111 protein-coding genes (1 of these 111 only partly in view) are annotated in these 113,097 nt (G+C 62.6%); 59 read left to right on the top strand and 52 right to left on the bottom strand.

Going from position 1 to position 113,097, the window contains the following annotated elements; all coding sequences use genetic code 11:
• The 11 genes from ccmI to ACE3PP_RS05090 all read right to left on the bottom strand — a co-directional run.
• A partial coding sequence (ccmI, locus tag ACE3PP_RS05040; RefSeq protein WP_374378622.1) for a c-type cytochrome biogenesis protein CcmI occupies positions 1–774 on the bottom strand: 774 nt, incomplete at its 3' end.
• On the bottom strand, positions 771–1,310 hold the full coding sequence (locus tag ACE3PP_RS05045) for a cytochrome c-type biogenesis protein (RefSeq protein ID WP_374378625.1): 540 nt from the start codon (positions 1,308–1,310) through the stop codon (positions 771–773). The genes ccmI and ACE3PP_RS05045, both read right to left, overlap by 4 nt.
• Complete coding sequence (locus ACE3PP_RS05050) at positions 1,310–1,843, bottom strand: DsbE family thiol:disulfide interchange protein (protein ID WP_374378627.1); 534 nt, start codon at positions 1,841–1,843, stop codon at positions 1,310–1,312. The genes ACE3PP_RS05045 and ACE3PP_RS05050 overlap by 1 nt, the downstream gene beginning before the upstream one ends.
• 18 nt (positions 1,844–1,861) lie before the next feature.
• On the bottom strand, positions 1,862–3,841 hold the full coding sequence (locus ACE3PP_RS05055; protein ID WP_374378630.1) for a heme lyase CcmF/NrfE family subunit: 1,980 nt from the start codon (positions 3,839–3,841) through the stop codon (positions 1,862–1,864).
• A complete protein-coding gene (ccmE, locus tag ACE3PP_RS05060; RefSeq protein WP_374378633.1) occupies positions 3,838–4,323 on the bottom strand; it encodes a cytochrome c maturation protein CcmE in 486 nt (161 codons plus the stop codon). The genes ACE3PP_RS05055 and ccmE overlap by 4 nt, the downstream gene beginning before the upstream one ends.
• Before the next feature lie 3 nt (positions 4,324–4,326).
• Positions 4,327–4,515 (bottom strand): heme exporter protein CcmD, encoded by a 189-nt coding sequence (gene ccmD, locus ACE3PP_RS05065; RefSeq protein WP_374378635.1) that lies wholly within the window; start codon positions 4,513–4,515, stop codon positions 4,327–4,329.
• Positions 4,512–5,282 (bottom strand): heme ABC transporter permease, encoded by a 771-nt coding sequence (locus tag ACE3PP_RS05070; protein ID WP_374378638.1) that lies wholly within the window; start codon positions 5,280–5,282, stop codon positions 4,512–4,514. Before ACE3PP_RS05070 ends, ccmD begins: the two co-directional genes overlap by 4 nt.
• Before the next feature lie 236 nt (positions 5,283–5,518).
• Positions 5,519–6,247, bottom strand: a complete 729-nt coding sequence (locus ACE3PP_RS05075; RefSeq protein ID WP_374378641.1) for an OmpA family protein — start codon at positions 6,245–6,247, stop codon at positions 5,519–5,521.
• Positions 6,248–6,610: 363 nt separating this feature from the next.
• Entirely contained in the window at positions 6,611–7,276 is a 666-nt protein-coding gene (ccmB, locus tag ACE3PP_RS05080; RefSeq protein ID WP_374378644.1) for a heme exporter protein CcmB, read from the bottom strand.
• Positions 7,273–7,905, bottom strand: a complete 633-nt coding sequence (gene ccmA, locus ACE3PP_RS05085; RefSeq protein ID WP_374378647.1) for a heme ABC exporter ATP-binding protein CcmA — start codon at positions 7,903–7,905, stop codon at positions 7,273–7,275. Before ccmA ends, ccmB begins: the two co-directional genes overlap by 4 nt.
• Positions 7,906–7,982: 77 nt before the next feature.
• Positions 7,983–9,323 (bottom strand): TldD/PmbA family protein, encoded by a 1,341-nt coding sequence (locus ACE3PP_RS05090; protein WP_374378649.1) that lies wholly within the window; start codon positions 9,321–9,323, stop codon positions 7,983–7,985.
• Positions 9,324–9,538: 215 nt separating this feature from the next.
• Here ACE3PP_RS05090 and ACE3PP_RS05095 point away from each other — a divergent pair, with 215 nt between their 5' ends.
• Positions 9,539–10,150, top strand: a complete 612-nt coding sequence (locus tag ACE3PP_RS05095; protein ID WP_374378652.1) for a LysE family translocator — start codon at positions 9,539–9,541, stop codon at positions 10,148–10,150.
• Positions 10,151–10,192: 42 nt separating this feature from the next.
• Here the strand turns inward: ACE3PP_RS05095 and ACE3PP_RS05100 are convergent, their stop codons facing one another.
• The gene (locus tag ACE3PP_RS05100; protein WP_374378655.1) at positions 10,193–10,825 is read right to left on the bottom strand and encodes an outer membrane protein; all 633 of its coding nucleotides are present in this window, start codon (positions 10,823–10,825) and stop codon (positions 10,193–10,195) included.
• Positions 10,826–10,963: 138 nt separating this feature from the next.
• Positions 10,964–11,629 carry a glutathione S-transferase family protein gene (locus ACE3PP_RS05105; protein ID WP_374378658.1) on the bottom strand — a complete coding sequence of 222 codons (666 nt, stop codon included), beginning with the start codon at positions 11,627–11,629 and terminating at the stop codon, positions 10,964–10,966.
• Positions 11,630–11,818: 189 nt separating this feature from the next.
• Here ACE3PP_RS05105 and ACE3PP_RS05110 point away from each other — a divergent pair, with 189 nt between their 5' ends.
• A complete protein-coding gene (locus ACE3PP_RS05110; protein ID WP_374378661.1) occupies positions 11,819–12,664 on the top strand; it encodes a YkgJ family cysteine cluster protein in 846 nt (281 codons plus the stop codon).
• Between the two features lie 317 nt (positions 12,665–12,981).
• Here ACE3PP_RS05110 and ACE3PP_RS05115 read toward each other — a convergent pair whose 3' ends face one another.
• From ACE3PP_RS05115 to pdxH, 4 genes are all read right to left on the bottom strand, one after another.
• A complete protein-coding gene (locus ACE3PP_RS05115; RefSeq protein ID WP_374378664.1) occupies positions 12,982–13,974 on the bottom strand; it encodes a DUF4365 domain-containing protein in 993 nt (330 codons plus the stop codon).
• 16 nt (positions 13,975–13,990) lie between these two features.
• Positions 13,991–14,728: an SDR family NAD(P)-dependent oxidoreductase gene (locus ACE3PP_RS05120; RefSeq protein WP_374378667.1), complete on the bottom strand. Its 738-nt coding sequence runs from the start codon at positions 14,726–14,728 to the stop codon at positions 13,991–13,993.
• Between the two features lie 124 nt (positions 14,729–14,852).
• On the bottom strand, positions 14,853–15,866 hold the full coding sequence (locus ACE3PP_RS05125) for a cation diffusion facilitator family transporter (protein ID WP_374378670.1): 1,014 nt from the start codon (positions 15,864–15,866) through the stop codon (positions 14,853–14,855).
• Entirely contained in the window at positions 15,863–16,513 is a 651-nt protein-coding gene (gene pdxH, locus ACE3PP_RS05130) for a pyridoxamine 5'-phosphate oxidase (RefSeq protein ID WP_374378673.1), read from the bottom strand. The genes ACE3PP_RS05125 and pdxH overlap by 4 nt, the downstream gene beginning before the upstream one ends.
• 173 nt (positions 16,514–16,686) lie before the next feature.
• Here pdxH and ACE3PP_RS05135 point away from each other — a divergent pair, with 173 nt between their 5' ends.
• Positions 16,687–17,181 (top strand): RT0821/Lpp0805 family surface protein, encoded by a 495-nt coding sequence (locus ACE3PP_RS05135; RefSeq protein WP_374378676.1) that lies wholly within the window; start codon positions 16,687–16,689, stop codon positions 17,179–17,181.
• Positions 17,182–17,238: 57 nt separating this feature from the next.
• On the top strand, positions 17,239–18,186 hold the full coding sequence (locus ACE3PP_RS05140; RefSeq protein WP_374378679.1) for a DnaJ C-terminal domain-containing protein: 948 nt from the start codon (positions 17,239–17,241) through the stop codon (positions 18,184–18,186).
• Here ACE3PP_RS05140 and ACE3PP_RS05145 read toward each other — a convergent pair.
• Positions 18,170–19,072, bottom strand: a complete 903-nt coding sequence (locus tag ACE3PP_RS05145) for a DMT family transporter (RefSeq protein WP_374378682.1) — start codon at positions 19,070–19,072, stop codon at positions 18,170–18,172. The two genes, ACE3PP_RS05140 and ACE3PP_RS05145, sit on opposite strands and share 17 nt — an antisense overlap.
• A gap of 83 nt (positions 19,073–19,155) precedes the next feature.
• Here ACE3PP_RS05145 and ACE3PP_RS05150 point away from each other — a divergent pair, with 83 nt between their 5' ends.
• The 4 genes from ACE3PP_RS05150 to ACE3PP_RS05165 all read left to right on the top strand — a co-directional run bounded on the left by ACE3PP_RS05150 (position 19,156) and on the right by ACE3PP_RS05165 (position 23,645).
• Positions 19,156–20,079: a LysR family transcriptional regulator gene (locus tag ACE3PP_RS05150; protein WP_374378685.1), complete on the top strand. Its 924-nt coding sequence runs from the start codon at positions 19,156–19,158 to the stop codon at positions 20,077–20,079.
• Positions 20,080–20,310: 231 nt separating this feature from the next.
• Positions 20,311–21,516 carry an FIST signal transduction protein gene (locus ACE3PP_RS05155; RefSeq protein ID WP_374378688.1) on the top strand — a complete coding sequence of 402 codons (1,206 nt, stop codon included), beginning with the start codon at positions 20,311–20,313 and terminating at the stop codon, positions 21,514–21,516.
• Positions 21,517–21,524: 8 nt separating this feature from the next.
• A complete protein-coding gene (locus tag ACE3PP_RS05160; protein WP_374378691.1) occupies positions 21,525–22,889 on the top strand; it encodes a sensor histidine kinase in 1,365 nt (454 codons plus the stop codon).
• Between the two features lie 93 nt (positions 22,890–22,982).
• On the top strand, positions 22,983–23,645 hold the full coding sequence (locus ACE3PP_RS05165; RefSeq protein ID WP_374378694.1) for an SOS response-associated peptidase: 663 nt from the start codon (positions 22,983–22,985) through the stop codon (positions 23,643–23,645).
• On the opposite strand, the gene ACE3PP_RS05170 is transcribed toward ACE3PP_RS05165, so the two are convergent.
• A complete protein-coding gene (locus ACE3PP_RS05170) occupies positions 23,642–24,634 on the bottom strand; it encodes an AraC family transcriptional regulator (RefSeq protein WP_374378697.1) in 993 nt (330 codons plus the stop codon). The genes ACE3PP_RS05165 and ACE3PP_RS05170 overlap by 4 nt on opposite strands.
• A gap of 81 nt (positions 24,635–24,715) precedes the next feature.
• Here ACE3PP_RS05170 and ACE3PP_RS05175 point away from each other — a divergent pair, with 81 nt between their 5' ends.
• Positions 24,716–25,060, top strand: a complete 345-nt coding sequence (locus tag ACE3PP_RS05175; protein WP_374378945.1) for a carboxymuconolactone decarboxylase family protein — start codon at positions 24,716–24,718, stop codon at positions 25,058–25,060.
• Positions 25,061–25,108: 48 nt separating this feature from the next.
• Here the strand turns inward: ACE3PP_RS05175 and ACE3PP_RS05180 are convergent, their stop codons facing one another.
• Entirely contained in the window at positions 25,109–25,975 is an 867-nt protein-coding gene (locus ACE3PP_RS05180; protein ID WP_374378699.1) for a DeoR/GlpR family DNA-binding transcription regulator, read from the bottom strand.
• A gap of 238 nt (positions 25,976–26,213) precedes the next feature.
• Between ACE3PP_RS05180 and ACE3PP_RS05185 the strand changes: the two genes are divergently transcribed.
• The 7 genes from ACE3PP_RS05185 (at position 26,214) to ACE3PP_RS05215 (ending at position 34,262) form a co-directional block, all read left to right on the top strand.
• Positions 26,214–27,770: a sugar ABC transporter ATP-binding protein gene (locus tag ACE3PP_RS05185; RefSeq protein ID WP_374378702.1), complete on the top strand. Its 1,557-nt coding sequence runs from the start codon at positions 26,214–26,216 to the stop codon at positions 27,768–27,770.
• A gap of 25 nt (positions 27,771–27,795) precedes the next feature.
• Positions 27,796–28,806 (top strand): ribose ABC transporter permease, encoded by a 1,011-nt coding sequence (locus ACE3PP_RS05190; RefSeq protein ID WP_374378705.1) that lies wholly within the window; start codon positions 27,796–27,798, stop codon positions 28,804–28,806.
• A gap of 96 nt (positions 28,807–28,902) precedes the next feature.
• Entirely contained in the window at positions 28,903–29,838 is a 936-nt protein-coding gene (locus tag ACE3PP_RS05195; RefSeq protein WP_374378707.1) for an ABC transporter substrate-binding protein, read from the top strand.
• 55 nt (positions 29,839–29,893) lie between these two features.
• The gene (locus ACE3PP_RS05200) at positions 29,894–30,604 is read left to right on the top strand and encodes an L-ribulose-5-phosphate 4-epimerase (RefSeq protein WP_374378710.1); all 711 of its coding nucleotides are present in this window, start codon (positions 29,894–29,896) and stop codon (positions 30,602–30,604) included.
• A complete protein-coding gene (locus ACE3PP_RS05205) occupies positions 30,604–32,172 on the top strand; it encodes a ribulokinase (RefSeq protein WP_374378712.1) in 1,569 nt (522 codons plus the stop codon). Before ACE3PP_RS05200 ends, ACE3PP_RS05205 begins: the two co-directional genes overlap by 1 nt.
• Before the next feature lie 10 nt (positions 32,173–32,182).
• Positions 32,183–33,202 carry a hypothetical protein gene (locus ACE3PP_RS05210; protein ID WP_374378715.1) on the top strand — a complete coding sequence of 340 codons (1,020 nt, stop codon included), beginning with the start codon at positions 32,183–32,185 and terminating at the stop codon, positions 33,200–33,202.
• 46 nt (positions 33,203–33,248) lie between these two features.
• Positions 33,249–34,262, top strand: a complete 1,014-nt coding sequence (locus ACE3PP_RS05215; protein WP_374378717.1) for a carbohydrate kinase family protein — start codon at positions 33,249–33,251, stop codon at positions 34,260–34,262.
• 12 nt (positions 34,263–34,274) lie between these two features.
• Here the strand turns inward: ACE3PP_RS05215 and ACE3PP_RS05220 are convergent, their stop codons facing one another.
• Positions 34,275–35,033, bottom strand: a complete 759-nt coding sequence (locus tag ACE3PP_RS05220) for a DeoR/GlpR family DNA-binding transcription regulator (protein ID WP_374378720.1) — start codon at positions 35,031–35,033, stop codon at positions 34,275–34,277.
• A 210-nt stretch (positions 35,034–35,243) separates the two neighbouring features.
• Between ACE3PP_RS05220 and ACE3PP_RS05225 the strand changes: the two genes are divergently transcribed.
• The 8 genes from ACE3PP_RS05225 to ACE3PP_RS05260 all read left to right on the top strand — a co-directional run bounded on the left by ACE3PP_RS05225 (position 35,244) and on the right by ACE3PP_RS05260 (position 43,308).
• Positions 35,244–36,020 carry an SDR family NAD(P)-dependent oxidoreductase gene (locus ACE3PP_RS05225; protein ID WP_374378722.1) on the top strand — a complete coding sequence of 259 codons (777 nt, stop codon included), beginning with the start codon at positions 35,244–35,246 and terminating at the stop codon, positions 36,018–36,020.
• Between the two features lie 11 nt (positions 36,021–36,031).
• Positions 36,032–36,844, top strand: a complete 813-nt coding sequence (locus ACE3PP_RS05230) for a carbohydrate ABC transporter permease (protein WP_374378725.1) — start codon at positions 36,032–36,034, stop codon at positions 36,842–36,844.
• A 48-nt stretch (positions 36,845–36,892) separates the two neighbouring features.
• A complete protein-coding gene (locus ACE3PP_RS05235; RefSeq protein ID WP_374378728.1) occupies positions 36,893–38,170 on the top strand; it encodes a sugar ABC transporter substrate-binding protein in 1,278 nt (425 codons plus the stop codon).
• Positions 38,171–38,197: 27 nt separating this feature from the next.
• Positions 38,198–39,097 (top strand): carbohydrate ABC transporter permease, encoded by a 900-nt coding sequence (locus ACE3PP_RS05240; RefSeq protein ID WP_374378731.1) that lies wholly within the window; start codon positions 38,198–38,200, stop codon positions 39,095–39,097.
• A gap of 12 nt (positions 39,098–39,109) precedes the next feature.
• Complete coding sequence (locus ACE3PP_RS05245; RefSeq protein WP_374378734.1) at positions 39,110–40,231, top strand: ABC transporter ATP-binding protein; 1,122 nt, start codon at positions 39,110–39,112, stop codon at positions 40,229–40,231.
• A gap of 28 nt (positions 40,232–40,259) precedes the next feature.
• Positions 40,260–41,057, top strand: a complete 798-nt coding sequence (locus tag ACE3PP_RS05250) for a BtpA/SgcQ family protein (protein WP_374378737.1) — start codon at positions 40,260–40,262, stop codon at positions 41,055–41,057.
• Positions 41,058–41,067: 10 nt separating this feature from the next.
• The gene (locus tag ACE3PP_RS05255) at positions 41,068–42,579 is read left to right on the top strand and encodes an FGGY-family carbohydrate kinase (protein ID WP_374378740.1); all 1,512 of its coding nucleotides are present in this window, start codon (positions 41,068–41,070) and stop codon (positions 42,577–42,579) included.
• Between the two features lie 84 nt (positions 42,580–42,663).
• A complete protein-coding gene (locus ACE3PP_RS05260) occupies positions 42,664–43,308 on the top strand; it encodes a dimethylsulfonioproprionate lyase family protein (protein ID WP_374378742.1) in 645 nt (214 codons plus the stop codon).
• Positions 43,309–43,312: 4 nt separating this feature from the next.
• Here the strand turns inward: ACE3PP_RS05260 and otnC are convergent, their stop codons facing one another.
• Positions 43,313–43,957 carry a 3-oxo-tetronate 4-phosphate decarboxylase gene (gene otnC / locus ACE3PP_RS05265; RefSeq protein ID WP_374378745.1) on the bottom strand — a complete coding sequence of 215 codons (645 nt, stop codon included), beginning with the start codon at positions 43,955–43,957 and terminating at the stop codon, positions 43,313–43,315.
• Positions 43,954–45,222: a 3-oxo-tetronate kinase gene (gene otnK / locus ACE3PP_RS05270; RefSeq protein WP_374378748.1), complete on the bottom strand. Its 1,269-nt coding sequence runs from the start codon at positions 45,220–45,222 to the stop codon at positions 43,954–43,956. Before otnK ends, otnC begins: the two co-directional genes overlap by 4 nt.
• Positions 45,223–45,414: 192 nt before the next feature.
• Here otnK and ACE3PP_RS05275 point away from each other — a divergent pair, with 192 nt between their 5' ends.
• The 7 genes from ACE3PP_RS05275 to ACE3PP_RS05305 all read left to right on the top strand — a co-directional run bounded on the left by ACE3PP_RS05275 (position 45,415) and on the right by ACE3PP_RS05305 (position 54,022).
• A complete protein-coding gene (locus ACE3PP_RS05275) occupies positions 45,415–46,209 on the top strand; it encodes a FadR/GntR family transcriptional regulator (RefSeq protein ID WP_374378751.1) in 795 nt (264 codons plus the stop codon).
• 82 nt (positions 46,210–46,291) lie between these two features.
• Positions 46,292–47,275, top strand: a complete 984-nt coding sequence (locus ACE3PP_RS05280) for a substrate-binding domain-containing protein (protein ID WP_374378754.1) — start codon at positions 46,292–46,294, stop codon at positions 47,273–47,275.
• Between the two features lie 112 nt (positions 47,276–47,387).
• Positions 47,388–49,280: a sugar ABC transporter ATP-binding protein gene (locus tag ACE3PP_RS05285; protein ID WP_374378757.1), complete on the top strand. Its 1,893-nt coding sequence runs from the start codon at positions 47,388–47,390 to the stop codon at positions 49,278–49,280.
• Positions 49,281–49,284: 4 nt separating this feature from the next.
• Positions 49,285–50,280 carry an ABC transporter permease gene (locus ACE3PP_RS05290; RefSeq protein ID WP_374378760.1) on the top strand — a complete coding sequence of 332 codons (996 nt, stop codon included), beginning with the start codon at positions 49,285–49,287 and terminating at the stop codon, positions 50,278–50,280.
• Positions 50,281–50,304: 24 nt separating this feature from the next.
• Positions 50,305–52,248 (top strand): hypothetical protein, encoded by a 1,944-nt coding sequence (locus tag ACE3PP_RS05295; protein ID WP_374378763.1) that lies wholly within the window; start codon positions 50,305–50,307, stop codon positions 52,246–52,248.
• Positions 52,249–52,258: 10 nt separating this feature from the next.
• Positions 52,259–53,245: a D-erythronate dehydrogenase gene (gene denD / locus ACE3PP_RS05300; RefSeq protein WP_374378765.1), complete on the top strand. Its 987-nt coding sequence runs from the start codon at positions 52,259–52,261 to the stop codon at positions 53,243–53,245.
• A 24-nt stretch (positions 53,246–53,269) separates the two neighbouring features.
• Entirely contained in the window at positions 53,270–54,022 is a 753-nt protein-coding gene (locus tag ACE3PP_RS05305) for an SDR family oxidoreductase (protein WP_374378769.1), read from the top strand.
• A 35-nt stretch (positions 54,023–54,057) separates the two neighbouring features.
• On the opposite strand, the gene otnI is transcribed toward ACE3PP_RS05305, so the two are convergent.
• Positions 54,058–54,825: a 2-oxo-tetronate isomerase gene (otnI, locus tag ACE3PP_RS05310; protein ID WP_374378772.1), complete on the bottom strand. Its 768-nt coding sequence runs from the start codon at positions 54,823–54,825 to the stop codon at positions 54,058–54,060.
• A 164-nt stretch (positions 54,826–54,989) separates the two neighbouring features.
• On the opposite strand from otnI, the gene ACE3PP_RS05315 reads away from it, so the two are divergent.
• The 7 genes from ACE3PP_RS05315 to ACE3PP_RS05345 all read left to right on the top strand — a co-directional run bounded on the left by ACE3PP_RS05315 (position 54,990) and on the right by ACE3PP_RS05345 (position 63,807).
• Positions 54,990–57,734, top strand: a complete 2,745-nt coding sequence (locus tag ACE3PP_RS05315) for a LuxR C-terminal-related transcriptional regulator (RefSeq protein ID WP_374378775.1) — start codon at positions 54,990–54,992, stop codon at positions 57,732–57,734.
• A 149-nt stretch (positions 57,735–57,883) separates the two neighbouring features.
• Positions 57,884–58,984 (top strand): class II histone deacetylase, encoded by a 1,101-nt coding sequence (locus tag ACE3PP_RS05320; protein WP_374378778.1) that lies wholly within the window; start codon positions 57,884–57,886, stop codon positions 58,982–58,984.
• A gap of 84 nt (positions 58,985–59,068) precedes the next feature.
• Complete coding sequence (locus ACE3PP_RS05325; RefSeq protein ID WP_374378781.1) at positions 59,069–60,394, top strand: ABC transporter substrate-binding protein; 1,326 nt, start codon at positions 59,069–59,071, stop codon at positions 60,392–60,394.
• 29 nt (positions 60,395–60,423) lie between these two features.
• Positions 60,424–61,224 (top strand): ABC transporter ATP-binding protein, encoded by an 801-nt coding sequence (locus tag ACE3PP_RS05330; RefSeq protein ID WP_374378784.1) that lies wholly within the window; start codon positions 60,424–60,426, stop codon positions 61,222–61,224.
• A complete protein-coding gene (locus ACE3PP_RS05335) occupies positions 61,221–61,934 on the top strand; it encodes an ABC transporter ATP-binding protein (RefSeq protein WP_374378787.1) in 714 nt (237 codons plus the stop codon). The genes ACE3PP_RS05330 and ACE3PP_RS05335 overlap by 4 nt, the downstream gene beginning before the upstream one ends.
• 11 nt (positions 61,935–61,945) lie before the next feature.
• Entirely contained in the window at positions 61,946–62,824 is an 879-nt protein-coding gene (locus tag ACE3PP_RS05340) for a branched-chain amino acid ABC transporter permease (protein ID WP_374378790.1), read from the top strand.
• A complete protein-coding gene (locus ACE3PP_RS05345) occupies positions 62,824–63,807 on the top strand; it encodes a branched-chain amino acid ABC transporter permease (protein WP_374378793.1) in 984 nt (327 codons plus the stop codon). The genes ACE3PP_RS05340 and ACE3PP_RS05345 overlap by 1 nt, the downstream gene beginning before the upstream one ends.
• Here ACE3PP_RS05345 and ACE3PP_RS05350 read toward each other — a convergent pair.
• Complete coding sequence (locus ACE3PP_RS05350) at positions 63,804–64,799, bottom strand: GlxA family transcriptional regulator (RefSeq protein WP_374378796.1); 996 nt, start codon at positions 64,797–64,799, stop codon at positions 63,804–63,806. The two genes, ACE3PP_RS05345 and ACE3PP_RS05350, sit on opposite strands and share 4 nt — an antisense overlap.
• A 272-nt stretch (positions 64,800–65,071) precedes the next feature.
• On the opposite strand from ACE3PP_RS05350, the gene ACE3PP_RS05355 reads away from it, so the two are divergent.
• Together ACE3PP_RS05355 and ACE3PP_RS05360 are read left to right on the top strand one after the other, a co-directional pair.
• The gene (locus ACE3PP_RS05355) at positions 65,072–66,208 is read left to right on the top strand and encodes an aromatic ring-hydroxylating dioxygenase subunit alpha (RefSeq protein ID WP_374378799.1); all 1,137 of its coding nucleotides are present in this window, start codon (positions 65,072–65,074) and stop codon (positions 66,206–66,208) included.
• A complete protein-coding gene (locus ACE3PP_RS05360) occupies positions 66,205–67,869 on the top strand; it encodes a choline dehydrogenase (protein ID WP_374378802.1) in 1,665 nt (554 codons plus the stop codon). The genes ACE3PP_RS05355 and ACE3PP_RS05360 overlap by 4 nt, the downstream gene beginning before the upstream one ends.
• A gap of 6 nt (positions 67,870–67,875) precedes the next feature.
• Here the strand turns inward: ACE3PP_RS05360 and ACE3PP_RS05365 are convergent, their stop codons facing one another.
• The 8 genes from ACE3PP_RS05365 to ACE3PP_RS05400 all read right to left on the bottom strand — a co-directional run bounded on the left by ACE3PP_RS05365 (position 67,876) and on the right by ACE3PP_RS05400 (position 74,132).
• Positions 67,876–68,511 carry a microcompartment protein gene (locus tag ACE3PP_RS05365; RefSeq protein ID WP_374378805.1) on the bottom strand — a complete coding sequence of 212 codons (636 nt, stop codon included), beginning with the start codon at positions 68,509–68,511 and terminating at the stop codon, positions 67,876–67,878.
• A 67-nt stretch (positions 68,512–68,578) separates the two neighbouring features.
• The gene (locus ACE3PP_RS05370) at positions 68,579–68,860 is read right to left on the bottom strand and encodes a BMC domain-containing protein (RefSeq protein ID WP_374378808.1); all 282 of its coding nucleotides are present in this window, start codon (positions 68,858–68,860) and stop codon (positions 68,579–68,581) included.
• A gap of 30 nt (positions 68,861–68,890) precedes the next feature.
• Complete coding sequence (locus tag ACE3PP_RS05375) at positions 68,891–69,148, bottom strand: EutN/CcmL family microcompartment protein (protein WP_374378811.1); 258 nt, start codon at positions 69,146–69,148, stop codon at positions 68,891–68,893.
• Positions 69,145–69,570, bottom strand: a complete 426-nt coding sequence (locus tag ACE3PP_RS05380) for a hypothetical protein (RefSeq protein ID WP_374378814.1) — start codon at positions 69,568–69,570, stop codon at positions 69,145–69,147. Before ACE3PP_RS05380 ends, ACE3PP_RS05375 begins: the two co-directional genes overlap by 4 nt.
• A gap of 5 nt (positions 69,571–69,575) precedes the next feature.
• Complete coding sequence (locus ACE3PP_RS05385) at positions 69,576–70,175, bottom strand: hypothetical protein (protein ID WP_374378817.1); 600 nt, start codon at positions 70,173–70,175, stop codon at positions 69,576–69,578.
• A 15-nt stretch (positions 70,176–70,190) separates the two neighbouring features.
• Positions 70,191–71,786, bottom strand: a complete 1,596-nt coding sequence (locus ACE3PP_RS05390) for an aldehyde dehydrogenase family protein (protein WP_374378820.1) — start codon at positions 71,784–71,786, stop codon at positions 70,191–70,193.
• A 14-nt stretch (positions 71,787–71,800) separates the two neighbouring features.
• The gene (locus tag ACE3PP_RS05395) at positions 71,801–73,105 is read right to left on the bottom strand and encodes an aspartate aminotransferase family protein (RefSeq protein WP_374378823.1); all 1,305 of its coding nucleotides are present in this window, start codon (positions 73,103–73,105) and stop codon (positions 71,801–71,803) included.
• A 28-nt stretch (positions 73,106–73,133) separates the two neighbouring features.
• The gene (locus tag ACE3PP_RS05400; RefSeq protein ID WP_374378826.1) at positions 73,134–74,132 is read right to left on the bottom strand and encodes a phosphotransferase enzyme family protein; all 999 of its coding nucleotides are present in this window, start codon (positions 74,130–74,132) and stop codon (positions 73,134–73,136) included.
• A gap of 252 nt (positions 74,133–74,384) precedes the next feature.
• Here ACE3PP_RS05400 and ACE3PP_RS05405 point away from each other — a divergent pair, with 252 nt between their 5' ends.
• A complete protein-coding gene (locus ACE3PP_RS05405; RefSeq protein WP_374378828.1) occupies positions 74,385–75,452 on the top strand; it encodes an AraC family transcriptional regulator in 1,068 nt (355 codons plus the stop codon).
• A 50-nt stretch (positions 75,453–75,502) separates the two neighbouring features.
• Here the strand turns inward: ACE3PP_RS05405 and fabG are convergent, their stop codons facing one another.
• The 9 genes from fabG to ACE3PP_RS05450 all read right to left on the bottom strand — a co-directional run bounded on the left by fabG (position 75,503) and on the right by ACE3PP_RS05450 (position 84,799).
• Positions 75,503–76,285 (bottom strand): 3-oxoacyl-ACP reductase FabG, encoded by a 783-nt coding sequence (gene fabG, locus ACE3PP_RS05410; protein WP_374378831.1) that lies wholly within the window; start codon positions 76,283–76,285, stop codon positions 75,503–75,505.
• Between the two features lie 32 nt (positions 76,286–76,317).
• The gene (locus ACE3PP_RS05415; protein ID WP_374378834.1) at positions 76,318–77,139 is read right to left on the bottom strand and encodes an ABC transporter permease; all 822 of its coding nucleotides are present in this window, start codon (positions 77,137–77,139) and stop codon (positions 76,318–76,320) included.
• Positions 77,140–77,142: 3 nt separating this feature from the next.
• Positions 77,143–77,997, bottom strand: coding sequence for an ABC transporter permease (locus ACE3PP_RS05420; RefSeq protein WP_374378836.1), 855 nt, complete (start codon positions 77,995–77,997; stop codon positions 77,143–77,145).
• A 14-nt stretch (positions 77,998–78,011) separates the two neighbouring features.
• Complete coding sequence (locus ACE3PP_RS05425; RefSeq protein WP_374378839.1) at positions 78,012–79,079, bottom strand: ABC transporter ATP-binding protein; 1,068 nt, start codon at positions 79,077–79,079, stop codon at positions 78,012–78,014.
• Positions 79,080–79,199: 120 nt separating this feature from the next.
• Positions 79,200–80,363, bottom strand: coding sequence for a PotD/PotF family extracellular solute-binding protein (locus ACE3PP_RS05430; protein ID WP_374378842.1), 1,164 nt, complete (start codon positions 80,361–80,363; stop codon positions 79,200–79,202).
• 294 nt (positions 80,364–80,657) lie between these two features.
• Entirely contained in the window at positions 80,658–81,386 is a 729-nt protein-coding gene (locus ACE3PP_RS05435; protein WP_374378845.1) for a type 1 glutamine amidotransferase, read from the bottom strand.
• Complete coding sequence (locus ACE3PP_RS05440; RefSeq protein WP_374378848.1) at positions 81,383–82,078, bottom strand: cysteine hydrolase family protein; 696 nt, start codon at positions 82,076–82,078, stop codon at positions 81,383–81,385. The genes ACE3PP_RS05435 and ACE3PP_RS05440 overlap by 4 nt, the downstream gene beginning before the upstream one ends.
• A gap of 16 nt (positions 82,079–82,094) precedes the next feature.
• Positions 82,095–82,520, bottom strand: coding sequence for a diol dehydratase small subunit (locus ACE3PP_RS05445; protein WP_374378851.1), 426 nt, complete (start codon positions 82,518–82,520; stop codon positions 82,095–82,097).
• Positions 82,517–84,799: a propanediol/glycerol family dehydratase large subunit gene (locus tag ACE3PP_RS05450; RefSeq protein WP_374378854.1), complete on the bottom strand. Its 2,283-nt coding sequence runs from the start codon at positions 84,797–84,799 to the stop codon at positions 82,517–82,519. The genes ACE3PP_RS05445 and ACE3PP_RS05450 overlap by 4 nt, the downstream gene beginning before the upstream one ends.
• Positions 84,800–85,004: 205 nt before the next feature.
• Between ACE3PP_RS05450 and ACE3PP_RS05455 the strand changes: the two genes are divergently transcribed.
• Positions 85,005–86,054, top strand: coding sequence for an AraC family transcriptional regulator ligand-binding domain-containing protein (locus ACE3PP_RS05455; protein ID WP_374378857.1), 1,050 nt, complete (start codon positions 85,005–85,007; stop codon positions 86,052–86,054).
• A gap of 15 nt (positions 86,055–86,069) precedes the next feature.
• Here the strand turns inward: ACE3PP_RS05455 and ACE3PP_RS05460 are convergent, their stop codons facing one another.
• Both ACE3PP_RS05460 and ACE3PP_RS05465 read right to left on the bottom strand, forming a co-directional pair.
• Complete coding sequence (locus ACE3PP_RS05460; RefSeq protein ID WP_374378860.1) at positions 86,070–87,251, bottom strand: cytochrome P450; 1,182 nt, start codon at positions 87,249–87,251, stop codon at positions 86,070–86,072.
• Positions 87,252–87,319: 68 nt separating this feature from the next.
• Entirely contained in the window at positions 87,320–88,762 is a 1,443-nt protein-coding gene (locus tag ACE3PP_RS05465; protein WP_374378863.1) for an APC family permease, read from the bottom strand.
• Positions 88,763–89,135: 373 nt separating this feature from the next.
• On the opposite strand from ACE3PP_RS05465, the gene ACE3PP_RS05470 reads away from it, so the two are divergent.
• The 10 genes from ACE3PP_RS05470 (at position 89,136) to ACE3PP_RS05515 (ending at position 99,323) form a co-directional block, all read left to right on the top strand.
• Positions 89,136–89,693 carry a MarR family winged helix-turn-helix transcriptional regulator gene (locus ACE3PP_RS05470; protein WP_374378866.1) on the top strand — a complete coding sequence of 186 codons (558 nt, stop codon included), beginning with the start codon at positions 89,136–89,138 and terminating at the stop codon, positions 89,691–89,693.
• A 90-nt stretch (positions 89,694–89,783) separates the two neighbouring features.
• Complete coding sequence (locus ACE3PP_RS05475; RefSeq protein ID WP_374378868.1) at positions 89,784–91,241, top strand: aldehyde dehydrogenase; 1,458 nt, start codon at positions 89,784–89,786, stop codon at positions 91,239–91,241.
• On the top strand, positions 91,241–92,137 hold the full coding sequence (locus ACE3PP_RS05480; protein ID WP_374378871.1) for a hypothetical protein: 897 nt from the start codon (positions 91,241–91,243) through the stop codon (positions 92,135–92,137). The genes ACE3PP_RS05475 and ACE3PP_RS05480 overlap by 1 nt, the downstream gene beginning before the upstream one ends.
• Positions 92,138–92,173: 36 nt before the next feature.
• Positions 92,174–93,028: a fumarylacetoacetate hydrolase family protein gene (locus ACE3PP_RS05485; protein ID WP_374378874.1), complete on the top strand. Its 855-nt coding sequence runs from the start codon at positions 92,174–92,176 to the stop codon at positions 93,026–93,028.
• A 17-nt stretch (positions 93,029–93,045) separates the two neighbouring features.
• On the top strand, positions 93,046–93,846 hold the full coding sequence (locus ACE3PP_RS05490; RefSeq protein ID WP_374378877.1) for an acetoacetate decarboxylase family protein: 801 nt from the start codon (positions 93,046–93,048) through the stop codon (positions 93,844–93,846).
• A 56-nt stretch (positions 93,847–93,902) separates the two neighbouring features.
• On the top strand, positions 93,903–95,165 hold the full coding sequence (locus tag ACE3PP_RS05495; protein WP_374378880.1) for a cytochrome P450: 1,263 nt from the start codon (positions 93,903–93,905) through the stop codon (positions 95,163–95,165).
• A 34-nt stretch (positions 95,166–95,199) separates the two neighbouring features.
• Positions 95,200–96,489 carry a hypothetical protein gene (locus ACE3PP_RS05500; RefSeq protein ID WP_374378883.1) on the top strand — a complete coding sequence of 430 codons (1,290 nt, stop codon included), beginning with the start codon at positions 95,200–95,202 and terminating at the stop codon, positions 96,487–96,489.
• 22 nt (positions 96,490–96,511) lie between these two features.
• Positions 96,512–96,829: a 2Fe-2S iron-sulfur cluster-binding protein gene (locus ACE3PP_RS05505; protein ID WP_374378886.1), complete on the top strand. Its 318-nt coding sequence runs from the start codon at positions 96,512–96,514 to the stop codon at positions 96,827–96,829.
• Positions 96,830–96,835: 6 nt separating this feature from the next.
• Positions 96,836–98,053, top strand: a complete 1,218-nt coding sequence (locus tag ACE3PP_RS05510; protein ID WP_374378888.1) for an NAD(P)/FAD-dependent oxidoreductase — start codon at positions 96,836–96,838, stop codon at positions 98,051–98,053.
• A gap of 76 nt (positions 98,054–98,129) precedes the next feature.
• Positions 98,130–99,323 (top strand): benzoate/H(+) symporter BenE family transporter, encoded by a 1,194-nt coding sequence (locus ACE3PP_RS05515; RefSeq protein ID WP_374378891.1) that lies wholly within the window; start codon positions 98,130–98,132, stop codon positions 99,321–99,323.
• 104 nt (positions 99,324–99,427) lie between these two features.
• Here the strand turns inward: ACE3PP_RS05515 and ACE3PP_RS05520 are convergent, their stop codons facing one another.
• Complete coding sequence (locus tag ACE3PP_RS05520) at positions 99,428–99,673, bottom strand: ParB N-terminal domain-containing protein (RefSeq protein ID WP_374378894.1); 246 nt, start codon at positions 99,671–99,673, stop codon at positions 99,428–99,430.
• Positions 99,674–100,309: 636 nt separating this feature from the next.
• Between ACE3PP_RS05520 and ACE3PP_RS05525 the strand changes: the two genes are divergently transcribed.
• The 6 genes from ACE3PP_RS05525 (at position 100,310) to ACE3PP_RS05550 (ending at position 106,542) form a co-directional block, all read left to right on the top strand.
• Positions 100,310–101,080 carry an EF-hand domain-containing protein gene (locus ACE3PP_RS05525; protein ID WP_374378897.1) on the top strand — a complete coding sequence of 257 codons (771 nt, stop codon included), beginning with the start codon at positions 100,310–100,312 and terminating at the stop codon, positions 101,078–101,080.
• A 169-nt stretch (positions 101,081–101,249) separates the two neighbouring features.
• Complete coding sequence (locus ACE3PP_RS05530) at positions 101,250–102,029, top strand: response regulator (RefSeq protein WP_374378900.1); 780 nt, start codon at positions 101,250–101,252, stop codon at positions 102,027–102,029.
• A 17-nt stretch (positions 102,030–102,046) separates the two neighbouring features.
• A complete protein-coding gene (locus tag ACE3PP_RS05535; protein ID WP_374378903.1) occupies positions 102,047–103,438 on the top strand; it encodes a sensor histidine kinase in 1,392 nt (463 codons plus the stop codon).
• 47 nt (positions 103,439–103,485) lie between these two features.
• Positions 103,486–104,250 carry a DUF2182 domain-containing protein gene (locus ACE3PP_RS05540; protein WP_374378906.1) on the top strand — a complete coding sequence of 255 codons (765 nt, stop codon included), beginning with the start codon at positions 103,486–103,488 and terminating at the stop codon, positions 104,248–104,250.
• A gap of 30 nt (positions 104,251–104,280) precedes the next feature.
• A complete protein-coding gene (locus tag ACE3PP_RS05545; RefSeq protein WP_374378908.1) occupies positions 104,281–104,889 on the top strand; it encodes a DUF1326 domain-containing protein in 609 nt (202 codons plus the stop codon).
• A 24-nt stretch (positions 104,890–104,913) separates the two neighbouring features.
• Positions 104,914–106,542 (top strand): AMP-binding protein, encoded by a 1,629-nt coding sequence (locus tag ACE3PP_RS05550; RefSeq protein WP_374378911.1) that lies wholly within the window; start codon positions 104,914–104,916, stop codon positions 106,540–106,542.
• Positions 106,543–106,776: 234 nt separating this feature from the next.
• Here ACE3PP_RS05550 and ACE3PP_RS05555 read toward each other — a convergent pair whose 3' ends face one another.
• The gene (locus ACE3PP_RS05555) at positions 106,777–107,547 is read right to left on the bottom strand and encodes a class II aldolase and adducin N-terminal domain-containing protein (RefSeq protein WP_374378914.1); all 771 of its coding nucleotides are present in this window, start codon (positions 107,545–107,547) and stop codon (positions 106,777–106,779) included.
• A 193-nt stretch (positions 107,548–107,740) separates the two neighbouring features.
• On the opposite strand from ACE3PP_RS05555, the gene ACE3PP_RS05560 reads away from it, so the two are divergent.
• Entirely contained in the window at positions 107,741–109,009 is a 1,269-nt protein-coding gene (locus ACE3PP_RS05560) for a M24 family metallopeptidase (RefSeq protein WP_374378917.1), read from the top strand.
• 171 nt (positions 109,010–109,180) lie between these two features.
• On the opposite strand, the gene arsN2 is transcribed toward ACE3PP_RS05560, so the two are convergent.
• From arsN2 to ACE3PP_RS05590, 6 genes are all read right to left on the bottom strand, one after another.
• The gene (arsN2, locus tag ACE3PP_RS05565) at positions 109,181–109,609 is read right to left on the bottom strand and encodes an arsenic resistance N-acetyltransferase ArsN2 (RefSeq protein ID WP_374378920.1); all 429 of its coding nucleotides are present in this window, start codon (positions 109,607–109,609) and stop codon (positions 109,181–109,183) included.
• Positions 109,584–110,621: an ACR3 family arsenite efflux transporter gene (arsB, locus tag ACE3PP_RS05570; protein WP_374378924.1), complete on the bottom strand. Its 1,038-nt coding sequence runs from the start codon at positions 110,619–110,621 to the stop codon at positions 109,584–109,586. Before arsB ends, arsN2 begins: the two co-directional genes overlap by 26 nt.
• A 29-nt stretch (positions 110,622–110,650) precedes the next feature.
• A complete protein-coding gene (locus ACE3PP_RS05575; protein ID WP_374378927.1) occupies positions 110,651–111,178 on the bottom strand; it encodes an arsenate reductase ArsC in 528 nt (175 codons plus the stop codon).
• Positions 111,179–111,187: 9 nt separating this feature from the next.
• The gene (locus ACE3PP_RS05580; protein WP_374378930.1) at positions 111,188–111,652 is read right to left on the bottom strand and encodes an ArsI/CadI family heavy metal resistance metalloenzyme; all 465 of its coding nucleotides are present in this window, start codon (positions 111,650–111,652) and stop codon (positions 111,188–111,190) included.
• Complete coding sequence (locus ACE3PP_RS05585; RefSeq protein ID WP_374378934.1) at positions 111,621–112,034, bottom strand: ArsR/SmtB family transcription factor; 414 nt, start codon at positions 112,032–112,034, stop codon at positions 111,621–111,623. Before ACE3PP_RS05585 ends, ACE3PP_RS05580 begins: the two co-directional genes overlap by 32 nt.
• A 614-nt stretch (positions 112,035–112,648) precedes the next feature.
• Positions 112,649–113,097 carry the 3' end of a hemolysin family protein gene (locus ACE3PP_RS05590; RefSeq protein ID WP_374378937.1) on the bottom strand. It continues 877 nt past the right edge of the window, so 449 of the gene's 1,326 nt are visible here — the last part of the coding sequence; its start codon lies beyond the right edge, outside the window; the stop codon is at positions 112,649–112,651.

The raw sequence follows: 113,097 nt of genomic DNA on the forward strand, positions 1-113,097 counted from the left end.
GCGCCAGGGCGCATCCTTGGGCGTGTCCTTTTCCAGCGCCATCCAGTCGGTGAGTGCCCCTTCGACATCGCCGGCCTGCGCCTTGCCGAGCGCCAGGAAGAAGCGCGCGGTCGGATTGCTGGGATCAGCGGCGATGGCGCGGCGGAAGCTCGTCGTCGCCGCATCGTTCATCTGACCTTCGTTGGCGATGAGCAACGCCTGGCCGTAGGCCGCAAGGGTCGCGGCATCGACGGCACCGAGCGCCACGGCCTTGCCATAGGCGGTGGCGGCGTCCTGGGCACGCCCTTCGGCGTCATAGCCCATCGCCAGCGCCACCCAGGCCTTGGCATCGGTGGGCCTTGCCGCCACGTCGGCCTCCAGGGCCTTGAGTTCGGCACTGGCGACCGCTGGTGATGCGCCGTCTTGACGTGCCTGGAACGGCTCGCCCGGCAGATCGGGCGCACCGAGCATCAGATAGAGCCCGAAGCCCAGCAGCGGCAGGATGACCGCCGCCGTGATGAGAAGACCGTGCGAGGGCGCGCGGCCCGGCTGCCATTGCGGATTGTCGGTCAAGGCAAGCACGCGCCGCTCGATTTCGATCTGGGCGAGCTTGGCTTGTTCCGGCCCGATGAGGCCCACTTCGGCGTCGCGGCCGAGTTCCAGCATCTGGTCGCGATAGACGGCGAGCGCGAAGCCGGCCTCGTTCTTCACTTTGCGCGTATAGAAAAGCGGCAGCGCCAGCAGCACGGCCGTTGCCAGCGTCATGGCGGCAAAGACGAACCAGACCAGAATCATCGCGCGCTCCCCGATCCGGTCCGGTCTCCGTCGCTCTCGGCAAGACCCGCCTTGAGTGCCGCCTCGACCCGGCGCTGTTCCTCGTCGCTGAGGCGCGCTGCGCCGGTTGCAGCTTCGGCACCGATACGGCGTTTGAAGAAGAGAATCATGATCGCGCCACCGAATCCCAGCAGCAGAAACGGGCCGACCCACAGCAGCAGCGTGCGCGCCTTGAAAGGCGGGCTGAACAGGACGAAATCGCCATAGCGGTCGGAGAGATAGGTGAGGATTTCGTCGTCGCTCTTGCCGCCGGCGATCTCCTCGCGGATGAGGCGGCGCATGTCGCTGGCGATCCCGGCATCGGATTCGTCGATCGACTGCGCCTGGCAGACGACGCAGCGCACTTCCTTCATCAGATGCCGGGCGCGTTCTTCAAGAGCCGGATCGGCGAGCGGCACGTCCGGCACCTGGGTCTGGGCCCATGCCTGGTGTACGGCCAGCGACAGCAGCAGGGCCATCGCCAGCAGGGCCGCTTGCGACAGGGCGAAGGCGCGCATCACTGCGTCAGTTCCTTGAGCAGCGGCTTCAATTCGCCATCAAGCCGCGAGGGATCGAGCGGCTGGGCGAGGCGATAACGGATGATGCCGTCGCGGTCGATGACATAAGTCTCAGGCACGCCGGTGAGGCCGAATTCCATGCCGGCGCGGCCGTCATTGTCGACACCGATCGCCTGATAGGGATCGCCAAGCTCGGCGAGGTACTTTTCCGAATCCTTCGGCTCGTCCTTGAAGGTGATACCGACGACGCGGATTCCCGGAATGTCGCGCAGGCTCTTGATCAGCGGATGCTCGGCGCGGCAGGGCGCGCACCAGGAGGCGAAGAAATTGAGAACCGTGATCTGTCCTTCGAAATCGGCGTTCCTGATGCCGGCACGTGCGCCGAGGCCGGGCAAATCGACCGTCGCCATCTTCTTGCCGATGAGCGCGGAAGGGAGCGCATTGGGATCCCGCGCGGGATCGAGCCCCTGCCAGAAGAGCGCGATGAGGGCAGCCAGCACCAGGGCAGGCAGGATGAAGATCAGGCGGCGCATGGCGGGTGTCTCACTCCGTCATTCGGCAGCGGCGGGTTGGGCCGCGGGCGCGCGGCTTGGCGCGCCGACACGGTAGCGGCGGTCGCTGATCGACACGATGCCGCCCAACGCCATCAACGCGGCGCCGGTCCAGATCCAGGGCACCAGCGGCTCCTGATAGATGCGGACGGTCCAGGTGCCCTTGCCGTCGCCCTCGCCGACAACGGCGTAAAGATCGCCAAACACGTGGGATTCGATCGCGGCCTCTGTGGTCGGCATCGGCTGCACCATGTATTGGCGCCGTTCCGGATATAGCTCGGTATAGGGTTTCCCGTCCTTCATGACGGTGAAGTGCGCGCGCTCGGCGATGTAATTCTCGCCGCGTGCCGGGCCTACCGTCTGCAGCACATAGGTGAAGTCGCCTATCTCCAGGCTTTCGCCGGGCTTCATCTGGCGCACTTCTTCGACCTTCCAGGCGCTGGCGGCAGTAATGCCGATGATGGCGATGGCAAGGCCGGCATGGGCAAGGCTCATACCGTAGGCGGCGCGCGGCAGATGGCGGGCGCGGCGCCAGGAATTGCCGAGACCGGTGCGGAAGAGCTGTACGCGCTCACCCCATTCGACGAGCGTCCCGGTGAAGAGCCAGACACCGAGCCCAATGCCGATGGCAGCGAGGGCCTGGCGGCCGAAATCGATCCAGAGCGCAATGCCGAGAGCGGCGAGACCGAGAGCGCCGGCACCCCAGAGATGACGCAGCGCATAACGGAGATCGCCGCGCTTCCAGCCGAGCAGGGGGCCGATCGCGGTCAAAGCGATGAGCGGCAGGACCAGCGGCACGAAGGTTGCCGTGTAATAGGGCGTGCCGACCGAGACCGAGGAGCCGCCCATGATATCGAGCGCCAGCGGATAGAGCGTGCCGAGGAGCACGGTGGCGGTGGCGGTTGCCAGCAGCAGATTGTTGAGCATCAGGGCACCCTCGCGGCTCACCGGCGCGAAGAGGCCGCCGGCCTTGAGGATGGGTGCCCGCCAGGCGAAGAGGGTGAGCGAGCCGCCGAGGGCGAGGCCCAGGATGCCGAGGATGAAAAGACCGCGCGCCGGATCCTGCGCAAAGGCATGGACCGAGGTGATGACGCCCGAGCGCACGAGGAAAGTGCCGAGGAGCGAGAAGCCAAAGGTGAGGATGGCAAGCAGCAGCGTCCAGGCTTTCAAGGCGTCGCGCTTCTCGACGACGATCGCCGAATGGAGGAGCGCGGTTCCCATCAGCCAGGGCATGAAGCTGGCATTTTCGACCGGGTCCCAGAACCACCAGCCGCCCCAGCCCAGTTCGTAATAGGCCCAGCGCGCGCCGAGCGCGATGCCGGCGGTGAGGCAGGTCCAGGAGAGCAGCGTCCAGGGGCGCACCCAACGTGCCCAAGCCGCGTCGATCTTGCCTTCGATCAGCGCCGCCACGGCAAAGGAGAAGGCCATTGAGAAGCCGACATAGCCGACATAGAGCATCGGCGGATGGAAGGCGAGGCCGGGGTCCTGCAGCAACGGGTTGAGTTCCTGCCCCTCGAAGGGGGCCGGGTGCAGGCGCGCGAAGGGATTGGAGGTGAAGAGCGCGAAGAGGATGAAGCAGATGCCGATCATCGCCTGCACGGCCAGTGCCCGCGCTTTCAATCTGGGCGGCAGATTGTCCCCGAAGACAGCGACAAGCGCGCCGAAGAAAGCAAGGATGAGGACCCAGAGCAGGAGCGAGCCTTCATGCTGACCCCAGGCGGCCGAGATCTTGTAGATGAGCGGCGTCTGCGAATGGGAATGCTGAAAGACGATGGCGACCGAGAAGTCGCTCACCACAAAGGCATGAATGAGGGCGGCAAAGGAGATCAGCAGAAAGACGAACTGGCCGAGTGCCGCGGGCTTGGCGAGCGCCATCCAGGCGCGGATGCCGAATTGTGCGCCGATGAGCGGCAGCGTCGCTTGAGCGACAGCCAGCACCAGGGCGAGGACGAGCGCAAAGTGGCCGATCTCGGTGATCATGGATTGCTGCTCCCCGCGGGCTGCGCCGCTGTTCCCTCCATGCCCGCACCTTCCTGCCAGCGGCCGGAGGCTTTCAGCGCCTTGGCCACTTCCGGCGGCAGATAGTTCTCGTCATGCTTGGCAAGGACCTGGGTCGCCACGAAATTGCCGCTGTCGTTGAAGGCGCCTTCGACGACGACGCCTTGACCTTCGCGGAAGAGATCGGGAAGGACGCCGCGATAGGCCACTTCGGTCGCGGCCTTGAGGTCGGTCACCTTGAAGCTGACGGTGGCACCGTCGTCGAGCTTATGAACGCTGCCGGTCTCGACCAACCCGCCGAGGCGGATGATGCGGCCGGCGACCGGCTTCTCGCCCGCGATCTCGCTGGGGCTGAAAAAGAAGACGATCTCGCGGTCGAAGGCATTGAGGACCAGCATGGTCGCGATGCCGAGCAACGCAAGGCTGATGAGCACCAGATAGAGACGCAGCGTCTTGCGCTTCATGATCTAATTTTCGCTGTTGCGCCGGTCGGCCCGCGCACCGCCGTCGAGCGCCGCCAGCGCCCGTTCGACCGCACGGCGCCGGCGCGCCCCGTCGAACCAGATCGCTGCCAGGATCACGACACCGGCGCCATAGGCCGGCCAGACATAAGCAGCATAGCCGCCCATCGCAAGGAACGATCCGAAATCGCTCATTCGCCGCTCCTGACGCCGCTCCCGGCGGTGCTGTCTGGCTGAAGGGCCACGCGGTCGAATGCAGCGAGGCGATGGTTGCGCAGGCGGGCCTCCATCAGCAGCGTGCGCATGCGCTCGATGACGGCGGCCAGCATGAAGAGATGGAAGGTGATCGCCATGATGAAGAGCGGCCATTGCATCGAAGGATCGATGGAGATGCCGCCCATGCGCACGATCGAGGCCGGCTGGTGCAGCGTGTTCCACCAATCGACCGAGAATTTGATGACCGGCAGGTTGATGAGGCCGATGAGGGCGAGGACGGCGGCGGAGCGCTGGCCGCGGGCGCGGTCGTCAAAGGCGCCGAGGAGCGCCATTTGCCCGAGATAAAGGAAGAAGAGCAGCAGGAACGAGGTCAGCCGCGCATCCCACACCCAATAGGTTCCCCACATGGGCTTCCCCCAGAGCGAACCGGTGATGAGGGCGAGGAGCGTGAAGGCGGCGCCGACGGGCGACATGGCCTCGGCCGCGACATCGGCCAAGGGGTGGCGCCAGATCAGGGAGGAGGCGGAGGCGAGCCCCAGCATGAGGTAGGTAAAGAGCGCCATCCAGGCGGCCGGCACATGCACATACATGATGCGCACCGTCTCGCCCTGCTGATAGTCGGGCGGCGAGCCCCACAGGGCCAGATAGAGCCCAGCCACAAAACCCAGCGCGGTCAAGGCCTTAAGCCAGGGCTGGATCCGGGTGGCCAAGCGCAGGAAGCGGCCGGGATTGGCAAATCTATGCATGGCGGCGGTTATACAGGGACCGCCCCGAAGGTGCCAGTGGCACTGTGAAGCAGGAAGTCAGGGAAAGTCCTTATCCCGACCGTGTTTAGGGATCGGCATAACGATGGGAGAACCCAGTCCGAAACCCCAGCCTGCCCCCTAAAAGCGCCAAGGGCGCCGACCTTGCGGTCGACGCCCCTGGTTCAACTGATAACCCCACCTGCCGAAAATCGGCCGGTTGGATCTTCGTCCAGAGCTTACATGCCCTTGTTGTAGGTGCCGTGCGGCTGGACGACGATGTCGACGCGACGGTTTTCCTGGCTCTCGGTGTTGTCCGCACCATCGGCTTCGCCAACGGCCTTCACCGAGACGTCGGCCGCGAGCGGCACGCCGGCATCGCCGAGGGCGTCCATGACGGCCTTCGCACGACGCTTCGCCAGCGCCTTGTTGGCGTTGGCCGAACCGACGGTGTCGGTGTAGGCGTCGATCTGGACGTGGGCGATCGGGTACTGGCTGAGGAAGTTGCCGGCATCGGTCAGCGCGGCAGCTTCGCTCTCACGAACTTTGGCGCTGCCGGTGTCGAAGTAGACCGAGGTCTTCTGCGGGCCGACATCCTGCGGGACGTGCAGCGACTCGAGGTAGGCGAGACGCGCGCGGATCGGGTCGAGGAAGCGGTTCAGAGCGGCTTCGGCCTTGGCGCGATGCTCGGCGGCTTCTTCCGCGAGCTTCACGCCTTCCTGGCGCAGCGGCAGGTTGGTGTAGAGATACGGGGCATCGGCATCGATGCTGGCCTTGATCTCCTCAGCGCGGGCGGCCTTATCGGCACCGGCATTGAGGTTATAAAGCAGATCGCCGAAGTCACCTTCGTAGGTCTTGTCGACGTTCGCCTGGATGTTGGAAAGATCCGGCTCACGATTCGGCGCGGCGCAGGCAGTCACGGCCAACAAGGCCGAGCCGAGCAACGCGAGTTTGAAATAACGGTTCATGGTTTGAAACCCCCTGGGACGTTCACGTGAAGAGGTGTGCGATGACAGCGGATCGCGACCGCCCGACTTGTACCCATGCGTCATAGAGCCGAACGACATGCGCCTTGCCGGATGGATTAAGCATATGCCGATTCAACTTGGGGAATCCACGTTGAATCGGGGCGTTTACGCGACCTGTGTCAAAATGCCCCCAGTCTGTTGCATGGATGCCACAGACCGCCGGCACTCGATGGGTCAGTCGTTTCTCGCGGAAAAGGGTTCAGAAAGGACATATGTCCTGTGTTTTGCATCACACAGGTTTGCCTTACGGCATTTGGTCCCGATTCCGCCTTTCGCGGCGCCGTAACGCAGGCGCCTTACGGCCTAACGTAGGACCTGCCGCAACGCCATCGCCATCGCCCAGGGACCGAGGGCGAGGAGGCCGAGATCGAGGGCGATGAGGAGTTCGAGCGCCCCCCACGGGCTCTCACCCGCGGAAACCGCCGCCACGGACCCCATGCCGAGAATGAGAATCGGCACGAAGAGCGGCAGGATGAGAAAGGCGAGCAGCAGCCCGCCGCGCCGGGCGCCCAGGGTGAGCGCCGCTCCCAATCCGCCTAAAAGCGACAAGGCTGGTGTCACAGCGACAAGCGCCAGCAGCAGGATCGGATAGAGCTCCGTCGGCAGGTTGAGAAGGAGCGCCAACAGCGGTGCCGCCACCAGGAGCGGCAGGCCGGTCATCAGCCAATGCACCACCACCTTGGCAAGCGCCACCAGTTCCAGCGACACAGGCGAGAGGATGAGGCCGTCGAGGCTGCCATCCTCGAAATCGCCGCTGAACAGCCGGTCGAGGGAAAGGAGCGAGGCGAGGGCCGCCATCGTCATGACGATGCCGGCGGCGATGCGGCCGAGGAGCTCCGGTTCCGGCCCCAGGGCGAAGGGAAAGAGGGCGCCCGCCGCCAGGAAGAAGAGGACGACCACCAGCGCATCGATCCCCTGGCGGAGGCCCAGCGACAAATCGCGGCGGAGGAGGGCGAGGACGGCCTTCATGCGGCACTTCCCAGCGTCAGCGTGCGCGCATTGGGGAGCGCCATCTGGTCGTGGCTCGAAATGATGGCAAGGCCGCCTGCCGCCAGGTGCCGGGCGATGAGATCGGTGACGAGCTTCACCCCCGCGACATCGAGCGCCGTCGTCGGCTCGTCGAGCAGCCAGATCGGCACGGGCTTCAGCAGCAGGCGCGCCAGGCCGAAGCGTCGCCGCTGCCCCGCCGAGAGATGCTGGGCCGGAAAATCGGCGCATGGGGTGAGGCCCACTTTGGCGAGGGCCGCATCAACACCGACGGTGCCGCCGACAAGGTCGGCCCAGAAGGCGAGATTCTCGCGCACCAGCAATTGGGGTTTCAGTGCATCGAGATGGCCGAGATAGGCGATGTCGGCGCGATAAGCGGCGCGGTCCTTTTCGACCGGTTGCCCGCGCCAGGAAAGCGACCCGGATTCAGCTGGGAGGAGGCCCGCGAGGAGTCGTAAGAGGCTCGATTTGCCGCTGCCGTTGGGACCGCGCAGCATCAGCGCATCGCCCGGCCCCAACGCGAAATTGAGCGCGCTGAACAACAGCCGTTCGGCACGCCGGCAGGCGATGTCGGTGGCAACCAGACCGCCTTCCTTGCCCTTGCCGCTCATCTCGGCGCTTCCCCCAAGCGCATCATGTCAAATGCCGGTTCGCATGCTGAGGCGCTGCATATTCAGGCGCCGCATAGTCACGCCCCGGCCAGCGTCATGCCGTCGATGCGCAATGTGGGCGCGTTGGTGCCGTATTTGAAGGTGAGATCGTCGGCCGGCGTCACCTGCTTGAACATGTCCTTCAAGTTGCCGGCGATGGTCACTTCCGAGACGGGATAGGCCAGCTCGCCCTTCTCGATCCAGAAACCGGCGGCACCCCGGCTGTAATCGCCGGTGACGCCATTGATGCCGGAGCCGATCATCTCGGTAACGTAGAGGCCCTGGTCGATCGACTTCAACAGGTCGGCGCGGCTGATCTTCCCGGCCGCCATATGCACGTTCGCGGGCGCCGGCGAAGGCGGGCTCGACGTGCCGCGCGAGGCGTGGCCGTTCGATTTCAGGCCCAATTGCCGGGCCGAACGGCAATCGAGCAGCCACATGGTGAGGCGGCCATTGTCGATGAGCTTGGCGAGCTTCGTCGGCAACCCCTCGGCGTCGAAGGGGCGCGAGCGCAGGCCGCGCTGGCGGTGCGGATCGTCGATGATGTCGATCCCCTCGGCAAAGACGATCTCGCCGAGCTTGTCCTTGAGGAACGAGGTGCCGCGCGCGATGCCGGCGCCGTTGATGGCGCCCACCAGGTGTCCCACGATCGAATTGCTGATGCGCGGGTCAAGCACGATCGGCACCACCGCCGTCTTCGCCTTTCGCGGGTTGAGGCGCTTCACCGCGCGTTCGCCGGCCGCCTTGCCGAGCTTCACCGGGTCGTCGAGATCGGCGAGGAAGACGGTCGAGCTGTATTCATAATCGCGCTCCATCCCCGTGCCCTCGCCGGCAAGGACGGAGACGGAGAGGCCGAAATGCGAGCTCGCATAGGCGCCCTGGAAACCGTTGCTGGCGGCGATCGCCACGTCGGAACGGCCATAGCCCGCTTCGGCACCTTCGGAATTGGTGACACCCTTGACGCTGCGCGCCGCATCCTCGGCCGCGCGGACCAGCTCGGTGAGCTTCGCCTCAGAGGGTTCGGTCGCATCGCAGAGGTCGAGCTTCGGCCAGTCCTTGGCAAGCTCGGAGGCGTCGGCAAGCCCGCAGAACGGATCCTCCGGCACGGCCTTTGCCATCGCGACGGCGCGGGTGGTGAGTTCGTCGAGCGAGGCCTTGGTGAAATCGCTGGTCGAGACGATGGCCTGGCGCTTCCCCACCAGCACGCGCAGGCCCAGATCCTGACTCTCGGCCCGTTCCAGTTTTTCCTTGGCACCCAGGCGCTCGCCGACCGAGAGCGAGATGGAGGTGCCGATCACCGCATCGGCGGCCTCGGCCCCGGCGGCCTTCGCCTTCGAAAGGATGGTGTCGAGAAGGGCGAGCTGTTCCTGGCTGTTCATGCGCGTGACGGGTCCCGATGAATTGGATGTTCCACCCGCAAAGAGATGGGGTGCGAAGGATGAACCGCAAGCTGGGACAATTGCCCGGAAAAGACAAATGAAAATCGCTGGTGAAAATCGCTGGTGAAAAGCGCGGGGTGGAAAAGGGGCCGCTTGCGGGGGATGGGGTGGACATGGAATCCTTGGGGCAAGGGATGAATGGGGGAGAAACGTCCATGTCGCCGGAATTCCTCGTGACCAGCTTTCTCATTGTCGCCTCGCCGGGGACGGGGGTGGTCTACACGCTGGCGGCGGGCCTCTCGCGCGGGCGGCGGGCAAGCCTGGTTGCGGCTATGGGGTGCACCCTCGGCATCGTGCCGCATCTTGCCGCTGCCATCCTGGGGCTCGCGGCCCTGCTCCATACCAGCGCCTTGGCTTTCGGCATCGTCAAATATCTGGGGGTCGCCTATCTCCTCTACATGGCGTGGATGGTGTGGCGCGAGCGGGGCTCCCTCAACCTCTCACGCGAGATCGGCGCCAGATCGGCCCTCGGCGTCACGGTCGAGGCCGTGCTCATCAACCTCCTCAACCCGAAGCTCTCGATCTTCTTCTTCGCCTTCCTGCCGCAATTCGTGGCGAGCGACGCCGCGCAGCCCATGACGGCGATGCTGGAGCTCTCGGGCGTGTTCATGGCGATGACCTTCATCGTCTTCGCGCTCTATGGCGTTGCCGCCGCCGCCGCGCGCGACCATATATTGAGCCGCCCCCGCATCCTTGCCTGGCTGCGCCGCTCCTTCGCCGCCGCCTTCGTGGCGCTGGGGGCAAAGCTCGCATTCGCGGATCGGTGACGGGCTGCTTCGCCAACGACGAGGTAGCTACGTCTCGCAATCTCAATTGCTAAAACGGTAACGTAGGTTGAACAGGATGCTGTGTGTCGTGGAATCGATGTCCGCATCCAATGTGTCGGTGGTGTCAAGGAAGCGGTATTCGACACCGGCCGTGACATTGTTGGTGAGGTCATAGCTCAGCCCCGCCATGAACTGATAGGCGAAGGCCGTGTCGGTATCGTCAAGAATTTTCTCGCCGCCTGCGCCGACGTCATCGGCGCTCAAGATCGCAAGACCGATGCCGCTACCGATGTAGGGCACGAAGCGATGGTCTTTCCACGGCAGATCGAAATAGCCGTTGATCATAAGGACGTTGAGATCAGCGTTGCCTGACCCTTTGAAGCCGAAGCCCTCAGCCGAAACACTATCGACAGCATAGGAGCGAAAGGTCCATTCGCCCTCGACCCGAAAATTCTGGCCGAAGTCCCAGCCGCCAACCAAGCCGATGCCATAGCCCGCATCGTAATCAGCATCGAAATCGAGGCCACTCGCGCTAGTCGAGGTGTCCTCCGGCAGGACCAGACCTATCTGGCCACCGAAATAGAAGCCATCCTGCAGCCGCTCCTCCGCTACGGCCGGCAATGCCGTCATTGCACATAACAGGCCACCAAGAATAACCGCAACCTTCTGATGCATTTAATTCACCATATAATCTTTTTTGGCGCAGACAGTTATCCATGCCTTCTGGAGTCGCGCAAGAAAAATTGGGGATTAGGAATGACCGGCGAGGCTGCTTGCAGGGGCGCGAATTTACGGCTCTTTCCGGTGTGAGCCTCACCCTTTCGGATAGGCGACATCCGGCGGGCAGGTGGCGATGAAGGCCGGCCGCGCCTCAAGCCGCGCGCTGAGGGCGATGAGCGACGCGTGGGCGCTTCCTTCCAGCAGCGCGTGGGCGCTTCCTTCCAGCAGCGCGGGATCGGTCATCCGCACATAGCGGATGAGGCAGGCGGTGATGATCTCGGCATGAAGCGGCGGATGGGTGGGTGCATATGACGCGCGCAAGTCCGCCCAGTCGATGGCGGCCAGCGCCGCAAGCGCCCCTGCCGCCTGCGTGCGGCAGCGCGCCATCCAGTCGGGCCAGCGATAGCGCTCCGGCCGGATGATCCGCTCATAGGCGGCAGCACCCGCCTTGTCGATGGCACCGCTCGCCAGCGCGATCACCTGCAATTGCCGTTGGCGCTCGCTGCCGGCCGCCGCCAGCAAGGCCCGACCCTCGCCCACCGCCTCATCCAGCCAATCAAGGATCGCCGCTGAATCGATGAGCGTCGTGCCATCGTCCAGGATCAACGACGGAATGCGCGACAGCGGATTGGTCTTCCGCATGTCCTCGAAATCCCCGAACACCGAGCGCGTATCATGCGTGTAGTCAAAACCCAACTCCCGCAACGCTATCGCGACACGGCGGACATAGGGAGAATCATATTGGCCGACGAGGATCATATAATGGCTCCGAGGAAATACAGAGAGACCCTTGTACCCCAGTCGTAGCCGGCGGTTCAGTCCATCCCTTCACCGACCAGGTAGAAATTTCCTTCGATCGACTTTGCCACGTACCAATACTTCACAACAGCAGGCAATTGTGATACTATCAGAAGTTGTATTCTTCTTCGACAATAAGGGACAAAAGTCATGGGGCAGGCCAAACGGAGAAAGGCCGAGATCGAAAAGCTGAAACAACAATCCCTCGAAGATGCGGCTAACTGGCGACGACATAAACGGGATCAGCTTGCAGTCTCCAATGGCATTCAGCTTGATCGCGCCGGCGCCAAAGAAGGCGTCGCGGCGATGGCCCGCGAACTGATCGTGAAGCTTAAAAAAGCGAAAGCTGGCGGTAGCCTCGCAGAACTCAGTGCGTTTCTAAATGACAGTGTTGACAAATCTATCGCAGGACTGGGCCCCGTCCCAATTGCTTGCAAGAAGGGATGCTCTCACTGCTGCAATATTTGGGTGAGCGCCACAGCGCCCGAAGTTCTGACCCTTGCCAATGTGGTTAGGCTACGAGGTGATGCTGCCGTCAAAAAGGTGCGCGACGCAAACGAAGTGACGAAGGCGTATCCGTTTGAGATACGCGACAGCCATCCGCACCCCTGCCCTCTTCTCGAAAATGACCTATGCACGGTATATGAGCATAGGCCGAAAGCTTGCAGGCTCGCAGCGTCAGCGAATGCCGAGATCTGCGGACGTTCTTACCGGAACACTACTAACGAGGATATACCAACTCCATTCTTATACTTGATGGGCCGCAGTGCTTATGCTCTTGCTTTTGCGGCAGCGCTGCAGAAATCTGCACTTCCATATCATGCATATGAGTTGAACGCCGCATTGGTAAGAGTGCTGGATACAGAAGATGCAGAGCATAGGTGGTTATCTGGCGAAGATATCTTCGCGGGAGTAATGCAGGATCCTGAGGACGTTCTGTCAAGCCCGGATATCCAATCGTTCTTGAACGAACTCTTTGCAAGCAACTCTGCCTAGAAAGTGCGAGTGCCAATGCGGCCATTCAGATCGCCAATGGTTCATAGTGAGTTGCTACCGCGTGCAACCTAAGCTTGGACGAACGGCCTCTCATAACCGCCCATTACAACAAATGCTGCCCGCCCGTGAGGAAGATCTCGGTCCCCGTCACATAGGCGAAGTCCGGGCCGCAGAGTTGGAAGATGACGCCGGCGACTTTGGCGGGGGGGGGGCATGCTGGCCATCGGAACTCTGGGAATGAGGACTTCGTATTCGGGGCAGATCATTGCGCAATTTGTCAGGCGAGTCGCAACTCAGCAGCTCCGACCAGCTAGTATTTACGTTTCTGGAGCGAATAGGTCATCTGGGTCAGCGCTCGAAAGCTGGCCAATGAAAGTAGGCAGAAACCACTCGCGTACGATGTCTTCAAAGGTTTGACCGATTGCGGAAAACTGCTCCCAAGATTGTCGCAGATCTTGGATAAAGAGGATGAACTCAAGCTCCTCTTTCCTATTTTGCGGACTTAAAAAGTCCGGAGATTTCCGACACTTTTCAAGACCACCAATGAGTCCGTCAAGTCGTACACGATAGTGGTCAAGGAGAATCCAAGGCAATTTTCGCTCCCATATGGGCATGGAGCGCAAACGTTTGGCAAATCTCTCAAGAATTGCGAGATCCTCCTTGATCTGGGTTTCCCTATTGTGCCCTGAATCGTCGAGGAGATATTTGCTTTCTCGAAATTGGAACTGGGCCAAATTGAACATGGCGTAAAGTTTTGCTCTCGCGGCATATAGGCGTAGAGTCTGCAATGACCCCGGATCAGACAGCTTGTTCGACGAAGGAATTTTAACCGATATAAATCGTTGACCAGAACTGACTTGTGATTGCGGCTCAATAATCTTGTCATAGTAATCGGTGAGGCATACGAAATAGATCTCATCATCGCGGAGGTCTGCGAGCAATAGAAGTAGAGGGGTCGACGGCCCCATCAATCTGGAATTATCGATCGTATCTAGATCTATCTGGAATGAGATCACGTCTATGCTAAAAGCGTGCTTTCCTTGTCCGGTATCCAGAATCTTCTCAACATTTTGACGCTCTAGTATTTTGATTCTTTGGTGAGCTACACGCTCTGACGCTTTTAGTTGGACGAACAGAAACTCCCCCATCGTGGGAATGCCGTGTTCATTGCGCTCGAACACTTCGATGCTGAGATCCACCCCATAGTCAGGATGTAGCTTCCTGACTACCCATTCTTGCGGGAGTAAAGAATTGAGAAGAAGCTGAGATTTGTCCTCAGTTAGGTGTGTCTCTCCACGTTTCTTGGCCATGTAGAGTTCTTGCCCCCTACAGCAAATGCTGCCCGCCTGTGAGAAAGATCTCGGTGCCTGTCACATAGGCGAAGTCGGGGCCGCAGAGTTGGAAGACGACGCCGGCCACTTCCGCCGGCGTCCCCATGCGGCCCATCGGAATGCGGGGGATGAGGGCTTCGTATTCGGGGCCGATCATGGCGGTTTCGATTTCGCCCGGCGCCACGGCGTTGACGCGCACACCCAGTGGGGCGAATTCGCCGGCCATTTCGCGGGTCAAACCTGAGAGGGCGGCCTTCGAAGTCGAATAGGCGGCACCCGCGAAGGGGTGGATCGAGTGGCCGGCGATCGAGGTGATGTTCACAATCGAGCCCTTGCCGCGTGCGAGCGGTGTCGCAAACCCCTTGGCGAGCTGCAGCGGGGCAAAGAGGTTGAGTTCGTAGACCTCGCGCCAGGCGGCGACGTCGCCGTTGAGCGTGCCGAGACGTTCCTTGAACGAGGTCTTGGGCGAAATCGCCGCATTGTTGATGAGGGCGTGGACGGGGGCGCCTTCCAGCACCTTCAGCGCCTCCTCGACAAAGCGCGGCGCGTCGCCGGGCTCGGCCAGGTCGACAGTGATGTGGTGCGTCCAGTTCGGGTCGCGCTTGCATTCCTCCGGCACCGCCTCGCGCGAGCAGGTGATGATGCGCCAGCCCTCCGACGAGAAACGCTGCACGGTCGCATGGCCGATGCCGCGGCTGGCGCCGGTCAAGATCACGGTCTTTCTGTCACTCATCTTTCTTCAATCCTGATTGGCCGCGCGGCTCGCTGGTGTCCCGCCTCTCGCATCAAGGCGCCCGATTGGCTCGCGGTGGTTCTTCAACAGATGGTCTACCGGATCCCGATGATAACGGGCGCCGTTACAAACCTCTTTCTCCATGCGCATCCGCATCGAGCAGTTCGGCGCGGCTCCGGTCCTTGTCGAGTTTCGACTGGTCCATGCGGGCGCGCAGATCCTGGCGGCGTTCGACCACCGAATGCGGGTCCTGGTGGATGATGATCTCTGCGCCGGGGAAGGCTTCGTGGAGCGAGGCTTCGACCGCATCCGAGATGCGATGCGCTTCAAGGAGTGAAATCGCGTCGGGGAGTTCGAGGTGGAACTGGATGAAGAGATCCTGCCCGGCGACGCGCGTCCGGAGATCGTGGAGGTTCACCGCCTGCGGGTGGCGGCGCACGATCTCGATGATGCGGCGGCGCTGGTCATTGTCCATCTCGCGGTCCATCAGCATGTCGAAGCTCTGCCGGCCGATCTGGATCGCGGTCCAGGCGATGTAGCCGGCGACGAGGAGGCCGAAGAGCGGATCGGTCCACCAGAGGCCGAACTTCGCGGAGACAAGGAGTGCTGCGATGACGCTGAAATTCACCAGGAAGTCGCTGGCGTAATGCGCCGAATCCGCCTTGATGGCAACCGAGCCCGTGCGCTTCACCACGTGACGCTGCAACAGGATGAGGGCGCCGGTGATGAGGATCGAGATCACCATCACGGCGATGCCGAAGCCGGCGCGTTCGACCGGCTTCGGGTGCAGGAAGTGGTCGTAGACCTCGAGCAGCAGGAGAAGCGAGGAACCCAGGATGAAGGCCACCTGGACGAGGCCTGCCAGGGGTTCCGCCTTGCCGTGGCCGAAGCGATGCTCGGCATCCGCTGGCTGCAGCGCATGGCGCACGGCGAGCAGATTGACCAGCGAGGCCGCGATATCGAGCGCGGAATCGAAGAGGGTCGAAAGCAGGCTCACCGATCCCGTCGCCAGGAAGGCATAGAATTTCATGCCGATCATGACCAGCGCTGCCACGACGGCGGCACCGGAGGCGAACTTCATCAGCCGCGCCGCCTCGTCGCGCGTGATCGCGGGCTGGAATTCGGGGGCGTTGGTCACGGGTATAGTTTCTCCGTCACCCAGGCGGTGCCGGGGGCGGCGCCGGGGGCCGGGCGGTAGATGAGGCGGTCGTGGAGGCGGAAGGGGCGGTCTTCCCAGAATTCGATATAGACCGGCTTGATGCGGAAGCCCGACCAATGCGGCGGGCGCGGCACGGTGCCGATCGGATGCTTGGCGGTGAAAAGGGCGACGCGCTTTTCGAGATCGAAACGGTTCTGCATCGGGCGCGACTGGATCGAGGCCCAGGCGCCGAGCTGGCTGGAGCGGGGGCGCGAATGATAATAATCATCGGCTTCCTGGTCGCTCACCACCTCAACCTCGCCCTCGACGCGGATCTGGCGCCGGAGGCTCTTCCAATGGAGGACGAGGGCCGCCTTGCGGCTCCCCAAAATCTGGGTCCCCTTCTTGCTTTCGAAATTCGTGTAGAAGACGAAGCCCTGCTCGTTGAAATCCTTGAGGAGCACCATGCGCACCGAGGGCATACCGTCGGGGCCGACCGTCGCCAGGGCCATCGCGTTGGGATCGTTGGGCTCGCTCGCTTCTGCTTCCTTGAGCCAAGCGCCGACCTTGGCAAAGGGCTCGCCCCAGGGATGGCGGGTGGAAGGATCGAGGGCGCCGTCCTCGGCGGCCTGCACTGCGTCACTCATGGTCACTGTTTCCATTCTCTTGATCGGCCGCAACATTCCAGCCGCTATCACAATGCCTTGACCGATCTCTATAGCATTGAATTCGGGACCGGATGGCGCCATTTTCATGGCGTTTCGGGTGCCGAATCACGCGCCTTTTTGACACAGGTCCACCGATGACGACGCAGACTTTGATGTCCGGATACATTCGCAGCAGCCTTTCCCTCCTGCTGGTGGGCGCCGTGGCGCTGCCGCTTGCCGCCTGTTCGGCCAATTCCTATGGCGGGGGCAAGCAGAATACCGGCACGGTGCTGGGGGCTTTGGGCGGTGCGGCGGCCGGTGCCGCCATCGGCGGCAAGGACAATTGGTGGTGGGCGGCGGGTCTCGGTGCCCTGGCCGGCGGTGTCGTCGGCAACCAGGTTGGCGCCTATCTCGACCGGCAGGACCAGCAGCGCTCGTACCAGAACGCCAATTACGCGCTCAACAAGGTGCCGGACGGGCAGTCGGCCAAATGGTCGAACCCGCAGAACCAGACCAGCGGCTATACCAAGCCCATCGAAACGACGACCAATGCCCAGGGCCAGACGTGCCGCCAGTTCCAGACCGGCGTCACCGCGCAGGGCCAGAGCTCGACGGGCACGGGCGTTGCTTGCCGCCAGCCCGATGGCACTTGGAAAATCCAGCGCTAGCCCCTACCTTTCCCGTCATGACGATGCATTTTACGACATCCCGTGACGGGCGCGCGCATGGCCGATCCTTATAAGCTGCTCGGCGTTCCGCGCCTGGCCAGCGCCGACGATATCAAGAAGGCCTATCGCAAGCTTGCCAAGAAGCTGCACCCCGACGTCAATCCCGGCGACAAGAAGATCGAGGCGCAGTTCAAGGAAGTGACGGCGGCCTATGATCTGCTGTCCGATGCGGAGAAGCGGCGCCGGTTCGATCGCGGCGAGATCGACGACCAGGGCAATGTCCGGCATGGCGGCGGCTTCGGGTCCGGCGGGTTCCAGGCCGGAGGACCCTGGGGCGCCGGTCGGCCCGGAAATGGCGGTCGCGCCAAGACCGCCAAGGATTTCGGCATCGACGAAGACGAGAATGACGAGATCTTCAAGGACTTCTTCGGCTTCGGTCGTGGCCGCGCCAACTTCAAGATGCGTGGCGCCGACGTCACCTATCGGCTGGAAGTCGATTTCCTCGAAGCGGCGGTGGGTGCGAAGAAACGCGTCAGCCTCACCGACGGCAAGACGCTCGACGTCACCGTGCCGGCCGGCACCGAGGACGGGGCTCAGCTTCGCCTCAAAGGCCAGGGCATGGCGGGACAAGGTGGTGCCGCCAACGGCGACGCTTTCGTCGAGATCAGCGTCAAGGCGCATCCCTATTTCGAGCGCGACGGTTTCGACGTGCTGCTGGAATGTCCGGTGACATTGCAGGAGGCGGTTCTCGGCGGCACGATCGAGGTGCCGACGGTCGACGGCCGCGTCGCCTTGAAAGTGCCGATGGGCAGCAATTCGGGAACGCAGCTGCGGCTCAAGGGCAAGGGCATCCTCAACCCCAAGACCAAGCAGCGCGGCGATCAATATGTGCGCTTCGTGGTGACGCTGCCCAAGAATGTCGATGCCGATCTTGAAAAGGCGGTGCGCGACTGGGCGAAGGCGCATCCCTATGACGTGCGCGGAAAGTTCACTTCTTCAAATTGACCAGGGCGACACCGCCCAGCGCCAGCGCGCCGCCGAGGATGCCGAGGAGCCCCGGCACCTCGCCCAGCCAGAAGAAGCCGATGAGCGTTGCGACCGGCGGCACGCAGTACATGAAGTTGGAGGCGCGGCTCGCCGGCATGCGCGACAGCACGATCGCCCAGGTGCCGTAGGCGATGAGGCTCGGCACCACGCCCAGATAGAAGGCTGCGAAAAGCGCCGACGTTCCGGCCTGCGGGATCTGGGTGGCAAGGCTCGGCAAGGCGGGGGCGAGCAGCAATGCGCCGATGATCATGTTCCAGGCGGAAACCGTGAGCGGCCGGTGGTTCCGAAAGAGCGGCTTCTGCACGATGGTCGTGATCGAATTGCAGAGGGCCGCGCCAAGGATGAGGAGGGCGCCGGTATCGATTTCCATCGCCGACCCTTCGCCGAGCGCTATGAGGCCGATACCGGTGAAGGACAGGAACGTGCCGGCCCAGGCCCATTTCCCGAACCGCTCCTTGAGGAAGAAGATGGCGAGGAGCGCGGTGATGATCGGGTTGACGTTGATGATGAAGGCGGCGGGCCCGGCCGAGACCGATTGCTCGCCGATATTGAGCAGCACCGTATAGAGGAAGACGAAGAAGAGGCCGCCGGTCAGGAAACGCCACCATTCGCTGCGCGCCGGCCAGGCGGGCCGCGTGACGATGAGGAAGAGGGCGGCGGGCAGGGCGGCGATGGCGAAGCGGGCAGCGCCAAGCTCGATCGGGCCAAAGCCGCCAAGGCCGGCGCGGATCGCCGGAAAGGCGCTCGCCCAGGCCAGGATGGTGATGCCGAGGGCCGCCAGCGTGCCCTTGTCGAGCCCCACTGAGCCGTCCGTCCTTGAAATCGATCCTGCCTCAGCGCTCACCTGATCCTCCAAAGATGTGTGCGGACACATTCCCAGGGCAGGAGCTCCTTGACAAACGAACATTTCACCGCTCACCTGTGAGTATGAATCACATCTCACTTCCCCCACTCGACACACTGCGGGCCTTCGAAGCGGCCGCGCGGGGCGGTTCCTTTTCGGCGGCCGCCCAGCAGCTCAATCTCACCCACGGCGCCATTTCCCGGCAGATTGCCAAGCTCGAACATTGGCTTGGGCTTAAAGTGTTCGAACGCCAGGCGCGGGGTGTCGCCCTGACACCGGAAGGGCAGCGCCTCTATCTGCGCACCAACGAGGCCTTTGCCCTCATCGCCGATACCTCCGAACGCTGGTCGGAACAGCGCGGTGCGGCGGTGGTGCGCCTCTCTTCGATCCCGTCGGTCTGCGGCCTGTGGCTGATGCCGCGCCTGAAGCATCTCGAGGCAGGCAAACCCGCCTTGCGCATCGTCCTCTCAGTCGAGCATCGCCATGTCGATCTGGCCGATGAGGGGATCGATCTGGCGATCCGCTGCGGGCGTGGCGCGCTGCCGGATCGATGCTCGCTGCAATTGGTCGAGGAATATTGCTATCCGATCGCGACACCCGAGCTTGCGCGCGAGATCGGTGAGGCCGGTGATGCGGCGCGACTGCTTGCCTATCCGCTGATTCATGATTCCGATGCAGCGGGCTGGCGTGCCTGGTTCGGCGCGTCGGGGCTCGACTTCCGTCCGCGCCCACAGGATCGACGCTTCGAAGATTACAATCTGGTGCTCGACGCGGCGATGAATGGGCTGGGCATTGCGCTGTCACGGCCGCCGCTGGCCGAAGCACTGGTCAGGCAGGGTCAACTCGTCTCTGTGGACGCACGAACCGCTCTCAACCCTTCCTCCTATTGGCTTGACCGGCCGCTGGGTGAAATGCGCGACGCCGCCAAGGTGCTGGCGCGCCGCATTGCCGTCGAGGCCGGCGTCGATCAGGTGCAGATAGACCGTTTCATCAGCGCCGCGCGTTGACGCGGCGTGTGTTCAATTCCAGCAACATTCACCGCTGCGCTTGCCGCAAAGGCCCGCAACAGGGTCGCCGAATTGCTGGAGCTTGGTATCTTTGCTCTGACAGAATAAAGTACGGCGCGGAATAAAAACCGAAGCGCGTTGCCGATCTAGTCATGCGCGCATTCGCCACACTTGAATTAATGGGAAATTTACCCGCTTTTTCCACCATCCGGTGACATTGGGGACGACAAAATGGTCCGGCTGGCGACTTTCAGTGCACGCGGCGCCGATACGGCGGCGGTGCTTGAGGAACTTGCGGCGATTCTGCCGGTAGCGGATGCCCATTTGGCCTTTGTCTTTCATGGCGCCGGTCACGATGCCAAGGCCATTGCCGAGACCCTCAATGACTTGCTGCCATGCCCGTTCATAGGCGGAACTTCCCATGCCGGTGCCATGCTGGCTGGGGAACTGATGGACGCGCAAGCCTTGTCCCTGCTCCTTATCGAGGATGATGGTGGCTATTATGGCGTCGCCGCGCGTGCGTTGCCGGCGGATGCCGACGCCGCTGCGGCCGCGCGCGCCGCACGCGAAACATTGCTGGAGGCGTTGCGCGAGGCGGGGACGCCCGGCGAACTTCCTGCCTTGGTGTGGCTCTATCAGACGCCGGGATATGAGGAGGCGATCCTCGACGGCTTGCGTAGCGTTATCGGGGACAATTGCCCCATCGTCGGCGGCAGCGCCGCAGATGAGGATATTGGCGGCAACTGGTTCCAGGTCACGCCGGCCGGCGCAATGGCGTCAGGTATTGCACTCGCCGTTCTCTTTCCCAGCGGTGCCTTGGGCTTTGCCTTCCAGGGAGGATACAAGCCAACCGGACAAAGCGGCCTGGTCACGCGTGTGGAAGGTATCGGCGCGGTGTCGCGCACGGTGCTGGAGATCGATCATCAACCGGCGGCTCAGGTACTCGATCGCTGGGTCGATGGTGGCCTGGGGCGGTACCTCGTGGGCGGCGGCAATGTGCTTGGCGCCACCAATCTCAATCCGCTGGGCATGACGATCGGCAGCTTCGCCGGCATACCGCAATATCTCCTGCTGCATCCGGAGACCGTGCGGAGCGATGGTGCCATCACGCTGTTCGCCGCGGTGAAGCCGGGCGACAGGCTGCACCAGATGCAGGGCGACAAGGACGTTCTCATCGAGCGCGCCGGAATCGTGGCGCGCGAAGCGGTGTCGCGGCTGACCAGCATGGGCAGCACGCTGGCCGGCGGGTTGATGGTCTATTGCGCCGGTTGCCGCATGGCCGTGGGCGAGCGGATGCCGGAAGTGGCCATGCAGGTCGCCGACAGCTTTGCCGATGCGCCGTTTGCCGGGTGCTTCACTTTCGGCGAGCAAGGCCAGATTGCCGGGCGCAATGCCCACGGCAATCTGATGGTCGCCGCCATCGCGTTCGGTCAGTGAGGCGCATCGTGAGCAGCGACAAGATCCTGATCTTGCCATCGGCTGATGGCAGCAGGTCGGTCACGGAAGAGGGGGTCGGAGAGGAGCGCCTGTGGCAGGCGATCGCCAGCCTCAGGGACGAGAACGAGCGCTTACGGGCGGAGACGGCGCAGTCGCGGCATTTGCGTGGCCTTCAGGAAATGCTGCTTGCGGTCAAGGTGGACGAAGACCCCTTCAGCAATATCCTCGACTATTTGGAGAATCTGTTCTCCTTTTCCGGCGGCATGGTGTTGGTTCCGGACGCCGGAAAGGGACTGGTTTGCCATATCGGCAATCCGACGACGCTCACCGGATCGCGCTGGCCGCTTGGCCCGCTTTTCACGCGCGTGCTCGACGGTCACGTGGCTTCGGTCTTTGCTCATGACGAGATTTCCGAATGGGCGAATGCGGCGGCACTCGGACTCACCGTCGACCAGCCCGCTCTCTACATTCCGATGAAGGTACGCGAGATTCGGGGCATTCTGGTGCTTACCCGGGATGCCGGCGCCGGCTGTTTCGACCGCAAGGATGTGATGCTGGGCCAGCGTCTGTCGGTGATGGCGTCGCTGGCCCTGGCGACATGGAGCGACCACCAGCGGTTGCTTGTGGCGAAGGCGCAGATCATGGCGGCGGAACAGGCCAATCAGACCAAGAGCCTTTTCCTCGCCAATATGAGCCATGAACTGCGTACACCGCTCAACGCCATTATCGGCTTTTCGGAAATCATTGCCGGCGAAGCGTTGGGCCCGGTCGGCGTACCGGCCTATGCCGATTACGCAGCGGATGTGCTGGCCAGCGGCCGCCACCTGCTGGCGCTTGTGAACAACGTTCTGCTGTTCGGCAAGATGGAGGCCCAGCAGCATCACGCCCAGATCGACGCGGTGAGTCTTTCGAACGAGATCCGCAACGTGTTCAAGATGTCGCTGCCGGATGCAGAGCGACGGGGCGTCGGACTTGCCGCGGAAGGTGTGCCGGCCGATCTGGTCGTTCGGGCAGACCCACTATGGTTGCGGCAGATCCTGCTCAATATCATCGGCAATGCCATCAAATTCTCCCAGACAGGTTCGAGGGTCCTGGCACAATTCGACGGCAACGCCGCATCGATCGGAGAGGCACCGCGCGGTTTCTGCCGGCTGCGCATCATCGATCACGGAATCGGAATCCCGCCAGATACGTTGAAGCGGCTGGGAACGCCGTTTACTCAGGCGGAGGACAGTTACACGCGCTCGGCACAGGGCACCGGTCTCGGCATGGCCATCTGCTATCGTTTGGCTGAAGGCATGGGTGCCATTCTCAAGGTGGAAAGCGAAGTCGGCGCCGGCACCACGGTCATCCTGGATATGCCCGTCGTCTAGCCTGGCCTTGCTTGCCGGGCAGCGGGCAAGATACTTGCCGATCGACCAAGGCCACGCCACGATGGCGCGCCAAATCCCGGATCAGAGCCGAACATGTGTGGTCGCTTCGTGCAGAAATCGCCGGCCAATCAGCTGGCCTCATTCTTCGATATCAAGGGACCGGTGCCCAATTTCGCGCCCAGATATAATCTGGCGCCGACACAGGATGCTGCGGTCGTCGTCGCGGGCGGGGACGGGCGCCGTCTCGAGATCAAGAAATGGGGCCTCATTCCCGCCTGGTCAAAGGAAGGGAAAGCCGAATTCGCGACCTTCAATGCGCGCGCCGAATCCGTGCGGGAAAAGCCGACCTATCGCCAGGCCTTCCAAAAGCGTCGCTGCATCGTGCCGGCCGACGGCTTCTATGAATGGACGGGGCCGAAGGGCGACAAGATTCCGCATCTCTTCGAGCGGCAGGACGGCACGCCGCTGGCCTTGGCCGGCCTCCACGAGACATGGCGCGCAAAGGATGGTGCCGAGACGATTCACTCCTTCACCATCGTCGTCACCGCGGCCAATCAATGGATGTCGCGCTTCCATGACCGCATGCCGGTCATCCTCGACCCCGCCGATTTCGACGCCTGGCTCACCGGCAATGCCGAGCCCGCTGCCACTCTTCTTCATAGCGCGCCGGAAGAGACGCTGAAGGAACGTGTCGTCCCCAAACTGGTCAACAGCGTAAAGAACGAGGGGGCGGAATTGCTGGCAGGTGTAAACTAAGCGCCGCTCGTTTCGACACGCACGGCACCCGGACGTACCCCATAGCGGCGCAGCATAGCGCGACTGAGGGCCCCTTCGGATTGGTAGCCGGACTCGGCGGCAATCTGGGCGACCGAGCTACTCCCTTCACGCAGTTTCTTCATTGCCAGGCTAAGGCGCAAGTCGGTCAGGAATTCAAGCGGGGCGGGGGCGCCGAGGCGACGGAAACTGCGGACCAAAGTGGCACGCGACGCACCGCCGGCATCAGCGAGCATATCCAACGACCAATCACGCGCCGGATCTGCCAGCATCACCCCGACAGCCTTGGCCGTCACAGGCTGGCTGAGAAGAGCAAGGCTTCCAGCCACGGCACGGTCGGCCTCAATGAATTGGCGCAGCAGCATCGTGAAAAGCGCGCTGGCAAGATCGTTGGCTATTGCGCCAGCACCGGGGCGCGCATTGTCGAGTTCGTCTCGGATAGCGGTCACGAGCGCGCGCAGGAGCGGAAGAATCGGCTTGCGCGAGACGTCGACGAGAATTGTATCCGGCAGTGCGGCAATCAGGAGATTGCGGGACGCGCTCTCGAAATGGAGCAGGCCACAGACAATTTCGGTCTCGGTCGGCGTGCCATCTGTTGCCTTGGTGCGGACGGCATTGTTGAAACCAGTACTGATGTGCGGAGGGCCCACCGACGATTTTGTGCGCGCCCGCATGACGTGCCGGTCGCCATGGGGCAATAGCAGAATGCTGCCCGACCTGAGCGAGAGAGAGGCCTGTCCCGGCAAATCAACGTCGCATTGTCCGCTTGCGACGATATGAAATTGGGCCGCGTTGCCGGTAAGTGTGTCATGGGGAGCTTGCCATGACCCGCCGAAGCGGCAGAAATCCTGGATTTCAGGCCGGACCCGCAGAAAGGGGGCAAGGGCACTCAATGCATCCATAGGGTCTCTCTTGGGCGTGGGTGAGTGGCCCTTGATCCGCTGGGTTATAGCATTGCGCCGCCCGGCCATCAACGCGACGACTGATCTCTCCTAATCTTTGATTCGTCAGGCATGGACTGACGATGACAAAACGGGAGAACGATCATGCATATGCTCGACTGGAACACCTATCGCAAGCAAGTCTTTGCCGGGGTGGGCGATGTTAGCAAACTCAGCCCAGATACCGTGAAAGGCTATGTCACGCTGAGCGGCGCCGGGGCGAAGACGAACAATCTCGATGCCAAGACTCGCGAACTGATTGCGCTCGCAGTTTCCATCAGTTTGCGCTGCGACGGCTGTATTACAGTGCACAGCGAAGAGGCGCGCAAGCTGGGCGCCAGCCGTGAAGAGATAGCCGAAGCACTCGGCGTCGCCGTTGCCATCAACGCCGGTGCGGCTTTGGTCTATTCGACCCGGACCTTGGACGCCTTTGCCGCCGCCGGTGAGAGCCAGTAATGGCGGGTTGAGCCCCTTCGGCCCGTCTTGTTGGCGGGCACGAAGGGGCTAGCGCGTGCTGGGCCGGTCATTGTTGAGGATGCGCAGTTCGACGCCGGATTCGCGCACGGCCTCGACAGCGATTGGGTCGGGGGCGCCGGCGGTGAGGATCATGTCTACATCTTCGAAACCGCAAACCCGCACCAGGGAGGTTTGCGAAAATTTGCTGGCGTCGGTGACGACGATACCTTTCCGGGAGGCGCGCAGGATCGCCTGTTTCAAGGCGGCATCGGGGAGGCTCAGCCCCATGATGCCGAACGCAGGGTCGACGCCGTTGCAGCCGATGAAGGCATAGGCGGCGCGAATTCGTTCTAAGATCAGCGTGCTGACCGGACCCACCAAAGAATGTTGCTGTGGCCGCAAGGTACCCCCGGTCACAACCACCTCGACCCGCGGGATCGCGCGTTCCAGTGCCAGGGCGATGTTGAGGCCTGGCGTGAAGATGGTGAGGTTGGTGAGATCCTCGCGGTCGGCGATGGCGTGGGCAATCGCCATCGCGGTGGTGCCGACGTCGAGGATGATGCTGTCGCCGGGTGCAAGCATGGCGGTGGCGGCCTGGCCGATCAGGCGCTTTTCCGGCAGGAAGCTGGAGACGCGAGCCTCGTAATCGACCTCCGGCACGGCTTCAACCACGCGCATGGCACCGCCCCGCACGCGCCGGATCCCGCCACGCCTCGCGAGGATATCGACATCGCTGCGGATCGTGACTTCGGAAACGCCGAATTGACGAGCGAGGTCGAAGATGCGGACGAATTCGTGCGTCTGGATGAAGCTGAGGAGCTGCTCGCGCCGCGCCTCTGAGGCCGGCGTCTCGGCACCGGAGCCGATGACGCCCTGGTCGTGGGCACCAAAGTCGTCGTCTAGCGTTTCACCCATCCCAGCCACCTTGCTCCTGCCATCCTGCAGAATTATGCAATCCGAAAGGTCGTATAGCATCGAATTGAGGTGAAATACCGCAAATTCGGATGGTGTTTCAATCGGCCTTGACTTTGGACTTTCGATACGGAAGTTTCTATATCACAAGTAGAGCGGCAACCAAAGCCGCCGCTGAACGGGCCGATCGCCAGATCCGGGCCTGGATTGGGACGAGGAAACGCATGGGAGTGATGGCCCGATGATGGGGAGCGACGGCGCTGCTCCAGACGGCGCACCGCCAGAACTTGAGATGCGCAATATCGGCAAAAGCTTTGCCAGTATCCGTGCGCTCACCGATGTTTCCTTTTCCGTGCGCGGTGGCGAGATCCATGCCCTTATGGGCGAGAATGGTGCCGGCAAATCCACCTTGATGAAGATCCTGTCCGGTGCCTATCGCGCCGATCCGGGTGGCGAGATCCGCATCCGCGGCGAGACTGTCGCAATCGATGGGCCGCTGTCGGGGCGCCGTCACGGCATCGCCGTCATCTATCAGGAATTGTCCCTGGCCCCCAACCTCAGCGTTGCCGAGAACATCTTTCTGGGCGAGGAGAAGAAGCGCCTCGGCTTCATCGACCGGAAATCGATGGAGGCGGCGGCAGCCCCGCTGCTGCGCCGGCTCGATGCGCCGTTTGCGCCGAGCGCCCGCGTGGCGCAGCTCTCGATCGCCGAGCGGCAGCTGGTCGAGATCGCCCGGGCGCTGGCCGGACATCCGCGCATCCTGGTGATGGACGAACCGACGACCAGCCTTTCCGCGCGCGAGGCGACGCGGCTCTTCGCCATTATCCGCCAATTGCGCGATGAAGGCATCGCCATCGTCTATATCAGCCACCGCATGGGCGAGGTCTATGAACTAGCAGATCGCGTCAGCGTGTTGCGCGACGGGACTTTGATCGGGACGCTCGACAAGCACGAGATAAACGCCGCCGCCGTCGTGCGCATGATGGTGGGACGCGAGCTATCGTCTTTTTACACGAAAGAACATCGTCATCCTTCGCATGACCGCAAGGCGGTGCTGGAGGTCGAGAATGTGGGCGACGGGCATTTCGTGAAGGATTGTTCCTTCATCGTGCGCGAGGGCGAAGTGGTCGGGCTGGCTGGGCTCGTGGGATCGGGCCGCACCGAGCTCGCGCGGCTCATCTATGGGGCGGATCGACGTGCCAGCGGCCGCATCCGTGTCGACGGTCGCGATCGCGCAGTCGAGGGTCCTCTGGCCGCGATCAAGTCCGGTATCGTCTATCTGACCGAGGATCGCAAGGCGCTGGGGCTCTTTCTGGATATGACGATCCGCGAGAATATCGCGATGAGCGTTCTTGATGAGGACGCGTTGCCGGCAGGCTTTCTCAATCTCAAAGCAGCGCGCGCGCGGGCCGCCGCCGCCATTCGGGCGCTCGGCATCCGCACCCTCAACGCTGGGGTCTCCGTGGGCGCCCTTTCCGGGGGCAACCAGCAGAAGGTGTTGCTAGCGCGGCTCTTGGAAACCAAGCCAAGGGTCTTGCTGCTCGACGAGCCGACGCGCGGCATCGATGTCGGCGCCAAGTCCCAGATCTATCACATCATCGACGAACTGGCGCGCGGCGGTGCCGCTGTTCTGGTGATCTCAAGCGAACTGCCTGAGATCGTTGGCATTTCCGACCGCGTGCTGGTGATGCGCGACGGGCAGATCGTCGGAGAGGTCGAAGGTCGGCCGGACGCACCTATCACGCAGGAACGGATCATGGATATCGCGACCAGCACAGCGGCAGTGAAGGCCGCCTGAGCGGGAAACTGGGCAGGAATCAGCAATGAGCGACAGAGCGATGGACAGCGCCGCACAGATGGATCCGGATAAGGCAGCGCTCGCGCGCAAGCAGCGGATGCGTTCCATCCTGCAGATCGTAGGCATGCTGCCGATCCTGATCATGCTCGGCATATTCTTCGAGATATCGACCGACCGGTTCATGAGCTGGATGAATATTTCGATCGTGGCGCAGCAGGCGGCGATCAATATCGTGCTCGCTGCCGGCATGACCTTCGTCATTTTGACCGGTGGCATCGATCTTTCCATCGGCTCGATCCTCGCCGCCTCGGCCATGATCGCCATCATCGTTTCGAAAGTGCCAGATTACGGCCTGCTCGGTGTCCCGGCGGCGCTTTTGGTGGGACTGATCTTCGGTCTCATCAACGGTGTTCTCATTTCGGCGATGCGCCTGCCGCCCTTCATCGTGACACTGGGATCGCTCACCGCCGTGCGCGGTGTGGCGCGACTGCTCGGCGAAGACACGACCGTCTTCAATCCAGAGCTGCCTTTCGCATTCATCGGCAACGGCACTTTCCTCGGCGTGCCGTGGCTCGTCATCATCGCCTTTGCCGTCGTTGTCATATCGTGGCTGATCCTGCGCCGCACCGTACTCGGCAACCGCATCTATGCCGTGGGCGGCAATCCGGATGCGGCGCGGCTTGCCGGCATCAAAGTGTGGCAGATTCTGCTATTCGTCTATTCGATGGCGGGCTTGCTCGCTGGCCTCGGCGGTGCCATGTCGGCGGCGCGTCTTTTCGCCGCCAACGGATTGCAGCTGGGGCAGAGCTACGAGCTCGACGCCATTGCCGCGGTGATCCTGGGCGGTACCAGTTTCACCGGCGGTATCGGCTCGATCTGGGGAACGCTGATCGGCGCCCTCATCATCGCCGTTCTCACGAACGGGCTCATTCTGCTCGGCATCTCGGATATCTGGCAATACATCATCAAGGGATTGGTCATCATCGGTGCCGTGGCACTCGACCGCTATCGCTTGCGGGAGGGTGGACGGACATGACGGGACCAAGAAGGCCGGCGCTCGCAGAAGTCGCCGGATAGAAAAGCGTGCCGGGCGCAGGCTGCGTCCGCTCACTAAATTCCAACAGGAGGAAACATGAAACTCTCGCGTCTTGCCCTCGGGCTGGTGGTTGCTGTCGGCCTCACTGCGCCGGCCGCAGCGCAGGAATTGAAGAAGGTCGGCATTTCGGTGGGGTCGCTTGGCAATCCGTTCTTCGTCGCCACGATCAAAGGAATCGAAGACAAGGCGAAGGCGATCAACCCGGCTGTCGAGGTAACCTCGGTTTCATCCGACTATGATCTCAACAAGCAGGTGACGCAGATCGACAATTTCATCGCGGCCGGCGTCAATGTCATCATGCTGAACGCTGTCGATCCCGTCGCGATCGCCCCCGCCGTCAAGAAAGCCCAGGCGGGCGGCATCGTCGTCGCTGCCTTCGACGTGGGTGCCCAGGGTGCCGACGTGACGGTCATGACCGACAATGTGAAGGCCGGCACGCTGGCCTGCCAATACATCGTCGATCACTTGAAGGGCAAAGGCGACGTTCTCATCGTCAACGGCCCGCAGGTCACCTCGGTCGCCGACCGCGTCAAGGGTTGCAAGGAAGTCTTCGCCAAGAATCCGGATATCAAGATCCTGTCGGATGACCAGGATGCCAAGGGTTCGCGCGATGGCGGCTTTGCCGTGACGCAAAGCTTGCTCACCCGTTTCCCCAAGGTCGACGCGATCTTCGCGATCAACGACCCGACCGGCATCGGTGCGAGTCTTGCCGCCAAGCAGATGGGCCGCAGCGAATTCATCATAACCGCGGTGGATGGTGCGCCGGATATCGAGGCCGAACTGAAGACCGGGACGTCGCTCATCAAGGCGTCTTCGTCGCAGGATCCTTACACGATGGCCGGTCAGTCGCTGGAGCTCGCGGCAGGTATCCTGCAGGGCAAGAAGCCGGATCCCAATGTGATCCTGCTCGATCCAGTGCTGATCACCTCCGAAAATCTCAGCTCCTACAAGGGCTGGACGGCTGCTCGGTAAGTGTCAATACCGGCTGCGGTTCCTGACCGCAGCCGGTTCCTTTCGGGAAGAAAGCATGCTGAAGGAATTGCGTGAACAGGTATTGGCCGCCAATCTCGAATTGGTGCGTGCCGGCCTCGTACTCTACACCTTCGGCAATGTCAGCGGGATAGATCGGTTGAGCGGCCTTGTCGTCATCAAGCCTAGCGGCGTTCCTTATGACAGGATGCGGGCGGGCGACATGGTCGTGACCGATCTCGAAGGCAACGTGGTCGATGGCAGTCTGCGACCATCCTCGGACCTCGCTACCCATCTTGTCCTCTACAAATCCTTCCCCGCCATCGGCGGTGTCGTCCATTCGCACTCCGAATATGCGACCATCTGGGCGCAGGCGGGAAAGTCGGTCCCGGCACTCGGGACGACGCATGCCGACTATTTCCACGGCGCCGTGCCGGTGACGCGCGAGCTCACCGATGCCGAGATCGGCGGCGATTATGTGCTGAACACCGGCAAGGTCATTGTCGAGGCGGTCGGCAACAAGGATCCGCTGGCGATGCCGGCAGCCTTGGTGGCAGGTCACGGCCCCTTTTGCTGGGGCCGGGATGCGGGCGATGCTGTGCACAATGCCGTCGTTCTGGAAATGGTGGCGCGCATGGCACTGCATACAATGGCCTTGCAACCCAACAGCGTCGGCATATCGCAGGCGCTTCTGGACCGGCATTACTATCGCAAGCATGGCGCCCAGGCGACCTACGGCCAGGCTGGCCGTGCAAAGGTCGGTCACTGATGGCGAAGGTTGTGGCCGGGGTCGACTTCGGGACGCTCAGCGTGCGTGTGACGTTGTTTTCAGATGCGGGCCAGGCGTTGGGCCATGCCAGTGCCGAATATCCGCTGCACCGCCGGCGCGACGATCCGGACCATGCGACCCAATCCCATGACGACCAGATGGCGGCCCTTGGCGCCGCCTTCGCAAAGGCATTGGCAGAGAGCCATGTGCGCGGCAACGATGTCGGTGCCTTGGCGATCGACACGACCGGGTCGAGTGTGGTCATGGTCGGCGCGGGGCTGAAGCCGCTCGATGAATATTATCTTTGGTGTGATCACCGGGCGAAGGCTGAAGCGCAGGAGATCACGGCCCGTGCGCATCAGGATGGGATCGAGGCGATCGATTGGTGCGGTGGCGTCTATTCGCACGAATGGGGTTTTGCCAAAGTCCTGCATTGGCTGCGGCACAATCCGGCGCGGCGTGGTGACTTCGTCACTGCGCTGGAACATTGCGACATGGTGGCTGCCACGCTGACCGGTGTGACGGAGCCGTCATCGGTCAAGCGCAGCGTCTGCGCCATGGGTCACAAATGGATGTGGAATCCACGTTGGCACGGATTGCCGGCGCAAGACTATCTGTCGCGCGTCGATCCATTGTTCGATGGGATTCGCGCCAAGATCGGCGGTACCTTCTGCACGTCCGACGAGATTTCGGGGTCGTTGACGCCGCTATGGGCTGAACGGTTGGGCCTCAAGGCCGGCATTCCCATCCCTGTCGGCGCCTTCGATGCGCATTGGGACGCGCTCGGAGCGGGCTGCAGAGTGGGCGATGTCGTCAACGTCATCGGCACGTCGACCTGTATCATCGCCATCGCCCGCGATGTCGGGCTGGTGAAGGGGCTGTGCGGAATCGTACCGGGTAGCGTCGACCCCAAATTGATGGGAATCGAAGCAGGCCTCTCGGCAACGGGCGATATTTTCGATGCGATCGCCCGGCGCGCCAACACGCGCATCGCCGAGCTTGCGCAAGGGCTGGAAAAGTATCGCGCCGGCCAGACCGGCCTGCTGCGCCTGACCTGGGACAATGGTGATCGGACCGTGCTGGTGCGGCCGGATCTCGGCGGCGTCACCTTGGGCTGGAACCTGCTGCACACGGCACAGGACGAATTGTTCGCCGCGATCGAAGGCACTGCTTTTCATACACGACTTATCCTGGAACGTATGGCCGAGGGTGGCGTGCCGATCGAGCGCATCATCAATAGCGGCGGCATCCCGCAGCACAACCCCGTGCTCAACCAGATCTATGCCAATGTGCTCGGCAAGCCGGTGCTGGTGCCGGCCGGCGTGCCGACCGGGTTCGGTGCTGGAATCTTTGCGAGCCTTGCTGCCGGCGTCCAGCCCGATCTCGGCGCGGCGCAGCAGGCAATGTGTCTACCGTTCAAGGTCTATCGGCCCGAGCCGGCGTCGCAGCCGGTCTATGAACGGCTATATGCCATATTCCGATCCCTTTATCGGGGCTTTGGCGGGGTCGAGCCGCAAACCGATCTTTCCCGCGTGCTGCCCGAGCTTCGCAGGATTGCCCAGGAATGAGGTGGCCGACATGACCAGTCGCATGGACGAAAAGCTGGCACGCATCCGCGCCGGCCAGTACCGGCGCAGCGACTTCATCATCGCCGACGCGAAGGATGGCGATATGGGGCCGAGCCTAGTTTCGACCGGACCATTGCGGCAGAAGGATGGAAGCTGGTCGCGTTATCGCAATCGTTCTGAATTCCTCGACCAGATCCGTGCCATCGTGCGACAGGATATTGTCGACATCATGCTGATGTCGGCGTCGAATCTGGAAACGCTGGCCGGCGAAGGGCTTTTCAAGGGCAGCAAGGTTAAGCCGGCGATCCGTGCCAACGACACCAGCGATATCTGGGTCGTGCGCGGCGGCACCTACAACAAATCGCCATCGCGGCCGTTCCGCTCGGCCTCGCTTGCGCGCGTCATGCAAGGCGGTTCATCCGGGGACTTACGGACTGGGACCGATCTTGGCCTCTATTCGATCACCTTCAACAATGATCTCGAGGCCGATCTAAGGTCTCTGGAAGCCTTTGCCGAGTTCCGGGCCGATGCGTCGAGGCACGGATTCAAATATTTCCTCGAAGTCTTCAATCCCAATGCCGGTCGTGACATCAGCCCCGACATCATGCCGCACTACGTCAATGACTGTATCGTGCGCTGCCTTGCTGGCGTTGTGAGCGTCGACCGGCCGCTCTTCCTGAAGGTCGCCTATAACGGCCCGAAGGCATTGGAGGAACTGGCCGGGTATGATGCTGGCCTCGTCATCGGTGTCCTTGGCGGTGGTGCCGGGACGACCCGGGACTGCTTCGAACTGTTGTCGCAGGCCGAGAAGTATGGCGCCCGGGTGGCTCTCTTCGGGCGGAAGATCAATCTTGCCGAGGATCCGTTGGCAATGGTGGCCTGTATGCGCCAAGTGGCCGAAGGGACGCTGTCGCCGCAGGAGGCCGTCAAAGCCTATCACGGGGCGCTGGCCAAGGGCGGCATGAAGCCGACCCGGTCGCTGGAGGATGATCTTACTGTGACCGAAGGACCTCTTAAGGCAGCTGCTTGATCAGCCGGGTCTGGAAATTGGCGTGGGGCGATAGTAGAGAAGAGGCATGGCATCGTCTCGGCGCGGCATTGTGACCGGCGGTACCTGGTGCGTCGACCGCAACCGGGCGATCGATGCGTGGCCTGATGAAGATGGCGTTGCCGAAATCCTCTTCACGGAACTCTATGGTGGCGGGTCCGGCTGCAACCTTGCAATCGATATCCGCAAGCTCGATCCGAAATTTCCCGTGGCAACAATCGGTCTCGTCGGCGATGACGAGGATGGGCGCTTTCTGCTGGCGCAGGCGGACGCGCATGGCATAGATCGCACGCGCCTCAAGATGACACGCGCGGCGGCCACGCAATTCACCGACGCCTATGTTTCGCGCGACAACGGGAGGAGGACGCATATCTTCTTCCAAGGGACCGGAGCGCTGTTGACGCCGGAGCATTTCGACTTTGCCGATGTCACCGCGCGCATCCTGCATCTGGGTTTGCCCGGTGCGCATCGGCTGATGGATCAGTCCTCGGGCGGCGATGCCAATGGCTGGGTGACGGTACTGAAGCGCGCGCGGGCCGGGGGACTGGAGACCAATCTTGAACTCTTCAGCATCGCGCCGGAGCGGATCGCGGCGCTCGTGCGTCCCTGTCTGCCCTATCTCGATTATCTCATCGTCAATGATTTTGAGATCGGCGCCTTGGCCGGCACGCACACTGGTGAGAATGGGGCGGCATCCGTCATGGCGTGCACCGAGGCCGCGCGTCAGGTGTTGCTGGCAGGCGCCATGCGCCTGGTCGTCGTGCATTTCCCGGCCGGAGCGGTCGCGGTGGATCGGAACGGCACAGTGACCGAGGCGCGATCGGTCAAGATCCCGCCGCGTGAGGTGGTGAGCGCCAACGGTGCCGGCGACGCCTTTGCCGCCGGCCTCCTTTACGGCATTCACGAAGGGTGGGCGGTCTCGGCGGCGCTGGAACTGGCCCATGCAACAGCTGCCATGTCGCTGCGCGGTCTTTCAACCTGTGCCGCGGTCGAGACCCATGAGGCTTGCCTCAAACAGGCGAGAGCCTGGGGTTTCCAGTAAGGTGGTTCTCCGCTAGTCGCTGCCTTCGGCAACCAGGACGGTGACACCGGCCTGTTCAAGGACGCTTTGCAGCCCCTCGGGCGGCGCCGCGTCGGTAATGAGAATATCGACTTCCTCCAGCGTGCCCACCCGTGCCATCGACAGGCGGCCGAACTTCGACGAATCGCACAAGGCCACGATTTGCGCCGCCCGTTCGATATAGACGCGCTTGATCTCGGTATCCTCCAGCGAATAGTCGAACAGCCCCTGATCGGTGAGGCCGGAAAAGCCGATGAAGGCGAGATCGAACCAGAATTCCCGCAATTGGGCGATGGCGATCGAGCCGTAAACGGAGAGTTCCTTCGAGCGTAGCTGGCCGCCCGGCAAATAGACCGGGGAGGGGCCGTCGGATAGCAGGGTCGCCGCCCGCACGCTGTTGGTGAAGATCTTGATGCCATCCCGGTCGATGAGGTGGCGCGCTACTTCGAGCGCGGTCGAGCCGACATCAATGCCGATAGTGGCGCCGGGCCGCACCAGCCTTGCGGCTGCGGCACCAATGCGGGTCTTGGCATCGGCATTGCGCCGCCGCCGCGCTTCAAAGCTGGGCTCGTCGCTGTCGAACAATTCCTCATCCGCCGGCTTGCCCACCAGGGCTCCGCCATGTGTGCGGGTGAGGAAGCCTTGGCTTTCCAGGCGAGTGAGGTCGCGCCGGACGGTGATTTCCGAGACGCCGAGTTCGGCCGCGATGTCGCTCACTGTCGCGAACCCGCGCTTCTCGACGAAGTCGCGCAACAGGTTGTCGCGGAGCCCAAGGGGCGACCGACCAGAGGATGTTTTGGCACTTTCCGACATGCGGCAGAAACGTCTGGTTGTGATCGTTTTCGATCATACTAGTCGATCGAGCGCAAAAATCCAGTCCGAACCCCTTGCGTCGATCGCTGAAGTGAGTCTAGGATGATCGAAATCGATCGAGTATGATCGAAAACGAAAGGCATGACAGGGATGCTGAAGGATCTTGCGGGCAAGCGCGCCATCGTCACGGGCGGCGCCACCGGCATCGGTTTGGCCATCGCGCGGCAATTTCAGGCCGCTGGGATGCGCGTCGCCATTGCCGATCTCGACGAGGCCGGCGCCGTCAAAGCGGCCGCCTCCTTGGGACCACAGCATATGGGTGTGAAGATCGACGTGCGCGACCGCGCCAGTGTCGAGCGCGCCTTTGCCGACGTCATCGCCGCTTTCGGCGGCTACGATATCCTTGCCGCCAATGCCGGCGTATCGTCGATGAAACTCGTCGTCGATCTTGAGGAATCGGATTGGGATTTCAATTTCGACGTCAATGCCAAGGGCATTTTCTTCACGAACCAAGCGGCGGTGAAGCATTTCCTGGCCGAGAAGCGGCAGGGCGTCATCGTCAATACAGCATCGCTTGCCGGCAAATGGGGCGCGCCGTGGCTGGCGCATTATTCGGCCAGCAAGTTTGCCGTCGTCGGCTTCACCCAGGCCTTGGCGCGCGAGATGGCGCCCCACGGCATCCGCGTCAATTGCGTCTGCCCGGGCTTCGTCAAGACAGGGATGCAGTCGCGGGAAGTCGAATGGGAGGCGCAGCTGCGGTCGATGTCACCCCAGGCGGTCATCGACGATTACGTCAACCAGACACCGCTCGGGCGCCTCGAAGAACCGGACGATGTCGCCAAGACGGTTCTGTTCTTGGCGAGCGACTTGGCCGGTTTCATCACGGGAGAAGCGCTTAATGTCACCGGCGGCGTGCGGATGGATTGAGGATCAGGCGCATGCGACCGAGCTGGCGGCAAACCGTTCCACACATCATTCTCTCGGTCTTCTCGCTTGCGATCCTGCTGCCGCTCGTCTGGGTGGTGCGTGTCAGCCTTACCGACAAGCTCACGGCCTACAAGATTCCGCCGGAAATCGGCCATATCGGCCTTGAGAACTATGTCGAGATCTTCTCGACCTATCCGTTCGAGCGCTGGTTCCTCAACAGCCTGATCGTGGCACTGGCTTCGACGGCAATCGCCCTGCCGCTCGCCACTTGCATGGCCTACGCCTTCGCCCGCTTCAACACCGGCGGCGCCTTCCTGCGCCTCGGTGTGCTGGCCAGCCAGATGCTGCCGCCGATCATCCTGGTGCTGCCGCTCTTCACGCTCTTTTTCAACACCGGCCTCATGCAGACGCATCTGGGGCTTATTCTCTCCCACCTCACCATCAGCCTGCCGTTTCTTGCCTGGATGCTGGTCTCCTTCTTCGAGGGCGATTCAGCGAGCCTGGAAGAGGCAGCGCGCATCGATGGGGCAACGCGCTGGCAGGCCTTCATCAAAATCGCCGTGCCGGTTGCGGCACCTGGCATTCTGGCGGCGGGCCTTCTCGGATTCATTCTCAGCTGGAACGAGTTCTTGTTCGCGCTGGTGCTGTCCGGCGCCGACAGCCAGACACTGCCCATCGGGCTTGCCAGCATGGAAACCCATGCCGGCGTCGAGATCGCACCGCTTGCGGCGGCGACCGTCGTTTCGCTGTTGCCGGTTTTCGCGCTGCTGCCGTTCCTGCGCAAATATCTGATCAAAGGTCTGTCACTGGGCGCCCTGAAGTGACTGGCCGAAGTGCATCCCATCTGGGCTCATAATAAGGGAGGTTGGAACATGCTGAAGAAATTGCTGCTGGGCTCCGTCATGGCCCTTGGCTTCATCGGGTCGGCATCCGCCGAAACGGTGAGCATTCTGATGGAAGGCGTGCCGGATACGGAATATGTAAAGACGCTGGTGCCGGAATTCACCAAGGAAACCGGGATCGACGTCAATCTCGAAGTCGTCAACTATGCTGAAATGCACACCAAGCTGGTGCCGCAGCTGGTCGCCCCCAAGGGCAGCTATTCGGCCATCGTCGTCGATTTCTACTGGGTCGGCGAATTCGCCAAAGCCGGCTGGATGCAGCCGCTCGACGACCGGATCAAGGCCGACAATATCGATACCTCGGTCTATATCCCGGCATTGATGGATCTCGTCGGCAAGGTCGACGGCACCACCTATATGCTGCCCTTCTACAATTACGCGATGGGCCTCACCTATCGTACCGATCTCCTCGCCGATGCGAAGAACCAGGCTGATTTCAAGGCCAAATACAGCATGGACCTGCGCGTCCCGCAAACCTGGGACGAGTATCTGAAGCAGGTTGAGTTCTTCACCAAGGATGGCTTCTACGGCGTCGTCAATCAGGGCCTGCGCCCGGATCCGATCGCTATGGAATGGTCGAACTATCTCTTTGCCAATGGCGGCGAGTATCACGACGCCAATTGGAAGCCGACGCTTAACACGGAAGCGGGCGTCAAGGCGATCGAGCAATACGCCGCCAACGTCAACAAGTATGGCCCGGTCGGTTCGGCGAGCTTCGGGTTCGATGAAGCCTTCAACGTGATGGCGCAGGGCAAGGCCTATAGCTACATCACCTATAACTTCTTCCGTGCCGCTTATGACGATCCCAGCAAGTCGGCCGTCGTCGGCAAGGTGGAGATCATGCCGGTGCCGGGTGTCTCGCCGGACAAGGGCGGCAGCCTCAACGGTGCCTGGGGCTGGGCCATTCCGAAATCGAGCCCCAATCCGGATGCCGCCTGGAAGTTCCTGAAATGGGTGGAGTCGAAGGAAATTGCCAAGAAGCGCGCGTTGCAGGGCGGTTCGCCGACCCGTACCGACGTCTTCGACGATCCCGAAGTTCTGGCAAAATACCCCTATGCCGCTGCTCTCAAGCAGCTGCTGCTCACCAGCCACAATTTTGCGGTCTTCACCTACACGCCGCAGCTGGTCGAAGTGCTGGGCCGTGAGCTGAGCCTTGCTGTTGCCGGCGAAAAGAGCCCGCAGGATGCCTTGGCTGCGATCGAGGTCGAGTTCACCGAACTCGCCAAGAAAGACGGCAAGCTGCAGTAACCGAGACGATTGGGACGGGGAAGAAGCATGATGGTCAGGCTGGGAACGACCGACACGGTGGCCGATCGGCGCGATCGCCGATTTGGCTACGCCATGGCGGCGCCCAGCCTGACGGCTCTCTTTCTCATCATTCTCTTTCCCGTTCTCTCGGCTCTCTTCACGTCGCTTCACGAATACACGCTGATCGCGCCCAACTTCGACATCTTCACGGGCCTGACCAATTTCAAACTGGCCCTGGCCGATGCCGAGTTCCGCCACGCGATCTGGCTGACCGCGCGCTTCGTTATCGGCGTGGTGTTACTGGAGTTTGTGATCGGTTTCGGCGTCGCCTTGATGCTCAACAAGGTCGAACGCTTCAAACCGGTCTATTACGCGATCCTACTGTGTCCGCTGCTGATGAACCCGGTCATCGTCGGCCTCATCTGGCGCATGTTCCTGCATCCCAATCTCGGCATCGTGAACTATCTGCTCAGCACCGTCGGCATTTCGCCGGTCAACTGGCTGGGCGACACCAAGATTGCCATCTGGACCATCATTCTGGTCGATATCTGGCATCAGGTCTCGTTCATGATCGTGCTGCTGCTGGCGGGTCTTTCGTCGTTGCCGAAAGAACCTTACGAGGCGGCGCGGGTCGACGGGGCCAATGCTTTTCAATGCTTCATCCACATCACCCTGCCGATGATGCGCACGGTCATCGTGGTGACCCTGCTCATTCGCCTCATCTTCGCGGTGAAGACCTACGACCTCATCTACATCATGACGCGCGGCGGGCCGGGGACGGCCACCGATCTCGTCAGCTATTTCATCTACCGCACGGCTTTCGTCAGCCTGAACATCGGCGAGGCATCCGCCATGTCGATCATCCTGCTGACCGCCATCCTGGGCCTCACGGCCTATCTCTATCGCTATATGCGTTCGTTGAACTGAGGGTGACAGCCGATGGCCGGCATTGAGTTGAAGAATATCAGCAAGGTCTATGGCGGATCGGTCGTCGCCGTCGACGATATCAGCCTGGAGATCAAGGACGGCGAGTTCATGATCTTCCTCGGCCCATCCGGCTGCGGCAAGTCGACGACTTTGCGCATGATCGGCGGCCTGGAATCGATCACCAAGGGGGACCTTCTCATCGGCAGCAAGCGGATGAACGATGTCGATCCGGCCGATCGCGACATTGCCATCGTCTTCCAGAACTATGCGCTTTATCCGCATATGACGGTCGCCGGCAATCTGGGCTTCGGTTTGAAGCTGCGCGGCATTGCCGCCGGCGAGATCGAGCGCCGCATCAAGGCGATTTCCGAAATGCTCGGCATCGGGCCACTGCTCGACCGCAAGCCGGCACAGCTCTCCGGCGGCCAGCGCCAGCGCGTTGCCCTGGGGCGCGCCCTGGTGCGCGAGCCGCAGGCCTTCCTGCTCGATGAGCCGCTTTCCAACCTCGATGCCAAGCTGCGCGCAGCGATGCGTACCGAACTCATCAAACTGCATCACAAGGTCGGCACCACGATCATTCATGTGACACATGATCAGATCGAGGCGATGACGATGGGGCAACGCATCTGCATCATGAAGGACGGCCATATCGTCCAGGTTGGCGCGCCGCTCGACGTCTATCGCAACCCGGTCAATACCTTTGTTGCCGGCTTCCTCGCCAGCCCGCCGATGAATCTGATCGCCGGCCGGCTTGAAGGCGAAGGACAAGGGGATCTGGCGGCTGTGGTCGGTGCCGCGCGCATGCCGGTCCCGGCGGCATTCCGTGCGGCCTATGCCAGTCATGCCGATGGCAACGTCACGGTCGGCTTGCGGCCTGAGGATTTTCACTTGAGTCCCATCATCAACCGATCGAGCCCCGTCGCCGTCCAGGCAGTCGCCGTCGAACTGCTAGGGCCGGAAGTGATCCTGGTGGCCGAACTCGGCGGCCCTGGCGGACCGGAAATCCAGGCACGCATGCCGCGCGATTTCCTGGCTCGGCCGGGAGAAATGCTGACCCTCCACTACGATCTTACCCAAATGCATCTCTTTGATGCTGAGAGCGGTGTCGCGTTGGCGCGCCCGCAGATCGCCTGACATACACATTGAAAGCAGAGAGCAGATCATGATCAAGACAACCTTCGGCAGCAACAAGCCTATCATCGCCATGATCCATTTCGGCCCCCTGCCGGGCTCGCCGCTCTATGACAAGAAGGGCGGCATGCAGAAGCTGATCGACGCAGCCGCCGCCGATATTGCGGCGCTGCAGGAAGGCGGCGTCGATGCCGTCATGTTCGGCAACGAAGGCGACCGGCCCTATCTTCTCAAGGCGTCGCCGATTTCACTCGCCGCCATGTCCTTTGCCGTGGGCGAACTGAAGCGCCAGATCAAGATTCCCTTCGGCGTGAATTATTTGTGGGACCCGGTCGCGAGCGTTTCCTTGGGAGTCGCCAGCGGTGCCCGCTTCGTGCGCGAAATCTTCACCGGTGTTTATGATTCAGATATGGGTCTGTGGGCGCCGGATGCGGCGACGGCCGTTCGCTTGCGCGCCGATTGCGACCGCGGCGACATGAAGCTGATGTACAACATCAACGCCGAATTTGCCTCGCCGGTCGGCGACCGGTCGATCGCGGCGCGCGCCAAGAGCGCCGTCTTCTCCTCGCTCGCCGATGTCGTGCTGGTTTCCGGGCCGATGACGGGCCAAGCAGTCGAAACCGGCAATCTCAAGGTGGTCAAAGACGTGCTGCCTGATACCCCCGTTTTTGCCAATACCGGCGTCAATATCGACAATGTGGCGGATATTCTGGCGATCGCCGACGGCGCCGTGATCGGTACCCATTTCAAGGTCGATGGCGACACCTGGAAGGCGGTCGACAAGGCGCGCGTCAGCCGCTTCATGGACAAGGTGCGCAAGATCCGCTGAGATCGCGCCCATGCCCTACCTTCTTGGCCTCGATATCGGCACGACCTCGACCATCGGCATCGTGATCGATGCCGAAGGCAACAGCCTGGGGGTCGAAAGCCGTCCGGTGACGCTTCATTCCGACCATCCCAATTGGTCGGAGGAGGATCCCGCGCAATGGTGGGAGAATGTGGGAGCGATCTGCCGCGCACTCCTTGCCAAGACGGGTATCGCCGCCAAGGACATTGCAGCTGTCGGTGTCACCGGCATGTTGCCGACGGTGATCCTGCTTGACGAAGCCGGCCGTCCGCTCCGGCGCAGCATCCAGCAGAACGACGCCCGGGCCGTCAAAGAGCTGGGCGCCTTCGCCGCGGGTATGAACGAGGCGGATTTCCTGGCGCTCTCCGGTGTCGGTTACAGCCAGCAGCTGGTGGGACCAAAGCTGATGTGGCTTCGCGCACATGAGCCGCAACACTTTGCCAGGGCGCGGCATGTGGTCGGCGCGTCCGACTTCATCACTTCATGCCTGACGGGCACGATCCAGGTGGAGCACAATTGGGCGCTTGAGTCCGGCTTCGTCGAACTGGCGACGGGTCGCTACCATCCGGCATTGGTGGGCCTTGCCGGTATCGATTCCAGTCTGCTGGCGCCGATCCGCAAGAGCCATGACGTGGTGGGTGAGGTGACGGCAGCGGCCGCCGCCCATACGGGATTGGTGGCGGGGACGCCAGTCGTTGCCGGTTGCGCCGATCATGTTGCCTCGGCTTTTGTCTGCGGCGCTTCACGCAACGGCGATCTGGTGCTGAAGTTTGGTGGTGCCGGCGATATTCTGCTTTCTTCCGACAAGCCGGTCGCGGACCGACGTCTCTTTCTGGACTACCATATCGTGCCGGGTCTCTATTTTCCCAACGGCTGCATGGCCTCGAGCGGCAGCTTCCTCAACTGGGTGATCGCCAATTGGGGTGGCGGCGCCCGGGAACAAGCGAAGGTCGCCGGCCTCTCAGCCCACCAATATCTTGACCGCGAGACCTTGTCGGTACCGGCGGACAGTGCGGTTCTGTTCTTGCCCTATTTTCTCGGCGAGAAGACACCGCTGATGGATCCGCATGCACGTGGCACGCTGGTCGGTCTCGGCCTCAACCATGACATCCGGCATGTCTGGCGCGCAGCTCTTGAGGGCGTCGTCTTCGGATTCCGCCATCATGTCGAGACTTTCCACGAACTGGGCCTTGCCACGACGCGCGTCTTCGCGGCGGATGGTGGGGCGGCAAGCGATCTGTGGTTGCAGATTGCGGCCGATGCACTGGACCTGCCGGTCACCCGTGTCGATCGTCACCCGGGCTCCTCACTCGGTGCCGCCTTTGTCGCTGGAATTGGCATTGGTGCCATCAAGGATTGGTCGGCGATTGCCACCTACGTTTCGCCCGGCCGGACGTTCCAGCCCGATCCGCAGCGCCACCGCCAGCTCGATCACAAATACCGTCTCTGGCGCGACCTCTATGGCAGGTTGAAGAATTTCTACCCCTTGCTTGGCGGCGACTGAACAAAACCTGACCGTCGATAGCAGGGCGAATTGCCCCGCAGGCATGATCTCGGCTAGCCTTGCGCTAAAGCGGGGAGGGGTGTCGTGTCGAATGCGGAATTGTGGCAAGGGATAGGGGCGTTTTTGGAGCAGGCTGGCGGTGCGCCGGGATTGAACGAGGTGCGCGCCCGATTGCACGATGTGGGCGACTTGGCTGTCGCCATTGCACAACGTCCACCCAACCAGCCGCTCTGCGGCTACCTGTCCGAAGCGCTATCCGTGGCCCATGCCGGTCCAGGCGCTGCCTTGGCGGCACTCATCGGTCGGTCAAACCTGCACTGGGAAAGTTATGGCGCCTATGCGCCCGGGACAATCGGCACGGCTTTTCCGCGCCGCCATGCCTATGCGAGCCTCATTGCGGATGCTGATCCGAACTGGCACCGTGATGTCGATCTCGGTTTCCTGCTGATCGCCCCGCATACGCTCTATCGCGATCATCATCACCCGGCGCGGGAACTCTATCTACCGCTCACCGGTCCCAGCTACTGGCGCTTTGGCGTGGATAGCAAATGGCAAGAAAAGGCGGCCGGTGCCGTCATCTGGAACGAGCCGAATCGTGTCCATGCAACGCTGGTCCAAGACGTGCCGTTGCTTTGCCTTTATGCCTGGACGGAGAATGTGCTGGCGCCGGCTGTCGTGGACGTAGCGTCCGATTGGACGTCGCTCGAAAGCCAACTCGCCTCTCGCTGATCGCTCAGTCTTTCGGGCGCAGAGCGTCGGCTTGCTCGGCCGTCAGAGGGCGCAGCCTTCGCCCCTGTAGCATCAAAAAGAGCTTGGCTGTCTCCTCAAGTTCCTCGGTCGCATATTGTGCGTCGGCAAGAGTCTTGCCTGCCACGACCGGCCCGTGATTGGCGAGCAGCACGGCATGGGCCTTGCCGATCCGCGCCAGAACCGCCTCTGCAAGCGCCCGGTCGCCCGGTGCGAAATAGGGTACCAGCGGCAGTTTTCCGACGCGCATCACGTAGTAGGCGGTGAGGGGTGGCAGCACATCTTCGGGGTCGATCTCGGCCAGGATGCTCACGGCCACCGAATGCGTCGAATGAAGATGAACGACGGCGCCCGCTGCAGACCTGGCGCAATAGACGCAATGATGCAGGAAGGCCTCTTTGGTCGGCTGATCACCCGACAAGTGTCCGCACTCGGCATCCAGATGTGACAGGCGCGCCGGATCCAGATCGCCCAAGGATGCGTTGGTTGGCGTTGCCAGAATCGTCCCATCGCCCAGGCGCACGCTGATGTTACCGGTCGAGCCGAAGGTTAGGCCACGATCGAACAAGGACTTGCCGATGCGTACGATAGCGTCGCGTTGTCGGGTCTCTTCACGGAGAACGGCGGTCATGGCAATTTGCCCCAGGCCTTGAGAAAGAAGTCGACCGCACCGAAATTGCCCGATTTCAGCGCCAGCGCCAATGGCTGCTTGCAAAGGCTCACGGTCCAGGGAACGCCAGGGTCGATTTCGGGACCGATCCGCAGGGCCGCAACGCCCAAAGCACCGACGACCGCGCCTGACGTCTCGCCGCCGGCAATCAGGAATTCGATAAAGCCGATGTCGCGCAGCCTTACGGCAACCTCGCCCAGCAAATGTTCGACGCTTTCGCCGGCCTCAGTCCGGCCCAATTGCCCCTGGATCGCCTCAACCTCCGCCGGGTCGGCGCTTGAGTAGACCAGTGGCGGCTTGTCGACATTGTTCTGGCCAACGACCCAATTGACGATATCGGCGGCACTAAGCTTGCCGGCAGCAATCGCCAGCGGATCGATGCGGAAACTGGGGCAGCCGGCCGCTTGGGCCGCTGCCACCTGTTGCCGTGTCATCGCAGAGCAGGATCCGGCCAGGATCACGCGCCGGCCATGCGGCGCGCGAAAATCGGTATCGCCTTGACGTTGGGCGAGCAGGCCCTGGCGCCGGAAATTTTCCGGCAGGCCGAGGGCAATGCCGGATCCGCCGGTGATGAGCGGCAAGTCTGAGACGGCAGCGCCGATGGCATGAAGGTCGGCATCGCTGATGGCATCGACGACGAGGTGAGAAATTCCATCGCCCGTCGCTCTCTCGAAAGCGGATTTGATCGCGTCGGCACCCGCGGCGACAATCTGGTAGGGGACCAGGCCGACCTTGCGCTTGGTCTGGGCGCCAAGCACGCGCACCAGATTGGCATCGCGCATTGGCGTCAGCGGATGATCCTTCATCGGACTGTCGGAGAGCAGCAGGTCGCCGACAAAGAGATGCCCCTGATAGATCGTGCGCTTGTTGGTGGGAAAGGCCGGGCAGGCGATGGTGAGCGGCGTCTGCAGCAGATCGAGCAACGCATCAGCCACCGGGCCGATATTGCCATCTGGCGTCGAATCGAAGGTGGAGCAGTATTTGAAGATGATCTGCCGGGCGCCCAGCGCCTCAAGGGCTCGGGCCGCGGCAAGCGATTGTGCGACCGCGGCCGGCGCCGGAATGGTGCGCGATTTCAAGGCGATCACCAGGGCATCGACGCCGGAAAGGTCGAGATCCGGGGCTGGGGTCCCCATGACCTGAACCGTGCGCATGCCGCCGCGTGCCAGGGTCAGCGCCAGATCGGTGGCTCCGGTCAGATCGTCCGCGACTGCACCCAGCAACATGTCTCTATCTCCTCGGATTTATTCTAACCGCTTGAATAAAATGAATAAAGACTGAGAGGGCCGTCGCCGCCACAGCCCGGCTTGACTCGATGCCCGTCCAGCCATTAGCTTCAACTGGTCTGGTTATCAGACCAGCAATACAGTTTACAAGCGGCCGAAGCAATTGCCGCATCTGGGCGGGGGAATGGCGACATGATGGCGCTCGATACCAATCGTGTGCTGCTGGCCGAGGCGAAGGATCTGCGCAAGAGCCTGACCAAGCGGACTGCCAAGGACATCATCAGCGACAAGATCGCCGCCCTCATTGCTTCGGGCGTTCTCCACATTGATGACGAACTCCCCAGCGAACGCGAACTGGCGACGTCACTCGACGTCAGCCGCGAAACCGTGCGCGGTGCTATCCAAATCCTTGCCGCGCGCGGCGTGGTCGAGGTCAGTCAAGGCGCCCGTACGCGGGTGATCAGCACCGACCTCAACGGATTCCATGTCGGCGTGGCACAACATGCGGTGATCAACAGCTACGATCTTGAGACGATTCACGCGACCCGTCTGCTGATCGAGCGTCAGGTGGTGAGCGACGCCGCCGAATTCATCACTGACGAGGCATTGGAGCGGTTGCGCAATTCATTGAGCGCGCAGGCGGAGTGTTTCGACGATCCCGTCAAGTTTCTGATCTGCGACCGTGAGTTTCACGTCACCATTTATCGTGCTTGCGGAAATCCGTTGCTCGCTGATCTGGTGACCGATCTCTACACCTACATGATGGATTACCGGCGCCGCGTGCTGGCGCACGGTGGCGCCATCAAAAAGAGCTATCAAGAGCACGCCGCGATCGTTGATGCGCTCGAGCGCCATGATCGTGCAGCGGTGTTGACGGCTTTCGGTCATCACCTCGACCGCATCTACACCACCACGCGTTCCATTCTGTCGACTGCGGCCAATGCCCCGCGCAAGCCAAAGAAGGCAGGAGGTGACACCGACGCCTGACGAGCGGCGCCGGCCTTTCATCGCCATCACCAAGCAACCGCCGCACACATCATAAACGCGGCAAATCGGGAGGAGTAAAACTATGAAGCGTCGTTCATTTATCGGCATGGCAACCGCTGCCGCTGTTGTCGCTGCGGCCAATTTCGGCGGCTCGATGCCGGCATTCGCCGAAAGCAAGGAAATCGTCTATCTGACGCCGGGGCTCGACCTGCCGTTCTGGCGTTACCTGTCGAAGGGCGTCGAGAAGATCGCCAAGGACAAGGGTTATGGATTCCAGGCGCTGGATTCGCATAACAGCGCGCAGGAGCAGCTGAAAAACGCGCAGGATTCGATCGCCCGCGGTGTTGCCGGCATCGTCATCTCGCCGACCGACAGCTCGACGGCACCCGCCGTCCTGCAGCTCGCCAAGGAAGCCAATATTCCGGTCGTCATCGCGGATATCGGCACCAACAGCGGCGACTATGTCTCGTTCATCATCTCGGACAATTATGAAGGCGCCAACGGCGTCGGCAAAGCGTTGGGCGAGATCATGAAGGAAAAAGGCTGGCAGGACGGCTCGGTCGGCATCGTGTCGATCTCGCAGGCCCGCAAGAACGGTCAGGCCCGGACCAAGGGTTTCAAGGATGCGATCACGGCCGCCGGTATTGCCGGTGATGCCGGTTTGCAGCAGATGCAATCCTACACCGCCGACGAGACCTTCAAATTCACCCAGGACATGTTGACCGCCAATCCGAATATGCGCGGCATGTTCATCCAGACCGACCAGCCGGCGATCGGTGCCTTGCGCGCCATCAAAGCAGCGCGTCGTACGGGTGAAGTGGCCGTTGCGGCCTTCGACGGCATTCCCGAGTTCGTGCCGCTGCTGAAATCGGGCGAGCTCGTCGTCTCCGGTATGCAGCAGCCGTTCCTGATGGGCGAGAAGTCGGCCGAAGCCCTCTTCACGCATCTTGAAGGCGGCGCGCCGGAAAAGGAAATCCTGGTGCCGATCCTGGTCGTTACCAGCAAGAACATCGACGAATTGCTGCCGACGGTGAAGGAAACCGTCTTCGCGAACGAAGTGCAGTAACTACCTGGCGACCTCCCATCAAGACCGGTCTAGGGCGAAATCCTTCGGCCGGTCTTGATCCTTTTTTCTCTTTGCTCGAACATCTTTGAAGACCACGGCCAGGAATGAAGAATTGACTGCCGCTCTGCCGAACCCCACCGATATCGTTCTGGAAGCCCGCCATGTGGCGAAGAGCTTTGGGCGCACGCGTGCGCTGGTCGATGCGCAGTTGGAACTCCGTGCCGGCGAAGTTCACGGCCTCCTCGGTGCCAATGGTGCCGGCAAATCAACTCTCTCTCGCGTCATCACCTGTCATATTCGCCGCGATTCGGGCGAGATCACCTATCGCGGTGCGCCATATGAAGCGCACTCGACCCGTGATGCGCTGCGTGCCGGTATCGTGCTGGTGGCGCAGGAAACCAGCCTCGCGCCCGATCTGTCGGTCCTCGAAAACATCTTTCTCCCTGAGCTCGGCCGTGGTGGCAGGCTTTCATATGCCACATTGCGCAAGCGTGCAGGCGAGATCCTTGCCCGTCTCGGGCATGAGCATGTCCTGCCACTCGATCAGGAAGTACGGCGTCTGTCGGCGGCCCAGCGCCAGTTGGTCGAGATCGCCAAGGCGCTGGCGCTTGATGCCAATCTTCTCATTTTCGATGAACCGACTGCGTCGCTGAGCCCCAGCGAGGTTGAGCGCCTGTTCGACATCATGTCGCGATTGCGCAGCGACAATCGTGCATTGATTTTCGTTTCGCACCGGTTGGAAGAAGTCTTCGCGATCACCGACCGCGTCACCATCATGCGTGAAGGCCGCACCGTGGCGAATGCCTTGCCGACGGCGAGCCTGACGCAATCCGATATCATTCGCCACATGGTCGGGCAGGAGATCGGCAGTGTCTATGCCCGACAGGAGCGTGCCGAACCGGCCCATTCCGCGCCGACCGTCTTTGAAATCGAGCATCTTGCGGCGGCGCCCGCCGTGCGCGACATTTCCTTTGCGGTTCGCCGCGGCGAGATTTTGGGCCTCGGTGGCCTGGTCGGCGCCGGCCGGTCCGAGGCGGCCGAAGCCATCTTCGGTCTGCGGCCGCGCCAAGGCGGAATCATCAAGGTCGACGGTCGCGAGATCCGGCCGCAGAAGCCGGCCGATGCGGTCAAGTCCGGCATCGGTCTGGTTGCGGAAGATCGCCGTTTCCAAAGCATTGTCCCGGACCTCACCGTGCGGGAGAATTTGCTGCTCGCCCATATCGGCCAGCACAAGGGCTTCGGTCTTGGCTACGCGCAGCGGGCGCAGCGCATGGCGCATCTTATCCGCAGCCTCGATCTACCGGCCGACCGGCTCGATGCCAATCTCCTGACTTTTTCCGGCGGCATGCAGCAAAAGGTCGTCATTGCCCGCTGGCTGCTGCTGGAGCCGAAGATTCTCATTCTCGACGAGCCGACGAAGGGCGTCGATATCGGCACCCGCGCCTCGATCTACGCCTTGTTACGGGAGATCGCCGCGAGCGGCGTTGCCGTCGTCGTGATCTCGTCGGATTTCGAGGAACTGCTGGGGCTGAGCGACCGGGTCGTTGTCATCAGTGACGGGACCAGCATTGCCGATCTGCCGGCCGCTGTTCTTGACGAGGAAAAGCTCACGCTTCTTGCCGCTCCGCGAACCTCGACGGCGCGCAACACGGATTTCCTGAAGCAGCTGACCCGCGATTACGGTGGCGCCGGAATCTGGGCACTGCTGGAAGAGGATGAGGTGATCTGCCTGGGTGCCACACAGGCGCCCGGTGCTCTCGACACAGGCCTCCACCCCGGTCGTGCCAGTGCCATCGCCGCGACGCATATTCCAGCGGCCCTTCAAAGCCGCGTTCCGCAATTCGTGACGGAGGCTGCCGGCGACCGTGCCACGCTGCTGCTGCCCATGCGCAGCCGGCGCGGCAACGATCTGGGCTGGATCGGGCTCACCCTTCCGGCCGGCGAAGATTTGCCGCCGCCGGAGCTCATCGCCGCCCGTGTCGCCGCCCTCCATGCCGGAGACTGAAAACTTGACGCAAGCAGAAGGCCATCTCGCCATGTCGACCAAAGGCAATCCCCCGCGCAACATCTTCGGCAGCCTCACCCGGCGCCTTGAGGTGCGCATGCTGGGGTTGGCGCTGGTGATTGCCATCGCGCTGTCGCTGATGTCGCCCTATTTCCTCACCACCAACAATATCTTCAACATCCTCGATCAGTCGGTGGTGATCGGCATCGTCGCGGTCGGGATGACCCTGGTGATCCTGACCGGCGGCATCGATCTCTCGGTGGGGTCGGTCGCCGGCATGACCGGCATCGTGCTGGGTCTTGCCCTCCAACATATGCCGATTCCGCTCGCGATCCTCTGTGCCGTGGCAACGGGCGCCGGAATCGGCCTCGTCTCCGGCATTCTCACGGCCTATTTCGGCCTGGCGGCGTTCGTGGTGACGCTGGGCATCATGGCCATCGCGCGCAGCCTTGCCTATATCTTCTCCGGCCAGACGGCGATCTCCAACATTCCGGAATCGCTCTCCAACATCGTCTATACGGACATCTTCGGCATCCCCAGCAACGTCCTGTTCCTGCTGGCGCTCTATGCCGTCGCCTGGGCTTACCTCACCTATACCAAGGGTGGGCGCACCATCTATGCGATCGGGTCGAACAAGGAGGCCGCGCGTGCCGCCGGCCTCAACGTGCTCTTCTATTCGATCCTGCCGTATATCCTTTCGGCGGCACTTGCCGCCGTCGCCGTCACCTTCTCGATTGCCCAGCTGCTCTCGGCCGATCCCTTGATGGGCAACCAGATGGAGCTTGATGCCATTGCCGCTGTCGTGATCGGCGGGGCCAGCCTCTATGGCGGGCGCGGTTCCATCATCGGCACGCTCATCGGCGTGCTCATCATGGTGATGATCCGCAATGGCCTCAATCTGCTCGGCGTTTCGCCCTTCTGGCAAGGCTCCGCCATCGGTTCCATCATCATCGTCGCCTTGCTGGTCGAGCGCCTCATCAACTGGCGCTCCAGCCGCTGATCAACCCGGAACGAGGTCACCCTCATGAGCGACAATCCGAGCCGCGCCATCCGCCTTTTCGGTACTGAGGAACCGGTGACACCGCCGCGCCTGCTGCGCGCCGGGCCGATCACGGCCGAGTTCGAAGCCGGCAATCTGCGCTACATCCGTTATGACGGTATCGAGATCATGCGGGCCGTTTCCTTCATCGTGCGCGACAAGGATTGGGGCACCTACAATCCCGTCATTGCCAACCTCGCCGTCACCGAAGGGACCGACCATTTCCGCGTCACCTACGATGCCGTGGCCGGGGACGACGCTCAATCCTTCGACTATCAGGCGGTGATCGAAGGCCGTGCCGACGGAACGTTGCGCTTTGCCGGCAAAGGCAAGGCGGCGACGGACTTCCTCACCAACCGGACCGGCTTTGTCGTCCTGCATCCAATCGATGGTGTGGCGGGTGCTCCTGTCAGCATCGAACATGTCGACGGCAAAGTCGTTGAGAGCCGTTTCCCCGCGATCATCGACCCCATTCAGCCGATGATGAATTTGCGTGCCCTCACCCATGAAGCGGCGCCGGGTCTCAAGGTGCGCTGCCTGATGGAGGGCGATACGTTCGAGATGGAGGATCAGCGGAACTGGACCGACGCCTCCTATAAGACCTATGTCCGACCCTTGGCGCTTCCCTGGCCCTACACGCTTGGAAAAGGCACCGAGATCGACCAGGCGGTGACCTTGACGGTGACGGGTCGCATGTCCGGCGAAGCCTCGGGTGGCGCCATCAAGGTAAAACTCGGCGGTAAGGCGGATCACCTGCCGATGCTGGGCGCGGGACTCGATCCCGACGATATCGATTCCGTTCTCGCCAAGGCGGTGGACCTTTCCAAACTCGGCCTCAACCATGTCATCTGCCATTTCGACCGGCGCCGTGGCCACGACGCCGTCACTTTGCAGCGGGCGGCTGCGGCAGCCAAGGTCGTGGGCGCCAAGCCCTGGCTGGAAGCGGTCATCGTCTCCATCGATGCGGCCGAGGCGGAAATTGCCGCGCTGGGTGAAGCGGTCGCCAAGATCGGCGCGCCTTTCGAGACGGTCCTCGTTTCGCCCGCGCCGGATATGAAATGCACTTTGCCGGGCAGCGTCTGGCCGCCTTGCCCACCTTTCGAGCTTGTCTATCGCGCGGCCCGCAAGGCCTTTCCCAAGGCGCGGCTCGGTGGTGGCATGTTCAGCTATTTCACCGAACTCAACCGCAAGCGGCCGCCGGTCGATCTCCTTGATGCCGTCAGCTTCACGACATCCGCGATGGTGCATGCGGGGGATGATCGCTCGGTCACCGAGACCCTGCAGGCCCTTCCGGCCATCGCCCAGAGCGCTGCGGCGATCGCCGCGGGCAAGCCGATGCTGGTGGGGCCGTCGGCCATCGGCATGCGCGACAATCCTTACGGCGAGAAGCCCAAGCAGAACCCGGACAATATCCGCCAGGCGATGAACTGGAACGATCCGCGTCAGCGTGGCTTGCTGGGGGCCGCCTGGGACCTCGGCTATGTCGCGCGCTTTGCCTATGGCGGTGCGTCTGCCGTGACGCTCGGCGGTCTCGCCGGTCCCTTTGGCCTGCTGTACGCGCATGCTGCCTATCCGCAACCCGGCTATGACGGAAAGGGCGGCCTTTTCCCGGCCTTCCACGTGCTGCGCGGCCTTGCCGCCTTGCAGGGGCGGGAGTTGCGCCAGCTCGACATCGCGCGCGCCGGTGAGGTGCAGGGGCTCGCCGTGACGACACCGAAGGGGACCGAAATCTGGCTCGCCAACCTGACAGGCGACGCCAAGACGCTCACTTTGGATTTTGAGGTTTCATCCCTCAGCCGGCTCGATGCCGACAACTTTCCGGAAGCGGCCGGCGATCCGGCCTGCCTCGACCGGTTGCACCCGGCTCCCGGCCGGGATATCGAACTTTCAGCCTATGCCGTCCTGCGGCTCATCGTGACCGAAAAATAAAGGGTACAGCATGCATATTCTCATCATCGGCGCCGCGGGCATGGTCGGGCGCAAATTGACCGACCGGCTGGTGGCGGATGGCGGTATCGGCGGCAAGGCGCTCGATGCGCTGACACTGGTCGATGTCATCCCCCCGGTGGCGCCAGCCGGCTTCACCGGCAAGGTCGCCACCCTGACGGTGGATCTGTCGCAGCCGGGCGAGGCGGAAAAGCTCATCGCCGCGCGACCGGACATGATCTTCCATCTCGCCGCCATCGTTTCGGGCGAGGCCGAGGCCGATTTCGAGAAAGGCTATCGGATCAACCTCGACGGTACGCGCTATCTGTTCGAGGCCGTACGCCGCGAGGGGCAGAAGGCGCCCTATCGGCCGCGTCTGGTCTTCACATCGTCGATTGCCGTTTTCGGTGCGCCGTTCCCGGCCAAGATCGACGATACGTTCCTCAGCACGCCGCTCACTTCCTACGGCACGCAGAAGGCGATCGGCGAGTTGCTGCTGTCCGACTATTCCCGGCGCGGCTTCTTTGACGGAATCGGCATCCGGCTGCCCACCATCTGCATCCGGCCGGGTAAGCCCAACAAGGCGGCGTCGGGTTTCTTCTCCAACATCCTGCGCGAGCCCCTGGTTGGGATCGAAGCGGTGTTGCCGGTGGCCGAAGAGGTCCGCCACTGGCATGCCAGTCCGCGCGCGGCCGTCGGTTTCCTCATGCATGCGGCGACGATCGATCTCGAAAAAGTGGGGCCGCGCCGCAACCTCAGCCTGCCGGGTCTCTCGGCGACGGTCGGCGAACAGATCGAAGCCTTGCGTCGTGTTGCCGGCGAAAAGGCCGCAAAGCTCATTCGTCGCGAGCCCGATGCGGTCATCCAGAAAATCGTCGCCGGCTGGCCCAGCGATTTCAATCCGGCGCGTGCGCTTTCGCTTGGCTTCCGTGCCGAAAATTCGTTTGATGAGATCATCCGCGTTCATATCGAGGATGAACTGGGCGGCAAAATCGCGTAAGCCCATTCTGTTGAGGAAGAGAACATGACCATCAAATCGGCCATCGTCACGGGTGCTGGCACCGGTGTCGGCAAGGCGATCGCCAAGGCGCTGCTCGGCGCCGGTTTCCATGTCGCAATGCTGGGTCGCCGTGTCGAGGTGATCGAAAAGGCTGCCAAGGAAGTTGACCCCAGCGGCACGAAGACCCTCGCCATTTCGGCGGATATCAGCGACCCCGCCGCTGTTGTCGCCGCCTTCGACAAGGTGAAAGCTGCCTGGGGCAGGCTCGACGTGCTCGTCAACAATGCGGGTGTCGGGGCGCCCGCCATTCCGATGGAAGAACTGACGCCCGAACATTGGCATGCGGTCGTTGCATCCAACCTCACCGGCGCCTTCTTCTGTACCCAGCAGGCCTTCCGCATCATGAAGGCGCAGTCGCCGCAGGGTGGGCGCATCATCAATAACGGCTCAGTCTCGGCGACGACGCCGCGCCCCAATTCGGCGCCCTATACGGCGACGAAGCACGCCATCACGGGCCTGACCAAGTCGACGGCGCTCGACGGGCGCCCTTTCAACATCGCCTGCGGACAGGTCGATATCGGCAATGCCAGCACCGAGATGACGCAATATATCGAAGCCGGCGCTCTCCAGGCGGATGGGTCGAAGAAAGCCGAAGCGACGATGGAAGCGCGCCATGTCGGCGAGGCCGTTGCCTATATGGCCAACCTGCCCTTGAGTGCCAATGTCCTAACGATGACAGTGATGGCAACACAGATGCCGTTCGTCGGCCGCGGTTAGGATCAGATGTTCAAGCCAGACTCTAGAGCAAGTCTCTAGAGTCTGGCGCGCCAGCCAAGGCCATCGATGGTATTTCCCGCCGGCCGGTATTCGCACCCGACGAAACCGGCATAGGCCAAGGCATCAAGCTCCCGGAGAATCCTGAAATCGTCCAGCTCGCCGGTGCCCGGTTCATGGCGCGCCGGCACAGATGCGATCTGGACGTGACCGATCAGCGGAAAGAGGGATCTGAGGCCCATCAGCACATCGCCATGCAGGATCTGCCGGTGGTAGATGTCGAACTGCAGGCGCAGGTTCGGCAGGGCCAGCTCGGCGATGAGATCGGCCGCATAGCTGAAATCATTGAGGAAATATCCCGGCATATCGCGCCCATTGATCGGTTCGATGAGGATATCGATGCCGTGCGGGCCAACCTGGTCGCAGGCATAGCGCAACGAATCGGCATAGGCGGCGGCCGCTGCCTTGTCGGTACGCGAACCGTGGCCGCTCATGACGTGCAGCCGTTTCACCCCCGTTGCCGTCGCATAGCGCAGGGCCGTCGCGACACTGGCGCGGAATTCGTCGCGTCGTGCCGGGATGGAAGCCATGCCGCGATCGCCCTTGGCCCAATCGCCCGGCGGCAGATTGAACAGGGCCTGGGTCAATTTGTGCCGTACCAGGGCCGCCGCGATATCGTCGGGTGAAAAATCGTAAGGGAACAGATATTCGACGGCGGAAAAGCCCGCCTCGGCTGCTGCCTGGAAGCGATCCATGAAGCCCCATTCATTGAACATCATGCTGAGATTGGCAGCCAGGCGGACCATGAGGAAACCCCGATGAAATAAGGTCGAATCCGATATCGCCGCAACTATAGCAAGGTGGTCCGGCGAAGGCAGGTGAAATGCGACAAACGAGCGAGAAATGTGCCGCGGCGTGGCCGGATAATCACCCTTCCGTCGGAGGGAAATTGGACGCTAAGATCGCGTCCATGCTGATCGAAACCAAATTGCGCCCACCGGTTCTCAAAAGCGACCTCATCGCCCGGCCTCGCTTGTTGCGCCAATTGGATGGCGCGCTGTCGGCGCGGCTGGCGGTTCTCTCAGCGCCACCCGGTTTCGGGAAGAGTACGCTTCTGGGGCAATGGATCGCCGCCTTGCGCGAACGCGATGCCGCCATCGGCTGGCTGGCACTCGATCGCGACGATGATGAAATCGGCCGCTTCCTCACTTATCTGGTGGCGGCGATCCGCCGTGCCGATCCGCAGATCGCACAGCAGGTGCCGGCGCTCCTGCAATCCAGCCCGGTGCTGCCGATCGATTCCGTTCTGACGTCCATCGTCAATGACCTGACGCACCGCAACCAGCCGCTGTTCCTGGTCATCGACGATTGTCAGTTCCTCTCGGCGCCTGAGATTTGCCGTTTCCTCGATGCGCTCCTCACTTACGCGCCGGCTTGCTTCCATCTGGTCGTGGCGACGCGCGGGCCGCTGCCATTCGGGTTGGCCCATATGCGGGTCAAGGGCCAGCTCATCAACCTTGACGACATGCAATTGCGTTTCTCGCTCGAGGAAACCGAGAGCCTGTTCGATGCGGCCGAGCTCAGCGATCTGCCGGTTGCCGATATCGTTACCCTGCAGCACCGCACCGAAGGGTGGGTGGCCGGTTTGCAATTGGCGGCCCTCTCGCTCGAAGAACCGGCGGGCCGCGCCGATTTCATCCGAAATTTCTCCGGCAGTCACCGCGACGTTGCCGAATTCCTGACCCAGGATGTGCTTGCGCGCCAATCGCCTGACTTGCGTGATTTCCTGATCCGGACGTCGGTTCTCAGTCGCATTTCCGCACCGCTCGCCGATGCCGTGCTCGGCCGGAACGACAGTGCCGCCATGCTGCAGATGATCGAGGCGGCGAACCTCTTTCTCATTCCTCTCGATCGCGAACGGCACTGGTTCCGCTATCACCATCTCTTTGCCGAGTTCCTGCAATCGCGTCTGGGCGAGAAGGGGGGCAAGCAGACTGCCGACTTGCATCGGCGTGCAGCGGACTGGCTCTCAGCGAACAATCTGACGTCCGAAGCCGTGTCGCATGCGCTGGCAGCGGGTGACGCCGACCGGGCGGCCATGCTGGTCGAGGATTGCGCCATGCCGCTCATCATGGCCAGTCATCTGAACACGGTTCGTGCCTGGCTCGGTCGGTTGCCGCCGGAATTGGTCGCCAGGCGGCCGCATCTGCAGATGGCCGAGGTCTGGATTCAATTCCATATGAGCCGTCCGCAGGAAGCCGTGCGAACGTTGAAAGCAGCCAAGGAATCGATTGCCGCCGCCTGGGCCGCCGGCAATCTCAGCCAGGAAGAACGCTTGGCGCTGCGGGCGGAGCTTTGCACGCTGACGGTTGGTGCCATTTCCGCTGCCGATCGGTCGCGCACGGCAGCAAGGCTTGCCGATATCTGGCTCGACCAATTGCCCGAGAACCGGCCCTTCTTCAAAGGCACGCTGAGCAACATCAACGCCTTTTGCCATCTGTCCTTCGGCGATCTCGATGGCGCCCGGATCTGCAGCCTGAAAGCGCGCGACAGCCATGCCCAGGCGCAATCGGTTTTCGGCATCGTCTATTCGGACCTGATTTTGGGATTGATCGAGAAGGCGGCCGGCAATCTCTCGGCAGCCGGACAGTATTTCGGGCGCGCGATTGCCGAAGCGCGGCGCGTCCTCGGCGCCGGCTCCTATGCCGAAGCAATGGTGGCGATCTTCGAGGTCGAGTTGCTCTATGAATGGAGCGACCTTGCCGGTGCCGAACGGTTGTTGCACACCCACCGTCAGATCATCGAGGAATGCGGCCTCGTCGTTCATGAAATGGCCTGCAAGCTGCATCTGGCGCGTCTCGCCGCTGCGCGCGGACGGCATGACGAGGCGATGGCCGTGCTTGAACGTGCCGAGCGCCTCGGTATTGAGAAGCGCTACCATCGTCTGACTGCCAGCGCGCTCAACGATCGGGTGCGATTGCTGTTGCAGCGGGGCGACGTGCAGGCGGCGCGCTTTGCCTTGCTGGCCCGCGGGATCGGCGTCGATGCGCGCTTGGCCAAGGGCGGGGAAGGCAACGGTCTTGGGCCCCTCAACCCAGCAACCGAACCGGAATATCTGGCCCAGGCGCGGGTGTTGATCGCATCGGGCAAGCCCGAGGCGGCTTTGCGTCTGCTTGATCGGGTCGCCGAAAATGTCAGGCGCGACGGTCGCCTGCGCCGCCTCTCACAGGTGCGGGCACTCGCTGCCATTGCCGCCTATCAGGCCGAGGATGCGCTTTCTGCCTTGGCGGCGGCTGTCGATGCGGTTTCCATCTGCGCGCCGCAGAAGGCGATGCGGACGCTCCTCGATGAAGGCAGCGCCATGCGCGAAGTGCTTGAATTCGCCCGGCGGCGGATGCCGAGCTGGAGCGGTGAGACCGAGATCGGCCTCTATCTGGATCGGTTGATGGAGGCGTTCGGCAAGCCGGAACGCCTCGCCGCCGCTTGGCCAGCCCCTCGCAAGGGAGATCCCGGATTCAGTCCGCGCGAAATCGACGTCGCACATCTTCTGGGGAACGGCCAAAGCAACCGCGACATGGCACAGGCCCTGGGCATGGCGCCGGACACCGTGAAATGGCATCTCAAGAACATCTTCGGTAAACTGGGCGTCAACAACCGCACCCAAGCCGTCCTGCGGCTGCAGGAAATCGGCCTCACCTCGCCCCAGCAGCATTGATCGGGTCGCCACCCGAAAGGGTGGGGTGAATCAACCACCCCTTACCCGAGCGGGGCGGGACAAGTTCCGAATCATCCGTCACATATATGTCCAATGAGAGCCCGGTCGCATGAATCGGGACCGGTGAGGCAGCTTATCTGGGGGCGGTGATGGCGACGGGTTTCGTCTTCCATGAACTTTACATGTGGCACAACACCTGGAACTGGGCGCAAGTCTTTCCGCCCAGCCTGACGGTGCAGCCCGGCGAACATGCCGAAAATCCGGAAAGCAAGCGACGCTTCCGCAATCTCCTCGAGGTGAGCGGTCTCCTCGATCAGCTCACGCCGATCAAGCCGCGCTATGCGACCGAAGACGAGATCGCGCGTTTCCACACCCGTCCCTATATCGAACGCATCAAGAAGCTCTCCGCCGAGAATGGTGGCGATGCCTCGGCCCTCACTCCCTTTGGCCGCGGGTCGTTCGAAATCGCGCAGCTCTCGGCCGGCGGGACGATGGCGGCGATGGATGCCATCCTCGATGGCAAGGTGAAGAATGCCTACGTGCTGTGCCGGCCACCGGGACATCATGCAGAAGCCGATATCGGCTTGGGCTTTTGTCTCTTCGGCAATGTTGCAATTGCCGTCATGCATGCCCAGGCGACCAAGGGTTTGGGGCGCGTGGCGACGGTCGATTGGGATGTCCATCACGGCAACGGCACCCAGGCAGCTTTCTATAAGAGCCGCGACGTCCTCACCATTTCGCTACACCAGGATGGGCTCTATCCGCCCAATTCCGGCAATCTGGCCGAGCGCGGCGACGGTGCCGGATTCGGCTACAATCTCAACATCCCATTGCCGCCGGGCTGCGGCAACGGTGCCTATCTCGCCGCCTTCGAGCATGTCGTTTTGCCGGCGCTCCGCCGCTACAAGCCGGAGATGATCGTCGTGCCGTCCGGCTTCGATGCCTCGGGCGTCGATCCGTTGGGGCGCATGATGGTCAGCGCCGAAGGCTACCGGCAGATGACGCGGATGCTGATGCAGGCAGCGGACGAACTCTGCGGTGGACGCCTGCTGATGTCGCATGAGGGCGGCTATTCCCAGATGTATGTTCCCTATTGCGGCCTCGCCGTGATGGAAGAACTGACCGGCATCAGGACGCATATCAACGATCCCTGGGCCGAGCCGATGGCGACCTGGGGCCAGCAGGATCTGCAGCCGCATCAGTGGACAGCGATCCAGGCAGCAGCCAAGTTGCTAGACGACATCAAGTGAAGAACAGGTCAGCGCCGGGGGAAGCCGCGCCGGCAGCGACCGATCAACATCATGGGCGGCTGTTTTCTAGGGAGAGCTCCGGTTATGTCTGAAGAGATCAAAAAGCCCAATGTGATTCCCAGCCGCCGCAATTTCCTGAAAGGCGCTGCCGCTCTCGGCAGCGGTGCCGCCATTCTGGCCGGCATCAATGATGGTGCCCGCGCCGACGGCGATCCCATTCCGGTCGGCCAGGCAGCGCCATTGACCGACTTCGCCGCTGCCGACGGTGTCGAATTCAAGAATGGCCTGACGCTGGCCTGCGAGGAGATCAACGCGCTGGGCGGCATCCTCGGCCGGCCGCTCGAGCCCTATTTTGAAGACACCAAGCAGATGGGCGATCCGACCAACGTCCAGGCAGCGCAACGCCTCATCGACCGGCATTCGGTCCACGCGCTGATCAACGGCTACAATATCGGATCCGGTGCCGCCATCCAGGACCCGGTCGCCGATGCCGGCATCATCTATGTCCATTACGACACGACGATCGGCCATAACAATCTCATCAAGTCGAATCCGGACCGCTATTTCGGCTCATTCCAGGGCGATCCGGCGGAATATTGGTATGGTCCGGGCTTCCTCAAGTTCTTGCAGCAGCTCGAAGAGGGCGGCCAGTTCAAGCGTCCGAACAACAAGATGGCGGTTATTCTCTCGGCCGGCGTCTATGCCGCCAACATCGCCAACGCGATCAAGGAGAAGGGCGCCGAATATGGCTGGGAAATCAGCCTCTTCGAGACCGTGAACGTGCCGATCTCGGAATGGGGCCCAACCCTGGCGAAGATCCGCCAGGACCCGCCGGCCGTCATCGCCGTCACCCACTTCCTGCCGGCCGATCTCGCCCAGTTCATGGTGCAGTTCGTGCCCAACCCGACGCCGAGCCTCATCTATATGCAATACGGCCCCTCGATCCCGGCCTTCCGCGACATCGCCAAGGAAGCCTCAGTCGGCGTCCTCTATGCGACCGTCGTCGGCGCCTTGCAGGACGAGATCGGCAGCGCCTTCGAGAAGCGCTACAAGGCGAAGTTCGGCGAGAATGCCGGCCACAATTCCGGTGCGCAGCCCTATGACGGTGCCTATGTCTGGGCAACCGCCGCGGCCCTTGCCGGCGGCACGGGCGAGCCGGGCAATGAGGAGCAGAACCGCAAGGTGGCGGCGCGCATGCGCAGCCTCATCTATCGCGGCGTCACCGGCACCACCCGCTTCATGGCGGACGAGCAGGCGGCCTATTCCTATCCGACCCAGGTCAACGACTCCTCGCTTGGCATGCCGCACCAGTTCCTCCAGATTCAGGACCAGACCAAGAGCGGTGGCCTGATCGCCCCGGCGCCCTATGGCACCGCGGCCTTCAAGCTGCCGCCCTGGATCAAGGGCTGATTCCGGACGCTGAAAAGGGCAAAAAAGGTATGGAAACGGTGGTCTCGGAACCCTTGCTTGTCTGCCGCGAGGTAACCAAGCAATTCGGCGCCTTGACCGCCGTCAACAAGATGAGTTTCTCGCTGATGCCGGGCGAAGTGCTCGGCATCGGCGGGCCCAACGGGGCCGGGAAAACCACGCTGTTCGAGGCCATTTCCGGCCTCAATCCAGCGACTTCCGGCGAGATCATCTTCCAAGGCCGGACCATCACCAAACTGCCGCCCGAGGCGCTCTGCCATGCCGGCATCGCCCGGACGTTCCAGCTGAATGCCGGCTTCGACAGCCTCACCGTCCGCGGCAATGTCGAAGTCGCGGCCTATTTCGGGCGCAGCAACCGCCTGATCCCGGGCCTCAGGGTCGGGAAAGAGGTGGCGCGTGAGGTGGATGCGGCCCTCGAAGCGGTGGGACTTGCCGGTCGGGACAATGAAATCGTCGGACGCCTGCCGGTGCTTGATCGCAAGCTGCTGATGCTGGCCGGCGCCCTGGCGAGCAATCCTACATTGCTGCTGATGGATGAACCGGTTGGCGGTCTCAACCCCAGGGAAATCGACCAGGTGATGGCCGTCGTGCGCAGCATCGCGGCGCGGGGCGTCACCATCATCCTCATCGAGCATGTGATGCGCTTCCTGGTGCAGCTGTCGAGCCGCGTTCTCATCATGCATCACGGCGAAAAAATCTATGAAGGCAAGCCGCAAGGTTTGATCGAGGACCGCAACGTGGTTGACGTCTATCTCGGCGAAGGCGCCTCGCAACGCCTCGGCAACCTGCTGAAAGAGCAGGCCCAGGCATGAGCGCGCTTCTTGCGATCGAGCAGGTGACGGCGGGCTATGGCAGCCAAAACGTGCTGCACAATGTCTCGCTGACGGTGGCCGAAGGGGGTCTTACGGCCATTATCGGCCCCAATGGGCACGGCAAGACGACATTGTTGCGGGCGATTTCCGGCCTCGTGAATTTGCGGGCGGGGCGCATCAGTCTTTCCGGCCGGTTGCTAAATGACCTGCGCCCGGACGAGATCGTCGCCGCCGGGATCGTCCATGTGCCGCAAGGCGACATGCTGTTCCCGGAAATGACGGTGCTCGAAAACCTGCTGATGGGTGCCTATCTGCCGGCGGCCTCGGCCGAGGCGCCGCGGCGGCTGGAAAAGGTCTTTGCCCTGCTGCCCAAGCTCAAGGACCGCCGCAGCCAGGTGGCGAGCACCCTTTCAGGCGGCGAACGCCGCATGGTGGGCATCGGGCGCGGGTTGATGGCCGGTGGCCGCCTGCTGATGCTCGACGAACCATCATTAGGCTTGGCACCCATCGTCATCGACCAGATCTACGACGTTGTCAGCGAACTCGCCGCCGCCGGCCAGTCGATCCTGGTCGTGGAGGAGAATGCTGCCCGCGTTGCCGATAAGGCGGCGCTCATCGCACTCCTCGACAATGGCGAACTGGTCTGGTCGGGGGCGGGCGCTGAATTGATGGCGCGCCCCGAAATTCTCGAAACCTATCTCGGAGCCTGAGGGGACAGCCGATGGATGTCATTGTCCAGATCATCGCCTCGGGCCTTACCATGGGGGCAATGTACGCTATTTCGACGATCGGCCTCGCCCTCGTCTATGGCTCGCTCAATATGCTCAATATGGCGCATGGCGCGCTGTTGGCGCTGGGCGGCTATGTCTGTTACTTCGCCATGAGCCATCTTGGCCTCCACCCCGTCCTGGGCCTTGCTGCCGCGATGCTGGTTTGTGGCGCGGTCGGCCTTGCCATCTATTACGCGGCGGCGCAGCCGATGCTGAAATCGGCCAATTTCGAGACGCAGATTTTCATCGCCACGATCGGAATCGGCGCCATCATCGAGAATGTGATCCTGCGCCTGTTCGGGCCCCAACCGACCCCGCAACCGCTTAACTTGACCGGTGCGGTCGTCATCGGCAGCGTTCATATCCCGAACCAGAATCTGCTGATCCTGGGCGTGGCGCTGGGCTTGATGGCGGTGCTGGCCTATCTGCTGCAGAGGACCCGGCTCGGCCGCGCCATCCGCGCCACGGCGCAGAACCGCGAGGCGGCTCAGTTGATGGGGGTGCGGGTCGGCATCGTCTATGCGCAGGTGCTGGCGCTATCCGGGGCGCTCGCCGCGATTTCCGGCGTGATGGTGAGTTCGCTCTCCAGCCTTTTGCCCAACATGGGCGGCGATCCGATGCTGAAGGCCTTCATCATCTGCGTGGTGGCCGGCCTCGGCAATGTCTATGGGGCGGTCGGCGCCGCGATCGTGCTCGGCATTCTTGAAGCGCTTGCCGCCTATCTGCTCGGCGTCCGCTACAGCTTTGCCATATTGCTGCTGCTGGTGATCGCCGTTCTTATCTGGCGTCCCTCGGGCCTTTTCGGCCGCCGGCAGGTGGTGCGCCTCTGATGAATATGCGTCGCGACTTCCTCATCGGCCTAGTCCTCATTCTCGCCTGCGCGATCCTGCCGCTTGTCTTCGGCATGCGGTATTTCGTGACGCAGGCGACACTCTTTTTCATCTGGGGCATCGTCGTCCTGCAATGGAACTTGGTGCTGGGGATCGGCGGCATTTTCTCGCTGGCGCAGATGGCACTCTTTGCCGTCGGTGCCTATGCGACCGCCATGTTCGGTTACTATTTCCAGATGCCGATGATCCTGGCGATGCCTCTGGCAGCTTTGGTAACGGTTGGTATCAGCACCTTGGTGGGGCTCGCCTGCCTGCGCCTCAAAGGGCCCTACGTCGCCTTGCTGACCCTGGCGGTGGCGCAAGTGCTCTATCTCCTCATCGTCAACGACACCGAATGCTTTACCAACCCGCCATCCGGCTGCATGCCGCTCTTCGGTGGCGTGCGCGGCTTCACCCGGTTCGGCGATCTTGGTTTCCGGACCCTGTTCGGATCGAAATGGTATGTGGCCGACTATTATCTGGGCCTCACCCTGCTGGCACTTGCTGCTGCTTTTTCGATCGCGATCATCCGGGGGCCGATGGGCCTTGCCTTCCAGGCACTGCGCGACAATCCCGGGGCTGCCATGGCGCGCGGTGTCAGCCGTTTCAAATACCAGCTGTGGATTTTTGCGCTTTCGGCCTTCTTCACCGGTCTCGCCGGTTCGTTCTACGCGGTCCATTTCGCGGCCGTGGGACCGACGGCCTTTTCGATTTCGACCCTGCTCTTCCTCCTTTCCATGATCGTGGTGGGCGGCATGGGCACGATATGGGGACCGCTGCTCGGTGCCCTTATCCTGATGCTGGCCGACGAAGCGATGCGCGAGTTCGGCGATTGGCGCGACATCGGGCTGGGCGCAATCCTCGCCGGCTTCGTGATCCTGTTGCCCAAGGGTGTGTTGGGCAGCCTGCAAGCACTCGCCTTGCGCCTGCGGGGACGGTCTTAGCGGCGGCTCAGCATGCGCTGGCGGAAGACCGGCGCATTGGTGGTCTGCTGCCGGTCGGAACTGGGGCTCAAGCCGAAATAGCGCCGATAGGTGCGTGAGAAACTCTCCAACGAGCCGAAGCCACAGGTAACAGCGATCTCCGTCACCGGCAGATCGGTCTGCTGCAGCAGCTTGTGTGCCTTGGCAAGGCGGTAGGAGAGATATTGCCGCGCGATGCTGACGCCGAGATGCCGTTGGAAATGCCGCTGCAACTGGCGCTGCGACATGCCGATGCGGTCCGCGATGGCGCGGCAGGAAAGCGGTTCCTCCAGTGTCTGCTGCATGATCTTCAAGGCGGCATCGACCTTCAAATTGGCAGCGGCGTGAAGATCAGGTTCGGCCCCACCCTGCGATTCGCCGGGCGCGCGCAGGCGCGGCAGCAGGAAATGCTGGCCCACCTCGCCGGCAAGATCGACATCCACGGTTTCCCCGATCCAGCGCAGCATCATGTCGAGCGTCGCAGTGGCACCGGCACAGGTCATGCGGTCGCGGGTCAGCGTGTAGAGCTGATCGGTTGCGTCGACTTCGGGATAGCGCTCGCGAAAACCTTCGAGATTGTCCCAATGGATGGCGGCCGGTTGATTGTCAAGCAATCGTGCCGCCGCCAGGATCTCGCTTCCCGTTTCGATGGCGCCGATGGTGGCGCCGAAGCGGGCCATGCGCCGCAGCCAGCCCAACAGGCGTTGATCCCCGGCGTGGATCTTGGCATCGAAACTGGCGATGACGACGACCGTCTGATAGGTCCCGACTTCGCCAAGGCCCGCATCGACCGGCAGGTGCTGACCATTGCTGGCACGCACCGAGAGGCCATCCAGTGACAAGGTCGACCAGCGGAAGAGCTGCGTCTGCGCCAGCCAGTTGGCGACAAAGAGCGGCTCGATCGCAAGAGCGAGGCCCATATGCGAAAATTCCGGCAAGACGACGAAAGCCAGATGATGGGGATTGCTGGTCACGCGCGCGAACTCTCCTTTGGACTGCGTCATTCGACAGCAGGGGCGGAGCATTGATCAGCATTTTTGGGACATATAATGGCACGAAAGATCAAATGCAGATAAGAAGCTTTCTGCTTTACACCTGCTGCGATCAAAATAGATAAGTAAAATCAATTACCTGTACATGGAGCAGCAAAGCCAAAATACGACGCAGGGATGTCTGTTTCGGTCCGGCTGTTTCGGCGCGGGATCAGCACCATCGGCCATCGAATTTTGACGCCAGGGAGTTCTCCATGAATGCTCAAGTGAAGCCGTGGGATTACAGCGACCCAGCCACCTGTCCTTCGATGCCGGCTGCCTACTTTTACGACGCGCAGGTCTTCGAGGACGAGAAGCAGCGCATCTTCTTGAAGTGCTGGCACCTCGTCGGCCATGTGAACGAGTTCAAGGAGCCCGGCTCGTTCATCGTCCAGGACATTTTCGAGCAGAGCGTGCTCGTCATGTCGCACAAGGACGGTCAGATCCGCGCCTTCCACAATGCCTGCCGCCATCGCGGCAACAAGCTGGTGTCCGAGCGGCGCGGCCGCATCCCAGCTGTCCTGCGCTGCAACTATCATTCCTGGTGCTATGGCCCCGACGGGTCGCTGCGTTCGGCCCCACGCACGGAATGTCTGAAGAATTTCGATAAGGCCGATCATGGCTTGAAGCCCGTGCGTCTCGAGATATTCGCCGGCTTCGTCTATGTGACGCTCGACGACAACGCCAAGCCGGTAGCCGAGATGGCGCCGGGCGCCGAGGCGCAGATGCGCCGCTTCCTGCCCGACCTCGACAATCTGAAACTGGTCGAGGAAGTCGACGTCATCGTTCCCGCCAATTGGAAGGTGATCCAGGAGAATTCGATCGAAGGCTATCACTTCGACCTCTCCGGGCCGGTGCACAAGCATCTGGCTTCCCTCATCGATTTCAGCCAGTACCGCCTGACGCCGAATGGCGATTGGTGGACCTACATGGCGCCGCCCAACGCCAAGGCCAAGACGGCCTACGGCTTGCCGATCGATGGGGCCACGTGGCAGACCGATTGGTTCTTCAATATCGGCTTCTGGCCGAACACGACGCTCTATTGCTTTCCCTTCACCGACATGGTGGGAACCTTCATCATGATCCCGCTGGAGCCGGAAAAGTCGCTGCTGCGTTTCGGCTATTACGCCCCCGTGGGCCGTGAAACGCCGGCGCTGACCAAGGCGGCGATCGAATGGATGAACAAGGAGCTGGGGCCGGAAGATATCGCCCTCAACGTCAGCAACCAGAAGGGCCTGCATTCGCAAGGCTACATCCAGGGCCGCTATCTGATCGACGAGGAGCATCCGAACCAGAGCGAGCATCTGGTGCATCATTTCCACAAGCTCTGCTATCAGGCGATCCGTGAATGATCGCTGCTGGGTTCGATTACATCATCATCGGAGCGGGTTCGGCCGGCTGCGTGCTGGCCAACCGCCTGACCGAGGACGCGTCCTGCCGGGTTCTGCTTTTGGAAGCGGGACCGAAGGACAATCACTGGGCGATCCACATGCCGTCCGGCATGGGGCAATTGCTCTCCTCGACGCGCTTCAACTGGTCCTATGCCGCCGAGCCGGAACCCTATCTCGATAACCGCCGCTTGACGCATCCGCGTGGGCGCGTATTGGGCGGGTCTTCCTCGATCAACGGCATGGTCTATATCCGCGGCCATGCGCGCGACTATGATTACTGGTCACAATCGGGTGCCCGTGGCTGGAGCTATGCCGAACTGCTGCCCTATTTCAAGCGGGCGGAAAGCCACCAGAAGGGCGGCGACACCTATCACGGTAGCGACGGGCCGCTGCATGTGGCGCGGCCTGATCTCGCGCGTTCGCCGCTGACCCAGGCCTTCATCGAGGCCGCCGTCGAAGCCGGCTATCCGGCGACCAAGGACGTCAACGGCTATCAGCAGGAAGGTTTCGGTGTCATCGACCGCACGACCCGCGATGGCCGCCGCTGGTCGACAGCCAAGGGCTACCTGCGTCCGGCGCTGAACCGGCCGAACCTGACGGTTGTCACCGGTGCGCTGGTACATAAGATCAACCTGCAGCGCAGCCGCGCGCGCAGCATCGCCTATGGGGTCGGTCGCGACATGCGGGCGGCCGAAGCGACGCGGGAAATCATCCTTTCCGGTGGTGCCATCAACTCACCGCAGCTGCTGCAGTTGTCGGGTATCGGTGATCCGGAGCATCTCGCGTCAATCGGCGTCAAGGCGCTGCACGCCTTGCCGGGTGTCGGTGCCAATCTCAACGACCACCCCGATATCGTCATCCAGCATCGCTGCAAACAGCCGGCAACGATCTATCCGGTCACCAAGGGCATCCGGAAATACGTGACCGGTCTGCAATGGTTCCTCAACGGCACCGGCGCCGCCTCGACCAATCATTTCGAGGCCGGCGGCTTCATCCGCAGCCGCGCCGGGATCGAGCATCCTGATCTGCAGCTCACTTTCATGCCGCTGGCGGTCATTCCGGGAACGGTCGACAGCGTGCCGGACCATGCCTTTCAGGTGCATATCGATTTGATGCGCCCGAAGAGCCTGGGTCATGTCAAAGCGCGCTCAAATGACCCCAAGGCGCCGCCGTCTATCCTGTTCAACTACCTGAAGGATCCGGCCGACCGAGAGGATCTGCGCGCCTCAGTGAAGCTCACGCGCGAGATCCTGGCGCAGAAAGCGTTGGCGCCCTTTGCCGGCGATGAGATTTTCCCCGGCATCGGCGTGAAATCTGATGACGAGATCGATGCCTGGATCCGGCGCGCGATCGAGACCTGCTATCACCCGGTCGGTACGTGCAAGATGGGTTCCGCCACTGAGACGCTGGCGGTCGTCGACGATCAGTTGAAAGTTCACGGAATTGACGGGTTGCGCGTGGTCGACGCCTCGATCATGCCGCGCATCGTCAGCGGCAACACCAATGCGCCGACCATCATGATCGCGGAAAAGGCCGCGGACATGATTCGTGGCCAGTCACCCTTGGCGGCGAGCGACGCCCCGGTCTGGATTCACCCGAACTGGGAACGCGCCCAGCGCTAAGATCAATCACGCCTTGCCGGACCGGCCGACGATGCTGCCCAGCACTTCGTCGATCCGGTCACGGGCGCGTTCGCATTCCTTGCGCGTGCCGGCGATGAAGAGGCGGCCGCTGGCGCCGATCATCTGCACGTCGACCAACGTGATGCCAGGAGCGACCTTCTCGGCCTCGTTGGCCGCGACCGAAGCGAAGAGGGCCGGCTCCAGCTCATAGAGCAGCAGCGATTTGCCGGGCAGCAGCATGGAAGCCTCGCGCGTCCGGTTGAGGATGATCGCATGCTGGTCAGCCACATCGTCGATGATGTCGGCATAAAGGGTGCGCGGTTTCAATTGATCTTCCGGCTTGCGCCCGATCCCTTTGAGGATCGCGTTGCCGGCGAAGTTGAGCTGCTCAAGATCGGCGGAATGCAGCTCCAGGATGCCGTATTGCCGCTCCGTATAGAGCAACCCCGGCTCCATATCCGGCGCCGTCTTCAAGGCGAGGTCACAGATGCGGTGAATCGCCAGGGCTGGTGCCACCTCGATGATGAGCGAATGCTCGCCCTGCATCGGCGGATAGCCACGCGCCCGTGTCGGCGTCGACATGTAGGCAGCAAACTGCCGTGCAAGGTCCCGCACGGGCAGATAGACGCGAAGTTCGGTCATGCATGCACCAAATTGTCGTCATGCCCGCATCAAGTGCGGACATGACGTAGATTGGACGACAGGCCCGTTACTTCCCGATGGTGGTCGAGAAATGCTTGCCGAGATCGGGATGCGGGCGCGGGATGACATGGACCGAAACCAGCGTGCCGACACTGTTGGCGGCTTCGGCACCGGCTTCCGTCGCTGCCTTCACGGCACCGACATCGCCGTTGATGATGACGGCGACCAGGCCGTCACCGACTTCCTCGCGGCCAACAACGGTGACGTTGGCAGCCTTCACCATCGCATCAGCCGCAGCCAGAGCCGCGACGAAACCCTTGGTTTCGATCATTCCGATTGCGTTCGACATGGTTCTCTCCTTGCTGTCGATCAGTTTTGGTTATTTGGATTTCGATTTCGTCGTCTCGTCGAGCGAGCCGATGATGAGGGCGTCGATCGGGATCTTGCCGCCGCCAAGCCAGGAGGCGGCGGTCGAGCCGGTGACAATCAGTACTTCCTCGCCTTCGCCGCAGCCCAGCACGTCGAAGGCGATCATGCGACTGCCACCCGGGCTTTCCACTTCGAGGAAAGCGCCGGAAGGGATGTGTTCGATACGCTTGGTGGCCCAGAAACGGCCCACGACCCGACCGCGAATCATTGTCCGATCCTTTCGACGCTGATGTTGCGCGCCTTGGCCTTGTCGCGTGCCAAGGGGGTGATGCTGACGCCCGGCCCGAGGATGAGACGGACGATGTCCTTGCCGAGCTTGGCGATGGTTCCTTCCGTCACCACGCCCTTATCGACGCGGTGCGCCTTGCCGCCGGCAGCGGGTTGCGCGTTGGCCGTTGGCATTCCGGTGGTGGCACCGGCCAAGCGGAACGGATGCCGGCCCGCCTCGATTGCGGCGCGCAGCTGCGGGTCTTGCGCCAGGCGCAGCACGTCCTTAGCGAAAGCGGCGAGATCCGCATCGCTGGCAATGCGGATGGCGGCGGCAGGAGCGGGCGCCTTGCCGTTCTTGATCGCCTTCACTTCCTCGGCGATGACGTCGCGAATGAGTGTGCGGATGAGATCCTTGTCCATTGCGCTCATCCTTCCAGGACCGACAGGGCCGCTTCGGCCCCCATGCGGACATTCGATTCTTCGCCGGACAAGTAGACCCGGCCGGTCGCGCCGAACATGCGGAAGTCGATGACTTTGATGTCGGCATGCTTCTCGGCCTCATTGGTGGCGAGAATGGCGTAGGAAGCCGGCTGCATCTCCAGCACGAAAAGCGATTCGCCGGGCAGGATCATCGAGCCGGACTTGTTGCGATTGATGAGGAAGGCGTGGCCGTTGTCGATGCGCGTCACGATCTTCGAGGCGAGGATCTGTGGTTTGGTCGCCTGTTCGCGCCTGGCGCCGAGTTCATCGAGCACGGCATCCGCCGCCGATTTGACGGCGGCCGTCGAACGCGAATGAAATTCGAGATAGCCGAACTGGCGCTCGACCACCAGCATGCCGCCGCTAACCTCGGCATGCTTGAGCGCCGTATCGGTCAGGGATTCGATGTCGAGACCCGGCGCCACTTCGATGATCTGGGCCGCCATGTGTGTGCGGGGCAGGCGACCGCGCATACCGCTTGCCATGTAGCACAGCGTCTGCGGTTGCAGCTGGTCGATGAAGATGAAGGAGCGAAGCTCGGCCATGATGTCAGATATTCCTCATGACCTGAGCGCGCTGCGCAGTTCTTCAAGCACCATGCGGCGAATTTCGTCGCGCATCAGATCGATCTCGCTGTGCGTGCCGGCATGGCTCATGGGCTGGGGCAGCGGATCCTGTGCGGCATCGGCGCCTTCCTGCAGGCGGCCAAGGGAGATTGGCGATTCGAGACCCAGCGCCAGGGCCGGACCGCCGGCATTGGCATCGAGCCCGCCGAATTCGCCGAATGCCTCCTTGGGGTCGTCGTTGTAGGCGATGCGCGTCCAGTTGACGAGATGCTGCGGCCCCACATTCTCGCCGATCGAGGATGAGCCGAAGAAGCCGGTGCCGATGGTGAAAGCCGGCGCAAGATGCGTGCCGTAGCCGGCTGCCCCCAGGCTGCAGGGCGCATTGACGGCGACGCGCAACGCTTTCACGGCGGTGCCGTATTTGAGGATCGTCGGCGCATGCTTGCTGTGGATGGCAGCCGAATGACCGGCGCCGGAAAGGCGAATGAGCGCGCGTGCCTGGGTGATGCCGGCAGCCGCATGGGGCACCCGCAGGAAGCCCAGAACCGGGCACAGCTTTTCCTTGGAGAGCGGCTCGTCGATACCGACCCGGTCGATCTCAGCAAGGAGTATCTGGGTGTTGGACGGGACGCGGATGCCGGCAAGCCCCGCGATCTCGATGGCCGATTTCCCCAGCACGGCGACGTTGAACGAACCCATGCCGAAGAGAAGCTCGCGCAGAGCGGCGACTTCCTCGGGTTTTGCAACATAGGCGCCCGCCGATTTCAACGCCTGCAACAGCCGGTCGGCAATGCTTTGGACGGCAAGCACGACGCTTTCATTGGTGCAGAGGATCGAATTGTCGAAGCTTTTCGAGAGGATGATGCGCTTGGCGGCTTCGTTGAGATCGGCGCTGTCATCGACCAGGGCCGGCGCGTTGCCAGGGCCGACGCCGATCGCCGGATTGCCGGAACTGTAGGCCGACCGCACCATCGGCGTTCCACCGGTGGCAAGGATCACGCCGATGCGCGGGCTCTTCATCACATAGTCGATGAGGGGAAGGGAGGGCTGTTCGATGATCTGGATGATACCGGTCGGCGCACCGGCCTTTTCGGCGGCTTCCGCCATCAGCCGTGCGGCGCGGACCGAGCAGGATTTGGCCATCGGATGCGGCGACAGGATGATCGCATTGCGCGTCATCAGCGCCATCAGCACCTTGTAATAGACACTGCAGACCGGATTGGTCGAGGGAGTGAGGGCAAACACCACGCCGGCCGGGCGCGGCAGTTCCACCATCTTGATCTCCGGCTTGATGCGGGCCGAGCAATAATCGTCCTTGGCGTAGAGATCGAAAAGCGCGCGCGAGGTCAGCTCGTTCTTGATCTTCTTATGCGCGGCAACACCGAACCCGGTTTCCTTGACGGCTGCCTCGGCCAACTCGCCGGCATGGGCGTAGGCCACTTCCGCCGCGGCGCGCGCAATTTTCTCCACCCGGGCACGGTCGAAGCGCGCATAGGCGGCCGAGGCCCATTCCGCCATCTGCAACATCAAATCGGCGGTACCGGTCGCCCGCTTTTCGCCGGCAAGGATTTCTTCGACGATGGCCGTCATGTTGATTCTGCTCCTTACGCCGCCCGCGTGCCGCGCCGACCCGACCCCATGCACTCGGCATAGGCAAGGCCGACGGCGCGTTCGACGCGCTCCAGCACTTCCTGGCAAAGATCGGCTGTCATAAGGACGCCGGGCTTGAATTGCAGAACGCGCGGATCGAGCGTCGAGAAGATCGCCCAGACGCCGTTCTCATAGAGATGCTTCATCACCGGCTTGGCGCCTTCGGGAAAGTCGAATTCGAGACCCATCACCAGGCCGCATTGGCGGATGCCGACGAAGAAGCTGGGATAAAGCTTCATGATCTCATGGAGACCGTTGCGGAACGTCTCCGAGATGTAATTCACCATCGGCTTCATCATCGGCCGTTCCAGAATCTCCAGCGTCTTCATGGCGACGAGGCAGCCAAGTTCGGCGCCGCCCATGGTCGACATGTGGGCAAAGCCGTCTTGGCTGAGCCAGCCGGCATAGGGTTCACGCACCACGACGCAGGCGATTGGGTACATCCCGCCGGAAATGCCCTTGCCGGTCACCATGATGTCCGGCTGGATGCCGTAACGTTGATAGCCCCACATTTCGCCGCAACGCATCAGGCCCGTTTGCACTTCGTCGGCGATATAGAGCGCACCATAGCGCTCGCACAGCTTCTTTACCTCGGCGAGATAGCCGGGAAGCGGCATCGGAAAGCCATAGGTCGCCGGAATCGTCTCCATGATGAGGGCCGCGACATCCTTACCCTTCAACGCGTCTTCCATCGCATTGAGATCGTTGAAGGGGACGTGCACGAAATCATCCGGCTGATCGGACAAGAAAATCTTCTTGAAACGATCTGCGCCCGCTGCGACCGCCAGGCCGGTATGGCCGTGATAGGCATTGATGATCGAAACGATCTTGCGCCGCTGCGTGGCGTGGCGCGCGGTCTTCAGCGCTATGTCGATCGCCTCGGCGCCGCCGGACGCATACATGGTGTAATGCATGTCACCGCCGCAGATCCGTGCCAGGCGTTCGGCCAGGGCCGTGCGGCCCATGTTCGGGAAATGGTGGTTGCCCATGTCGAAGCGCTGCATACCGCGATTGAGCACTTCGATCAGTTCCGGATGGCGGTGGCCGATATTGTAGGTGCCGCCGTTCAGGTGAAGATCGATGAGGCGCCGACCGTCCATGTCCCACAGGAAATAGCCCTCGCGCCGATCGATGACCAGATCGACGCCCATATCCTGCCAGGCCTGGGTCTTGCCCGGATTCCAGAATTGCTTGGATTTGGCGATGAACTCGCGCTTCTCGGGGCTTTGCGACCCTGAACTCTGGGATTGGTCGACCATTTTCACTTCTCCTGGCCCATTTCCGGGCTCAGCTGTATTGGCTCAAATAGCGCTCGGCGAGCTCGCAGGTGCCGGTGCTGTAACCGGGGCCTTCCGTGCGGGCGAGGTCCGTTTCGGCGTGGCTTCCCATCCAGGCGAACAGCGTCATGCGGCGCATCAGGATGAAGGTCCACAATTCGTCCTCGTCCTCCTTGGGGAGGGCGCGGACACGGCGATAGCCTTCTTTCCAGGATTCCATCAGTGCCGGCACATCGGCCCGGTCCTCGAAGAAGCTCACGGCCGTGCCGGCGTCATAGAGAAACCAGCCGAGGCCGCAATCGTCGAAATCGATGACGCGCACGTCGCCATTGTGCAGCAGCAGGTTGGCCAATCGGAAATCGGCGTGGATGAGGCCATAGCGCTTCGGCCCCTGGCCGAAGCGCAGCAGCCGCTTTTCCATGAGATCGACCGCGCGCTGCAGCAGCTTGGCACGGTCGGGCGTGCAATCCGGGCCATCGCGCCAGGATCCCCAATTGGCGTTGGGGCCGAAGGAGTGTTCGAAATCCCAGGCGAGGCGCTCGAAATAGGGCGGCCGGCGCCAGGTTTCGCTGTGATTGTGGCAGCGCGCCGTGGCCTCGCCCAATTGCTTGAAGGGCTCAACCAAATTGTCCTGCGGCGGCTCGATGCCGTCGATGAATTCGAAAAGGACGCAATGGCGCGGCGTGGCAAGTCTGGGATGGCTGATCGTCTGGATATCGGTGCCGTCTTTGCCGGGAATCGCCTGGGGCGTCTTGACGCCGCCTTCGGCCTGCAGGGCCCGCATCCAGGCCAGTTCGGACCGGATACCGTTCAGCGTATGATAGCCGTCGCGATGCACACGTAGAATGACCGGGCGGGCAGCGCCCTTGGGCATGACCCGATAGGTCCAGTTTTCGGAATGATTGATCAGCTTGAGATCGGCCCCATCAAGGCCCCAGCGCGACAGGGATGCCGCCGCCAGTTCGTCGATCGCGCGCAACAATTGTTCGGTCGTGAGCATTCCGCTCATATTCGTCCTTGCTCCCAGAGGATGGTCAGGCTCTCGCACCCCGAATTAACTTTTCGGGGTGTGCCGTCAGGCGCGGCGGGCGCTTTTCCAACCGTGAAGGAGGTTAGGCGCGGTGCAACGGGCTTGCTTGACCCCTGACCGGGTGATCTTGACACCTGATCAGCTTTGCACCCCTTGAAGCCCAGTTGCGCGACATGCCATCATCGTCCTTTATTTGCAATCTGGTTCCTGTCCTAAGGCTGGGGATTTCCGATGGCGACCGCTTTGATGGATCAAAAGACCGAGGGCCGCGACACTGGCGCGCCCGTCGTGCTGGCTGCGGCAGCGACCGGCCTGGTCGATTTCATCGAGCGCCAGCGCGGCGATGTCGATTCGATCTTCGGCAATTCGGGAATCGCCCCGGACATGGCGGGTTCTCCGACGCTGAAACTGAAACTCGCCTCCTATTGCCGCCTTTTTGAGCAGGCGGCCCGGCAGATCGAGGGCGACAAATTCAGCCCGGGCAATTTCGGTCTGCATTTCGGCCAGCAGTTTCAGCCGCGTGATCTCGGCATGTGGGGCTATGCGGCGATCTCATCGCCGAACCTGGCCTCGGCCCTCGACAATCTGGTACGGCTCTTTCACTTCCACCAGGAATCCTCGTCGATGCAGCTGGTCAAGGGCAGCGACGGGCTGATGCGCCTCGAATACCAGATCTATTCATCGGAGATCGTCGAGCGCCGGCAGGATGCCGAACTGTCGCTTGGTATGTTCACCAATGTCATTCGCGATTGCTGTGGGGCGAAATGGGCGCCGGTCGAGGTGCATTTCGAGCACCCGCGCCCGGAATTCTGGAAGGAACACGAGGCAGCCTTCGACGCGCCGGTCTATTTCAGCCAGCCGACCAATGCGCTGCTGTTCCGGCCGGAATTGCTGGAACGCTCGATGCCGGGCCATGATCTGCAGCTTCTCACCATGATGCAGACTTGCCTTGAATCGCTGGGATCGCATCGTCAGGGCGAAGACGGCATGGTCGACAGAGTGAAGACGGCCATCCGCGTCAGCCTGCCGGGCGGTTATCCGAGCCTGGAACAGATTGCGGCCTCATTGCGCTTGCCGATGGCGGTCATCCAGCGTGAACTGGCGTCGCAGGGGCTCACCTACAAGGATGCGGTTGAGCACACGCGGCAATCGCTGGCGCGCATGTATCTCGACCAGCGGCAATTGCCCCTGACGGAAATCGCTTTGCTGCTGGGCTATTCGGAACTCTCCGCCTTCACCCGGGCCTTCACGCGCTGGACCGGCGTCAGCCCGCGCGCCTATCGCAAGCAAGGGCACTGAGAGACTGCCAGCCAAGCCGCAGGTCGGTACGGCATGGCTGGCTTGGCTTCTCACATCTGCGACAGGGCGTCCTGGCTTTCCGGCAAAATCTGGCCACCATCGACGATGATCGTCTGACCGGTGATGTATCCAGCTTCGCGTGAAGCGAAGAAGAGGGCGGCATGGCCGATATCTTCGACCTCGCCCAGCTTGCCGAGCGGCACGGCCGCGGCCATGCCCTTCATGTAATCGGCGCCGAGCTCGATGAGGCCCTCGGTTTTGATATTCCCCGGCAGCACGGCATTGACCGTGATGCCGTATTTCGCCAGCTCCATGCAGGCTGTGCGCATGAAGCCCAGCTGCCCGGCCTTGGTGGCGCCGTAATGGGTCCAACCGGGAAAGCCCGTGACCGGGCCGGTGATCGATGAGGTAATGACGATACGCCCCTCGCCCGATTTCTTGAGATAAGGGATGCAGGCCTTCACCGAAAGAAAGGTGCCCTTGAGGTTGGTCGCCATCACCTCGTCCCATGTTTCGGGCGACATATCCTCCATCTTCACCTGCGGGAATACGCCGGCATTGGCGCACAGCACATCGACGCTGCCATAGCGCTCGGCGGCGGTCTTCGCCATCTTCTCCATGTCGCCGAGCTTGGTGACATCGGCGGAGAAGCCGCTGGCGGTTCCGCCTTCCTGCTCGAACTCCTTGGCGGTCGCTTCGGCACCTTTGAGGTCGCGGCCGACCACCAGCACCTTGGCACCATGGCGCGCAAAGACACGGGCGATGCCCTTGCCGATGCCCTTGCTGGCGCCGGTGACGATGACGGATTTCCCCTTGATCGATGCGGCCAACATGGCGCGTTTCCTCCGCTTTTCTTGGTCGTGTGTCAGGAGTCCGACGGCGCGCTCATGGCGCGGCGCCGGCGCAGGATGAGAATGAGGCCGTAGCCGACGAGGAGCAGCGCTGCCGCACCCACGGTCGATACCGTGCCGAGAACCGGAACGCCCGGCGTATAACCGGCAACCATCTTGGCATAGAGATATTCCGGGATCGTCGTATCTGCGCCGGTCGTATAGAGCGACAGAGGGAAGTTGCCCCAGCTCAACAGGAAAGCGAAAAGCGCGCCGGAGAAGATGCCCGGGAAGAGGACGGGCAAGGTCACTTCCTTGAAGACCTGCCAACGTGTGGCGCCTAGGTCGAAGGCGGCTTCCTCAAGCGCCGGATCGAAGGAGTAGACCTGGATCGAAATGACCAGGGTACAGACCGGGATGATCCAGACGAGGTGCGCAAAGACCGCCGTCTGCCACGACATGGTAAGGCCCAGCGCGTTGAACCAGAGGAGAAGTGCCAGCCCCAGAACCGATTGCGGAAAGAAGATCGGCAGCAGAACGATCTTCTGAAACAGCGAGCGGCCCTTCCAGTCATAGCGCGCAAAAGCGAGTGCGCCGAAGAGTGCGATGACGACGGCAATGACTGTGACGCAAAGGGCGATGGTGATCGACGTCTTGAACAGCTGGTGAATCTCGATCGAGGAGAAAGTCTTCTGCCACCAATCGAGCCCCCATTTGTTGATGGGGAAGATGAAATACCGGCTGGCCGTCAAGGAGGCGAGCAGCAAGCAGAGGCCGGGCAGATACATGAAGACGACGATGGCTGCCGTCCAGGCCCAGATGAGTGACGTGCGCCAGCGTGGCGTAAGGCCGTCCATGACTTACCTCCGGCCCAGAATGGCGTCGAGATCGAAGCGCCGCAGCACGAACAGGACCATGCTGCCCACAACCAGCATCAACAGCACGGCCAGGGCAGCGCCCAGCGGCCAGTTCTGCGCATAGGTGAAGGCGATTTCGATATCATGGCTGATCGGGATGATCTGCTGGCCGCCCAACACCTTCGCCTCGGCAATGGCGCCCACCGCAAGGACGAAGGACAGCAGAAAGCCGATCATGATTCCCGGCATGGAAAGGGGCAGTTCGACTTCCTTGAAGACCTGCCAGCGCGTGGCGCCCAGATCGAACGCCGCATCCCGCGTCTGATCCGGCACCATCGAGACACCGAGTGTCATCGGGAACAGCATGAAGGGAAGATAGACGTAGACCATGCCGAAGACGATGATGCCGCTGGTGAAGAGCCAGCTCTCCGGTTCGATGCCGAACCAGGCCTTAAGCGTGCCCAGGAGAACGCCGTTCTTGATGAAAAACAGTACCCAGCCGTAAAGGCGGACATTTTCCGAGACGAAGAGCGGAATCGTGAAAAGCAGCGTCACCAGCGTCGCATATTTGCCGAAGACCCGCGCCAAGCCATAGGCGATGGGATAGCAGATGACGGCGAGAACGACGACCGTCGTCGCGGCAAGTCCCAGCGACCACAAGAAGGAAAGGTACGAGGTCGAGTTGAAGATCTCGATGTAATTGTCGAAGCTCCACGGCTGCCACAGCGAGAAGGTGCGCGCCGGTATGAAGCTGAAGCCGATGACGGCAAGGAGCGGTGCGGCAAAGCCGATGAGAAGAAAGGCGATGAGCGGCAGCGCGTGCCTTGTACCGGGGCCGAATATCCTGGCAAACGACATCGTGCGATCCCCGCTCAATCCGTCACCAGGATGCTGTCCTTTGCATCCCAGCCGATGAGGACCTGATCGTCGAGCTTGCCGCTGAAAGCTTGTTGGCGCAGCTTCTCGACGATGAAGACGTGATCGCCGACACGGACTTGGTATTGGATGCGCGAACCGAGTGCGTATTCATTGTAAAGGCGGCCTTCGAGGCAGTTCTGCGCTTCCGACCGGCTGCTGACAAAGCGCAGCGATTCCGGGCGCACCACCAAATGGCCTTCCGTGAAACCAGCCGTGACCTGTTGGGTTGCCAATTCGGCGCCGAATTCCGCGGCATGGACACTGTTGGCACCGGTGGCGCGAACGGCCATGACGTTGACGTCACCGATGAATTCGGAGACGAACTTGGTTTCCGGGTTCGAATAGATCTGCTGCGGTGAGCCGACCTGGACTACCTGGCCGGCCCGCATGACGCCGATCCGATCACTCATCACCATCGCCTCTTCCAGGCTATGGGTGATGTAGATGAATGTCTTCCCGGTTTCGCGGTGGATATCCTTCAGTTCTTTTTCCAGCGTCTTTCTGAGCTTGTAGTCGATCGCCGACAAGGGCTCGTCGAAAAAGAGGATATCCGGGTCATAGGCAAGGGCACGGGCAAGCGCCACGCGCTGCCGCTCGCCGCCTGAGCATTTGGTGACGCTCTTGTCGTAGTAGGTCTCAGGAAGGCGCAGCTGCGCCATCAGCTGCAGCGCGCGCGCCTTGCGCTTCTCCGGCGCGACGCCCTTGATCTTCTGCGAGAATTCGATGTTCTGGCCGACGGTGCGGTGCGGGAACAAGGCTAGTGACTGGAACACCATGCAGGTCGGCCGCTTGTTGGCCGGCAGATCGTTGATCCGGGCGCCACGCAGCAAAATGTCGCCGCTCGTCGCACTCTCCATGCCGGTCAGCATGCGCAGCAAGGTGGTCTTGCCGCTGCCCGACGGGCCGACGATGGTGAAGAACTCGCCTTCAAGAATGTCGAGGCTGATGCCTTTGACGGCCGTGAAACTGCCGAAGGTTTTGGTCAGGTCGCGGAGTTGAAGAATGGGCGGTCGGCCGTTCATGGTCGCTGGTGATCCGATCAGTCGTGAGCAATGGAATGAATTAAGACGGGATCGCCCGGCACAGGCCGCTTAAGCGGACGGCGCCGGGCGATCCTCAAGGGTAAGCCAGCCCGTGGCCGATCAGCCGCCGGACGCTTCGCGCTTGGCTGCCGTCATGATGTCGAGCAGCTTGTCGTAGTCGGGCACGATGTCGTATTCGACGGAGCGCGCCATTTCTTCTTCCAGGCTGTCATACTGGATGGCGTCCAGTTCTTCCTTGGTGAAGAGGCTGAAGCAATCCGGGTTGCCCATCTGCGCCACCGGGTTGAAGGTGCCTTCGGCGAAGGCAACCGTGTGGGCGACTTTCGGGTCCTGCACATATTCCAGGAACTGCACGGCGAGCGGCGAGATATCCGGATTGTTGACGACCGACGTAATCTCGATCCACGAGATGCCGCCCTTGCCGCCCTCGAGCGGACCCTTGTTCGGCGTAATGGCGCGAATGTTCGTGGCGCCGTCGGCGCGAGCCGGCGACGCGGAATAGGTGCCGCCCGTCATGTGAAAGTCGATCTCGCCCGAGACCAGCGCCTGGTTCATGGTAGCGATATCGCCCACCACCTTGGCGCCTTTGAAGACGCGCTTCGCCGTCTCGGTAAACTTGGCGATTTCTTCCGCCGTGTGCTCGCGGAACGGATCGAAGCCCGCAATGCAGCAGATGTTGAAGACGTTCCAATCGTCCGATTCAAGTACGCCGTACTTGCCGGCATTGCCGGCATCGTTCCACAGATCCCAACCCTGATCCTCGGCTATGGCGCGGCTCACCTTGTCGGTGTTGACGACGAAGCTGTAGGGGCCGTAACGCTGCGCCATGCCGATCAGCTGGCTGCCGCTATCGTCCATCGCCCATTTGTAGGGCGGCTTGAACGCCGGGGCCATCTTCTCGAAATAGGGCTCCATCTTCGTCCGGTCGAGGGCTTGGATGAGCTTTTCCGGGAACATGATCTTGCGCGCCCAGGGATTGTTGACGTTGATCAGGTCCCAGACGTTCGTTTCGCCTGCGCGCAGGCGGTTGATCATGGTGGGATCGTTGGTGAGCGATTCCGCTTTCACCGTGGCACCGCTCGATTCACGGAACGGGTCCAGCACCTGGGCCGAGTTATAACCTTCCCAGCAAAGGATATTGAGTTCCTTCGAGCGGTCGGCAAAGGCCGAGCGCAGGCCGGCAACGCCACTGGTGGCGAATGCCGCGGCCATCAGGGCCGAGTTTTGCATGAAGTTGCGACGCGACTGCGTGAATTTTTTCATCTGTCCCTCTCCGTTGGCCCGGTTGCTCCGGTGCCGCTTCCCTGTTGACCAAACCGAGGCATCGCACCGCAGAACCGGCGGTGCCTGCTCATACGCAAATGCTCACTCTTCGCTTGCTTGCCGCAAGTCGTCTTGAAAATCGGTCACGCTAGGGACGATAGGGTGCCCCCGCTACCTGGTCTTGACATTAACGCCGATAATTTTGACAGGCCCAAATCCCAATCGGCCCATATTTCAAACAGCCCGGCGACCTTGGGCGCACCCCAAGCAAGGCACCAATTCTGGGACCCAGCTTCAGGTTAACGCCAGCCAATTCCGCGTGAGCGTTTCGCAGGCGCGCACATAGGCCGGAAAATGCCGCGCAAATTCTCCGTCGAGATCGGTCAGCAATCTTGGCTCATCGCGGCAGAAATCTGTCCCAAACATCCGGATCCAGTCGCGGATGATGTCTATCGTCACTTCGATGTGGAACTGCACACCATAGGTCTTGGCCCCCAGGCGAAACGCTTGGATGGGGCAGGCGCCACCGGTCACCAGGGGCACGGCGCCGGGCGTGTTGCGGGTCGCCTCGTAATGGTTCTCGAAGACCGTCACGGGCTGCTCGATCCCCTGGAAGAGCGGGTCGACGGCCCCTTCTTCCGTCAGATTCAGCTGGAAAAAACCGGATTCCAGCTTCTCCATGCGATAGATATCCCCGCCGAAGGCGTGGGCAATGATCTGCGCGCCCAGACAGACACCCAGCACCGGCCGGTCCGCCGCGGTAAAGGCGCGGACCAGGGCCATCGTCTCGGTAAGGAAGGGGTAGAGATGCTCGTCCTTGGCGCTCATCGGTCCGCCCATGACGATAAGGCCGGCATAATTGGCCGGCACTTGCGGCAGGCCCGGATAGTCCATCGGCGCATAGCTGGCAAAGCGCGCCACCGGGAAAACGGTATCGTAATGGACGCCCTGCGCCACCAATGCCTGGCCCAGGATGCCCGGCGGGGCCACCAATTCCGGAACGATGATGAGGATGCGTTTCATGGCAGTTTCGTCATGGCCTTGAGTTCGTCGGCCCGCATCACGTGACAATAGATCATGTTGATGATCGCCAGTTCCTGTTCATGCAGCGCATCGGTGCCGGCGGCGCAGCAATCCTCGACGACGACAACCTGGAAGCTCTCATCGGCGAGGCTCCGCACGGTCGAGGCGACGCATTGATCGGTGAAAATGCCGGCGCAGATGACGTTCTTGATGCCGAGATTGTGCAGGATGAGGCGCAGATTGGTGCCGGTCAGGGCGCTGTCGGTCGTCTTGGTGACGACGATCTCGTCGCCCTGGGGCGAAAGCTGCGGCACCAGTTGCGATGCATGCTCGTCCTTGGGCAGCAGCAGATTGTTCCAGCCCGGCATCTTCTGGCTCAAGGACCGGTCGCGCCCGTCCTTGGTCTGGCAGGCGATGCGGGCGAAGAGACATTCGATCCCGTGACGCCGCGCCCAGGCCAGGAGATCGGCCGTACGCGGGATGACGATTTCATTCATGCGCGTGTGGAACGGTGTCCAGGCATCGTATTGGGCCTGGCCCGCCCTGTCGAGGCTGCCCCGCTCGGGGCGCGCCAGATAGGTGTTCTGCACATCGATGACCAGCAGCGCCGTCTCGGCGGGCTTCAGTACGAGATCGTCGGGAGCCGGGGCCCCCTGGTAATAGAAGGATCGGTTTCGGGTCTTCCAGCTCATTGCCCAGGAACCTGCGCTAGAATCGGAATGTGAAGAGGCCGCGGCGCTCATAGATTTCCGCCGCTTCCTCGACGAAGCGCGCCATCTTCAGGGCCTGATAGGTGTCGCGCAAGGTTTTCGCGGCCTCAAGCAGGTCCGCCTTGGTCTTGGCCCGGCCCGGGCGCAGCAATTCATAGACCTTGAGCAGGTAATCCTGCGGCACGGAGATGAGCTCCGCCGCCCGCTCGAAATTGCGGCCCAAAGTCGGCCTTCCGGCCAAGGTCGCAACGCGCGCCTGGTCGATGAGGGCCTGCGGCGTGATGCGCAGATCCTCCAGCGTCACCTCACCTGCAAGGACAGCATCGAGCGTGATGTCGGTGAGGGCCTTGCCGCGCGCGGTCTTCACCAGATCCGGGCGGTTTTCGGCCAGCGGATAGTCGGCGATGGTATCGATGCGGCTCATTGCGGCACCTCCAGGAAAGCGATCTCGATATCCTCGGGCTTGGCGCCGTCCTCGGTCAGCGAGGTCTCGATGGCATAGATGAGGGCGACCTGGGCGTGGAACCGGGCCCCCATCGCCTCGCCCTCGGTCGGGACGACAACCGGTTCGGGCATTTCGCCCCTGGCATAGATGGCTGCGTTCTCGCCCAGCTTGCGGTAATGCGCCAACCCCGTGATCGGCGCGTTGGAGAACAGCTCCAAATTGTGGTGTGGCAGCCGGTCGGCCTGGTGAATGACCGCCGTGCCTTTGGCCTGGATGCCGATGCCGACACCCGACCCGGCGAGGCGCGCCGCGCTGAGGCCCAGGAAGGACGTATCCGCCGTGTGCCGCATGCGCACGATGCGCGCCACACCACCTTGGGCGGTTATTCCCTCGCTCATGGCGCGGAGTACCGCCGAAAGCGGGTGCCCCGCCAATGTGCGATAGAGCTTGAGGCCGAAGGCAGGGCTGACGCCGATCACGACCTCATTCTTCGGTCCGGTCGATCGTGCCTCCCCCAGGCTCTTGTATCGGATGCGCCGGCTTTCGGGCCCCGCATAAGTGGCTTCGGTGCGCAGCACCTCCTCGCGGGTCAGCACGTCGCGGATGGCGGCAAGCTCCGCCCGCCGCTGTTCGTTGAGGCGATAGCCGGTTCCCGGCCCGCCATAATCGTTAGGATCGTTGACGGCGCTGATGACATGGCCGTTCCGCACCACGGCCGCCGTCTGCAGGTAATCGCCCGAGACGCGCAAACGCACCACATTGAGGAGGTTCTGCGCCTCCTCCCGATAGCCGCGCTTGGCCAATGCCTTGATGACGTCGAGCACGTTGATGCCGCGCGCCTTGATTTCCTCGCTGATGAGGGCGACGTCGCGAGGCAAATAACTATCCGTGTCATTGGAACCGGAAGCGACGACGACACTTTGCTTCATCGCCGCTGTCGGCTGGCCGAGGCCCAGTTCCTCGAACACGGCCCCGAGCGCATCCGTCGCTCTCCGGCGCAATTCCAGGGCGCGCGTCTCGCCGACCGAGGTCAGGCCGCCATCGGCCTCGAAATCGCGCTGCAGAACCAGGAAATCCTCCATCTCCTCGCCGTTGAACGAGGATGGGTTGAAGGAATTGTCATATGCCAGGATCGACCCCATGCCGGAGCAGATGAAATCGGATCCGGCGATGAGATAGGGCGTGATCTTGGCGCCGACGCGGATCTCGGATTCCGAATGGCGCGCGTCGTTGCCGGTCGCGCATTCAAGATCGAGCCATACGGCGATGAGGTTCTCGGCGAGCAGCTCGCGGACACCCCCCGGCATGGTCGCGGCGAGCGGTGCCCCGTCGATGCCGCCATTCTGCGTGCCCTGCACGCCCATCGCCCGCTGCAAGCAGAGGCATCTCGCCTCGAGATAGAGCAGCGATTTCGATTCATGAAACCCCATCAACAGTTCCGAGGCAGCGCCCGATGTGCAGCGCATCTTGATGCCGCGGCTGGCGTAGGCGGCGGCCAGAAACGCTTTCGACCAGGGCGTGTCGTCGCCGTCGGTGAAGGCGCGCTCGGTGCCGTAGACGGAGACCGTCTCAGCATAGGAGGTGAAGCCCGCCATGCCGATCTGCAATTCCTCGGCCTCTTCGCTCGAGCATTGGAACAAGGTGCCCCAGCGCCCCACCGAGGCGCCGACCGCACAAGCCAGCGCATTCGACCAAGCGTTGCGGGCAACGCGCATGGTCGTCTCGACCTCGTCGAAGCCGAAGGCGACGGCCGTTGCCGCATCGGCGGCGAGCTGCAGCGGGTCGTCCTTGGCGTTGGTCACATGGCCTTGGTTGCCCGGGGTCTTGCGCGCCCGCATCTTTGAAAAAGCGAAGGCGAGTTCCATCGCCGACAATTGCGCCGCCACTTCCGCAAGCTTCGCGGGGGTGAGGCCGTGGGCAAGGCGGGTGAGCTCGGTGCGGGGCACGCTGATATCGACCAGCATGCGGGCGATATCGGCCGAAGGCACCGTCATCGCCTTTCCGGCCAACTCAAGGTCCAGGTGATGCTGGGCGATGAAATGGTCGATCATGTCGAATTCGGCCGCCGGAATGCCGTCCATCGAGGCGACCCTGCCGTCGCGGATCTCGAGGCCGGGCTTCGGGTCCTTGGCGCCCTTGAAGGCGGCAAAACCGTTCGCCGGATCCTCGACCGCGAACCTGTCCAGGCGCAGCGGCCGTTCATCCCAGTCTGCAAAGCGCCCCCAGCGATTGGCGCTGGGCTGTGGTCGCTCGCTCATCTCATCCTCCCCGTTCATGCTTCGGGCGCAGTATTCTGCGATTTTGCCCCACCCTAATCGCCAAGCTGCGGGTCCGGCTTGACCGAAAGGCAATCCTGTTTGACAGCACCCGGCTTGCTGCCTTGCAGCATGGCCGTCGTCATGCCATCATTCCTGACCAATTGCCAACCCGATAAAACCAATAGGCAAGCCGGAGGCGTCATCGATGATGGAAGCGGGCGGTCGGTCGCATGCGGATGGTGGGATAGCGCCTGTCGTGCTGTCGGCTGCCGCGACCGGGCTGGTCGATTTCATCGAATGCCAGGGCGGCGATATCGATTCCATCTTCGGCAATTGCGGTATCGCGCCGGAAATGACGGCGGCGCCCAACCTGCAACTGCGCCTTTCGGCCTATTGCGCCCTCTTCGAAGAGGCGGCGCGGCGCACGGGCAAGGACAATTTCGGCCTGTGGTTCGGTCAGCAATTCAATCCGCGGGACCTCGGCCTTTGGGGCTATGCCTCGCTCTCGTCACCGACACTCGGCAGTGCGCTCGAAAATCTGGTCGATCTGTTCTGCTATCAGCAGAGTTTCTCGACCATGGCGCTGCGGCGCGACGGTCATGGGCGGATGCGGCTTGAATATCAGATCCTGTCCCCCGCTATCGTTGCCCGGCGCCAGGATGCGGAATTGTCGCTGGGGCAGTTCACCAACATCATCCGCGAATGCTGCGGGCGCAATTGGTCGCCGCTTGAAATCCAGTTCGAACATCCGCGCCCCGTCGACTGGCGCCAGCATGAAACCGCCTTTGGTGCGCCGGTCTTCTTCGGCTGCGCCACCAACGCGATCATCTTCGATGCGACCTTGCTCGACCGGCCCATGCCGGGGCGGGATCCGAAGCTGTTCACCATGATGCGGAATTGCCTTGAATCGCTGGGCTCGCGCGAACAGCTGGAAAGCCTGGTGGACCGTGTCCGCGGTGCGGTACGCCTGCGCCTGCCGGATGGCGCACCGACCTTGGAGGAGGTGGCGCATTCGCTCCGCCTTTCTCCCAGCGCAATTCAGCGCGCCCTGGCCGATGCCGGCCTCGGCTTCCGCGAGGCTGTCGAGGTCACGCGCTTCGACCTGTCGCGCCACTATTTGCAGCAAGGGCACCTGCCGCTCAGCGAAATCGCCTTGCTTCTGGGCTATTCCGAGCTTTCCGCTTTCACGCGTGCCTTTACCCGCTGGACCGGGCGCAGCCCGCGCGCCTACCGCGCCGGTCTTCTGCGGCACTGAGCTTTTGGGTCAGTCTCAGGCAAGACTGACCTCAAGCGAGGTCGGCGCCCGGAATTCCCACCCACGAAAGACCGGCAGCCGGCCGGGAACGAGGTCGATACGGCGCGTCTGTTCAATGAGGACGCGCAAGGCGATGATGACCTGCGCGCGGGCGAACCAGCGGCCCGAACAGAAATGATGCCCAAAGCCGAAGGCCGCATGCGGACCTTCACGCCGGTGGATGTCGAACCGGTCGGGGTCGGTAAAACGCCGCTCATCGCGGCTCGCCGATGAAACCAGGGCGCCCACCGTGGCGCCGGCCGGAATGACGGCACCTCCCAGCGCGACATCCTGTGTCGCCTGGCGGGTCTGGGTGCCGATGGGCGCTACCCAGCGTAGCCCCTCATCAACCGCCTGCGGCAATAATGGCGCCGGATCGCTCCTCACGTCCTGAATCTGGGCAGGGTCGCCGAGGAGCCCGACCAAGACTGACCCCGCCCCATGTCCAGGTTCCTGCATGCCGCCCAGCAAGGTCACCTTGATCGTCGGCAGCAGAAAGGCGCGGGGGCGGGTCGCACCCGCCGGCATGCCGTCATGCAGCATGTGCGACAGGGCGGAATCGTCGGGCGACTGCTCCAGCCGTGCGAAGATGGCATCTGCCTTGGCGCTGATTTCGGCACTCACGGCATCGCCGATCGCTTGCCGCTCCGGATCGTTCTCGAAATTGATGGCGCCCTGCGCCAGGCCATAGAACCAGCGGCGCAATGTCGGCATGTCGACGTCGTTAAAGCCGAAAGAGCGGGCAAGGCTCAAGGTTGAAATCGGCTCGAAATATTCCGCCATCAGGTCGCCGCCACCACGCGCGAGCAGCGGTGCCAAGTAAGATTCCGCAATGGGCCGGACCAGCTCTTCGATATAGACGGCGACAGGCTTGGGCTTGTATTTGGGGTCGATCCCCGCCCGCAATTCCTTATGTACCGGGCCGTCGGTGGTAAGGATGGTCGGCTTGCCGAAGGTGCGCTCGACCGGCGAGGCGGCAACCTCGGCGGTGAAAAGCTCCGGCGTTTTGGCGACGAATTCGACATCTTCCCAGCGCGTCACCATCCACAGATTGACGGCTGGCACGAAGGCGACCGGCTGGTTCTGCCGCAGTTGGGCATAGAAAGGATAAGGGTCGGCCTCAAGTTCGGCCACTGAGATGCGGTCGGTAAGACTCATGGGCACCTCGCAAAAAAGAAGGGGCGGAGCAGCGATGCCGCTCCGCCCCTGGGGTCAGGCAGGGTCCGTCAGAGGTCCTGATGGGCACCCAATTGGCGGAAGCGGTCGCCGCCCGAGCTCTTCAGCTGCAGGGCGACCACCGCACCGACGATACCGGCGATCGGCACCAGGATCGGGAGGCCGATCGCCAGGGCCGGCGAGGCACCGGTGAGCACGTCGAAATGCGTCACCACCAGATAGGCGATGATAGCGAGGACAATGCCCGAGATCAGCGGCGCCAGCAGCTTCTTGAAACCGGACGATTCCAGAGTCGGATTGCGTCCGAAGAACGCGATCACCGCGAAAGAGACGATCGCCATCAGGGTAATGACGCTGAGGGTGGCAAGGTTGGTAAGCCAGGCAAAGAGGCCCAGCACCGGGTCCTGCGCCGTGACGATGAAGATGGCGAGGATGATCACGCCCAGGACCGTCTGCAGCACCGAGCCGATATGCGGGCTCTTATGCTCGTCATGGGTCCGCCCCAGATGCGCCGGCAACAAGCCTTCGCGGCCGAGCACATAGAAATAGCGCGCGGCGGCATTGTGGAAGGCAAGGAGTGCCGCGAACACGCTGGAGATCAGCAACAGGCTGATGATGGTCGTCATCCAGCCGCCGACATACTGGTCCGACAGGACGAAGATGAAGGTGGTGGGATCAGCAAGGCCACCCAGCGTTTCCATCAGCTTGGATGCCCCGGCACCGACGACCATGCACCAGGTCGAAAAGGCATAGAAGATGCCGATGACGAGAACCGAGAGATAGGTCGCCCGCGGCACGGTCCGCTCCGGATCGCGTGCTTCCTCGCTGTAGATCGTGGTGGCTTCGAAGCCCATGAAGGCGGCAAAGCACAGCAGCATGCCGATGATCGGCTCGCCGGCACTGAAGGCCGTCGGCGTGAAGCTCACGGCCGAAACGCCTTCCGGCCCCCCGTTGCCGAGGATGGCGAGGTCGAGGAGGACGACGATGATGTATTCGGCACAGACCAGGATCGCCAGCACCTTGGCCGACAGATCGATCTTCATGTAGCCGAAGATGGCGACGAGCACCCACGACGCCAGCGACCAGACCCACCAGGGCAAGTCGATGCCGACAATCGCCGACATGGTGCCGGCAGCGACGGCGCCGAACAGGCCGTAGAGGCCGACTTGCATCGCGTTATAAGCCAGAACCGCGATGTAGGCGGCGGCACCGCCCACGACACCACCGAGGCCCCGCGTCGTGAAGGCGTAGAACGAGCCGGCATTCGAGATATGGCGGGCCATCGTCGTATAGCCGACCGAGAAGACCAGCAGGATCGCCATCACCAGCAGCACGGCCAGCGGCACGCCGACGCCGTTGCCGAGCAGCATGGCGATCGGATAGCCGCCGGCGACGGCGGTCAAGGGCGCCGCCGCCGAAACGACGAAGAAGGTCACGGCGGCGACGCCCAGGGCGTTCCGCTGCAACCTGTTGGTGGATGAAGTCTCGGTCATTTGGTCATTCCCCTCCGTAAAGACCCCGCCGCCGGCTGATCCCGGTCGGCCTAAAATCCCTGCATGGCCGCGCATATCCGTCGCGGCCAAACTGCCTCGTTTCCGCACAAGGTTCCTCATGCGCGACGATGGTCGTTTTTCATTCGATGTCGAACGATAACGCGAATGAAAATCCGTGGCAAGGGAGCAAGAGACAAAATTGTCGCGCGGCGATCTTGCGCGATTGCAGACTTAAGCCGGCCGTTGGAGGGTGCTATAAGGTGGCGCGACGTCGCCACAATCCTGACCGACTGATCGGAGTTACCGCTTGAGCAAAGACCGACGACTGCCAGCCCGTGCTGCCGCACCCGCGAAGGGAGCCGCCGATCCTCAAATGAAACAGCCGACTGCCGCTGCTGCAGCGCGCAAAGCAGCGGGGCGGCCGCAGTCGAAGCCGCTCGCCGAAGTGCTGGGCGAGAAGCGCGTCGCGGGCCTGCGCGTCAATCTCGAATCCATGGCGCTGGTCTCCAACATCCACCGCGCCTCCGGATTCATCCGCGATCATTTCGAACGTGCGATCCTGAAAGATGCCGATTTACATTGGTCAGCCTTCGTTACCTTGTGGTGCCTCTGGATCTATGGCGAGCTGGAAACGCGACGACTCGCGACCGAGGCGGGCGTTGCCAAGAGCACGCTTTCCTCGATCCTCAACATGCTGGAAGCACGCAAGCTGGTGCGTCGCCGCACCAATGAGCTGGAGCGCCGGCTGGTCATCGTCAACCTGACCGCCAGCGGTGCCGAACTCATCGCGGGCCTGTTCCCGAAATTCAACGCTGAGGAAACGCGCATCGTCGAGCGGTTGAGCCCAAAGCAAATTCAGGCGGCGACCGAAGCCATTCGCCTCATCCTTGCCACCATCGTCGAGCTCGACGGGATCGCCGACGAAGAATAAGCGACGATCGGTCGCGGCCGACGCTTGACTCGGTAAGAACGCTTCGCATAATTATTCGACGTCGAACGATTTTTGCAGGAGCCGCCGCCGATGAAGTCGCTGGTCGAGGGTGTCGAGGTCGATGGCCGCCATTGGATCAATGGCGCGCGGGTCGGTTCCGCCAGCACATTCAAGAGCATATCGCCCATCGACGAGCAGCCGATCGCAGAGGTTGCGGCGGGTGGCGAGACTGAAATAGGTGCTGCGGTCGATGCCGCGCATAAGGCCTTCCAGACTTGGCGCCGCACCAGCCCCGCAGAACGTGCGGCCTATCTTCACAAGATTGCCGACATTGTCGAAGCGCGCGTCGAGCAGCTGGCCGTCGTCGAAACGCGCGACAATGGCTCGCTCCTGCGCTCGCATCGTCGCGGGGTGATGCCGCGCGTCGCCATGAACTTCCGCTTCTTTGCCGATTGGCTGTTGCAACTCGATCATCCCGATTTCGACGTGCGCGGCCATCGCAACCATATTTCCTATGATCCGAGCGGCGTTGCCGGCATCATCACGCCGTGGAACGCACCCTTGATGCTGGGCACTTGGCGCATCGCCCCGGCGCTCGCGGCCGGTTGCACCGTCGTCTACAAGCCGCCCGAATGGGCGCCGCTGACCGCCTCGCTCCTGGCCGATATCACGGCGGAAGCAGGGCTTCCCGCCGGTGTCTTCAACGTCGTGCAAGGATTGGGTCGCGAGGCGGGGGCTGCCCTTTCGCGCCACCCGAAGGTGCGGCGTCTCAGTTTCACCGGCTCGGTACCGACGGCGCGCACCATCGCCGCCGCCGCTGCCCCCAATCTGGTGCCGCTTTCCTTCGAACTCGGCGGCAAGTCACCCTTCATCGTCTTTGCCGACAGCGACTTCGACTTGGCCCTCAACACGGCGATCGGCCAGTACGACAATGCCGGCCAGGTCTGCCTTGCCGGGTCGCGCATTCTGGTCGAGGAGAGCATCCGAGCCAAATTCCAGGAAGCCTTCGTCGAGAAGGCGAAATCCATCCGCCAGGGCGATCCGCGCGACGAGGCGAGCGATATCGGCCCGCAGATCAGCCGTCCGCATTTCGAGCGCGTCAGCGGTTTCGTCGAACGCGCCAAGGCGGCCGGCATGAAGCCGGTCATCGGCGGTGGACCCAACGGCGATCTCGGCGGCCTCTATTTCCGCCCGACTCTGTTTGCCGATCCGGCACCGAATGCGGAGATACTGCGCGACGAGGTCTTCGGTCCCGTTCTTTGCATGCAATCCTTCAAGAATGAGGCTGAGGCGATTGCGATGGCGAACGACACCGAATATGGGCTCGCCGCCGTGGTCATGACGGGCGATCCCGACCGCGCCGAGCGCGTGACGCGTGAGGTGAATGCCGGCCTCGTCTGGAACAATTGCTTCTTCGTGCGCGATCTCCGGCAGGCCTTTGGTGGCAACGGCAAGTCCGGTATCGGCCGCGAAGGTGGCACCTGGTCGTTCGATTTCTATTGCGACGTCAAGAACAGCGTATTCGCGCCGCAGGGTTGGAGGAAATAATGGGTGAAGTCGTCGGTTGCGGGCTTGTCGCCCATGTACCCACCATCATGCTGCCGGAGAAGATCCGCTTCGAACTCAACGAGGGCAAGGACTTCTCCGTCGTCGAAGGCTTCCGCCGCCTGAAGCGCGAGGTCCTCGACCAGCTGAGCTACGACACGGTGGTCGTGCTTGACTCGCATTGGTTCACCACGGTCGAATTCGTCATCACCTCATCGGCACGCCGGGCCGGTCGCTATACCTCGGACGAACTGCCGCGCGGCATGAGCCAGGTCCCTTACGATCTTCCCGGCGATCCGGCCTTTGCCGAGCTGGTCGCCAGCAAGGCGTCGAAGCACGGCACCTGGATCACGCCGATCGCCGATCCCTATCTCCCCATCCAATATGCGACCGTCAACGTCGCCTCATACTTGCAGAAGTCGAACGAATCCTGGCTGTCCGTCAGCTGCGCCCAGACCGGCGAGAGCGAGGATTTCCTGCGTGTCGGCCGGGCGCTCGGTGAAGCGATTGCCGAGAGCGACCGCAAGGTGCTGCTGCTGGCATCCGGGGCCATGAGCCACAAATTCTGGCCGCTGCAGAAGCTGCGCGGTCACGAGGCGGCGGGTGTCGAGCATATTTTCAGCTCGGAACATTCGGCAGCCGATCTGAAGCGCATCGACTGGTTCAAGGCCGGCAACCATGCCGACGTCATCCGCTCGATGCCGGAATTCCTGAAATTCAAGCCGGAAGCCAATTTCGGCCACTACCTGATGATGGCGGCGGCGCTCGGCGAGGAGAACCTCGCGGCCCCCGGCCGGCTCTTCAGCGACTACGAAAACTCGATCGGCACCGGTCAGGTGCATATCTGGTTCGACCGGCCGCCCGATGGCTGGACCCGCCGGCAGCAGGCAGCGGAATAAGAATGAACCGATAAGAACCGCTTCAGGGAGGAACAATTGACCGAATACAGACGCATTCTGCTGGGCGGCGCTGTCGTCGAGACCGAGCGCCAGGGCGAAGAGCTGGTGGCGCGCGACGGCCGCCGTGTCACCATCAAGGACGCCATCCATCTGCCGCCGGTGCAGCCGGGCAAGATCATCGCCGTGCATCTCAATCATGTGAGCCGCGTGCACGAATTCCAGATCAAGCTGTCGGCGACGCCCACTTATTTCCAGAAGCCCACCTCGTCGCTCAACTCGCATTGGGGCGACATCGTGCGGCCCAAAGGCTGCAAATGGCTGAATTACGAAGGTGAGGTCGCGATCGTCATCGGCAAGCGCGCCCGCAACATCTCCCAGGCTGAGGCCGGCGCCTATATCGCCGGTTATACTGTCGCCAACGATTTCGGCCTGCACGATTTCCGCGACACCGATGCGGGCTCCATGCTGCGCGTCAAGGGCAGCGACACGCTCTGCCCGCTGGGGCCGGGCTTCGTCACCGGCTGGGATTTTCACAACAAATTCTTACGCACCTATGTCAACGGCAAGGTCGTCCAGGACGGTAACACGGCCGAGATGACCTGGGACATGCACTATCTGGTGGCCGACATCGCTCGGAACATCACGCTGGAACCGGGCGACGTGCTGCTCTCCGGGACGCCCGCCAATTCGCGCCCGGTCCAGCCTGGCGATCTGGTCGAGGTCGAAGTGGAAGGGTTGGGCCGTCTCTCCAACCGTGTCGTCGAAGGCCCGGCGGAGATCCGCACCGAGCTTGGCGCCCAGCCGACCGAATCCGAAGAAGTGCTTTCGACGGCGCTTGGCGGCGATTGGGAATTCCGCGGTATCCGCGCGCCCAAAAAGCCGGGCGCCTGAGAGGAGAGGGGGAAGAAATGACCGAACTCAAAGGCTTCTTCTATCCACGCTCGGTGACTGGCCAATCGAGCCTGCTGCCGTCGCCGCCCTGGCACTATGCCGGCGATCTCCTCACCGTCGAATACCGCACCGATCCCAAGCTCATCGCCGACATTCTTCCGGCGCCATTGACCCTGGCGCCGGAAGATCCGGGTGCGGTGGCCCTCATCTGGGCCGACTGGCAATCCTGCGGATCCTCCAAGGACGAAATGCTCGATCCCGTGCGCGCCCAATATAAGGAGGCCTTCGCCGTCGTGCGCTGCGCCTTCGAAGGCCGCACCTATTCGCGCTGCATTTATATCTGGGTCGACAAGGATTTCGCGCTGCTGCGCGGTATTCACCAGGGCTATCCGAAGAAGTTCGGCTCGATCCACATGACGCGTCCGCATCCCTTCGCACCGGCCCCGCAGGTGGCGGCCGGTGGCACGTTCGGCGCGACCTTGGCTGCGGCCGACCGGCGCCTGGCCGAAACCATCATCACGCTCAAAGGTCCGGCCGAGAAGAACGGCTTCGTCAACGGTCATCCGATGGCCCATCACCGCTGGCTTCCGGCCATCGACGGCAAGGGCGATGCCCATGCCGAGCTCATCGAATCGACCGGTGCCAAGTTCGAAGGCGGCCAACCCTTCGCCGCCTCGGTCGACCATTTCGCGCTCTTCGACTCACCGACCGAGGAATTGGCGCATCTGAAGCCCAAGGAAATCATTGGCGGCTATTACCGGCAGATCGGCGTCGTCTGGAACGGCGGCAAATCGCTGGTGCCCCGGGTCGGGACCTGACAGCCAAAGCCTGAAGCGGAACATTCATCGCAGCCATCGCAACGTTAGGTTCAGTCATGACGATCTTCGCCCCGACCGATAACGGCCACGCCGATCTCTCCAGCCACGATGCTTTCCTCGACGGCGCTCCGCACAACACCTTCGCGCGCTTGCGGCGCGAGGACCCGATGTCCTGGAGCGAGATGCAGGGCGGCAAGGGTTTCTGGTCGATCACCCGTCACGCGGACATCATGGATCTCAACAAGAATTTCGAGTTGCTGAGTTCCGCGCAGGGCATCCGCATGGAAGACCAGACCTATGAGGAGTATCTGGCGCGCCGCACCTTTCAGGAAACCGATCCGCCCGAACATTCCCGCACCCGCGTGCTGGTGGCGAAGGCCTTCTCGAAGCCGGTCGTCGCGCAATTCGACCAACAGATCAGGACCATTTGCGACACGATCCTGGATGACGTGTTGGCCCGTGGGTCGTTCGATGCCACGAAGGATATCGCGCGCCAGCTGCCGATGCGCATGCTGGGCCAGATTCTGGGCACACCGGATGAGGATCTCGATTGGTTGGTGGAGAAGGGCGATCAGCTCATCGCCAATACCGACCCCGAATTCACCGATCTGGTGCTCGACAAGGCCGATACCGACGCCTACCGCCTGATGCCGTTCCGCTCGCCGGCCGGCGCCGAGCTTTACGAATACGCCAAGAAGCTGATGCGCGATAAGCAGGCCAAGGGCGATACCAATGGTGTTCTGCACCTCATCCTGCAGCCTGACGCCCACGGCAATGTCATCAGCGAGACGGAATTCCGCAATTTCTTCTGCCTGCTGGTCGCGGCCGGGAACGACACGACGCGTTATTCCATCGCAGCCTCTCTCTTCGCTTTGTGCCAACGCCCGCAGCTGATGGAGCAACTGAAGGCCGGCGACAACAATGTATGGGAGACGGCGCCCGACGAGTTCATCCGCTGGGCTTCGCCTACCATGCATTTCCGCCGCACGGCGACGCGGGATTTCGAACTGCACGGAAAGCAGGTGAAGGCGGGTGACAAGGTGGTCATGTGGTTCATCTCGGCCAACCGCGATGACGAGGTGTTCAACAATCCGTTCGAGCTCGACCTTCTGAGGACACCCAACCGGCACGTCGCCTTTGGCCAGGGCGGTCCCCATGTCTGCCTCGGCATGTGGCTAGCGCGGCTAGAAGTGCGTATCCTGCTGCAGGAACTGGTCAAGCGCGTCCAATCGATCGAACAGACGGGCACCCACGAATTCCTGCGCTCGAACTTCATCGGCGGCATCAAGCGCCTGCCGGTCAGCATCAAGGCAAACTGAGATATAACGCATTCAAGGTCTGGGAGACTTCATCATGGCGAGCGGCGAACGGCTGCGACTTCTCTTCTGCGATCACCTCAATCTCGCCCGCGGCAAGTACCTGCCGGCGGCCAAGATGGTCGACAGTTCCTCGCGCTTCTGCATCGGTATCTATGCGGTGAGCTATGCCAAGGATCTCATCCCTGCGCCAGGATCGAAGATGCTGGAAGGCCTCCCCGACTACGACGCCGTCTACAAGGCGGCCGATATCCGCGAAGGCTGGGAACCCGGCACCAAGGTCGTCATCGCCGACCAGTACGACAATGACGGCACGCCCTTGGCATTATGCGGTCGCGGCGCCCTCAAACGCGCTATCGCCGAATGGAAGGCGCTGGGTTACAGCCCCAAGGTGGGGATCGAGCTTGAAGCCTATGCCTTCGCCCGCAATGCCGAGGGGAAATGGGTCCCATATGACACGCCCGGCGCCTTCGTCTATTCGACCGGCCCCTTCACCGATCCGGTGGGCTTCACCGACCGCATCTGGGAAAAGGCGACCGCCGCCGGCTTCCGCATCGATTGCTTCACCTCGGAATATGATTCGCCGCAGTTCGAATTCACCCTCACCTATGACGAGGCGCTGAAGGCGGTCGACGACATCTTCCTGTTCAAGCTGCTGGCGCGGGAAATGGCCTGGCAGCACGGCATCCTGCTGACCTTCATGCCCAAGCCGATCCTCAATCTTGCCGGCAACGGCGTGCATGTGAATTTCAGCTTTGCCGACAAGGACGGCAAGAATGCCATCGGCGACGCGACGGTTCCGGAACAAATGCCGGCGCTGACGCGCGGTTGCATTGCCGGCCTCATGAAGCATCATGCCGGCATGGCCGGATTGATCGCCCCGAGTGTGAATTCCTATCAGCGCCTGAAGCCTGCGAGCCTGTCCGGTTTCTGGTGCAATTGGGGTGTCGATCATCGCGGCGTCACCACGCGCCTCTCGGCCGAGGGCGGGGTCAAATCCCGCATCGAGCACCGTATGGCCGACGGTGCGGCCAACCCCTACACGATGGTGGCGACGATCCTGCAGGCGGCGCGCCTCGGCTTCGTCAACAATTACCCCCTGGTGCCGGCTGAAACGGCCGACTGCCTGGAAACCCATGACGCCAAGGACGGTGTCGCCGAGACCCTGAGCGGCGCCCTTGACGCGCTGGAGGCGGACAAGGCACTTTCCGCTGCCGTCGGGCAGGGTCTCATCGACAACCACGTCTTCGTCAAGCGTCACGAGGTCGAACGCGTGGCGGGTCTCGAAGGCGACGCCTTGCGCGACTATTATATCAACTTCATCTAGGCAGCGAGTGGGGACAAGCCAAATGCCCAAAGTCACCTGGATCCTGGCGGATGGGCGCGAAATCAGCGCCCAGGTCGCCATCGGTCACAATCTGATGGAGGCGGCCGTTGCCAACAATGTCCCCAATGTCATCGGGGAATGCGGCGGCTGCCTGTCCTGTGCCACCTGTCACGTCTATGTCGACCCGGCCTGGGCGGCCAAGACCGGCAAGCCGGGCGAGATGGAAAACGACATGCTCGAGATCACCACGGCCGAGCGCAAGGATACCAGCCGCCTCTCCTGCCAGATCGTGGCGAGCGAGGAACTGGACGGCATCGTCCTGCGCGTCCCGCAGATCTAATCACCCATGAGCGATCCCATCGTCATCGTCGGCGCCGGCCAGGCCAGCGCCTCCTGTGCCGCGAAACTCCGTGCGCTCGGGTTCGACGGGCGGATCGTCATCATCGGTGAAGAGAAGGCGGCGCCCTATCAGCGCCCGCCTTTGTCGAAGAAATATGTCTCCGGCGAATTGGCGCTGGAACGCCTCTTCGTGCGTCCGCTCTCCTGGTATGACGAGGAAAAGGTCGAACTGCGCCTGGGTACGCGGGCGGCGGCGATCCACCCGGCGGCGCATGAAGTCGAATTCGGCGACGGATCGCGTCTCAACTATCGCGACCTGGTGCTGACGACGGGTTCGAGACCGCGCCGCCTCCCGGCCGCGATCGGTGGCGATCTCGCCGGCGTCTACACGGTGCGCGATTTGGCCGATGCCGATGCCATCGCGCCGTCGCTCAGGGCCGGGGCAAAGCTCCTGGTCATCGGCGGCGGCTATATCGGGCTCGAGGCGGCGGCGGTCGCGGCGCAAAAGGGACTTTCCGTCACGGTCATCGAAATGGCGGACCGTATCCTGCAGCGCGTGGCCGCGGCGCCGACCTCGGACTATTTCCGCGCCCTCCATCAGGCGCGCGGCGTCACCATCCGCGAAAAGACGGGTCTGGCCAAGCTGGTGGGCGAGGGCGGGAAGCTCTCCGGTGCCGAATTGAGCGACGGCTCGTTCCTGCCTGCCGACCTCGCCATTGTCGGCATCGGCATCCTGCCTAATGACGATCTTGCCAAGGCGGCGGGGCTAGCCGTCGAAGCGGGCATCCTGGTCGATGGGCATGGCCGCACCAGCGATCCGCACGTCTATGCCGCAGGCGATTGCGCGAACTTTCCCTGGCGGGGCGAGCGCACGCGCCTCGAATCCGTGCAGAATGCCATCGACCAGGCCGAACATGTGGCGGCGGCCATTCTGGGCGCTACCCAGGATTACGACCCCAAGCCCTGGTTCTGGTCCGACCAGTTCGACATCAAACTGCAGATCGCCGGCCTTAATCGCGGCTATGATTCCACGGTACTGCGCCCGGGCAAGCGGCCCGGCACGCAATCGGTCTGGTATTTCCGGCAAGGCCGCCTCATCGCCGTCGATGCTATGAACGAGGCGCTTGCCTACGCGCTCGGCAAGAAGGCGATCGAAGCCGGCAAGAATGCCGACCCGGCCGTGCTTGCCGATCCCGAATCCGACCTCAAGACGATCTTCGCCTGAGTTCGCACCACCCTTTACGGGCCCGCACGATCTGCGGCATTGTCGCCGGCGCGACAATTGCCAGGCGACGCAAGCGATGGATCAACGACAGGTCAGCACCCCCCACGGCCCCTCGATCGAGACCTTCTCGGCGGGACTTCTCGCAGCCTTCGTCGGCTTTGCCTCCTCCTTCGCCGTCATCATCCAGGGTTTGACCGCCGTCGGCGCCAGCCAGGCCGAAGCGGCGTCGGGCCTCATGGCGCTCTCCATCGCGATGGGTCTTTGTGGCATCCTTCTTTCCTGGCAAAAGCGCCAGCCGATCAGCATCGCCTGGTCGACGCCGGGTGCGGCACTCCTTGCCGCGACGGCGGCACCGGCGGGTGGCTTTGCCACATCGGTCGGCGCCTTTCTGGTTTCCGGCCTCCTCATCGTGATCGCCGGCCTGTGGAAGCCGCTCGGCCGCGCTGTTGCCGCCATCCCGGCGCCGCTCGCCAATGCAATGCTGGCGGGCGTGCTGCTCGGCCTCTGCCTCGCGCCCGTGAAGGCCGTGGGACAGGAGCCCGTCTATGGCCTTGCCATCGTGCTGACCTGGGCGCTCGTCGCCAAATGGAAACGGCTCCTGGCCGTGCCCGCCGCCGTGCTCGTCACCGTCGGCATCATTGCCGCGACCGTCGATGTCAGTCATCTCGATATGAACGCCCTGTGGCCGCAGCCGATCCTGATCATGCCGCACTTCTCGCTGGCCGCGATGATCGGTATCGCCTTGCCGCTCTTCATCGTCACGATGGCCTCGCAGAATATCCCCGGCATCGCCGTCTTGAACGTCAACGGCTATCGCCCCGACCCGGGACCACTCTTCAGCGTGACCGGCATTTTCAGCCTGCTCAGCGCACCCTTCGGTGGTCATGCCGTCAACCTGGCCGCCATCACGGCGGCCCTCTGCGCCGGGCCGGACGCGCATCCCGATCCCGCGCGGCGCTATTGGGCGGCTATCGTCAGCGGTGCTTTCTACGTGCTCTTCGGCCTTCTCGCGGGTGCCGCCACTGCCTTCATCAGCGCAGCACCGCCGATCCTCATTCAGGCCGTGGCCGGTCTTGCCTTGCTCGGCGCCCTTGGTGCAGCACTCCTCGGCGCCGTTGCAGAGGCAAAAGAGCGCGAGGCTGCGATCATCACCTTCATCGTCACCGCCTCCGGCCTCAGCTTCTTCGGCATCAGCGGTGCTTTTTGGGGGTTGCTCGCGGGCGGTGCGGTGCACGCCCTCACACGCTGGCGTCAGGGCAAGCCTTCGTGATACCCGACAGGTGCCGTGACATGGCATACCTGCGCAATACCCCTTTTTTCTTGGGTGCCTTCGGTCGGTGAGACGCCGAGGCGTTGATCGGCGCCACGGCGAAACTAGTGTTTGCGGGCCTGGACTAGGTTGGCGATGACGGTCGTCTCGCCCAGCGCCTTGCAGGCCTCAACGCGGTGCAGTCCGCTGACCAGCACGAAGCGCGCTTTGTCGGCCCTGACCAGGATCGGCACTTGCTGCCCCTGCTCGGCGATGCTCAGCGCCAGTTCTTCGACCTTGGCTGCATCGATCGGCACGCGCAGGGCAGTGGGCACATAAATATCGGCGATCTTGACCTTGACGGGTCTCATTCCTGTTGCGCTCCCTTGGCTCGTTCTACCCCGAGGGGCTACCGGCACCATATCGCTAGCTGGACTGGAAACAAAACGTCATGAATCCCAGCGATGCTCGCTCGGGCCCCGCTCCGGCCCGCTGGCATGAATGGACGCGATGCCGGGACGCATTTGCGCCAGCGAAGGATCGGTCGCCATATGTCGACTTTGACAATGCAGTTCTCTGGGGTTGCTGGCATTCCCGTTTTTCCAGCGCCTGGAAATGCCAGCTGATGCGTTCAATGAACCCCGGCATTGGGTATCAACGGTGCCTTTTGGAGATTGCCTGCGGGTGGTGCGGGGCAGAAGGAGGCTACAGCCGATCATGTCGGCGCAATTCTCCGGGGCCGCCCGGAAACAGATCGACACAAATCGCAACGCGATGCCTCAGCTGCGGCGATGCGTCCCCGGTGCGAAGAGTCGAGCGTCGCCAAACCCTTATCGCCGATTGTGTCACAATGTGTCTGAAACGCCGGAAAATCACTGCTAACATATTGAAATAGTTATGGCATGTTTCCTGCGACCGAAGTCCCGCGGATGTACTTTTCGACCTATCGGCCGACGTTCCAATGGGCCGAAGGGTGACAGCCGTAACTTCAACGGAGGAGTCACTCCATGATCTCAAGCAACTATGGCACAGCGGGACCAAGTTCGGCCGCGCTGAGCCAGATGCGGCAACAGTTTTTCGCGAAGCTGGATGCCAATGCCGACGGCGGCGTCGACAAGAGCGAGTTTCTTCAAGGGGCGGGGGCCAGCGACAGTGCCACCAGCTCGTCGAAGCAATCGCTTGCGTCGCAGCTGTTCGACACCTTCGACAGCAACAGCGATGGTTCGCTCTCGCAGGATGAGTTGGGAACGGGTTTCCAGAAACTCAGCCACGAGATGCGCGCGACGCTGATCAGCGAGCAGGAGGCCGCGAGGCCCCAGCCACCCTCGCCGGAGGAAATGTTCGCCAAGCTCGACAGCAACTCGGATGGCGGCGTCGATGAATCCGAATTCATCGCCGGCGCGCCGCAGGATGGTCGGGGTCCAAGCGAAAGCGAGTTGAAGGAGATGTTCGCCTCCTTCGACACCGATGGCGACGGTTCGCTCACCTCTGACGAACTGGACACCGGCTTCAAGAACAACCGGCCGTCCGGCCCGCCACCCAGTGGTGGTCCAGGTGGCCCCGGTGGTCCGGGCGGTCCGGGCGGCGGTGGCGGCGGTGCTTCCGCTGCGTCCGAGGAAGACGATGACGAAACCGACACGCTGCTCGAGATGCTGCAAGCCAGCCTCAACAGCAGCTCGTCGTCGGCCGTCAACAAGGACGATCTGGCCAGCATCCTGGCCAGTTTCCGCAAGCTGCAGGAAGGATCGGTCAGCCAGACCTATTCGGCCTCGGCCTGATCCTCTCGGCACGTCGGCCGGCAGCCTTTGCCGTCCGATGGGGTCCCGCTGTCCGGCCGGCAGCGGGGCTCGTCGCCTTGTTCCGGGAATCTCCCGCGCTCTGGCATCCGCCGCCGGATCGTGACAAGAAATGTCTTCAACCTGCCTTCCCTTGAGGTCATGCATCCCCATGCTCGCCATGCCGGCAAATCCGCCCATCGCCCACGCGCCCGCGCCGCAATTGCCGCATCTCCTCATCGTCGATGATGACCGCGATCACCGCCTGCTGCTCGGGAGGCTCTTCGGCGAGAACGGCTTTCGCGTCTCGCTCGCTCCCGACGGTGCCACCATGCTGCGCCTCTTCGAGGCTGCCAAGCCGGACCTCGTCATTCTCGATCTGATGCTGCCCGACGAGGACGGGCTTTCCCTTTGCCGCCGCATCCGGGCAGCCTCGGACGTGCCGGTCATCATGGTCAGCGCCCTTGGGCGCGGCCCGCACAAGATTGCCGGTCTCGATACCGGCGCCGACGATTACATTGCCAAGCCCTTCGAATCCGGTGAACTCATCGCCCGTACCCGCGCCGTTCTGCGCCGGTCGCGGCGGATGCTCCCGGTGGAACAGGCGCTGCCGGCGCGCAAAAGCCAGGGGCGCACCTATTGCTTCGAAGGCTGGCGCGTCGATGCGGCACGGCGCGAGGTGCATTCGCCGGAAGGCGTCCTGGTGACGCTCACCTCAGGCGAGATCGATTTGCTGCTCGCCTTCGCCGAACATCCGCAAACCATCCTCAGCCGCGAACATCTGGTCGAACTCACGCGGCATCGCGGTGGCGACGGACAGGATCGCAGCGTCGATATACTGGTCAGCCGCATTCGCCGCAAGATCGAACGCAATCCCCGGGCGCCGCGCTTGATCAAGACCGTGCGCAGCGGCGGCTATCTCTTCGCGCCCACCGTCACCCTGGAAGAATAATGGCGAACCGGCGGCGCATGAATTGGCCCGCATATCTTTGGCCAACGCATCTTCGGCCCGACCGCATCGCCACCCGCATCGCGCTTGTCATGGCGGGGGCGATGCTGCTCACACAATCCTTCGGATATCTGCTGTTTCTGGCCGATCATGCCGGCTGGTGGCCGCATCATGATGCGTCGCGGCTCGGCGACCTCCTGCGGCCGGTCATTGAAAGGGCGCTCGCCGATCCTGCAGCGCACGACACCCAGGAGGTCTCGATCGCGCCGGATATCTCGGTCTCGTTGGTTTCCCATTTCGCACCTCTTTATCCGGTGCGGGCGGCCCCACCTTTCGAGCGGTTCGGCGAACATCTCCTGACAGCTCTTGCGCCGCATATCGATCAGGTCATTGTCGAGACGCGCATGGCGCCGCCCCCACCGGGGCCACCGCTCTGGCCGCACCGCTTTGACCCGCGCGAACCACTGGTGCTGTGGCTGCGCCTTGAGGACGGCTCCTGGCTGAAGGCGGCGATGCCGCTTGCGCGCCTGCTGCCGCCGCCGCCGTTTCCATCCTGGCTGCCCTGGGCCTGGACGCTCGGCATCATCATCGTCATCTCATACCTCGCGGCGCGCGGTATCACGGCGACGCTTGGGCGGTTGGCCGCCGCCGCCGATGCGCTCGGCGCCAACATGTCGACGCAGCTTCCACCGGAAGCCGGCCCGCGCGAGACGCGGGGGCTCACCCGCGCTTTTGCCCGCATGCAGGAACGCCTGCTGCGCTTCGTCGAGGATCGCACGCGCGTGCTGGCGGCGATCTCGCACGATCTGCGCACGCCGCTCTCGCGCCTCAAGCTCCGGGCGGAGCGTTTGCCGTCCGGGCCGGAGCGCACGCGCATGCTGGCCGATCTCGACCTCATGGAGCGGATGCTGGGGGCGACCCTTGCCTTTGCTCGCGACGATGTGGCGGGCGAAGCGCGGCAGAAGCTCGACCTCGCCGCCCTCATTGCCACAGTTTGTGACGAAGCGGCCGATGCCGGTGCCGACATCACCTACACTGGCCCGGATCATCTGACCATCGATGGGGCGCCGATGGCGCTCACCCGCGCCATCGGCAATGTCGTCGACAATGCGGTCAAGCATGGCGGCAGCGCCCGCGTGTCGCTCGAATGCCAATCCTCAGGCATCGTCATTCTGGTGTCGGACCAAGGCCCCGGCATCCCGGAAGCGATGCGCGAGCGCGTCTTCGAGCCCTTCTTCCGCCTCGATCCGGCGCGCGCCAGCGACGTGCACGGGCCAGGGGGCGGCGTCGGCCTGGGCCTTGCCATCGCGCGGCAAATCCTGCGCGCGCATGGCGGCGATGTGACGCTTGACCAGGCACCAAGCGGCGGGCTTCGCGTCCGCCTCACCTTGCCGGGGGCGATCGCCGTCTAAATTCTGGCATCACGCGCCGCTTTTATGCTTACCTCCGGCCCATGCAGGTGCTCTCGATCTCATCGCCGCGCTGGCAGCTTGCCGCCTGGTGCCTTTTCTATCTCGGCCTTCTCGGCGCCTGGGGTGCGCTCATTCTCATCGGCGGCGAAGCTGGCGATGGCCTGCTCGCCCGCTGCCTGGCGCCTGTCGGCACGCTGACACCGGCCAGCCTCTTTCCGGCCTGGGCGCTGATGGCGCTCGGCATGATGCTGCCCACCTCGCTGCCGACGTTGCAGCGCTATGCGATCCTGGTGCAGGGGCGGGACGGGTCGCCGCTCATGCGCTTTTGGCTTTTCATCCTCGGCTACAGCCTCGTCTGGCTGGGCTTTGCGGCCCTTGCCTCGCTTGCCCAATTGCTTCTTGCCCGGCTGCCGCTGGTCGGCAGGCTTCCGGCTGCCGGGCAACCCTATCTTGCCGCACTCCTATTGCTGATGGCGGGCCTCTACCAGTTCAGCCGTTGGAAGAATGCCTGCCTCATCCGCTGCCGGCATCCGATGACTTTTTTCATGGCGCATTGGCGCGACGGCTATCGCGGTGCGGTTCGCATGGGTGCGCGGCATGGGATGGATTGCCTGGGCTGTTGCTGGGCGCTGATGTCGCTTTCCCTCATCGGCGGGCTCATGAATGTGGGTTTCATGCTGCTCGGCATGATTCTCATGGCGCTCGAAAAACTTGCTGGCCCCGGACGCTTTGTCACAATACCCTTGGGATTGGCCCTGGTGGCGGCCGCCTTCTTTTACGGGGGCGGCATCTGGTTCGCCGGTCAGCCATAAAAAGATCACGTCGGGGAGGGTTGGTTCGATATGGAAAAATGGGCAATCAGGGGCGAGCTGATCCTCAACTGCTCCTGCACGATCTTCTGTCCGTGCGTCATCTCGCTCGGCAAGCATCCGCCGACCGAGGGCAATTGCCAGGGCTGGGCCGGCATCCGCATCGATACCGGCTATAAGGGCGATACTGATCTCTCCGGCCTCAACGTGGCGCTGCTGCTCGACATTCCGGGGCAGATGGCGCGTGGCAATTGGACCGCCGCTGCCTATATCGACGAGCGCGCCTCGGACGATGCCTACGCCAAGCTGGTCGAAATCTTCAGCGGCAAGGCGCGCGGCACCACCGGTCTCTTCTCGATCCTGGTCAGCACCTTCCTTGGCGCTGAGCGGGCGCCGGTGAGCTTCGAGCGCGAGGGTGAAAAGCGTCGCCTCGTCGTGCCGAAAAAGATCATCGGCGAGGTCGAGCCCGTCCCCGGCAAGGAGCCGGGCAAGCATCTCGTCGTCACCAACACCGAATATTGGATGGGGCCGGACATCACTGTCGCCAAGGCCAATCAGGGCCGTGTGCGCGCCTTCGGCCGGGTCTGGGATTTCGACGGGCGGTCGGCCGAGATCTGCGAAATCAACTGGCGCGGGCCTTGATCGCGGGTCGTGGGAGGCATCGCTATGGACGAAGCCTATCTCGCCCCCAATGCCGCCAATTTCGTTGCCCTCTCGCCGCTCTCGCATTTGGCGCGCGCGGCTGACGTCTATCCCGGCTGGCCGGCCGTCATCTACGGATCGCGCCGTTACACCTGGTCCGACATCCGCACCCGCGCACGACGCCTTGCCTCGGCGCTGGCCGGCCACGGTGTCGGGCGCAACGTCGTCGTCGCCATGATGGCCGCCAACACGCCGGAGATTTTCGAGGCGCATTTCGGCGTACCGCTCTCGGGTGGCATCCTCAACACCATCAACACGCGCCTCGATCCCGACACCATCGCCTATATCCTGGATCATGGCGGCGCCAAGGTCCTTCTGACCGATACCGAATTCGCCCCCGTGATGCGCGAGGCACTGGCGCGCATGACGGGCGAAAAGCCGCTCGTCATCGATATCGTCGACACCCAGGCCAAAGGTGGGCAGGAGCCCGCCGACCGGCTCGGCACCAGGACCTATGAGGAGTTCCTGGCCGCGGGCGATCCCGATTTTCTCTGGCGCCTGCCGGAGGATGAGTGGCAGAGCCTCTCCCTCAATTACACGTCAGGCACCAGCGGGCGCCCGAAGGGCGTCCTCTATCATCACCGCGGCGCGTACCTCATGAGCCTCGGCACCGTCGCCGGCTGGAACGTGCCGGCGCATCCGACCTATCTCTACACCGTGCCGATGTTCCATTGTAACGGCTGGGGTCATGCCTGGATGCTCGCCATCGTCGGCGGCACGGCGGTGATGTGCCGCTATATTTCAGCGAAGGCGATCTTCGATCTCATTGCCGAACACAAGATCTCGCATCTGGGTGGCGCCCCCGTCGTTCTCGGCATGCTGGTCAATGCGGCCGAGGCCGATCGCAAGCCGCTGCCGTCGAAGGTCCAGGTCATGACCGCCGGCGCCCCGCCGCCCTCGGCGGTCCTCGCCGGTATGGCGGCCTTGGGCTTCGAGGTGATGCAGGTCTACGGCCTCACCGAGACCTATGGTCATACGGTGCATTGCGCCTGGCAGGAGGAATGGGACGCGCTCCCCTTCGCTGAGCAGGCCGAGATGAAAGCGCGCCAGGGTGTGCGTTTCCCGATCACCGAGGCGCTGGAACTGGTCGATCCCGAAACCGGCGCCGCCCCGCCCGCCGATGGCGCCGCGATGGGCGAGATTCTCATTCGCGGCAATACAGTGATGAAGGGTTATCACAAGGACGCGGCCGCGACCGAGAAGGCTTTCAAGAACGGCTTCTTCCGCTCCGGCGACATCGCCGTGCGCCACGCCAACGGCTATGTCGAAGTGAAGGACCGCTTGAAGGACGTCATCATCTCAGGCGGTGAGAACGTCTCCTCGATCGAGATCGAAAGCCGGCTTTACAAGCATGCGGCCGTCGCCAACGCCGCCGTGGTCGCCAAGCCCGACCCGAAATGGGGCGAGGTGCCGTGCGCCTTCGTCGAATTGAAGCCCGGGGCTCAGGTGACGGAGGCCGAACTCATCGCCTTCTGCCGCGAGGCGCTGGCCGGCTTCAAGACGCCGAAGAAGATCGTGTTCGGCGATCTCCCCAAGACCTCGACCGGCAAGATCCAGAAGTTCCTCCTGCGCGAACAGGCGAAGGGGATTTGAGAGAGTCGTTGGGGCAAGGCCACCTCTCCCTGACCCTCCCCCACGTAGGGGGAGGGGACGTCATCGAGTTTGAACGCAATCGCGCTTGCGCACTCGGCCGGACTCCCTCCCCTCAACGTGGGGGAGGGTGGGGGAGGGTGGGGGAGAGGGGGTAAGCGGTGACGCCGCGAACCCCAAACGAAAAATGCCCGGGACCAAGCCCGGGCATTTCGCGTTTCCGGCGGGGCCGAAATCTTATTCGGCGTAATCCGGCTGCTTCACGTCGAGGATGGCGCGGATCTCCGAGAGATGCGCATCGGTGAGGCTGGAGGGATAGTCCTCCCACTGGCGCGCCGTCTTCTCGGCGACTTCCGCCGTCGCGATGTTGAGTTCGCGCCCCGTCGAATAGGCGGTGATCAGGGTCTCGGCCGCACGCTCGAAGTAATAGAGGAGGTCGAAGGCCTCGGCCACACTCTCGGCGGCGGTCAGCACGCCGTGATTGCCCATCACCATCACCTTGTTCTGCCCCAGGCATTTCGACAGACGTTCGGCCTCGTCGCCAAGGCCCATCCCGTCAAAGCCCATGTCGAACGAGATGCGGTTGTAGAAGCGCATCGTGTTCTGGTCGATGGGCGGCATGCTGGGGTCCTTGAGGCAGGCCAGGGCCAGCGCGTATTTCGAGTGGACATGGAGCACGCAGCGCGCCTTCGGCGCATTGCGGTGAATGGCACCGTGGATCGCCCAGGCGGTGGGATCCGGCGCATTGGGCTGGTCCATCGTGGTGGGATCGTTGGCGTCGAGCAGCAGCAGGTCGGAGGCTTTGATGCGGCTGAAATGCTTGCCGCAGGGATTGACCAGGAACTGGCTGCCATCGTCCGAGACGGCGAGGCTGAAATGGTTGGCGACACCTTCATGCATGTTGAGCTCGGCCGTCCAACGGAAGGCCGCCGCCAGCTGGCAGCGCTCCTCGTAATGCGAATTGTCGAGGCGGGCCTTCACGGGAATGCGGGTGACCGAAGACGACATCGTCTGCTCCATCAGATTGGCAAAAAGGGCTCAAAATCCAATTGTCTGACACTACTATGGGGCAGGGACGGGGGACCGGTCAAATTCGGTCATATTCATGACCGATATCGACCTATGCACTTTTGGCATCCCGGGCGGTGGCCCGGCAGCGCTACAGTCCCCGACCAGCGAAACAGTCTTCATGGGGAAAGACATGTCGGCGGATCAGGTTCCGGTTTCCGTTTTCAAGGATGCGCGCAAGGCGGCCTATCTCAATCCGGACGGGGCCGACCGGCCGCTCAAAAGCCCGCTCCCGAAGGCGACCCTGGTCAAGGCGCGCGGATATCGCAAGCAGCGGCTGGTGGACGCGGTGGCAAAGGCCGATTGCGCGGCGATCCTCCTCTACGACCCGATCAACATCCGCTACGCCCTCGACCTTTCCAACATGCAGCTCTGGGCGACGCACAATCCCTTTCACTATGCGCTGGTCTTTGCCGATGGCCATGCCATCGAATTCGCCTATCGCGGCGCCGAGCATTTGGCCGACGGGTTCGAAACGGTCAATGAAGTCCGACCCGGCAATGCCTGGTTCTACATGTACACTGCCGACCGCTTGGCGGAGCGCGTCGAGGCCTGGGCCGACGAGCTGGTCTTGATCCTCAAGGAACGCAATGGCGGCAACATGCGTCTTGCTATCGACAAGCTCGACCCGCCCGGCGTCGACGCGCTGCGCAAGCGCGGGGTGACTGTCGTCGAGGGTCAGGCACTGACGGAAATCGCCCGCTCGGTCAAAAGCCGGGAAGAGCTCGACCTCATGCGCTGGACGGTCCGCGTCTGCGAGGCCGGCATGGCGCGCCTCTATGATCATTCGCTGCCGGGCAAGACCGAACAGGAAATCTGGGCTGAGCTCCATTACGAAAACATCCGCTCGGGCGGCGAATGGCTGGAAACGCGCCTTCTCACCGTTGGGCGGCGGACCAATCCCTGGTTCCAGGAATGCTCGGACCATGTCGCGGATCTCGGCGACATGCTGGGCTTCGACACCGATATGATCGGTCCCTATGGTTATTGCGCCGACCTCTCGCGTTCCTGGACCATCGGCCACACCAAGATGAACCCGCACCAGCGCGACCTTTACTTGGCGGCGCGCGAGCAGATCGAACACAATCTGGCCCTGCTGCAGGCGGGCTTGAGCTTCGACGAATTTAACGCCAAATCCTGGCGCATTCCGGACAAATATGTCGGCTGCCGCTATTCCGTGGCGCTGCATGGTGTCGGCATGGCCGACGAATATCCGTCGATCCCGCTGCACCCCGATTGGCAGGCCGCCTATCGCGGCACGTTCCAGGAAAACATGACCGTCTGTGTCGAAAGCCTCATCGGCGAAGAAGGCAAGGGCGAATGTGTGAAGCTGGAGACCCAGGTGGTCATCACCAAGACCGGTGCCGAGCGGCTCGATTCATTTCCCTGGGAAGAAATGTAGGGCGGCACGACCCCCACCCTGTCGGATTGTGCCGACACCCCCCTCTCTAACTCTCCCCCTCAAGGGGGGAGAGGATTGGAACGAGAATGCTGTGGCTACTCGGTCGAACCCCCCTCCCCCCTTGAGGGGGAGGGTCGGGGAGGGGGTAAGTCGGAACAGATCCGCCCTTCCTCAAACCCTCTTCATCAGCAATTTTGCGCTGCCCGGACACAGCGTGGTGAATTGCAGCGATTCCGTCACCACAGCCGGTGCCATCGCGCGCTCCGCATCTGCAAAACCGAGCCCACGGAAATAATCGGCGGCATCGATGGTGAGGAGCCACAGCCGCTCCGCGCCGCTGTCACGCGCCGCATCGTTCATCGCCGCGACCAGTGCGCGTCCCAATCCCTTGCCGCGTGCTGCCTTGTCGATGACAAGCGAGCGCAGCAACTGGTCCTGGCCCGCACCCTCCAACCCGCCGAACCCGATGCGCGTGCCGTGAGCATCGACCGCCTCGAAGAAGCGGCGGCCGGGTTGCGCCAGATCGTCCACCGGCAGGCCCTCGGCGGTGAGGGCCGCACCGAGCGGTGTCAGATCACGAAGCGGAACGAGTGACAGCATCGCCTTCCTCATACCAGCCCTTGCTGGCGCGGACGATCCTGACCACCGACAGCATCACGGGCACCTCGACCAGCACGCCGACCACGGTGGCAAGGGCGGCGCCGGAGTTCAAGCCGAAAAGGCTGATGGCGGCGGCGACGGCCAGCTCGAAGAAGTTGCTGGCGCCGATGAGCGCCGCCGGCCCCGCGACGCACCAAGCGACACCCAGGCGCCGGTTGAGGAGATAGGCGATCCCCGCGTTGAAATAGACCTGGATCAGGATCGGCACAGCGATGAGTGCGATGGTCAGCGGCTCTGCCACGATCTCGCCACCCTGGAAGCCGAACAGCAGCACCAGGGTGAGGAGCAGGGCGCCGAGCGAAACGGGGCGCAGGGCGGCAAGGCATTTCTCCAACCCGCCTGAGGCGAGGAGCGCCTTGCGCCAGACCTGCGCGGCAATCACCGGAATGACGATGTAGAGCACGACCGACAGCAGCAGGGTCTCCCACGGGATGCTGATCGAGGCAACGCCGAGGAGGAGGGCCACGATCGGCGCGAAGGCCACGACCATGATGAGATCGTTGAGCGCCACCTGGCTCAGCGTGAAGTGCGGCTCGCCATCGACCAGGTTCGACCAGACGAAGACCATCGCCGTGCAAGGCGCGGCGGCGAGCAGGATCAGCCCGGCGATATAGGATGGGATCTGCGCCGCATCGAGCAGCGGCGCAAACAGGCTCCCCAGAAAGAACGTCCCCAGCAGCGCCATCGAAAAGGGCTTCACCGCCCAATTGACGAACAAGGTGACGCCAACACCGCGCCAATGTTCCTTGACGCCGCCCAGCGCTCCGAAGTCGATCTTCAGCAGCATCGGCACGATCATCGCCCAGATGAGGATGGCGACCGGCAGATTGACCTTGGCCATTTCCGCCGCCGCGATCAGGCTGAAAAGGCCCGGCATCAGATAACCGAGCAGGATGCCGGCGCCGATGCACAGTATGACCCACAGGGTGAGGTACCGTTCAAAGAGTCCCATGATCCGACGATCGTCCCTCGTTGATCTTTTTATGCGACGTCCGGCCGCTTGTTGGTGGCGCCTTCGCCGGCCCCGATCTCGGCGAGTTTCGCCTTCAGCGACAGCCGGTCGAGGCTTGCAATCGGCAGCGCCGTGAAGGCCGCGATCCGGTTCTTCATGAAGCGGAGTGCCGTCACGAAGGCCTTCTCCTGCTCCAGCGTCGTCCCTGTGACAGCGGCCGGATCCTCGATACCCCAATGCGCACTCATCGGCTGGCCGGGCCAGACGGGGCACACTTCACCGGCCGCGTTGTCGCAGACGGTGAAGATGAAATCCATCTGCGGCGCACTGTCGACTGCGAACTCATCCCAGCTCTTCGAGCGGAATCCTTCCGCCGGACAGCCGGCGTCTTTCAACACTTTCAGCGCCAGCGGATGCACTTGCCCCTTCGGCAGGCTCCCAGCGGAGAAGGCGTTGAAGCGGCCGGCGCCGAGCTGGCGGAGCAGACTCTCCGCCAGGATCGACCGCGCCGAATTGCCGGTGCACAGGAACAGGACGTTATAGGTCTTGCCGGTCATGGTATTGCCTCAGGAACAGCAGGAAAAAGCGGGCTTCTCCGGCTTCTCGCCGCAGCAGGCGCTCTTTGCATCGGCCGCCACCGGCATCCCGTCGCCATCGCCGCCATATTGGGTCGCATCGCCGTGGGTCAGGAACGTCTCCCAGGAAATGCCGGCGGGATCGGTGATCCAGCTCTTGGTCGATTTGGCATAGCAGCAGGTGACATTGCCCTGGTCGACCACCGGCGCGTCGGCGCGCGACAGGCGGTCATAGACCTCGCTGAGTTCCGCCTCGCTCTCGACCTGGATGCCGAGATGGTCGAGACCGGTCGCCCGGCCGCGCGCGGTGATCGCGAAATTGACGCGCGGATCGTCCAGCATCCACTTCGCATAATCAGACTTCTCGACGCTGGGCTTGGTGGCGAACAGGGTCGAATAGAAGCGGATCGCTTGGTCGAGATTTTCAACGGCAACGTTGACGTGCAGGCGCTTCATGTCGTGTCTCTCCTGTGGCTGAGGTATCTTTGGATGCCGGATCGCAGATCTGGGCGGGATCGCATACGGGGGCACAAACCTGCCCGCCGCAGCAATTCTCGGTGAGGTAGGCGACAAGCTGGTTCATGGCGGAAAAATCGGCGGCATAGATGATCTGCCGCCCCAGCCGCCGCTGCGTGACGAGGCCCGCCTGCAGCAATTGCTGCAAATGGAACGTCAGCGACGATGGCGGCATCGCCATTCGTTCGGCAAGCGCTCCGGCCGGCAGACCTTCCGGCCCTCTTTCGACCAGCAGCCGGTAGGCCGCCAACCGATGCTCATGGGCAAGCGCCCCCAAGCCCCCGACGATCTTCTGCGCCTCGTTTACGGTCGCGGTCGCCATCCCGGCACCTCGTCATTTCGATGATTGTCGAAATATCAGAGCCGGCACGGCCGAGTCAATGGACATTTTGATGAATGTCGAAATGACAAGCCGCCCACCCCCACCCCGCCGGCGCAAGCCGAGCGGCACGCAGAAGTTCCTATAATGTTCTTGACAATGCTCTAGGAATAACGTACTATACAAGCTAGACCCACCTGATTTGCCAACCCCACCCGGACGCGGGACGGACGCTGGCGAAAAAGGGTGGCAATCACTCGGGGTTCGGTGCCGGTCCGGGTCAGGATCGGGACCCCCAAGCAGCCGCGCTGGGAAAAGTAAGACGGACCGTTCGGATGCCGACGGAGAAGGCATCTCCCGCGTTGCTGCCGGGAATGCGCAACCGAGCGGCCGCCTTGTCGACACGGGCGGTTCCCCGTAACGGGCCGTGCGCGCCCGTTCCCAGGATCGCCCAGGTTGGCGCCATGTCTTTGGTGCCCCGGATGGGACAGGCGATCCTCTGCGCGTGTGGCAGGATATCCCACGCGAAAGAAGGCGATTGGGTGGCCGCCTTTTCCCGGAGCCGCCCCCCTAACGCGTACTCCCCGAGTGATTGCCGGTCTGATCGGCCCCGTTGCTCAGTCGCTGTCTTCCGCTTCCGGCAGCCGTTCGACCAGCACCTTGTCGATGCGCCGCCCGTCGAGATCCATCACCTCGATGCGGAAGCCGTTGAAATCGACGCTCTCGCCCACCTTCGGCACGCGGCCCAGGCGATGGAGGACGAGGCCGGCGATGGTGGCATAGTCATTGTGGATGAAGCCGCTCGTGTCGAGGCGCCGCTCGACGTCGATCAAGCGCGTGCGGCCGTCGATCAGCCACGAGCCGTTGGCGCGCTGGGCGATCGATTCATCCTTTTCCTCTTCTTCCACCATCTCGCCGGCAATGACGGTGAAGATGTCGGATTGCGTGACGATGCCCTCGACGCTGCCATATTCGTCGAGCACGACGGCCATGTGGCTCGGCGATTTTCGGAACAGTTCGAGGAGCCGCAGGATGGTGGTCGATTCATGCAGCGTCATGGCCGGCT

Source organism: Dongia sp. (genome assembly GCF_041910485.1).
Classification (GTDB): domain Bacteria; phylum Pseudomonadota; class Alphaproteobacteria; order Dongiales; family Dongiaceae; genus Dongia.

Coding starts and splice junctions, on each gene's coding strand:
- ACE3PP_RS05045 (WP_374378625.1), bottom strand. CDS start 1,310: ATGCGCGCCTTCGCCCTGTCGCAAGCGGCCCTGCTGGCGATGGCCCTG.
- ACE3PP_RS05050 (WP_374378627.1), bottom strand. CDS start 1,843: ATGCGCCGCCTGATCTTCATCCTGCCTGCCCTGGTGCTGGCTGCCCTC.
- ACE3PP_RS05055 (WP_374378630.1), bottom strand. CDS start 3,841: ATGATCACCGAGATCGGCCACTTTGCGCTCGTCCTCGCCCTGGTGCTG.
- ccmE (WP_374378633.1), bottom strand. CDS start 4,323: ATGAAGCGCAAGACGCTGCGTCTCTATCTGGTGCTCATCAGCCTTGCG.
- ccmD (WP_374378635.1), bottom strand. CDS start 4,515: ATGAGCGATTTCGGATCGTTCCTTGCGATGGGCGGCTATGCTGCTTAT.
- ACE3PP_RS05070 (WP_374378638.1), bottom strand. CDS start 5,282: ATGCATAGATTTGCCAATCCCGGCCGCTTCCTGCGCTTGGCCACCCGG.
- ACE3PP_RS05075 (WP_374378641.1), bottom strand. CDS start 6,247: ATGAACCGTTATTTCAAACTCGCGTTGCTCGGCTCGGCCTTGTTGGCC.
- ccmB (WP_374378644.1), bottom strand. CDS start 7,276: ATGAAGGCCGTCCTCGCCCTCCTCCGCCGCGATTTGTCGCTGGGCCTC.
- ccmA (WP_374378647.1), bottom strand. CDS start 7,905: ATGAGCGGCAAGGGCAAGGAAGGCGGTCTGGTTGCCACCGACATCGCC.
- ACE3PP_RS05090 (WP_374378649.1), bottom strand. CDS start 9,323: ATGAACAGCCAGGAACAGCTCGCCCTTCTCGACACCATCCTTTCGAAG.
- ACE3PP_RS05095 (WP_374378652.1), top strand. CDS start 9,539: ATGTCGCCGGAATTCCTCGTGACCAGCTTTCTCATTGTCGCCTCGCCG.
- ACE3PP_RS05100 (WP_374378655.1), bottom strand. CDS start 10,825: ATGCATCAGAAGGTTGCGGTTATTCTTGGTGGCCTGTTATGTGCAATG.
- ACE3PP_RS05105 (WP_374378658.1), bottom strand. CDS start 11,629: ATGATCCTCGTCGGCCAATATGATTCTCCCTATGTCCGCCGTGTCGCG.
- ACE3PP_RS05110 (WP_374378661.1), top strand. CDS start 11,819: ATGGGGCAGGCCAAACGGAGAAAGGCCGAGATCGAAAAGCTGAAACAA.
- ACE3PP_RS05115 (WP_374378664.1), bottom strand. CDS start 13,974: ATGGCCAAGAAACGTGGAGAGACACACCTAACTGAGGACAAATCTCAG.
- ACE3PP_RS05120 (WP_374378667.1), bottom strand. CDS start 14,728: ATGAGTGACAGAAAGACCGTGATCTTGACCGGCGCCAGCCGCGGCATC.
- pdxH (WP_374378673.1), bottom strand. CDS start 16,513: ATGAGTGACGCAGTGCAGGCCGCCGAGGACGGCGCCCTCGATCCTTCC.
- ACE3PP_RS05135 (WP_374378676.1), top strand. CDS start 16,687: ATGTCCGGATACATTCGCAGCAGCCTTTCCCTCCTGCTGGTGGGCGCC.
- ACE3PP_RS05140 (WP_374378679.1), top strand. CDS start 17,239: ATGGCCGATCCTTATAAGCTGCTCGGCGTTCCGCGCCTGGCCAGCGCC.
- ACE3PP_RS05150 (WP_374378685.1), top strand. CDS start 19,156: ATGAATCACATCTCACTTCCCCCACTCGACACACTGCGGGCCTTCGAA.
- ACE3PP_RS05155 (WP_374378688.1), top strand. CDS start 20,311: ATGGTCCGGCTGGCGACTTTCAGTGCACGCGGCGCCGATACGGCGGCG.
- ACE3PP_RS05165 (WP_374378694.1), top strand. CDS start 22,983: ATGTGTGGTCGCTTCGTGCAGAAATCGCCGGCCAATCAGCTGGCCTCA.
- ACE3PP_RS05170 (WP_374378697.1), bottom strand. CDS start 24,634: ATGGCCGGGCGGCGCAATGCTATAACCCAGCGGATCAAGGGCCACTCA.
- ACE3PP_RS05175 (WP_374378945.1), top strand. CDS start 24,716: ATGCTCGACTGGAACACCTATCGCAAGCAAGTCTTTGCCGGGGTGGGC.
- ACE3PP_RS05180 (WP_374378699.1), bottom strand. CDS start 25,975: ATGGGTGAAACGCTAGACGACGACTTTGGTGCCCACGACCAGGGCGTC.
- ACE3PP_RS05185 (WP_374378702.1), top strand. CDS start 26,214: ATGATGGGGAGCGACGGCGCTGCTCCAGACGGCGCACCGCCAGAACTT.
- ACE3PP_RS05190 (WP_374378705.1), top strand. CDS start 27,796: ATGAGCGACAGAGCGATGGACAGCGCCGCACAGATGGATCCGGATAAG.
- ACE3PP_RS05195 (WP_374378707.1), top strand. CDS start 28,903: ATGAAACTCTCGCGTCTTGCCCTCGGGCTGGTGGTTGCTGTCGGCCTC.
- ACE3PP_RS05200 (WP_374378710.1), top strand. CDS start 29,894: ATGCTGAAGGAATTGCGTGAACAGGTATTGGCCGCCAATCTCGAATTG.
- ACE3PP_RS05205 (WP_374378712.1), top strand. CDS start 30,604: ATGGCGAAGGTTGTGGCCGGGGTCGACTTCGGGACGCTCAGCGTGCGT.
- ACE3PP_RS05210 (WP_374378715.1), top strand. CDS start 32,183: ATGACCAGTCGCATGGACGAAAAGCTGGCACGCATCCGCGCCGGCCAG.
- ACE3PP_RS05215 (WP_374378717.1), top strand. CDS start 33,249: ATGGCATCGTCTCGGCGCGGCATTGTGACCGGCGGTACCTGGTGCGTC.
- ACE3PP_RS05225 (WP_374378722.1), top strand. CDS start 35,244: ATGCTGAAGGATCTTGCGGGCAAGCGCGCCATCGTCACGGGCGGCGCC.
- ACE3PP_RS05230 (WP_374378725.1), top strand. CDS start 36,032: ATGCGACCGAGCTGGCGGCAAACCGTTCCACACATCATTCTCTCGGTC.
- ACE3PP_RS05235 (WP_374378728.1), top strand. CDS start 36,893: ATGCTGAAGAAATTGCTGCTGGGCTCCGTCATGGCCCTTGGCTTCATC.
- ACE3PP_RS05240 (WP_374378731.1), top strand. CDS start 38,198: ATGATGGTCAGGCTGGGAACGACCGACACGGTGGCCGATCGGCGCGAT.
- ACE3PP_RS05245 (WP_374378734.1), top strand. CDS start 39,110: ATGGCCGGCATTGAGTTGAAGAATATCAGCAAGGTCTATGGCGGATCG.
- ACE3PP_RS05250 (WP_374378737.1), top strand. CDS start 40,260: ATGATCAAGACAACCTTCGGCAGCAACAAGCCTATCATCGCCATGATC.
- ACE3PP_RS05255 (WP_374378740.1), top strand. CDS start 41,068: ATGCCCTACCTTCTTGGCCTCGATATCGGCACGACCTCGACCATCGGC.
- otnC (WP_374378745.1), bottom strand. CDS start 43,957: ATGACCGCCGTTCTCCGTGAAGAGACCCGACAACGCGACGCTATCGTA.
- otnK (WP_374378748.1), bottom strand. CDS start 45,222: ATGTTGCTGGGTGCAGTCGCGGACGATCTGACCGGAGCCACCGATCTG.
- ACE3PP_RS05275 (WP_374378751.1), top strand. CDS start 45,415: ATGATGGCGCTCGATACCAATCGTGTGCTGCTGGCCGAGGCGAAGGAT.
- ACE3PP_RS05280 (WP_374378754.1), top strand. CDS start 46,292: ATGAAGCGTCGTTCATTTATCGGCATGGCAACCGCTGCCGCTGTTGTC.
- ACE3PP_RS05295 (WP_374378763.1), top strand. CDS start 50,305: ATGAGCGACAATCCGAGCCGCGCCATCCGCCTTTTCGGTACTGAGGAA.
- denD (WP_374378765.1), top strand. CDS start 52,259: ATGCATATTCTCATCATCGGCGCCGCGGGCATGGTCGGGCGCAAATTG.
- ACE3PP_RS05305 (WP_374378769.1), top strand. CDS start 53,270: ATGACCATCAAATCGGCCATCGTCACGGGTGCTGGCACCGGTGTCGGC.
- otnI (WP_374378772.1), bottom strand. CDS start 54,825: ATGGTCCGCCTGGCTGCCAATCTCAGCATGATGTTCAATGAATGGGGC.
- ACE3PP_RS05315 (WP_374378775.1), top strand. CDS start 54,990: ATGCTGATCGAAACCAAATTGCGCCCACCGGTTCTCAAAAGCGACCTC.
- ACE3PP_RS05320 (WP_374378778.1), top strand. CDS start 57,884: ATGGCGACGGGTTTCGTCTTCCATGAACTTTACATGTGGCACAACACC.
- ACE3PP_RS05325 (WP_374378781.1), top strand. CDS start 59,069: ATGTCTGAAGAGATCAAAAAGCCCAATGTGATTCCCAGCCGCCGCAAT.
- ACE3PP_RS05330 (WP_374378784.1), top strand. CDS start 60,424: ATGGAAACGGTGGTCTCGGAACCCTTGCTTGTCTGCCGCGAGGTAACC.
- ACE3PP_RS05335 (WP_374378787.1), top strand. CDS start 61,221: ATGAGCGCGCTTCTTGCGATCGAGCAGGTGACGGCGGGCTATGGCAGC.
- ACE3PP_RS05340 (WP_374378790.1), top strand. CDS start 61,946: ATGGATGTCATTGTCCAGATCATCGCCTCGGGCCTTACCATGGGGGCA.
- ACE3PP_RS05345 (WP_374378793.1), top strand. CDS start 62,824: ATGAATATGCGTCGCGACTTCCTCATCGGCCTAGTCCTCATTCTCGCC.
- ACE3PP_RS05355 (WP_374378799.1), top strand. CDS start 65,072: ATGAATGCTCAAGTGAAGCCGTGGGATTACAGCGACCCAGCCACCTGT.
- ACE3PP_RS05360 (WP_374378802.1), top strand. CDS start 66,205: ATGATCGCTGCTGGGTTCGATTACATCATCATCGGAGCGGGTTCGGCC.
- ACE3PP_RS05365 (WP_374378805.1), bottom strand. CDS start 68,511: ATGACCGAACTTCGCGTCTATCTGCCCGTGCGGGACCTTGCACGGCAG.
- ACE3PP_RS05370 (WP_374378808.1), bottom strand. CDS start 68,860: ATGTCGAACGCAATCGGAATGATCGAAACCAAGGGTTTCGTCGCGGCT.
- ACE3PP_RS05375 (WP_374378811.1), bottom strand. CDS start 69,148: ATGATTCGCGGTCGGGTCGTGGGCCGTTTCTGGGCCACCAAGCGTATC.
- ACE3PP_RS05380 (WP_374378814.1), bottom strand. CDS start 69,570: ATGGACAAGGATCTCATCCGCACACTCATTCGCGACGTCATCGCCGAG.
- ACE3PP_RS05385 (WP_374378817.1), bottom strand. CDS start 70,175: ATGGCCGAGCTTCGCTCCTTCATCTTCATCGACCAGCTGCAACCGCAG.
- ACE3PP_RS05390 (WP_374378820.1), bottom strand. CDS start 71,786: ATGACGGCCATCGTCGAAGAAATCCTTGCCGGCGAAAAGCGGGCGACC.
- ACE3PP_RS05395 (WP_374378823.1), bottom strand. CDS start 73,105: ATGGTCGACCAATCCCAGAGTTCAGGGTCGCAAAGCCCCGAGAAGCGC.
- ACE3PP_RS05400 (WP_374378826.1), bottom strand. CDS start 74,132: ATGAGCGGAATGCTCACGACCGAACAATTGTTGCGCGCGATCGACGAA.
- ACE3PP_RS05405 (WP_374378828.1), top strand. CDS start 74,385: ATGGCGACCGCTTTGATGGATCAAAAGACCGAGGGCCGCGACACTGGC.
- fabG (WP_374378831.1), bottom strand. CDS start 76,285: ATGTTGGCCGCATCGATCAAGGGGAAATCCGTCATCGTCACCGGCGCC.
- ACE3PP_RS05415 (WP_374378834.1), bottom strand. CDS start 77,139: ATGGACGGCCTTACGCCACGCTGGCGCACGTCACTCATCTGGGCCTGG.
- ACE3PP_RS05420 (WP_374378836.1), bottom strand. CDS start 77,997: ATGTCGTTTGCCAGGATATTCGGCCCCGGTACAAGGCACGCGCTGCCG.
- ACE3PP_RS05425 (WP_374378839.1), bottom strand. CDS start 79,079: ATGAACGGCCGACCGCCCATTCTTCAACTCCGCGACCTGACCAAAACC.
- ACE3PP_RS05430 (WP_374378842.1), bottom strand. CDS start 80,363: ATGAAAAAATTCACGCAGTCGCGTCGCAACTTCATGCAAAACTCGGCC.
- ACE3PP_RS05435 (WP_374378845.1), bottom strand. CDS start 81,386: ATGAAACGCATCCTCATCATCGTTCCGGAATTGGTGGCCCCGCCGGGC.
- ACE3PP_RS05440 (WP_374378848.1), bottom strand. CDS start 82,078: ATGAGCTGGAAGACCCGAAACCGATCCTTCTATTACCAGGGGGCCCCG.
- ACE3PP_RS05445 (WP_374378851.1), bottom strand. CDS start 82,520: ATGAGCCGCATCGATACCATCGCCGACTATCCGCTGGCCGAAAACCGC.
- ACE3PP_RS05450 (WP_374378854.1), bottom strand. CDS start 84,799: ATGAGCGAGCGACCACAGCCCAGCGCCAATCGCTGGGGGCGCTTTGCA.
- ACE3PP_RS05455 (WP_374378857.1), top strand. CDS start 85,005: ATGATGGAAGCGGGCGGTCGGTCGCATGCGGATGGTGGGATAGCGCCT.
- ACE3PP_RS05460 (WP_374378860.1), bottom strand. CDS start 87,251: ATGAGTCTTACCGACCGCATCTCAGTGGCCGAACTTGAGGCCGACCCT.
- ACE3PP_RS05465 (WP_374378863.1), bottom strand. CDS start 88,762: ATGACCGAGACTTCATCCACCAACAGGTTGCAGCGGAACGCCCTGGGC.
- ACE3PP_RS05470 (WP_374378866.1), top strand. CDS start 89,136: ATGAAACAGCCGACTGCCGCTGCTGCAGCGCGCAAAGCAGCGGGGCGG.
- ACE3PP_RS05475 (WP_374378868.1), top strand. CDS start 89,784: ATGAAGTCGCTGGTCGAGGGTGTCGAGGTCGATGGCCGCCATTGGATC.
- ACE3PP_RS05480 (WP_374378871.1), top strand. CDS start 91,241: ATGGGTGAAGTCGTCGGTTGCGGGCTTGTCGCCCATGTACCCACCATC.
- ACE3PP_RS05490 (WP_374378877.1), top strand. CDS start 93,046: ATGACCGAACTCAAAGGCTTCTTCTATCCACGCTCGGTGACTGGCCAA.
- ACE3PP_RS05495 (WP_374378880.1), top strand. CDS start 93,903: ATGACGATCTTCGCCCCGACCGATAACGGCCACGCCGATCTCTCCAGC.
- ACE3PP_RS05500 (WP_374378883.1), top strand. CDS start 95,200: ATGGCGAGCGGCGAACGGCTGCGACTTCTCTTCTGCGATCACCTCAAT.
- ACE3PP_RS05505 (WP_374378886.1), top strand. CDS start 96,512: ATGCCCAAAGTCACCTGGATCCTGGCGGATGGGCGCGAAATCAGCGCC.
- ACE3PP_RS05510 (WP_374378888.1), top strand. CDS start 96,836: ATGAGCGATCCCATCGTCATCGTCGGCGCCGGCCAGGCCAGCGCCTCC.
- ACE3PP_RS05515 (WP_374378891.1), top strand. CDS start 98,130: ATGGATCAACGACAGGTCAGCACCCCCCACGGCCCCTCGATCGAGACC.
- ACE3PP_RS05520 (WP_374378894.1), bottom strand. CDS start 99,673: ATGAGACCCGTCAAGGTCAAGATCGCCGATATTTATGTGCCCACTGCC.
- ACE3PP_RS05525 (WP_374378897.1), top strand. CDS start 100,310: ATGATCTCAAGCAACTATGGCACAGCGGGACCAAGTTCGGCCGCGCTG.
- ACE3PP_RS05530 (WP_374378900.1), top strand. CDS start 101,250: ATGCTCGCCATGCCGGCAAATCCGCCCATCGCCCACGCGCCCGCGCCG.
- ACE3PP_RS05535 (WP_374378903.1), top strand. CDS start 102,047: ATGAATTGGCCCGCATATCTTTGGCCAACGCATCTTCGGCCCGACCGC.
- ACE3PP_RS05545 (WP_374378908.1), top strand. CDS start 104,281: ATGGAAAAATGGGCAATCAGGGGCGAGCTGATCCTCAACTGCTCCTGC.
- ACE3PP_RS05550 (WP_374378911.1), top strand. CDS start 104,914: ATGGACGAAGCCTATCTCGCCCCCAATGCCGCCAATTTCGTTGCCCTC.
- ACE3PP_RS05555 (WP_374378914.1), bottom strand. CDS start 107,547: ATGTCGTCTTCGGTCACCCGCATTCCCGTGAAGGCCCGCCTCGACAAT.
- ACE3PP_RS05560 (WP_374378917.1), top strand. CDS start 107,741: ATGTCGGCGGATCAGGTTCCGGTTTCCGTTTTCAAGGATGCGCGCAAG.
- arsN2 (WP_374378920.1), bottom strand. CDS start 109,609: ATGCTGTCACTCGTTCCGCTTCGTGATCTGACACCGCTCGGTGCGGCC.
- arsB (WP_374378924.1), bottom strand. CDS start 110,621: ATGGGACTCTTTGAACGGTACCTCACCCTGTGGGTCATACTGTGCATC.
- ACE3PP_RS05575 (WP_374378927.1), bottom strand. CDS start 111,178: ATGACCGGCAAGACCTATAACGTCCTGTTCCTGTGCACCGGCAATTCG.
- ACE3PP_RS05580 (WP_374378930.1), bottom strand. CDS start 111,652: ATGAAGCGCCTGCACGTCAACGTTGCCGTTGAAAATCTCGACCAAGCG.
- ACE3PP_RS05585 (WP_374378934.1), bottom strand. CDS start 112,034: ATGGCGACCGCGACCGTAAACGAGGCGCAGAAGATCGTCGGGGGCTTG.